Origin of the sequence: Paludibacterium purpuratum (genome assembly GCF_004363805.1) — a bacterium.
Taxonomy (GTDB): Bacteria; Pseudomonadota; Gammaproteobacteria; order Burkholderiales; family Chromobacteriaceae; genus Paludibacterium; species Paludibacterium purpuratum.
Map to the genome: position 1 here is coordinate 230,687 of NZ_SNZP01000001.1, position 110,890 is coordinate 341,576.

The 110,890-nt window shown below is 62.0% G+C and carries 108 protein-coding genes and 4 tRNA genes (2 of these 112 cut by a window edge); 60 read left to right on the forward strand and 52 right to left on the reverse strand.

What is annotated here, in order from left to right; genetic code table 11:
* Positions 1–305, reverse strand: the start of a protein-coding gene (apbC, locus tag DFP86_RS00975; protein WP_133678128.1) for an iron-sulfur cluster carrier protein ApbC. Its footprint begins 766 nt before the window's first position; only the first 305 of its 1,071 coding nucleotides appear in the window; the start codon lies at positions 303–305; the stop codon falls past the left edge of the window.
* A 315-nt stretch (positions 306–620) separates the two neighbouring features.
* On the opposite strand from apbC, the gene DFP86_RS00980 reads away from it, so the two are divergent.
* Both DFP86_RS00980 and metG read left to right on the forward strand, forming a co-directional pair.
* The gene (locus DFP86_RS00980; RefSeq protein ID WP_133678129.1) at positions 621–1,862 is read left to right on the forward strand and encodes an MFS transporter; all 1,242 of its coding nucleotides are present in this window, start codon (positions 621–623) and stop codon (positions 1,860–1,862) included.
* A 59-nt stretch (positions 1,863–1,921) separates the two neighbouring features.
* Entirely contained in the window at positions 1,922–3,976 is a 2,055-nt protein-coding gene (metG, locus tag DFP86_RS00985) for a methionine--tRNA ligase (protein WP_133678130.1), read from the forward strand.
* 74 nt (positions 3,977–4,050) lie between these two features.
* Here metG and DFP86_RS00990 read toward each other — a convergent pair whose 3' ends face one another.
* From DFP86_RS00990 to DFP86_RS01000, 3 genes are all read right to left on the reverse strand, one after another.
* Positions 4,051–4,617 (reverse strand): hypothetical protein, encoded by a 567-nt coding sequence (locus tag DFP86_RS00990; protein ID WP_133678131.1) that lies wholly within the window; start codon positions 4,615–4,617, stop codon positions 4,051–4,053.
* Positions 4,618–4,869: 252 nt separating this feature from the next.
* Positions 4,870–6,402: a calcium-binding protein gene (locus DFP86_RS00995; protein WP_133678132.1), complete on the reverse strand. Its 1,533-nt coding sequence runs from the start codon at positions 6,400–6,402 to the stop codon at positions 4,870–4,872.
* Positions 6,403–6,712: 310 nt separating this feature from the next.
* Positions 6,713–8,299: an ABC transporter substrate-binding protein gene (locus tag DFP86_RS01000; RefSeq protein ID WP_133678133.1), complete on the reverse strand. Its 1,587-nt coding sequence runs from the start codon at positions 8,297–8,299 to the stop codon at positions 6,713–6,715.
* A 163-nt stretch (positions 8,300–8,462) separates the two neighbouring features.
* Here DFP86_RS01000 and DFP86_RS01005 point away from each other — a divergent pair, with 163 nt between their 5' ends.
* Complete coding sequence (locus DFP86_RS01005; protein WP_133678134.1) at positions 8,463–8,840, forward strand: sulfite exporter TauE/SafE family protein; 378 nt, start codon at positions 8,463–8,465, stop codon at positions 8,838–8,840.
* On the opposite strand, the gene DFP86_RS01010 is transcribed toward DFP86_RS01005, so the two are convergent.
* From DFP86_RS01010 to DFP86_RS01020, 3 genes are all read right to left on the reverse strand, one after another.
* Positions 8,837–10,117 carry an HD-GYP domain-containing protein gene (locus DFP86_RS01010; protein WP_133678135.1) on the reverse strand — a complete coding sequence of 427 codons (1,281 nt, stop codon included), beginning with the start codon at positions 10,115–10,117 and terminating at the stop codon, positions 8,837–8,839. The two genes, DFP86_RS01005 and DFP86_RS01010, sit on opposite strands and share 4 nt — an antisense overlap.
* 157 nt (positions 10,118–10,274) lie before the next feature.
* A complete protein-coding gene (locus DFP86_RS01015; protein ID WP_133678136.1) occupies positions 10,275–10,748 on the reverse strand; it encodes a BLUF domain-containing protein in 474 nt (157 codons plus the stop codon).
* 141 nt (positions 10,749–10,889) lie between these two features.
* Complete coding sequence (locus tag DFP86_RS01020; RefSeq protein ID WP_166642100.1) at positions 10,890–11,369, reverse strand: BLUF domain-containing protein; 480 nt, start codon at positions 11,367–11,369, stop codon at positions 10,890–10,892.
* Positions 11,370–11,503: 134 nt separating this feature from the next.
* Here DFP86_RS01020 and DFP86_RS01025 point away from each other — a divergent pair, with 134 nt between their 5' ends.
* Positions 11,504–12,496 (forward strand): Rossmann-like and DUF2520 domain-containing protein, encoded by a 993-nt coding sequence (locus tag DFP86_RS01025; RefSeq protein WP_166642101.1) that lies wholly within the window; start codon positions 11,504–11,506, stop codon positions 12,494–12,496.
* A 262-nt stretch (positions 12,497–12,758) separates the two neighbouring features.
* Here the strand turns inward: DFP86_RS01025 and DFP86_RS01030 are convergent, their stop codons facing one another.
* Both DFP86_RS01030 and DFP86_RS01035 read right to left on the reverse strand, forming a co-directional pair.
* The gene (locus DFP86_RS01030; RefSeq protein ID WP_208108170.1) at positions 12,759–13,466 is read right to left on the reverse strand and encodes an SAM-dependent methyltransferase; all 708 of its coding nucleotides are present in this window, start codon (positions 13,464–13,466) and stop codon (positions 12,759–12,761) included.
* Positions 13,466–14,044 carry a Maf family protein gene (locus DFP86_RS01035; protein WP_133678140.1) on the reverse strand — a complete coding sequence of 193 codons (579 nt, stop codon included), beginning with the start codon at positions 14,042–14,044 and terminating at the stop codon, positions 13,466–13,468. Before DFP86_RS01035 ends, DFP86_RS01030 begins: the two co-directional genes overlap by 1 nt.
* Before the next feature lie 61 nt (positions 14,045–14,105).
* On the opposite strand from DFP86_RS01035, the gene DFP86_RS01040 reads away from it, so the two are divergent.
* The 8 genes from DFP86_RS01040 to fabF all read left to right on the forward strand — a co-directional run bounded on the left by DFP86_RS01040 (position 14,106) and on the right by fabF (position 20,419).
* Positions 14,106–14,609, forward strand: coding sequence for a YceD family protein (locus DFP86_RS01040; protein ID WP_133678141.1), 504 nt, complete (start codon positions 14,106–14,108; stop codon positions 14,607–14,609).
* Between the two features lie 30 nt (positions 14,610–14,639).
* The gene (gene rpmF / locus DFP86_RS01045; protein WP_133678142.1) at positions 14,640–14,819 is read left to right on the forward strand and encodes a 50S ribosomal protein L32; all 180 of its coding nucleotides are present in this window, start codon (positions 14,640–14,642) and stop codon (positions 14,817–14,819) included.
* A 79-nt stretch (positions 14,820–14,898) separates the two neighbouring features.
* Positions 14,899–15,939, forward strand: coding sequence for a phosphate acyltransferase PlsX (gene plsX / locus DFP86_RS01050; protein ID WP_133678143.1), 1,041 nt, complete (start codon positions 14,899–14,901; stop codon positions 15,937–15,939).
* Positions 15,940–15,946: 7 nt separating this feature from the next.
* The gene (locus DFP86_RS01055) at positions 15,947–16,906 is read left to right on the forward strand and encodes a beta-ketoacyl-ACP synthase III (protein ID WP_133678144.1); all 960 of its coding nucleotides are present in this window, start codon (positions 15,947–15,949) and stop codon (positions 16,904–16,906) included.
* A gap of 45 nt (positions 16,907–16,951) precedes the next feature.
* Positions 16,952–17,881 (forward strand): ACP S-malonyltransferase, encoded by a 930-nt coding sequence (gene fabD, locus DFP86_RS01060; protein ID WP_133678145.1) that lies wholly within the window; start codon positions 16,952–16,954, stop codon positions 17,879–17,881.
* Positions 17,882–17,896: 15 nt separating this feature from the next.
* Positions 17,897–18,634, forward strand: a complete 738-nt coding sequence (gene fabG / locus DFP86_RS01065) for a 3-oxoacyl-ACP reductase FabG (protein ID WP_133678146.1) — start codon at positions 17,897–17,899, stop codon at positions 18,632–18,634.
* 105 nt (positions 18,635–18,739) lie between these two features.
* Complete coding sequence (gene acpP, locus DFP86_RS01070; RefSeq protein WP_133678323.1) at positions 18,740–18,979, forward strand: acyl carrier protein; 240 nt, start codon at positions 18,740–18,742, stop codon at positions 18,977–18,979.
* 198 nt (positions 18,980–19,177) lie between these two features.
* On the forward strand, positions 19,178–20,419 hold the full coding sequence (gene fabF, locus DFP86_RS01075) for a beta-ketoacyl-ACP synthase II (RefSeq protein ID WP_133678147.1): 1,242 nt from the start codon (positions 19,178–19,180) through the stop codon (positions 20,417–20,419).
* Between the two features lie 165 nt (positions 20,420–20,584).
* On the opposite strand, the gene DFP86_RS01080 is transcribed toward fabF, so the two are convergent.
* Both DFP86_RS01080 and DFP86_RS01085 read right to left on the reverse strand, forming a co-directional pair.
* Positions 20,585–22,588 (reverse strand): methyl-accepting chemotaxis protein, encoded by a 2,004-nt coding sequence (locus DFP86_RS01080; RefSeq protein WP_133678148.1) that lies wholly within the window; start codon positions 22,586–22,588, stop codon positions 20,585–20,587.
* A 167-nt stretch (positions 22,589–22,755) separates the two neighbouring features.
* A complete protein-coding gene (locus DFP86_RS01085; RefSeq protein ID WP_243729278.1) occupies positions 22,756–23,481 on the reverse strand; it encodes a hypothetical protein in 726 nt (241 codons plus the stop codon).
* 110 nt (positions 23,482–23,591) lie between these two features.
* Here DFP86_RS01085 and DFP86_RS01090 point away from each other — a divergent pair, with 110 nt between their 5' ends.
* The 4 genes from DFP86_RS01090 (at position 23,592) to DFP86_RS01105 (ending at position 27,311) form a co-directional block, all read left to right on the forward strand.
* Positions 23,592–24,194, forward strand: a complete 603-nt coding sequence (locus DFP86_RS01090) for a CBS domain-containing protein (protein ID WP_133678149.1) — start codon at positions 23,592–23,594, stop codon at positions 24,192–24,194.
* A 74-nt stretch (positions 24,195–24,268) separates the two neighbouring features.
* Positions 24,269–25,570 carry an aminodeoxychorismate synthase component I gene (locus DFP86_RS01095; protein ID WP_133678150.1) on the forward strand — a complete coding sequence of 434 codons (1,302 nt, stop codon included), beginning with the start codon at positions 24,269–24,271 and terminating at the stop codon, positions 25,568–25,570.
* Positions 25,567–26,373, forward strand: coding sequence for an aminodeoxychorismate lyase (pabC, locus tag DFP86_RS01100; RefSeq protein ID WP_208108171.1), 807 nt, complete (start codon positions 25,567–25,569; stop codon positions 26,371–26,373). The genes DFP86_RS01095 and pabC overlap by 4 nt, the downstream gene beginning before the upstream one ends.
* Positions 26,374–26,429: 56 nt before the next feature.
* Complete coding sequence (locus tag DFP86_RS01105) at positions 26,430–27,311, forward strand: prephenate dehydrogenase (protein WP_133678151.1); 882 nt, start codon at positions 26,430–26,432, stop codon at positions 27,309–27,311.
* Between the two features lie 28 nt (positions 27,312–27,339).
* Here the strand turns inward: DFP86_RS01105 and DFP86_RS01110 are convergent, their stop codons facing one another.
* The 3 genes from DFP86_RS01110 to DFP86_RS01120 all read right to left on the reverse strand — a co-directional run bounded on the left by DFP86_RS01110 (position 27,340) and on the right by DFP86_RS01120 (position 29,904).
* Complete coding sequence (locus DFP86_RS01110; protein WP_133678152.1) at positions 27,340–27,762, reverse strand: pyrophosphohydrolase domain-containing protein; 423 nt, start codon at positions 27,760–27,762, stop codon at positions 27,340–27,342.
* Positions 27,759–29,054: a 3-phosphoshikimate 1-carboxyvinyltransferase gene (gene aroA, locus DFP86_RS01115; protein WP_133678153.1), complete on the reverse strand. Its 1,296-nt coding sequence runs from the start codon at positions 29,052–29,054 to the stop codon at positions 27,759–27,761. The genes DFP86_RS01110 and aroA overlap by 4 nt, the downstream gene beginning before the upstream one ends.
* Before the next feature lie 70 nt (positions 29,055–29,124).
* Positions 29,125–29,904 carry a hypothetical protein gene (locus DFP86_RS01120; protein ID WP_133678154.1) on the reverse strand — a complete coding sequence of 260 codons (780 nt, stop codon included), beginning with the start codon at positions 29,902–29,904 and terminating at the stop codon, positions 29,125–29,127.
* A 165-nt stretch (positions 29,905–30,069) separates the two neighbouring features.
* Here DFP86_RS01120 and cmk point away from each other — a divergent pair, with 165 nt between their 5' ends.
* From cmk to zapE, 12 genes are all read left to right on the forward strand, one after another.
* The gene (gene cmk / locus DFP86_RS01125; protein WP_133678155.1) at positions 30,070–30,735 is read left to right on the forward strand and encodes a (d)CMP kinase; all 666 of its coding nucleotides are present in this window, start codon (positions 30,070–30,072) and stop codon (positions 30,733–30,735) included.
* 108 nt (positions 30,736–30,843) lie between these two features.
* Positions 30,844–32,526 (forward strand): 30S ribosomal protein S1, encoded by a 1,683-nt coding sequence (rpsA, locus tag DFP86_RS01130; RefSeq protein ID WP_166642115.1) that lies wholly within the window; start codon positions 30,844–30,846, stop codon positions 32,524–32,526.
* An 8-nt stretch (positions 32,527–32,534) separates the two neighbouring features.
* Complete coding sequence (locus DFP86_RS01135; RefSeq protein ID WP_133678157.1) at positions 32,535–32,861, forward strand: integration host factor subunit beta; 327 nt, start codon at positions 32,535–32,537, stop codon at positions 32,859–32,861.
* A 166-nt stretch (positions 32,862–33,027) separates the two neighbouring features.
* On the forward strand, positions 33,028–33,309 hold the full coding sequence (locus tag DFP86_RS01140) for a hypothetical protein (RefSeq protein ID WP_133678158.1): 282 nt from the start codon (positions 33,028–33,030) through the stop codon (positions 33,307–33,309).
* Between the two features lie 133 nt (positions 33,310–33,442).
* Positions 33,443–33,733, forward strand: a complete 291-nt coding sequence (locus DFP86_RS01145; protein WP_133678159.1) for a LapA family protein — start codon at positions 33,443–33,445, stop codon at positions 33,731–33,733.
* A 45-nt stretch (positions 33,734–33,778) separates the two neighbouring features.
* A complete protein-coding gene (lapB, locus tag DFP86_RS01150; RefSeq protein ID WP_133678160.1) occupies positions 33,779–34,939 on the forward strand; it encodes a lipopolysaccharide assembly protein LapB in 1,161 nt (386 codons plus the stop codon).
* 15 nt (positions 34,940–34,954) lie between these two features.
* On the forward strand, positions 34,955–35,701 hold the full coding sequence (gene pyrF, locus DFP86_RS01155) for an orotidine-5'-phosphate decarboxylase (RefSeq protein ID WP_133678161.1): 747 nt from the start codon (positions 34,955–34,957) through the stop codon (positions 35,699–35,701).
* Complete coding sequence (locus DFP86_RS01160; RefSeq protein WP_133678162.1) at positions 35,698–37,017, forward strand: UDP-glucose dehydrogenase family protein; 1,320 nt, start codon at positions 35,698–35,700, stop codon at positions 37,015–37,017. The genes pyrF and DFP86_RS01160 overlap by 4 nt, the downstream gene beginning before the upstream one ends.
* Positions 37,018–37,026: 9 nt before the next feature.
* Positions 37,027–37,989: a D-glycero-beta-D-manno-heptose-7-phosphate kinase gene (gene rfaE1 / locus DFP86_RS01165; protein ID WP_133678163.1), complete on the forward strand. Its 963-nt coding sequence runs from the start codon at positions 37,027–37,029 to the stop codon at positions 37,987–37,989.
* Between the two features lie 20 nt (positions 37,990–38,009).
* Positions 38,010–39,008, forward strand: a complete 999-nt coding sequence (gene rfaD, locus DFP86_RS01170; RefSeq protein WP_133678164.1) for an ADP-glyceromanno-heptose 6-epimerase — start codon at positions 38,010–38,012, stop codon at positions 39,006–39,008.
* A gap of 10 nt (positions 39,009–39,018) precedes the next feature.
* Entirely contained in the window at positions 39,019–39,903 is an 885-nt protein-coding gene (cysM, locus tag DFP86_RS01175; RefSeq protein WP_133678165.1) for a cysteine synthase CysM, read from the forward strand.
* Between the two features lie 11 nt (positions 39,904–39,914).
* Positions 39,915–41,072 carry a cell division protein ZapE gene (gene zapE, locus DFP86_RS01180; RefSeq protein WP_133678166.1) on the forward strand — a complete coding sequence of 386 codons (1,158 nt, stop codon included), beginning with the start codon at positions 39,915–39,917 and terminating at the stop codon, positions 41,070–41,072.
* A gap of 16 nt (positions 41,073–41,088) precedes the next feature.
* Here zapE and DFP86_RS01185 read toward each other — a convergent pair whose 3' ends face one another.
* The 4 genes from DFP86_RS01185 to DFP86_RS01200 are packed head-to-tail and all read right to left on the reverse strand — an operon-like array spanning position 41,089 to position 45,070.
* On the reverse strand, positions 41,089–41,514 hold the full coding sequence (locus tag DFP86_RS01185) for an ExbD/TolR family protein (RefSeq protein ID WP_133678167.1): 426 nt from the start codon (positions 41,512–41,514) through the stop codon (positions 41,089–41,091).
* 2 nt (positions 41,515–41,516) lie between these two features.
* Positions 41,517–42,209: a MotA/TolQ/ExbB proton channel family protein gene (locus DFP86_RS01190; protein ID WP_133678168.1), complete on the reverse strand. Its 693-nt coding sequence runs from the start codon at positions 42,207–42,209 to the stop codon at positions 41,517–41,519.
* A gap of 18 nt (positions 42,210–42,227) precedes the next feature.
* A complete protein-coding gene (locus DFP86_RS01195) occupies positions 42,228–42,896 on the reverse strand; it encodes an energy transducer TonB (RefSeq protein ID WP_133678169.1) in 669 nt (222 codons plus the stop codon).
* 14 nt (positions 42,897–42,910) lie between these two features.
* The gene (locus tag DFP86_RS01200) at positions 42,911–45,070 is read right to left on the reverse strand and encodes a TonB-dependent siderophore receptor (protein ID WP_133678170.1); all 2,160 of its coding nucleotides are present in this window, start codon (positions 45,068–45,070) and stop codon (positions 42,911–42,913) included.
* Between the two features lie 252 nt (positions 45,071–45,322).
* On the opposite strand from DFP86_RS01200, the gene DFP86_RS01205 reads away from it, so the two are divergent.
* The 8 genes from DFP86_RS01205 to DFP86_RS01240 are packed head-to-tail and all read left to right on the forward strand — an operon-like array spanning position 45,323 to position 53,830.
* Positions 45,323–46,639, forward strand: coding sequence for a lysine N(6)-hydroxylase/L-ornithine N(5)-oxygenase family protein (locus tag DFP86_RS01205; RefSeq protein WP_208108172.1), 1,317 nt, complete (start codon positions 45,323–45,325; stop codon positions 46,637–46,639).
* Positions 46,640–46,649: 10 nt separating this feature from the next.
* Positions 46,650–47,240 carry a GNAT family N-acetyltransferase gene (locus DFP86_RS01210; RefSeq protein WP_133678172.1) on the forward strand — a complete coding sequence of 197 codons (591 nt, stop codon included), beginning with the start codon at positions 46,650–46,652 and terminating at the stop codon, positions 47,238–47,240.
* Positions 47,237–49,048 (forward strand): IucA/IucC family protein, encoded by a 1,812-nt coding sequence (locus DFP86_RS01215; RefSeq protein ID WP_133678173.1) that lies wholly within the window; start codon positions 47,237–47,239, stop codon positions 49,046–49,048. Before DFP86_RS01210 ends, DFP86_RS01215 begins: the two co-directional genes overlap by 4 nt.
* Entirely contained in the window at positions 49,045–49,782 is a 738-nt protein-coding gene (locus tag DFP86_RS01220) for a siderophore ferric iron reductase (protein WP_133678174.1), read from the forward strand. Before DFP86_RS01215 ends, DFP86_RS01220 begins: the two co-directional genes overlap by 4 nt.
* On the forward strand, positions 49,776–50,549 hold the full coding sequence (locus DFP86_RS01225) for an ABC transporter ATP-binding protein (RefSeq protein ID WP_133678175.1): 774 nt from the start codon (positions 49,776–49,778) through the stop codon (positions 50,547–50,549). Before DFP86_RS01220 ends, DFP86_RS01225 begins: the two co-directional genes overlap by 7 nt.
* Positions 50,546–52,531 carry a Fe(3+)-hydroxamate ABC transporter permease FhuB gene (gene fhuB / locus DFP86_RS01230; RefSeq protein ID WP_133678176.1) on the forward strand — a complete coding sequence of 662 codons (1,986 nt, stop codon included), beginning with the start codon at positions 50,546–50,548 and terminating at the stop codon, positions 52,529–52,531. Before DFP86_RS01225 ends, fhuB begins: the two co-directional genes overlap by 4 nt.
* Complete coding sequence (locus tag DFP86_RS01235) at positions 52,528–53,412, forward strand: iron-siderophore ABC transporter substrate-binding protein (protein ID WP_133678177.1); 885 nt, start codon at positions 52,528–52,530, stop codon at positions 53,410–53,412. Before fhuB ends, DFP86_RS01235 begins: the two co-directional genes overlap by 4 nt.
* 43 nt (positions 53,413–53,455) lie before the next feature.
* On the forward strand, positions 53,456–53,830 hold the full coding sequence (locus DFP86_RS01240) for a lysozyme inhibitor LprI family protein (protein WP_133678178.1): 375 nt from the start codon (positions 53,456–53,458) through the stop codon (positions 53,828–53,830).
* Here the strand turns inward: DFP86_RS01240 and DFP86_RS01245 are convergent, their stop codons facing one another.
* From DFP86_RS01245 to DFP86_RS01265, 5 genes are all read right to left on the reverse strand, one after another.
* A complete protein-coding gene (locus DFP86_RS01245; RefSeq protein ID WP_133678179.1) occupies positions 53,831–54,523 on the reverse strand; it encodes an N-acetylmuramoyl-L-alanine amidase family protein in 693 nt (230 codons plus the stop codon).
* Positions 54,520–56,007, reverse strand: a complete 1,488-nt coding sequence (locus tag DFP86_RS01250) for a carboxypeptidase M32 (protein ID WP_133678180.1) — start codon at positions 56,005–56,007, stop codon at positions 54,520–54,522. Before DFP86_RS01250 ends, DFP86_RS01245 begins: the two co-directional genes overlap by 4 nt.
* A gap of 15 nt (positions 56,008–56,022) precedes the next feature.
* The gene (locus DFP86_RS01255; RefSeq protein ID WP_133678181.1) at positions 56,023–56,481 is read right to left on the reverse strand and encodes a GNAT family N-acetyltransferase; all 459 of its coding nucleotides are present in this window, start codon (positions 56,479–56,481) and stop codon (positions 56,023–56,025) included.
* A 6-nt stretch (positions 56,482–56,487) separates the two neighbouring features.
* Positions 56,488–57,186, reverse strand: a complete 699-nt coding sequence (locus DFP86_RS01260; RefSeq protein ID WP_243729279.1) for an alanyl-tRNA editing protein — start codon at positions 57,184–57,186, stop codon at positions 56,488–56,490.
* Between the two features lie 112 nt (positions 57,187–57,298).
* Positions 57,299–59,113, reverse strand: a complete 1,815-nt coding sequence (locus tag DFP86_RS01265) for a DUF885 domain-containing protein (protein ID WP_133678182.1) — start codon at positions 59,111–59,113, stop codon at positions 57,299–57,301.
* 381 nt (positions 59,114–59,494) lie between these two features.
* Here DFP86_RS01265 and DFP86_RS01270 point away from each other — a divergent pair, with 381 nt between their 5' ends.
* The gene (locus tag DFP86_RS01270; RefSeq protein ID WP_133678183.1) at positions 59,495–59,752 is read left to right on the forward strand and encodes a hypothetical protein; all 258 of its coding nucleotides are present in this window, start codon (positions 59,495–59,497) and stop codon (positions 59,750–59,752) included.
* Between the two features lie 119 nt (positions 59,753–59,871).
* Here DFP86_RS01270 and efp read toward each other — a convergent pair whose 3' ends face one another.
* The gene (efp, locus tag DFP86_RS01275; protein ID WP_133678184.1) at positions 59,872–60,438 is read right to left on the reverse strand and encodes an elongation factor P; all 567 of its coding nucleotides are present in this window, start codon (positions 60,436–60,438) and stop codon (positions 59,872–59,874) included.
* A gap of 372 nt (positions 60,439–60,810) precedes the next feature.
* Between efp and DFP86_RS01280 the strand changes: the two genes are divergently transcribed.
* Positions 60,811–61,617 carry an outer membrane protein OmpK gene (locus DFP86_RS01280; RefSeq protein WP_133678185.1) on the forward strand — a complete coding sequence of 269 codons (807 nt, stop codon included), beginning with the start codon at positions 60,811–60,813 and terminating at the stop codon, positions 61,615–61,617.
* 141 nt (positions 61,618–61,758) lie between these two features.
* On the opposite strand, the gene earP is transcribed toward DFP86_RS01280, so the two are convergent.
* Together earP and DFP86_RS01290 are read right to left on the reverse strand one after the other, a co-directional pair.
* Entirely contained in the window at positions 61,759–62,928 is a 1,170-nt protein-coding gene (earP, locus tag DFP86_RS01285) for an elongation factor P maturation arginine rhamnosyltransferase EarP (RefSeq protein WP_133678186.1), read from the reverse strand.
* Positions 62,929–62,980: 52 nt separating this feature from the next.
* Positions 62,981–64,321 (reverse strand): glutamine synthetase family protein, encoded by a 1,341-nt coding sequence (locus DFP86_RS01290; RefSeq protein ID WP_133678187.1) that lies wholly within the window; start codon positions 64,319–64,321, stop codon positions 62,981–62,983.
* Between the two features lie 212 nt (positions 64,322–64,533).
* Here DFP86_RS01290 and DFP86_RS01295 point away from each other — a divergent pair, with 212 nt between their 5' ends.
* The 3 genes from DFP86_RS01295 (at position 64,534) to DFP86_RS01305 (ending at position 71,077) form a co-directional block, all read left to right on the forward strand.
* The gene (locus DFP86_RS01295; RefSeq protein ID WP_166642102.1) at positions 64,534–67,827 is read left to right on the forward strand and encodes a DUF748 domain-containing protein; all 3,294 of its coding nucleotides are present in this window, start codon (positions 64,534–64,536) and stop codon (positions 67,825–67,827) included.
* A 163-nt stretch (positions 67,828–67,990) separates the two neighbouring features.
* Positions 67,991–70,840, forward strand: coding sequence for an adenosylcobalamin-dependent ribonucleoside-diphosphate reductase (locus tag DFP86_RS01300; RefSeq protein ID WP_133678189.1), 2,850 nt, complete (start codon positions 67,991–67,993; stop codon positions 70,838–70,840).
* 57 nt (positions 70,841–70,897) lie between these two features.
* On the forward strand, positions 70,898–71,077 hold the full coding sequence (locus DFP86_RS01305; protein ID WP_133678190.1) for a hypothetical protein: 180 nt from the start codon (positions 70,898–70,900) through the stop codon (positions 71,075–71,077).
* Between the two features lie 61 nt (positions 71,078–71,138).
* On the opposite strand, the gene DFP86_RS01310 is transcribed toward DFP86_RS01305, so the two are convergent.
* The 4 genes from DFP86_RS01310 to DFP86_RS01325 form a co-directional block, all read right to left on the reverse strand.
* On the reverse strand, positions 71,139–71,345 hold the full coding sequence (locus tag DFP86_RS01310; RefSeq protein WP_133678191.1) for a FeoB-associated Cys-rich membrane protein: 207 nt from the start codon (positions 71,343–71,345) through the stop codon (positions 71,139–71,141).
* Positions 71,342–73,180 (reverse strand): ferrous iron transporter B, encoded by a 1,839-nt coding sequence (gene feoB, locus DFP86_RS01315; RefSeq protein WP_133678192.1) that lies wholly within the window; start codon positions 73,178–73,180, stop codon positions 71,342–71,344. The genes DFP86_RS01310 and feoB overlap by 4 nt, the downstream gene beginning before the upstream one ends.
* Positions 73,173–73,421, reverse strand: a complete 249-nt coding sequence (locus DFP86_RS01320) for a FeoA family protein (RefSeq protein ID WP_133678193.1) — start codon at positions 73,419–73,421, stop codon at positions 73,173–73,175. Before DFP86_RS01320 ends, feoB begins: the two co-directional genes overlap by 8 nt.
* A gap of 96 nt (positions 73,422–73,517) precedes the next feature.
* The gene (locus DFP86_RS01325) at positions 73,518–74,399 is read right to left on the reverse strand and encodes a helix-turn-helix transcriptional regulator (protein WP_208108173.1); all 882 of its coding nucleotides are present in this window, start codon (positions 74,397–74,399) and stop codon (positions 73,518–73,520) included.
* 147 nt (positions 74,400–74,546) lie between these two features.
* Between DFP86_RS01325 and DFP86_RS01330 the strand changes: the two genes are divergently transcribed.
* A complete protein-coding gene (locus DFP86_RS01330; RefSeq protein WP_424991618.1) occupies positions 74,547–75,947 on the forward strand; it encodes an MFS transporter in 1,401 nt (466 codons plus the stop codon).
* Positions 75,948–75,955: 8 nt separating this feature from the next.
* Here the strand turns inward: DFP86_RS01330 and DFP86_RS01335 are convergent, their stop codons facing one another.
* The 5 genes from DFP86_RS01335 to pdxR all read right to left on the reverse strand — a co-directional run bounded on the left by DFP86_RS01335 (position 75,956) and on the right by pdxR (position 80,951).
* A complete protein-coding gene (locus DFP86_RS01335) occupies positions 75,956–77,086 on the reverse strand; it encodes an alpha/beta hydrolase (protein ID WP_133678195.1) in 1,131 nt (376 codons plus the stop codon).
* A 164-nt stretch (positions 77,087–77,250) separates the two neighbouring features.
* Positions 77,251–78,084 carry a GNAT family N-acetyltransferase gene (locus tag DFP86_RS01340; RefSeq protein WP_166642103.1) on the reverse strand — a complete coding sequence of 278 codons (834 nt, stop codon included), beginning with the start codon at positions 78,082–78,084 and terminating at the stop codon, positions 77,251–77,253.
* 25 nt (positions 78,085–78,109) lie between these two features.
* Positions 78,110–79,012 (reverse strand): hypothetical protein, encoded by a 903-nt coding sequence (locus DFP86_RS19200; protein ID WP_166642104.1) that lies wholly within the window; start codon positions 79,010–79,012, stop codon positions 78,110–78,112.
* A gap of 102 nt (positions 79,013–79,114) precedes the next feature.
* On the reverse strand, positions 79,115–79,372 hold the full coding sequence (locus tag DFP86_RS01345) for a hypothetical protein (protein WP_133678197.1): 258 nt from the start codon (positions 79,370–79,372) through the stop codon (positions 79,115–79,117).
* Positions 79,373–79,445: 73 nt separating this feature from the next.
* Positions 79,446–80,951, reverse strand: a complete 1,506-nt coding sequence (gene pdxR / locus DFP86_RS01350; RefSeq protein ID WP_133678198.1) for a MocR-like pyridoxine biosynthesis transcription factor PdxR — start codon at positions 80,949–80,951, stop codon at positions 79,446–79,448.
* Positions 80,952–81,388: 437 nt separating this feature from the next.
* Here pdxR and DFP86_RS01355 point away from each other — a divergent pair, with 437 nt between their 5' ends.
* Entirely contained in the window at positions 81,389–81,595 is a 207-nt protein-coding gene (locus tag DFP86_RS01355; protein ID WP_133678199.1) for a hypothetical protein, read from the forward strand.
* Position 81,596: 1 nt separating this feature from the next.
* Here DFP86_RS01355 and DFP86_RS01360 read toward each other — a convergent pair whose 3' ends face one another.
* A complete protein-coding gene (locus DFP86_RS01360) occupies positions 81,597–82,445 on the reverse strand; it encodes a LysR family transcriptional regulator (protein WP_133678200.1) in 849 nt (282 codons plus the stop codon).
* 110 nt (positions 82,446–82,555) lie between these two features.
* Between DFP86_RS01360 and DFP86_RS01365 the strand changes: the two genes are divergently transcribed.
* Together DFP86_RS01365 and DFP86_RS01370 are read left to right on the forward strand one after the other, a co-directional pair.
* Positions 82,556–83,278, forward strand: coding sequence for an SDR family oxidoreductase (locus DFP86_RS01365; RefSeq protein ID WP_133678201.1), 723 nt, complete (start codon positions 82,556–82,558; stop codon positions 83,276–83,278).
* A 142-nt stretch (positions 83,279–83,420) separates the two neighbouring features.
* Positions 83,421–84,209, forward strand: coding sequence for an SDR family NAD(P)-dependent oxidoreductase (locus DFP86_RS01370; protein ID WP_133678202.1), 789 nt, complete (start codon positions 83,421–83,423; stop codon positions 84,207–84,209).
* Here DFP86_RS01370 and DFP86_RS01375 read toward each other — a convergent pair.
* Positions 84,206–85,099, reverse strand: coding sequence for a LysR family transcriptional regulator ArgP (locus tag DFP86_RS01375; RefSeq protein ID WP_133678203.1), 894 nt, complete (start codon positions 85,097–85,099; stop codon positions 84,206–84,208). The genes DFP86_RS01370 and DFP86_RS01375 overlap by 4 nt on opposite strands.
* Positions 85,100–85,223: 124 nt before the next feature.
* On the opposite strand from DFP86_RS01375, the gene arcD reads away from it, so the two are divergent.
* Positions 85,224–86,672 (forward strand): arginine-ornithine antiporter, encoded by a 1,449-nt coding sequence (gene arcD / locus DFP86_RS01380; RefSeq protein WP_133678204.1) that lies wholly within the window; start codon positions 85,224–85,226, stop codon positions 86,670–86,672.
* Positions 86,673–86,760: 88 nt separating this feature from the next.
* Here the strand turns inward: arcD and DFP86_RS01385 are convergent, their stop codons facing one another.
* On the reverse strand, positions 86,761–87,543 hold the full coding sequence (locus tag DFP86_RS01385) for an AraC family transcriptional regulator (RefSeq protein ID WP_133678205.1): 783 nt from the start codon (positions 87,541–87,543) through the stop codon (positions 86,761–86,763).
* Positions 87,544–87,636: 93 nt separating this feature from the next.
* Here DFP86_RS01385 and DFP86_RS01390 point away from each other — a divergent pair, with 93 nt between their 5' ends.
* Positions 87,637–88,575, forward strand: coding sequence for a DMT family transporter (locus DFP86_RS01390; protein WP_133678206.1), 939 nt, complete (start codon positions 87,637–87,639; stop codon positions 88,573–88,575).
* Here DFP86_RS01390 and DFP86_RS01395 read toward each other — a convergent pair.
* On the reverse strand, positions 88,572–89,393 hold the full coding sequence (locus DFP86_RS01395) for a hypothetical protein (protein ID WP_133678207.1): 822 nt from the start codon (positions 89,391–89,393) through the stop codon (positions 88,572–88,574). The two genes, DFP86_RS01390 and DFP86_RS01395, sit on opposite strands and share 4 nt — an antisense overlap.
* Before the next feature lie 594 nt (positions 89,394–89,987).
* On the opposite strand from DFP86_RS01395, the gene DFP86_RS01400 reads away from it, so the two are divergent.
* The 4 genes from DFP86_RS01400 to DFP86_RS01415 all read left to right on the forward strand — a co-directional run bounded on the left by DFP86_RS01400 (position 89,988) and on the right by DFP86_RS01415 (position 94,111).
* A complete protein-coding gene (locus DFP86_RS01400; protein ID WP_133678208.1) occupies positions 89,988–91,001 on the forward strand; it encodes a thiamine ABC transporter substrate-binding protein in 1,014 nt (337 codons plus the stop codon).
* A 1-nt stretch (position 91,002) separates the two neighbouring features.
* Positions 91,003–92,535 carry an ABC transporter permease gene (locus tag DFP86_RS01405; RefSeq protein WP_133678209.1) on the forward strand — a complete coding sequence of 511 codons (1,533 nt, stop codon included), beginning with the start codon at positions 91,003–91,005 and terminating at the stop codon, positions 92,533–92,535.
* Positions 92,513–93,466 (forward strand): ABC transporter ATP-binding protein, encoded by a 954-nt coding sequence (locus tag DFP86_RS01410; RefSeq protein ID WP_243729280.1) that lies wholly within the window; start codon positions 92,513–92,515, stop codon positions 93,464–93,466. Before DFP86_RS01405 ends, DFP86_RS01410 begins: the two co-directional genes overlap by 23 nt.
* A gap of 75 nt (positions 93,467–93,541) precedes the next feature.
* On the forward strand, positions 93,542–94,111 hold the full coding sequence (locus DFP86_RS01415) for a GNAT family N-acetyltransferase (protein ID WP_133678211.1): 570 nt from the start codon (positions 93,542–93,544) through the stop codon (positions 94,109–94,111).
* Here DFP86_RS01415 and DFP86_RS01420 read toward each other — a convergent pair.
* The 7 genes from DFP86_RS01420 to DFP86_RS01450 all read right to left on the reverse strand — a co-directional run bounded on the left by DFP86_RS01420 (position 94,074) and on the right by DFP86_RS01450 (position 96,465).
* A complete protein-coding gene (locus DFP86_RS01420; RefSeq protein ID WP_133678212.1) occupies positions 94,074–94,553 on the reverse strand; it encodes a YbaK/EbsC family protein in 480 nt (159 codons plus the stop codon). The two genes, DFP86_RS01415 and DFP86_RS01420, sit on opposite strands and share 38 nt — an antisense overlap.
* Before the next feature lie 9 nt (positions 94,554–94,562).
* Positions 94,563–95,051: a winged helix-turn-helix transcriptional regulator gene (locus DFP86_RS01425; protein WP_133678213.1), complete on the reverse strand. Its 489-nt coding sequence runs from the start codon at positions 95,049–95,051 to the stop codon at positions 94,563–94,565.
* Positions 95,052–95,186: 135 nt separating this feature from the next.
* On the reverse strand, positions 95,187–95,849 hold the full coding sequence (locus tag DFP86_RS01430; protein WP_243729281.1) for a GntR family transcriptional regulator: 663 nt from the start codon (positions 95,847–95,849) through the stop codon (positions 95,187–95,189).
* A gap of 216 nt (positions 95,850–96,065) precedes the next feature.
* Positions 96,066–96,141 (reverse strand) — tRNA-His (locus tag DFP86_RS01435).
* Positions 96,142–96,189: 48 nt separating this feature from the next.
* A tRNA-His gene (locus DFP86_RS01440) sits at positions 96,190–96,265 on the reverse strand.
* A 27-nt stretch (positions 96,266–96,292) separates the two neighbouring features.
* Positions 96,293–96,369: transfer RNA gene (locus DFP86_RS01445), tRNA-Arg, on the reverse strand.
* A gap of 19 nt (positions 96,370–96,388) precedes the next feature.
* A tRNA-Pro gene (locus tag DFP86_RS01450) sits at positions 96,389–96,465 on the reverse strand.
* 113 nt (positions 96,466–96,578) lie between these two features.
* On the opposite strand from DFP86_RS01450, the gene folD reads away from it, so the two are divergent.
* The 3 genes from folD to DFP86_RS01465 are packed head-to-tail and all read left to right on the forward strand — an operon-like array spanning position 96,579 to position 98,996.
* Positions 96,579–97,436, forward strand: coding sequence for a bifunctional methylenetetrahydrofolate dehydrogenase/methenyltetrahydrofolate cyclohydrolase FolD (gene folD, locus DFP86_RS01455; protein ID WP_133678215.1), 858 nt, complete (start codon positions 96,579–96,581; stop codon positions 97,434–97,436).
* Positions 97,437–97,473: 37 nt separating this feature from the next.
* Positions 97,474–98,337, forward strand: a complete 864-nt coding sequence (gene purU, locus DFP86_RS01460) for a formyltetrahydrofolate deformylase (protein ID WP_133678216.1) — start codon at positions 97,474–97,476, stop codon at positions 98,335–98,337.
* A gap of 8 nt (positions 98,338–98,345) precedes the next feature.
* On the forward strand, positions 98,346–98,996 hold the full coding sequence (locus tag DFP86_RS01465) for a hypothetical protein (RefSeq protein ID WP_133678217.1): 651 nt from the start codon (positions 98,346–98,348) through the stop codon (positions 98,994–98,996).
* On the opposite strand, the gene DFP86_RS01470 is transcribed toward DFP86_RS01465, so the two are convergent.
* Positions 98,986–100,209 carry an MFS transporter gene (locus DFP86_RS01470; RefSeq protein WP_133678218.1) on the reverse strand — a complete coding sequence of 408 codons (1,224 nt, stop codon included), beginning with the start codon at positions 100,207–100,209 and terminating at the stop codon, positions 98,986–98,988. The genes DFP86_RS01465 and DFP86_RS01470 overlap by 11 nt on opposite strands.
* An 826-nt stretch (positions 100,210–101,035) precedes the next feature.
* Here DFP86_RS01470 and speF point away from each other — a divergent pair.
* Both speF and DFP86_RS01480 read left to right on the forward strand, forming a co-directional pair.
* Complete coding sequence (gene speF, locus DFP86_RS01475) at positions 101,036–103,198, forward strand: ornithine decarboxylase SpeF (protein ID WP_133678219.1); 2,163 nt, start codon at positions 101,036–101,038, stop codon at positions 103,196–103,198.
* A gap of 145 nt (positions 103,199–103,343) precedes the next feature.
* A complete protein-coding gene (locus DFP86_RS01480) occupies positions 103,344–103,763 on the forward strand; it encodes a c-type cytochrome (protein WP_133678220.1) in 420 nt (139 codons plus the stop codon).
* A 19-nt stretch (positions 103,764–103,782) separates the two neighbouring features.
* Here the strand turns inward: DFP86_RS01480 and DFP86_RS01485 are convergent, their stop codons facing one another.
* Positions 103,783–104,346 carry a DedA family protein gene (locus tag DFP86_RS01485; RefSeq protein WP_133678221.1) on the reverse strand — a complete coding sequence of 188 codons (564 nt, stop codon included), beginning with the start codon at positions 104,344–104,346 and terminating at the stop codon, positions 103,783–103,785.
* Positions 104,347–104,478: 132 nt separating this feature from the next.
* On the opposite strand from DFP86_RS01485, the gene DFP86_RS01490 reads away from it, so the two are divergent.
* Complete coding sequence (locus DFP86_RS01490) at positions 104,479–105,264, forward strand: substrate-binding periplasmic protein (RefSeq protein WP_208108175.1); 786 nt, start codon at positions 104,479–104,481, stop codon at positions 105,262–105,264.
* An 8-nt stretch (positions 105,265–105,272) separates the two neighbouring features.
* On the opposite strand, the gene DFP86_RS01495 is transcribed toward DFP86_RS01490, so the two are convergent.
* The gene (locus DFP86_RS01495; RefSeq protein WP_133678222.1) at positions 105,273–105,875 is read right to left on the reverse strand and encodes a UPF0149 family protein; all 603 of its coding nucleotides are present in this window, start codon (positions 105,873–105,875) and stop codon (positions 105,273–105,275) included.
* A gap of 183 nt (positions 105,876–106,058) precedes the next feature.
* Here DFP86_RS01495 and DFP86_RS01500 point away from each other — a divergent pair, with 183 nt between their 5' ends.
* A complete protein-coding gene (locus tag DFP86_RS01500) occupies positions 106,059–106,712 on the forward strand; it encodes a pyridoxamine 5'-phosphate oxidase family protein (protein WP_133678223.1) in 654 nt (217 codons plus the stop codon).
* Positions 106,713–106,812: 100 nt separating this feature from the next.
* Here DFP86_RS01500 and DFP86_RS01505 read toward each other — a convergent pair whose 3' ends face one another.
* Positions 106,813–107,031 (reverse strand): HP1242/YdcH family protein, encoded by a 219-nt coding sequence (locus DFP86_RS01505; protein ID WP_133678224.1) that lies wholly within the window; start codon positions 107,029–107,031, stop codon positions 106,813–106,815.
* Positions 107,032–107,356: 325 nt separating this feature from the next.
* Between DFP86_RS01505 and DFP86_RS01510 the strand changes: the two genes are divergently transcribed.
* The gene (locus DFP86_RS01510; protein WP_133678225.1) at positions 107,357–107,977 is read left to right on the forward strand and encodes a TetR/AcrR family transcriptional regulator; all 621 of its coding nucleotides are present in this window, start codon (positions 107,357–107,359) and stop codon (positions 107,975–107,977) included.
* Between the two features lie 63 nt (positions 107,978–108,040).
* Positions 108,041–109,663: a mechanosensitive ion channel family protein gene (locus tag DFP86_RS01515; RefSeq protein ID WP_208108176.1), complete on the forward strand. Its 1,623-nt coding sequence runs from the start codon at positions 108,041–108,043 to the stop codon at positions 109,661–109,663.
* An 8-nt stretch (positions 109,664–109,671) separates the two neighbouring features.
* Here DFP86_RS01515 and DFP86_RS01520 read toward each other — a convergent pair whose 3' ends face one another.
* Positions 109,672–110,199 carry a GNAT family N-acetyltransferase gene (locus tag DFP86_RS01520; protein ID WP_133678226.1) on the reverse strand — a complete coding sequence of 176 codons (528 nt, stop codon included), beginning with the start codon at positions 110,197–110,199 and terminating at the stop codon, positions 109,672–109,674.
* 11 nt (positions 110,200–110,210) lie between these two features.
* Positions 110,211–110,890, reverse strand: the 3' portion of a protein-coding gene (locus tag DFP86_RS01525; RefSeq protein WP_133678227.1) for a glutathione S-transferase N-terminal domain-containing protein. The gene runs 25 nt beyond the window's last position; 680 of the gene's 705 nt are visible here — the last part of the coding sequence; its start codon lies off the right edge, out of view; the stop codon is at positions 110,211–110,213.

Here is a 110,890-nt window from a genome sequence, read left to right on the forward strand (position 1 = left end):
CCGCCCTTGCCCGAGGCGACGGCGATGATGTTCTTGACGCCGGGAATCAACGGTACGCCGCGTTGGGCGGCATGGCTGATGACCTGGCTCTCGACGCGAATGTCGAGCGAGCGCCCTGCGGCGACAGGGGCGAGCGCCGCGGCGAACTGGGCGCGAACCGTTTCGAGACGGCTCTTGGCCGGATAGGGCAGTGCGACCTCCAGGCCGATACGCGTCGCGTCGACTTGCAGATTTTTGCAGCGATACGGTTTTTGGGTGATCGGGTCGATCTGCGCGGCGAGAATGGCGTCGATTTGGGAGGTCATGAGTGTATTTCGGTGCCGAGATGGAGTCGTGGGACTGGAATGTCCGAGTATTCTACTCAAACTTTGTCTGCGAGTCAGGGCATTTTACCCGGAAATGACAAAGCGCGTCGGTAATGAGCGTGAGTATTCTCCTATACGCAAACGGGCCATGCACCGGTCGACGCGATCGCGCCGCAGGGCCGGGGTGCCGCCGACTAGTTTCATGTGATACAATCTAAGCCGTTGAATTTATGCACATGCCGATGTTCTTGGCGAGTGCGGGAGGCCGGGCCTGTCATGCCCGGCCTCTTTCGTTCTTTATCGAAAGGTTTTTCCATGCAGAAACATGCGGCTCTTTCCCCCGCCACCTTGTTGTTCCCGCTCGCGCTCGTGCTGTTCGAATTCTCGGTTTATATCGCCAACGACATGATTCAACCCGGCATGCTGGCCGTGGTGCGCGAATTTGGCGTCGACGCCTCCTGGGTGCCGACCTCGATGACCGGTTTCCTGCTGGGCGGCGCGCTGCTGCCGTGGCTGATGGGGCCGTTGTCCGACCATATCGGCCGCCGTCCGGTGATGCTGTGGGGCGTGGCATTCTTCATCTTGTCTTGCCTGGGGACCTTGTGGTCGCACGATATCGTTAGCTTCATGGTGCTGCGCGTGTTGCAGGGGATGGGGTTGTGCTTCATCTCGGCGGTCGGCTACGCGGCCATCCAGGAGGCATTCGAGGAGAAAGCCGCCGTCAAGGTGACCGCCTTGATGGCCAATGTGGCGCTGATCGCACCGCTGGTGGGCCCGGTGGCCGGCGCGGCGCTGGTTCAGGCATGGCCGTGGCGCGGCAGCTTCATGGTGATTGCCGCCGTGGCCACAGTGTCGTTTGTCGGCCTGATCGCCTCGATGCCGGAAACCGTGCGTCGCGGCGAGCATGCGTTGAGCCTGGGGAAGCTGGCGCGCGACTATCGCGAAGTGTTCGCCAATCGTCGCTTCGTCGCTTCGGCCTTGTGCATTCCGCTGATGGCGTTGCCGCTGCTGGGCTGGATCGCCCTGTCGCCGGTGATGCTGGTCGAGGATGCCGGGATGAGCATGCTGCAGTATGGCCTGTGGCAGGTGCCGGTGATCGGCGCGCTGATCGTCGGCAACTTGCTGCTGGTGAAATTCGCCGACCGCTGGCCGTTGGGTCATTCGGTCGCGGTCGGGCGCCTGCCTGCGTTGGCGGGGGTGCTGGTGATCGTTGCCGGCAGTCTGTTCCCTTCGCTGCAGTTCTACTTCCTGATCGCCGGCATGAGCCTGGTGACCCTGGGCGAGGGCTTGGCCTTCGCCGTGCTGTATCGCTTTGCGCTGACCGCCTGCGACGTGGCCAAGGGGGCGGTGGCCGCCAGCATGACCATGCTGTCGATGGCGGTGTACGCCTGCGGCATCGAAGGGCTTAAGCGCGCCTACTTGACGGGCGGCTATGTCGGCTACGCGCTGTTGGTGCTGTTGTTGACCACGATGTTCTTCCTGCTGTCGCGCCGCATGGTCGGCGTGGCCATGGCCGAGCGTGCGCCGGGTGGCCGTCTGGCCGAAGAAGGCGCGTGATCCGCGTGCCTAGCAACTGTTATACTTTGCCGATTGAGTGACGAAAAGGGACGAAAAGAATGACAGCAAAACGCAAAATTCTGGTGACCAGCGCGCTGCCTTACGCTAACGGCGCCATCCACCTCGGCCATATGGTCGAGCATATCCAGACCGATATCTGGGTACGGTTCCAGAAGATGCGCGGCCACACCTGTCATTATGTCTGCGCCGACGACACCCACGGTACGCCGATCATGCTGGCGGCCGAGAAGCAGGGGCTGACGCCCGAGGCATTGATCGAGCGGGTGCGCGGCGAGCACCTGGCCGATTTCGCCGGCTTCCACATCGGCTACGACAACTATTACAGTACCCACTCGCCCGAGAACAAGGCGTTCGCCACGCAGATCTATCTGGCGCTGCGCGATAACGGCAAGATCGTCAGCCGCACCATCGAACAGCTGTACGACCCGGAAAAGCAGATGTTTCTGCCGGATCGTTTCGTTAAGGGCGAATGCCCGAAGTGCGGGGCGCACGACCAGTACGGCGACAACTGCGAGGTCTGCGGCGCCACCTATGCCCCGACCGAGCTGAAGAACCCGTTTTCGGTGGTCTCCGGCGCCAAGCCGGTGCTCAAAACCTCCGAGCACTACTTCTTCCGCCTGGGCGAGTGCGCCGATTTTCTCAAGAAATGGACCGCCGGTTCGACCCGGCTGGCCGATGGCCGCGTCCAGTCGCATCTGCAGGCCGAATCGCTCAACAAGATGAACGAGTGGATCGAGGGCGGTCTGCAGGATTGGGACATTTCGCGCGACGCGCCGTATTTCGGTTTCGAGATTCCCGACGCGCCAGGCAAGTATTTCTATGTCTGGCTCGATGCGCCGATCGGCTATATGGCGTCGTTTAAGCACCTGTGCGATCGCATCGGCCTCGACTTCGACGAGTATTTCAAGCCGGACTCCAAGGCCGAGCTGGTGCATTTCATCGGCAAGGACATCCTGTATTTCCACGCGCTGTTCTGGCCGGCCATGCTGCAGTATGCCGGTCTGCGCACGCCGACCGGCGTGTTCGCCCATGGCTTCCTGACCGTCGACGGCCAGAAGATGTCCAAGTCGCGCGGCACGTTCATCACCGCCAAGAGCTATCTGGATTGCGGGTTGAACCCGGAGTGGATGCGTTATTACATCGCCGCCAAGCTCAATGCCCGCATCGAGGATATCGACCTGTCGCTGGAGGATTTCATCGCCCGCGTCAATTCGGATCTGGTCGGCAAGTACATCAATATCGCCTCGCGCGCGGCGGGTTTCGTCGCCAAGCGTTTTGGCGGCCGGCTGGCGCCGGCGCTCGGCGAGCATGCGCTACTCGATAGCCTGCAAGCAGCGGCCGAGCCGATCGCACAGGCGTTCGAGGCGCGCGAGTATGCCCGCGCACTACGCGACATCATGGCCTTGGCCGATCAGGTCAACGGTTATGTCGACGCCAATAAGCCGTGGGAGCTGGCCAAGCAGGAGGGCAGCGACGCGCGTCTACATGAAGTGTGCACGGTGCTGATCAACGCTTTCCGCCTGCTGAGCATCTATCTCAAGCCGGTGCTGCCGCGTTTGGCCGAGGGTGTCGAAGCGTTCCTGCAGATCGCGCCGCTGGCGTGGGAGGACGCAGGTCAGTTGCTGCTGGATCACCAGATCCAGCCCTACCAACACCTGATGACCCGCGTCGAGCAGGCCCAGGTGGATGCGCTGATCGTGGCCAACAAGCAGACCATCGAGGCGGCCAAGCCGGCGGCGGCCCAGTACGAGCCGCTGGCGCCCACCATTGGTATCGAAGATTTCGCCAAGCTCGACTTGCGCGTCGGCAAAGTGCTCGATTGCCAGTTCGTCGAGGGTTCGACCAAGCTGTTGCAATTCACGGTCGATCTGGGGTTCGAGCGCCGCAATATTTTCTCGGGCATCCGTAAGACTTACAGCGATCCGGCCAAGCTGATCGGCCGTAGCGTGGTGGTGGTCGCCAACCTGGCGCCGCGCAAGATGCGCTTCGGTGTGTCCGAAGGCATGATCGTCTGCGCCGGGTTGGACGAAGAGCACGATTTCCATCTGCTCGACGTCGATGCCGGCGCCGAGCCGGGCTGGCGTTTGAGCTGACGTTTTAGCGGTGAAATAGGGAAGGGGAGCCGGGTTTTTGCCTGGCTCCCCTTCCCATTTTGGGACTTGTTTGATTACATCGTTTCGGCGGATGTCAGCATCCGATTCAGTGCCTCGTACTGTGAAGCCCCCCACGTCACATTGTCGGCGAAGAAGGCGTCGTCGTTGCTGGCGGTTTCCTCGATCAGCGACCGTTTGCTGCGCGACCACTGGTTATCGGGAGTGTCGGCGGAGGTCGGAAGATGTTGCAGTATTTCTGTCCGTGACGACCATCGTGTGTCGGTGAAGCGAATGCTTTCGACGCCGGCGGTCTCGCCGTCGAGCATGCCCAAGATCGTGATCGTGCCGTCATCGCCACCCTGTTTCGCGCGGATGACCAGGATGACGTCGTTGTTTTGGCGCTTGACGGTGACTTCGTCGGACCGGATGCCGATAAGCACCAGTTTGTCGTAGTCACCTTCTCCGTTCAGGTCGATGATGGTGTCGTGTCCACCGCAGTGGCCATAGAGGTAGGTATCGTTGCCCGGGCCCCCTGCGAGTATGTCGTTGCCATCCGTTGCGGCGCATGCCGCCCGTTTCGTGCGTGACGCCTGGATGGAAGTCGAGGTATCGGTGCTGTCATGGGAATAGGGTGTCTTCATCGGGTTCTTCTCCGTGACGTGTTGAGTACTGTGCGATTGGGCGCTGAGTTGATTTGGCCCAGGTGCCTCTGGGCTCGTCGGAGTACTGATTTGAGCCGCGACGATGCTGCGAGTCAACGCGTTGTCGGCACTATGGCCGATCTCTGTCATGAGGATCGGTTGTCGTCTGTCGGAAGAGGGAGCGAGTGGGATGTAGGGATGGGAAGCCGGGTTTTCGCCCGGCCCCCCTTTCCGCTTTAGGGGCCTGTTCTGTTACATCGTTTCGGCGGATGTCAGCATCCGATTCAGTTCCTCGTACTCTGAAGCCCCCCACGTCACATCGTCGTCGGAGAAGGCGTCGTCGTTACTGGCGATAGTTTCGTTGGTCAATATGGTCTGTAGCATGGTCGTGCCGCCATGGGCGTCTTGGCTCTCCTGGGCGGTCGGGCTGTGGTTCGCGCTGTCATCGTCCATGCCTTCGCCGCCCGTCGACCGTTTCATGCGCGAACCGTGGGTGGTCGACAAGGTGTCGTCGCTCTCGCTGGGCGTGAAGAGATGCCCCAGTATTTCCCGCCGTGACGACCACTCCACATCGGTGTACTTGATGCTTTCGACACCGGCGTGCTGGCCGTCGAGCATCCCCTTGATCGTGATGGTGCCGCCATCGCCGCCTTGTTTTGTCTGGATGGTCAGGATGATATCGCTGCCTTGGCGCGAGACGGTGACCTCGTCGGATTGGATGTCGAGGAATTCCACCTTGTCGTGAAAGCCTTCGCCGTCCTTTTCGATAATGATGTCGCTGCCGTCGCCGCGTTTATAGCGATAGGTGTCGTTGCCGGTGCCGCCCGCCATCGTGTCGTTGCCCCTGCGGCCTTGCATGAGATCGTGGGGGCCGGCGCCAATGAGGCCGTCGCTGCCGGTGAGGTTGTCGGCACCGTCGGTCGCGGCCTGCGTAACCAGTTTCCCGAGTATTTCTCGCCGTGACGTCCATTCCGTGTCGGAGAATTGGATGCTTTCGACCCCGGCGCTCGGGCCGACGAGCATGTCCTTGAGGGCGAGGGTGTCGCCATTGCCGTTGATGGTCAGGATGACGTCGTTGCCCTGGCGCGAGATGGAGACCTCGTCGGAGCGGATGTCGGTGAACTTCAGTTTGTCGTGAAAGCCTTCGCCGTCCTTTTCGGTAATGATGTCGCTGCCGTCGCCGCGTTTATAGAGATAGGTGTCGTTGCCGTCGCCCCCCTTGAGTGTGTCGTTGCCTTGGTCGCCATGCAGGATATTGTCGGTGTCGTCGCCGCTGCTGAGATCGTTGTCACCGTTCTCGTTACCATCAGTCGCGGCGTCTGTCGATCGTTTCGTGCGTGATGTTTGGGGCGAGGTGTCGTCGCTTTCGGTCGGCGTACTGAGATGTCGCAGTATCTCGGCCCGTGACGTCCACTGCACGCCGTCGGAGAAGCTGATGAATTCGACACCGGCGGTCTCGCCATCAAGCATGCCCGTGATTGTGATGGTGCCGCCATCGTTGCCATGTCTGGGCTTGACGGTCAGGATGATGTCGTTGCCCTGGCGCGTGACGGTGACATCGTTAGACGTGACGTCGTGGAGGTGCAGATAGTCCTCAGCACCTTCCCCCTCCCTTTCGATAATGATTTGATCCCCGACGCCACGAGGGTAGTTATAGGCAAAGTAGTGAGCGCCGCTCTCGTCGAAGCCATTGCTGTCGGTCGCGGGGAGAGACGACCGTTTCATGCGTGATGCTTGGGTTGCGGACGAGGCGGCGGTGCTGCCATGGAAGTGGGTAGTCTTCATCGGGTTCTTCTCCTTGACGTGTTGATTACAAGCGCGGTTGAGAACGGGTCAGACTTGCCCGAGAGGTTCCTGCAACAAGAGTGTGCGGGAACCGTTGAAGGCTTTATCGCCGGATTTCTTGCCGTTTGGGAGGGGCGAATTGAACGGTGGCCCAGGGCTCGTCTGAGGCACCGATTTGAGCCGCGATGATTCGGCGAGTCAACGCGTTGTAGTCACTATGGCCGATCTCTGTCATGACGATCGGAGAACGCCTGACGGAGGAGGGGAGCGGTGGTGGAGGAATCCTCCTATTTCCCCGCTCCCTCCGCTGCTACTTGATGCTGACGTGCGAGAAGTCTTGGCGGCCGAACGGGTTGACGCGGTAGCCGCCGATGCGCTTGGCTGTCATGACGTACAACGTCGGGTGCGCCAACGGCAGCCATACCGTCTGGTCGTGGATGATTTTTTGTGCGGCCAGATAGTTGCGCGAGCGTTGACCGATGTCCGAGCTGGTCTTGCCGGCACTGATCAGTTTATCGAGCTTCGGGTCGCAATAACGGGCGAAGTTGGTGCCGGATTTAACCGCGGCGCAGCTGAATTGCGGTGTCAGGAAGTTGTCCGGGTCGCCGTTGTCGCCGGCCCAGCCCATGAATAGCATGTCGTGCTCGCCGGCCTTGCCGCGGCGGATCAATTCGCCCCACTCGATGACCTGTACCTTGGCGCGGATGCCGACACGCGTCAGGTCGGCCTGGAGCAATTCGGCGCCGGCCCGCGGGTTGGGGTTCAGCATGCTACCGCTCGGCCGTACCCAGATGGTGGTGTCGAAGCCTTGCGGGTAACCGGCCTGGGCCAGCAGTTTCTTTGCGCCGGCGATATCGTGGGGCCACGGTTTCAGATTCCGGGCATAGCCCCAGGTATTGGGCGGGTAGGGCAGCACGGCTTCGGTGGCGGTGCCGCCGAATACGGCGGAGAGATAGCTGGCGTGGTCGAACGCCAGATTGACGGCGCGCCGCACCAGGGGATTGTCGAAGGGTTTCTTTTGGCTGTTCATGGCCACGAAGGCGGTCATGAAGGCCGGCGAGGACTGTACTTTCAGCGCCGTGTCGCCGCGTGCGCTCAGTACGTCCTGCGGTGTGGGCGATAGGGCGATCTGGCATTCGCCGGCCTTGAGCTTCTGCAGGCGCACCGACGGCGAGGGGGTGACGGCGAAAATCAGCTGATCGACCTTGGCCCTGCCGGCGAAGTAGGACGGGTTGGCGCTATAGCGGATGGTGCTGTCCTTGATGTAGCTCTTGAATACGAAGGGACCGGTACCGATCGGCTTGCTGTTGAGCTCTTGCGGTTTGCCGGCGCTCATCAACTGGTTGGCGTACTCGGCGGAATAAATCGAGGCGAAGCCCATGCTCAGGGTCGACAGGAAGGTCGATTCCGGGCGAGACAGGATGAATTGCACGGTGTGGCTGTCGAGCGCGCGCACGGTTTGGATCAGCGATGGCAGTTGCAGCGAGGTGGCGTGCGGGAAGGTGCCGGTCGAGATCTTGTTCCAGGGGTTGGCCGGGTTGAGCATGCGTTCGAAGGTGAACACCACGTCGTCGGCGGTCAGTTTGCGGCTCGGTTTGAAGTAGTCGGTGCTATGGAAGCTGACATCCGCCCGCAAGGTGAAGGTATAGGCACGGCCATCGGGGCTGACGCGCCAGCTCGACGCCAGCGAGGGGACGACCTTGCCGCTGTCCGGGTCATAGTCGACCAGGCGGTTCATCAGCGCGTCGGCCGACGCGTTGGTGGTGACGAGGGCGTTGTATTGCACCACGTCGAAGCCGTCGGGATTGGCTTCGGTGCAGACGGTCAGGGTGTTGGCTGCCCATGCCGACGAAGCAGTGAAGGCGGCGAGCATCAGGCCTTGGCGAATGGGGTGCATTTCTTGTTCTCCGGAGCTAGCGTGGGATCGGCTGAGTATAAAGTTTTTACGCGCCGGGTGCTAAAACAACATTCTATATGCATAGATTTTGTTGGGAATATTAAGCAAATAACATTGAGTATATGGAATATACTTATTCCATATAGTGCTTTGGATTGCGGGTATGTTTTCAGCGTTGGAGTGGTGTTTGTTGGTGGCGATCGGCCTGACGGCCGGCGTATCGTCCGGGGTATTCGGCATCGGCGGCGGCATCCTGGTGGTGCCGGCGTTGGTGTTCTTGCTGCATTTCCCGATGCCGCGCGCGATTGGCACCAGCCTGGCGGTGCTCTTGCCGCCGGTAGGGGCGGCGGCGGTCTGGTCTTATTACCGGGCTTCGATGGTCGATGTACGCGCCGCCGCGGTGTTGGCGGCGATGCTGTTCGTCGGCGCCTGGTTCGGCGCGCAATGGGTGCAGCGCATGGATAGCCACTTGCTGAAAGTGTTGTTCGGCGTGTTCTTGATGGCGATCGGCGGTTATACCATCTATTCCGCGCGCGCTTAGCGCTGGGCGCCGGCGCGGAAGTATTTGCGCACCGCCGCGGCCAGTTGGTGCTTGAGCGCGTCGGTTTCGGCGGCGTGGTAGCGCGCGTAGAGTTTGGGCGCCAGCGTCTCGAAAACCGCCAGCATGGCCGGATCGAAATGGCTGCCGCGTCCCGCTTGCATCATCGTCAATGTTTGCGCCAAGGCAAACGCCTCTTTGTAGGGCCGGCGCGAGGTCAGTGCGTCGAAAACGTCCACGATGGCGAACAGGCGGGCGTTGAAGGGGATGGCATCGCCGCGCAGTCCTTGCGGATAGCCGCTACCGTCGTAGCGCTCGTGGTGGCCGCCCACCACGTCTTGCGCCAAATCCAACCATCTGACTTCTCCAATGATCTGTAGCCCGATGTCTACGTGCCGTTTCATCTGGGCGAACTCGGCGTCGTCGAGTGCGTCCGGCTTGAGCAGGATACGATCCGAAATGCCGATTTTGCCGACATCGTGCAAGAAGGCGCCGGCCATCAGGGCGATGATGTCGCGCGGCGCGCGCCGTAAGGCTTCCGCTAGTGCCACCGCATAGAGAGTGACCCGAAAGTTGTGGCTGTCGGTGTCTGCGTCGCGCTTGGCGATCGCGCTGCCGAGCACGCGCAAGAGCTCGACGTTGCTGTCGAGCAGGTTGTGGCTTAGACGCACGGCATCGCGGTTGAGCGAAAGTATGACCGGGTAGATGGCGAGTGTGCTGAGCGCCACCACCAGCAAGACGCCGATCAATGTGTTGCGTATGCGGTGGGCGATGGCGCGCGCGGTTTCGGGGGGCACCAGATACGTGGATTGGAAATAGCCGAGCGGACGTCCGGCGCCATCTCGCAGCGCGACCAGCGATTGGACGTAGATGTGTTCGCCGACCCGCACGGCGCTTTGATGTCCTGCCTCAAGCGGGGCAAAGACCGCCGGTTGATCCGCCGGGCCGCGCCAACTGGCGCCGAGCGGGTGCATGTCGGCGTCGAACAGCCGTATGCCGACGAACGGTGTGCGCGGCAGCGCCTGGTCGAGGCGCGCGTGCAGGGTGTCCGGTGTCTGGCGAAACAAGTCCACGACACTGCTCTGGCGGAACTGCTGCACGGCATCGGTCGATAAATTGAATACCAACTGGTCTACTTGCTCCGATTCGAGCCGCCAGGCCGCGAAACCGGCCACCAGCGATAGCAGCAGCCATGCCGGTATCAGCCGCTTGAGCAGCGCGCGGTGCACATTCGGTCGGTGCGGGTGGAGCAGATAGTCGAGATGACGATAAGAGATCACGGCTCACCTCATCTGTTGGGCCTATCGTCTATTTTAGACGTTTGTCATGGCTGCCAGCAGTAGCGCGTGGCGTCGCGGATTCGACATGTGCTTTTCTTGTGAGGGGACGAGTCGGGTTGTGAGGCGGGTTTCAAGGCGAAACAACGCGTGGGGAAGTTCAGAATCCGCGGGTGCGTTGCATGATGGTGGGTTTCTGGCTAGAGGGAAACCGGACACGCCATTTGCCGTCGATGAACTCGCGGATGACGCTCAAGGTCCGCTTGCCGTTGAGGTCGGCCGGGTCGATCTGTTCGATGTCCATGATCGAGACGTCGCCAGGAGCCGGATCGTTGGGCGTTTCATCGCCTCTAATCAAGCCAAGGCTCCAGCCGGTGAAAATCGGCGCGTCGATTTCTTGCCGGGCCAGCAGCAGCAGCTTATAGCGGGTCGAGTCCTGGAAGACTTGGCGATAGTAGCGATCGACGTCCTCTTCCGGGCCTTCGATGACCTGCAAGAATTCTTGTCCCATCAGCACCATGACGCCGGTAATGCCGTCGCGCTGATTTCGGCGGCGACAGTCTGCCAGGAAGGCTTCAAGCCGTGGTGCGTCCGGCTCGGCGGCGACCGAGCCACTGTAGATCAGGCGAATCACTGCATGGCTCTTCTTAAAAAAATGAGGGGGTCGATACTACTTTTTACATCTTTGGCATATGGAATGCAAAATGCATTTTGTGTGCGATTTTAAGCCATTGCTGGCAATCGTCGGTCGGCTATATGTGGGCGAGGAGCTGTCTTATAGGACAGGGCGCTGTCGATGCAGCACGATGGGCTGGTTCGGGTCGAGCTGACTGCGGTGCCATTTGCCGAGGATGAAGTCGCGCATCACCTTCAGGGTGTAGCGTTCGTCGGCATTCTTGCCTTCTGCGTTCTGGATTTCGATCAGGGTTGGCTGAGCGTTGGGGGCGGATTCGTCGCCGGGGAGCGGCGGTTGGATCAGGCCCAGGTGCCAGTGGCCGAACATCGGGGCATCGATGGTCTGGCGCGCTACCAGCACCAGGCCGTAGCGATGGCTTTGCTGGCTGAGTTGGTCGTACATCTGCTCGACGGCGGCATCCGGGCCTTCGATGACCTGCAGGAAGTCGCGCCCCATCAGCACCATGGCGCCGCACAGCCCGTGACGGCGATTACGGGCGCGGCTGTCGCCCAGGAATGCGTCGAGCTGGGGCTGAGAGGGGGCGGCCGGCAAGGCGCCGCTGAAGATAAGACGTATCACGTTAATGCCTGTTTTCAATAAGCAATCCAAGGACTCCTGTTACGGTTATACATAATCCTCTTTATGTTGAACAGATGAATCGCAAAGCAAAAAGTTATAATTGGCGCCACAGATCGATAGGAGTCGTAAGCAGAATGCAGACATTGGCGATTTTCGGCGCCGGTAGGCTAGGGCAAAGCTGGGGTCGGCTGGCACAACAGTCGGGCCGCTATCGGGTTGTCGCCGTGTGCTGTCGAAGCGAGGCGGCGGCGCGGCGGGCGGTCGATTTCATCGGCGCCGGCCAGCCGGCTACGCTCGATGCGCCCGTTGCGCTGGCCGATCTGAATCTGTTGGCGGTGCCGGATGACGCGTTGGCCGAGCTTGCCACCCGTCTTGCCGACCGGCCTACCGCCATCGCGGCGACGGCTTTTCACGCCAGCGGTGTGCTGGATAGTGCCGTGCTGGCGCCATTGACTTCGGCCGGCCTGGTTTGCGGCAGCTTGCATCCGGCCTTTTCCTTTGCCGAGCCTGCCCGCGCGGTGCAGACCTTCGCCGGCACGTTGTGCGCGCTGGAGGGCAATGCCGCGGCACAGACGACGTTGCAAGCATTCGCGGCCGCGATCGGCGGCCGGCCTTTCTCGTTGACGCCCGGTAGTAAAGCGGCTTACCACGCCAGCCTGTCTATCGCCTCGAATTTCCTGGTGACGTTGACCGGTTTGGCCCAGGCTGTGGCCGCCCAAGCGGGCATCGAGGGCGAGCTTGCGCGCTCGTTGCTGGGCAATTTGATGCATCAGTCGCTGGACAATGCCTTGACGCTGGGGGCGGCCCGGGCGCTGACGGGGCCGATTGCGCGCGGCGATGCGGCAACGGTGCGACAGCACTTGGCTGTGTTGGGAGGGACGCCTCAGGCGGCGTTGTATTTGGCGCTTGGGCGCGCGACGTTGGCTTTGGCGCAGCACAGTGCCGAGCATGCCGGCGTGCCCGCCGACGCGTGGGCGCGGCTCAGTGCTGAGTTGGCAGATCCTTCGGCTGTTGCGGCACCTGTGCCGTCAATCGCGGTAGCGCCGTCTGAAGCTTGTGCAACAGGTGGGACAGCAGCGATATCTCCGACATCAATTGCAGGGCCGTCGCCATCAGAATGGTCATGATGTGCAAGTCGAGCTCATGACCATTGCGCACGATCGCCAAGTGGAGCAGTGCGGAGATGGCGCCATTGAGCGGGATGCTGTAATACAGCCAGCGACGACAGAGTTTTCTGATGAGGGGATGGTCTGGCTGTCCGGGGGTGAGCATGGCGCGCATGGAGACGATAACGATGGTCGGTCTATTTTGCACAACGCGCACCGATCCGGCGTTAGGAATAAACCTAAAATAGGGTGGGCCCCGCTGTTGTTGCTGCGGGGCCGGTTGTTAACGGCTTGCGGCGTGGAGAACGAAGATCGCCGGCCGTTTGTGCAGCTCGGGCGCTTGGGCCGGCCAGTCGCGGACGCGACGGCTAAGAATGGTCTGCGTCGGCAGGGTCAGGTCGCACGCCACGGCCAACCGCGTGTCGGGGGCGAGTAGCGTCCGCATTTGGCTTAGCAGTGCATCGTTGCGATACGGCGTCTCGATGAAAACCTGGGTCTCGTCGTGTTCGCGCGAACGTTGTTCCAAGCGCTTGAGCGCCTGGGCGCGCTCGCTGGCGTCCACCGGCAGATAGCCGTGGAAGGCGAAGCGCTGGCCGTTGGCGCCGGAGGCCATCAGGGCCATCAGAATCGACGACGGCCCGATCAACGGCATGACGGCGAGCCCCTTTTCATGTGCCAGCGCCACTAACTGCGCGCCGGGATCGGCCACTGCCGGACAGCCGGCTTCGGAGATCAGCCCCACGTCGTGGCCGTCCATCAGTGGCGCGAGCAGCGCCGCGACATCGGTCGCCGGCGTGTGCTCGTTCAGCGTGAGGAGCGATAGCTCGCGGATCTGTGTGGTGACACCCAGTGCCTTCAAGTGCTTGCGGGCGGTTTTTTCCGCTTCCACCACGAAGTGGCGGATATGGACGATACGCAGACGTTCGGGCTCGGGGAGCCAGGGGGTGTCGGCGTCGCCCAACGGCGCGGGGATCAAAAACAAGGTGGCCATCACAGTACTCCCATGCCCTGGCGGGCCAGCATATCGACCAACGCGAATAGCGGCAAACCGATCAGTGCGTTCGGATCGCTGGATTCGATACGTTCGATCAACGCGCCGCCCAGGCCTTCGCTTTTGGCGGCGCCGGCGCATAGCAAGGCGTCGGGTTCGCGCGCCAGGTAGCGCAGGATTTGTTCCTCATCGAGCGGACGCAAAGTGACGCGGGTGATGTCGACCATTTCTTGCAGCTCGCCGTTGGCGCTGTTGTAGACGGCCAACGCGGTATGGAACAGTGTGGTGCGCCCGCTCATGAAGCGCAGCATCTCGACGGCGTGCGCGTGATCGCTAGGTTTGCCGAGTTGCCGGCCATCGAGCAGCGCCACTTGGTCGGAGCCGACGATCAGGGCATCCGGGTGGCTGGCAGCCAGCGACTGCGCCTTGATGCGCGCCAAGCGGCGGGCGGTGTCGAGGGCGGTTTCGCCCGGCAACGGCGTTTCGTCGCAATGCGGTGCGCAGGCGGTGAAAGGGATGCCCAATCGGGCGACGATCTCGCGCCGGAAGGGCGAGGTGGAGGCTAGAACGAGTTGCATGTTAGGTCAGAGCTGTAATTTTTTGACAAATCAGTGGCCTGGATTATATCATGCACGGTTTATGTCTAACCCGATTTTGATTGATCCGCTGAAGCATGCGTACGACGCGCGGCAAATCGCCGGCAAAGTGCCTTTGGCTCAGCTTGATGCGCGCGTGTTGTCGGAGCTTGCCGAGACCGCCGGGGAGGTGTCCTGGACACTGACCGGCTTCGTCGACGCCTCGCGCCGGCCCTCTCTGCGCATCGAGTTGTCGGTTGCCCTGTCGGTGCCCTGCGGGCGCTGCCTGCAGCCCCTTGCAGTGAAGCTGGTGGCCGATTCGGTCATTGCGCTATTCACCAGCGAGGACAAGCTGGAGGAAGCGGTCGAGGCCGACGACGAGCTCGATGCCATCATGGCCGAGCCCGAGTTGGATGTGATGGCGCTGATCGAAGACGAAATCATCATGGGCTTACCGTTGTCGCCGTTACACGACGACTGCGGGACGGAACATCTGGAACGTGCCAAGGCTGACAAGCCCAACCCGTTCGCGGTGTTGGCGGCGCTTAAGGGCCGCAAGTCCGAATGAATATGTAATTGAATTTTTCAGGAGTCGAACATGGCTGTTCAACAGAATAAGAAGTCCCCGTCCAAGCGCAATATGCATCGCGCACATGATTTTCTGACCGCTCCGGGTCTGGCCAAGGATCCCGCCACCGGTGAGGTTCATCTGCGCCATCACGTCAGCCCGAACGGCATGTATCGTGGTCGCAAGGTCCTGAAGGCCAAGGGCGAGTAATTTTCTCTACCCGTACCTGCCCTTCACAAGGCCTGAACCAGGCTCTAAGAACAGGTAGGACCAACTACCGTATCCGTTGATGACAATCACCGTAGCGGTCGATGCCATGGGCGGCGACGTTGGCCTCAAGGTCACCGTCCCGGCATCGCTCCGATTCCTCGAAGAACATCCCGAAGCACGTCTGATCCTTGTCGGCGACAGTCAAGCCATTGAGGCTGAACTGTCCGAACAAGCGTCGGCTGCGCGCGATCGTCTGGACATTCGTCACGCCTCTCAGGTGGTCGATATGGACGAGCCGCCGCAGTTGGCCTTGAAGAACAAGAAGGATTCGTCGATGCGGGTGGCGATCAACCTGGTCAAAGACGGCGAGGCCCAGGCGGCCGTGTCCGCCGGCAATACCGGGGCGTTGATGGCCACCGCGCGCTTCGTGCTCAAGACCATCCCGGGCATAGACCGCCCCGCCATCGCCAAGCTGTTGCCGACGGTGGAAGGCAGGGATACCTGTATGCTCGATCTGGGCGCCAATGTCGACTGCACGCCGGAACAACTGCTGCAGTTCGGTATCATGGGCTCCGAACTGGTGTCTTGTATTGCCGGGCGTGAAAACCCCCGAGTGGGTCTGTTGAATATCGGTTCCGAAGATATCAAGGGCAACGAGAGCGTCAAGCGCGCCTCGGTGCTGCTTAAAGAATCGGGGCTGAATTTTTATGGCAATGTCGAAGGCGACGACGTTTACCGCGGTAAGGTGGACGTGGTGGTTTGCGACGGTTTTACCGGCAATGTGGCGCTTAAGACCTCCGAAGGCGTGGCCCACATGGTCGTGATGTTCATGCGCCGGGAGTTTTCGCGCACTTGGTGGACGCGTCTGTGCGCGCTGATGGCGATGTCGGTACTCAAGCGGTTCCGCAATAGCCTGGATCCGCGTCGCTACAATGGTGCGAGCTTCCTCGGCCTCAAGGGCACCGTGGTCAAGAGCCACGGCGGCACCGATGCTCTGGGCTTCGGGTTTGCTCTGCATCAGGCATGGGAAGAGGCGCGTTCCAATGTCATAGGTCACATCACCGATCGGGTCGTGCTGCAGATGGCTAATCTGAAGTCGCCCGTGACAGAGGCGAACTGACAACAACATGGTCTATTCACGCATTCTGGGCACCGGCAGCTATCTGCCGGCCAACGTGGTTACGAATGCGATGCTGGCCGAGCGGGTGGAAACCAGTGACGAGTGGATCGTCTCTCGCACTGGCATCCATGCGCGCCACATCGCCGCCGACGACCAAAAGACCAGCGATCTGGCCCTGTATGCCGCACGGGAGGCGATCGCCGATGCCGGCCTCGCTCCCGAAGACATCGATCTGATCATTGTCGCCACCACGACCCCCGATATGGTCTTCCCCAGCACCGCCTGCCTGTTGCAGGAGAAGCTGGGCGTACACGGCTGTCCGGCTTTCGACGTGCAGGCGGTATGTGCCGGCTTCATGTACGCGCTGGTGACCGCCAACAACTACATCAAGGCCGGCATGGCCAAGAAGGCGCTGGTCGTGGGCGCGGAGATCATTTCGCGCATTCTCGACTGGGATGACCGACGCACCTGTGTGCTGTTCGGCGATGGCGCCGGTGCCGTCGTGCTCGGCGCCAGCGACGAGCCGGGCATCGAGCATGCCTGCATGGCGGCCGACGGTCGCTACAACAAGATTCTCAACACGCCGGCCCAGATCTCGGGCGGCAAGATCCAAGGGTTGCCGTTCCTGAATATGGATGGGCCCGCGGTGTTCAAATTCGCCGTCAAGGCTTTGTCCGAAATCGCTACCACGACGCTGGCCCAAGCCGGTGTGGCGCAAGAGCAGGTCGACTGGCTGGTGCCGCATCAGGCCAATCTGCGCATCATCGAATCCACCGCCAAGCACCTTGGCCTGCCGATGTCGCGCGTGGTGGTGACGCTGCCGACGCATGGCAATACCTCGGCAGCCTCGATTCCGCTGGCGCTCGACCATGCCGTGCGCGACGGTCGCATTCGCCGCGGCCAGCGTGTGCTGCTGGAAGGCATCGGCGGCGGTTTCGCCTGGGGTGCGGTGCTGCTGACGTTCTAAACGTCGGCGGCCGGCATCATTGCAACTTTTTTCCGGAGACAGACTATGGCGTTTGCCTTCCTTTTTCCCGGTCAGGGCTCGCAAAGCCTGAACATGATGGATGGTTTCGACGCACTGCCCGTGGTGCGCGATACTTTTGCCGAAGCCTCCGATGCGCTGGGCCAGGATCTGTGGGCCATGCTCAAGGCCGATTCGGCGGACGCCATCAACGCGACCGTCAATACCCAGCCGCTGATGCTGGCGGCCGGTGTGGCCACCTGGCGAGCCTGGCTGGCCTCGGGCGGCGCGCGTCCCGCGCTGCTGGCCGGCCATAGCCTGGGCGAGTATTCCGCGCTGGTCGCCGCCGAAGCGCTGCCGTTCGCCGATGCGGTGCGGCTGGTGCGCCTGCGCGCCGAAGCCATGCAGGCGGCCGTGCCGGAAGGCGTGGGCGCCATGGCGGCTATTCTGGGTTTGTCTGACGATGTCATCCGCGCCGCCTGCGCCGACGTCGCTGCGGGCGAAGTGGTCGAACCGGTCAATTTCAACTCGCCGGGACAAGTGGTGATCGCCGGTCATCGTGCCGCCGTCGAGCGCGCCATGGAGGCCTGCAAGGCCGCCGGCGCCAAGCGCGCGCTGCCGTTGCCGGTCTCGGTGCCATCGCATTGCGCGCTGATGAAGCCGGCGGCTGAACAGTTGGCCGCGGCTCTGGCGCATGTGGATATTCAAAAACCGGTCATCAAAGTGCTACATAATGCCGACGTCGCGGCTTACGACGATGCGGCGCAGATTCGCGACGCCCTGGTGCGCCAGCTCTACAGCCCGGTGCGCTGGACCGAGACCGTGGCTCGCATGGCGGCCGACGGCATCGTGCTGATGGCCGAGAGCGGCCCGGGCAAGGTGCTGGCGGGGCTCGCCAAGCGTATCGACGGCAATGTCAAATGCTATGCCTTGACCGACGCGGCCTCGCTCGACACCGCGCGTGTCGAACTGGTGTAAAAGGAGTGTGTGAACATGCTGTTGCAAGGTAAAGTTGCGCTGGTGACCGGCGCTTCGCGCGGTATCGGCGCCGCCATCGCCGATGCGCTGGCCGCCGAGGGCGCTATCGTCATCGGCACCGCCACCTCCGAATCGGGTGCAGAGGCCATTTCGGCCCGTCTGGCTGCCCAAGGGGGCGCCGGTCGGCAATTGGACGTTTCGACGCCGGGGGCCATCGATGCACTGGTGGCGGAAATTGCCAAGACCTTCGGCGATGTGTCGATTTTGGTCAATAACGCCGGGATTACGCGCGATACGTTGCTTTTGCGTATGAGCGAGGATGACTGGGATGCCATCATGAGCACCAACCTGAAGTCGGTGTTCATGGCTTCCAAGGCGGTGTTGCGCGGCATGATGAAGGCGCGTGTCGGCCGCATCGTCAATATCGCTTCTGTGGTAGGCGCAATGGGTAATGCAGGGCAAGCCAACTATGCCGCCGCTAAGGCGGGTATCATGGGCTTCACCAAGTCCATGGCGCGTGAGGTGGGCAGCCGCAACATCACCGTCAATTGCGTTGCGCCGGGTTTCATCGATACCGACATGACGCGCGCGTTGCCGGAAGCGCAACGCACCGCGCTGGTCGAGCAGATCGCGCTCGGCCGCCTGGGCGACGCGAAGGATATCGCCGATGCCGTGGTTTTCCTGGCGTCGGATCGGGCTGCTTATATTACCGGGCAGACCTTGCATGTGAACGGCGGTATGTTGATGCCTTAAGGCAACGACAACGTGAAGCAGAATTAGGTAGGCTACTCTAATTTTTTTTTGTAGAATAGTCGGGTTTTGTAATCCCGACATCGAATGGGAAAGGATTTTTATCAAATGGAAAACATCGAACAGCGTGTCAAGAAGATCGTTGCCGAACAACTGGGCGTAAACGAAGCCGAAGTGAAGACCGAGTCTTCGTTCGTCGACGACCTGGGCGCTGACTCCCTGGATACCGTTGAGCTGGTGATGGCACTGGAAGAAGAGTTCGAGTGCGAAATCCCGGACGAAGAAGCTGAAAAGATCACGACCGTTCAGCAAGCCATCAACTACGTGAGCGCTCACCTGAGCAAGTAAGCTGCCGTATTCCTCGGACCTCTGCCCGCAGCGCCAGGCGCTCTCGCAGAGGTCTTTTTGCTCGCGCTTCTGTTACAGATTTTTTAATGCCGCCGTTCGCGGTGGCGTTGCGCACCAACCTTCGGGAGAAGGGCGCGCGCGGGATGCTTTGGCATCCGCGCCCCCGCATGGCGTTCCCGTACAACGCGGAGAAGTCCCGTGTCCAAGAGAAGAGTTGTCATTACCGGTCTGGGCCATGTGTCCCCGATAGGAAACGACGTCGCCACCGGCTGGGCCAACTTGCTAGCCGGCAAGTCCGGTATCGGTCGGATCACCCGTTTCGATGCTAGCGATCTGGCTTGCCAGATTGCCGGCGAAGTCAAGGGTTTCGACATCAGCGATTATATTCCGCCGAAAGATGCGCGTCGTATGGACGTGTTCATCCACTACGGCATCGCCGCTGCGCTGCAGGCCATCGGCGACGCCGGGCTCGACGACGTCTCCACCCTCGACAAGACCCGCGTGGGGGTGAATATCGGTTCTGGCATCGGCGGTCTGCCGCTGATCGAAGAGACCGGTGCGGCGCTGCTGGCCGGCGGCCCACGTAAGATCGGCCCGTTCTTCATCCCGGGTTCGTTGATCAACCTGATCGCCGGGCACGTATCGATCCTCAAGGGTTACCTCGGGCCGAGCTACGGTATCGTCTCTGCCTGCACCACCGGCGCACATTGCATCGGCGATGCCGCGCGCATCATTCAGTACGGCGACGCCGACATCATGGTGGCCGGCGGTTCCGAAGGGGCGATCACCCGGCTGGGTATCGGCGGTTTCGCCGCCATGAAGGCGCTGTCGACCCGCAACGACGACCCTGCCGCCGCTTCCCGGCCGTGGGATACCGGTCGCGACGGGTTCGTGATGGGCGAAGGCGCTGGCGTGCTGGTTCTGGAAGAGTATGAACACGCCGTTAAGCGTGGCGCACGCATCTATGCCGAGTTGATCGGTTTCGGCATGAGCTCCGATGCGTACCACATCACCGCGCCGAGCGCCGAAGGCCCTGCGCGCGGGGTGGCCAACGCCTTGCGCGACGCCGGCGTCAATGCCGACCAGATCAGCTATGTCAACGCGCATGGCACGTCGACGCCGTTGGGGGATGCCAACGAAACCAACGCGCTCAAGATTGCCTTTGGCGATCACGCCAAAAAGCTGGCGATCAACTCGACCAAGTCGATGACCGGCCACTTGCTGGGCGGCGCCGGCGGTGTGGAGGCGATCTACACCATTCTGGCCGTGCACAACCAGATCGCGCCGCCGACCATCAATATGGTCGAGCAGGACTTCGAAAACGGTTGCGACCTGGACTATGTCCCCAACACCGCGCGCGAAATGAAGATCGATGTGGCGATCTCCAACTCGTTCGGTTTCGGCGGAACCAACGGCACGCTGGTTTTCAAGCGCGTCTGATCGATCGCGGGTTTGCCGCAAAAAAGCCGCTGCATCGTGCAGCGGCTTTTTTCTTGCCCGGTAGGAGCGGGTGTGGGGTGGATTCGCCGAAGGCAATCCGCCATGACACGGGTTGGTGCGGTGCTTCGCGACCGCACCCTACGGCTCCTACAGTCGATCCAACCGCTAGACTTTGAAATGCGCGACCTCCTGGCGCATGGCATCCGCCACGGTGGTCAGGCCACGCGCCGCCTCCGCCGCGGACGAGGCCGCGGCGTTATTTTGTTCGGACATCTGCGCCACTTGCTCGACCCGCCCGGCCAATTGCGCGCTGGCACTGCTTTGCTCTTGCAATGCATGATTGATCACCTGCAAGGCTTGCTCCACCAGTACCGCGCTGCCGGTAATGCTGTCCACGGCCGTCTGCGCGTGCTGGGCCGATTGCACGACATGCGTTACCTTGCCGTTGGTCTGCTGCATGCTGTCGACGGCTTGGTCTGTATGGGTTTGGATGCGCTGGATCATCTGGGCGATTTCCTTGGTGGCATTGCTGGTGCGTTCCGCCAGCTTGCGTACCTCGTCGGCCACGACCGCGAAGCCGCGCCCTTGTTCTCCCGCCCGAGCCGCTTCGATGGCCGCATTCAACGCCAGCAGATTGGTTTGATCGGCGACATCGCGTATCACCCCGACGATGTTGCTGATTTGCTGTGACTGCTCGCCCAATTGGCTGATCATTTCGGCGGTGCTGCCGATCTCGTGGGCGATGTCGGCAATGTCGTCGGCCGCTTTCTTGATGACCTCGACGCCATTCTTGGACAATTGTTCCGCTTCCAGCGAGGCATCCTTGGCATCGTTGGTATTGTGGCTGACCTGACCGATGCTGACCGTCAACTGCTCCACGGCGGCCGCCATGGAGGCCGAGGCTTCGCTTTGTTGCTCGGATGCCTGCGAGACTTTCGTGGCGCTTTCCGCCAAAGCGTGGGCGGCATCGGCAAGGTCGATGGCATGCTGGCGCGATGACGAGATCGTGGTATGCAGCGATTGCTGCATGCTGGCCAGACTGTCGAGCATCTGGCCGGTTTCGTTATGTCCGCCGCTTTCGATGGTGTAGGTCAGATCGCCCGATGCCACCGCTTGCGCGGCATTCAATGCCTGGCGGATTGGACGTAGGATGCTGGCGGCCACCAGCCAGCCGATCGCCGTCGCCAGGACGATCAACAGCAGCAGGCTACCGCCGAGCAAATTGCGCGTATCGCGCTGATCGGCGATGCGCGCGGCGATCAGATCGTCGACCTGCTGCAGCGTCGCATTGGCCAACTGGAAATCCACGTCGATGGATTGGGTAAAGAAGGCGATGTAATCGGCGACGGGATAGTCGATGGCCTCGGCGGTGACGACTTTGGTGCGTGCCAGTTCGGCTGCCTCCGCGGTGCGTTTTTGCCCCGCATCGATCAAATCCCCCAGTTTGCCTTGCACACTGGCGTTGGCGCTCATGGCTTTCTTGAAGGTACGCCCCATACGGCCGCTGCCTTCCAAGGCCATGGCGTGCAGACTGATCATCACCGCCTTGCCATCCGCCGTGACTTGCTTGGCCGCCAAAATGCCCGCGCCTTTGGCGCGCAGTTCGCCGAGATGCTCCGCCAAGGTTGGCGTGTCGATATAAGCCGCGCGCATGAGATAGTAGGCATCGGCATCGGGATCCAGCGATAAGCCGAATTGATCCGCGACTTGCTCGATCACTTGCAATAGGAAAATGCACAAAGCGGTGTGCTGTTGGTAGCTTTGCTCGGTGCTCAGGTGACGGCTGGCGACGCCATCGCGCAAGGCGGTCCAATCGCTGCGGATTTGTTGCAACTGTCCCTGGATTTCGCCTGGTTCGTCCTTTAGTTGGCCGGTCAGCTTGGCTAGAGTGTTGTCGACTTCCGTCTGCTTTGCCTGACGCTCACTCGCCAGCTGACTGGCCCCCAGGAACGCCGCTGATAGGCCTCGATGTTGCTGGATCTGTTGCAACAAGGCCAGCGCGGTGCGGCCGGGGGCGACCCCCTCGCGCTCTCGCAACGAGTCGCTGATCGTTTGGTTAGTGGTATGGAGATACAAATAGTTTGGGGGAATGATGAGCCCCACCGCGAGCAGCAACAAAATCAAAAACTTTTGCCACAGCATCAATCGATCCAGTAGGGCAATTTTCATGATGTGATCCTGCTCTGGTTGTGATGAAAATTTTTTTGGATATAGGTAGCGTGCTGAATTGATTGCGGGCTTTTTAATACTTTAGGAGGCGATGACGGCACAAACAAGGTTGTCGGATGGACGATGCGCCGGATCGCGACGGTGGCGCCATCGCGATCCGGGCTTCCTCAGTGCGGATCGAGCGGGAAGGCGAATATATCCTGGCGATAGGTTTCCTCGACCAGGCTGAACGGCTTGCCATCCTGGCGGTAGAGTAATGCCCGGTGTTGTAGGATGCGTTCGGGAATATCCAGCGCCTGAACGCCATCGCGCGACGCGGGCAACTGCGTTTCCCAGCCGATGGGGAGTGGCGACCACAGCAAGCGCGCGTAGAGCGTGCGGCGTGTGAAGTGCAGTGCCGCGACGGCGGTGCCGAACGGCGTATCGCTATGCTCTAGCGTGTTGTTCATTTCGGCGCTCAGGCGGGATGGCACATACCAGTTATCGGCTTCGGACAGTACCTTGTCGCCGCAGGCGAGCGCTACCCGGCGGTAGCCGAGCGCTTCGCCGGGGCCAACTTGTAGTTGCGTGCGCATCTCGTCACTGGCTGATTTGACGGTTGCATTGTCGCGGCGGGCGATAATGCGCGCCTCTGGCGCCATATGATGGGCCGCGCACCACCGTTGCAGGGTCTGTGTCGCACTGTCTCTGGAGAGTAGCGTGGCGTTGAGCGTTTGCAGCAGCGCCAGCGCCTTGACGCGGGTGGCGTTGCTGTCTTGCCAGCCCGGCCAAGGCCAGCCGGCGGCGTTGGCGGTCGATACGAAAGAGATAAGTAGGGCGGCGGCGAGTGGTGCGCGCGGGTAACGAATGATCGACAAGGATTCTTCCTGTTTGGCGGTTGAATATCCGGCCATCTTGCTCGCTCATGGTTTTTCATACAATCGGACTGCACTGATCGGGATTATCCGCTAAGTTGAAAACAGCACGAGCTGCCGCGCGGTGTTATTTCTGTGAGGTGTCCGCTATGTTCGCCGAATTTCGTCCCCTGCCGATCCATTCCCTGCCACGTACCACCGACCTGGTGGAACCCGATCAGCACCCTGGCGCGGTGGTGACGTTGGATAGCCCTGCGCTGTCGGTGATGACCGATTTGCGTCAGGTTCGGCCGGTCTGTATCCAGCAGGACGCGACCTTGCGCGAGGCGCATCAGTTGATGGTCTGTAGCGGCATCCGGCTGTTGTTCGTCGAGGATCACCAGCACGGGCTGGTCGGCTTGGTGACGGCGGTGGATCTGTTGGGCGAGCGGCCGATTGTGCGCATGCGCGAACAAGGGAAGCCGCATGCCGAGGTTTGGGTGCGCGATGTGATGACGCCGCGCATCCAGCTCGATGCGCTGAGCATGGAGGAGGTGGCGCAAGCCCGGGTTGGGGAGCTGGTGGCGACCATGCAGCAATTGGGACGGCAACACACGCTCGTGGTGCAGGTCAATCCCGGCAATGGTCATCACCAGTTGTGCGGCCTGTTTTCCACCACCCACATGGCGCGCAAGCTCGGCATGGCACTGTCGTTCATTCGCCTGCCGCAAAGCCTGTCGGAGTTGCATCACTCGCTGCTGCACGCCCAATAGCGGGAAGTCGGTGCGGTGATCGCCGCTCGTCCAGTAGAATGGCGCTTTTCTATCGCCCGTCGGAATTCTGTTCAATGCGTGCCGAAGTGCTCGATTTTCTGCCCGATCTGTTGGCCTTGCATGCCGCCAATCGTCAACGTTTCCCCTATCTGCTGATGTCCGATGCTTGGGCGGGTTGGGACATCCTGTTCGCCCTGCCGCGCGAGTTGAGGCTGTATGCCGATGGCGAGGCGGCGCGTTGCCTGGCCGATCTGCGTGCCTTGCCTTGCCGGGACGACGCGCCGCGACAGCCTGGGTTGCCGTTTTGCGGCGGATGGTTCGTATTTCTCGGCTATGAAATGCTACAGGCCTTCGAAGACAAGGTTCCACAGGGCGTGCCCGACGATTTCCCCTTGGCGGCGCTGGCGCGCATCCCGGCCGCGCTGTTGGTGGATCGCGGTGCCGGGCGGGCCTGGGCTGTGGCCGAGGACGAGGAAAGCTGGCGCGAGTTGCAGGCATTGCTCGCCGAACCCGGCACGCCTTTCGCGCCGACGACGCCCGAACTTGCCTCGCTGGGCGAAGACGCCCCCGAGCGTTATACCGATGCCGTGCTGCGGCTCAAGCAGTATATCTACGACGGCGACGTGTTCCAGGTGAATATCTCGCGCGGTTGGCGCGCCGAACTCGCGCCGGAATGCCAGGCGGCCGATTTGTTCGCCGCGCTGCGTCGCGCCAATCCGGCGCCGTTTTCCGCCTTGGCCGACTTTGGTTCGGCGCAGATTGTCAGCTCTTCGCCCGAACGCCTGGTCGAAGTCCGCGACGGCTGGGTGCAGACCCGGCCGATCGCCGGTACGCACCCGCGCTCGACCGATCCGCGCGAGGACGAAGCACTGAAGGCTCGGTTGATCGGCAGTATCAAGGAGCGCGCCGAACACGTGATGTTGATCGACCTGGAACGCAACGATCTGGGGCGCATCTGCCAGCCGGGCACGGTCGAGGTCAATGAGCTGATGGCGGTGGCCAGTTATGCCTACGTGCATCATATCGAGTCGAATGTGCGCGGTCGGCTGCGGCCCGGTACACATCCGGCCGAGGTGCTGCGCGCGCTGTTTCCCGGCGGCACCATCACCGGCTGTCCCAAGGTGCGCACCATGCAGATCATCCGCGAGTTGGAGGATGGCGCGCGCCGTGCCTATACCGGCAGCCTCGGCTACATCAATCTCGACGGCAGCATGGATTTCAACATCCTGATCCGCACTTTCATGCGCCAGGAGCAGACATTGCGCTTCCGCGCCGGCGGCGGGATCGTGGCCGACTCCGATCCCGAACGCGAACTGATGGAGACTCGCCATAAGGCGCGCGGCCTGTTGCGCGCCTTGGGCGTGTGCGACCAATGATGCTGATCAATGGTGTGCCTGCCGACCGAATTTCGGCCGACGACCGCGGTTTGGCGTTCGGCGACGGCGTATTTCGCACCTTGCAGTGCCGCGATGGCACGCCCTGCCTGTGGCCGTGGCAGTTCGCCTGCCTGACGCGCGATGCGGCACGCCTCGGCTTGCCGGTGCCGGACGAGTCGCTGTTGTTGGCCGAGCTTGCGGCAGCTTGTGCCGGCCTACCGAGCGCGGTGGCCAAGATCACGCTGACACGCGGCAGCGGCCCGCGAGGCTATGCCATTCCCGCCCAGGCGAGCGCGACGAGGATTGTGGCGGCGCATGGCTGGACCGGTTACCCCGAGCGTCATGCCCGCGATGGCGTGGCCTTGACTTGGTGTGCGTTGCGCCTGGGGCTGCAGCCACGGCTCGCCGGCATCAAGCATCTGAACCGGCTGGAAAGCGTGATGGCGAAGAGCGAGTTGCCGGAAGCGTTTGCCGAGGGCGTGTTGCTCGACAGCGACGGCACGGTGGTGGAGGGGACGCTGAGCAATGTGTTCGTGCTGCACGATGGCCGTTGGCAGACGCCGTTGCTCGACCGCTGCGGCGTGGCCGGCGCATTACGCGACTGGGTCATGTCGCAGGTGCCGGTGGAGCAGGTTCGGCTGTTGCCGCAGGATTTGTTGCGTGCCGATCTGTTGTTCGTCTGCAATAGCCTGGCCGGCATCTGGCCGGTCGCGAGCCTGGACGAGCGACGCTGGCGCGATTTCGCGCCAGTGCGTCCGCTGCAGGCGGCTCTGGCACAAGAATATGCCGCGAGGCCGGCATGAAATCGCTTATGATGTGTCGTTGACTATGCAATTGTGCTGAAGCGGAGGAGGGGATTTTGCGGCAAGGCATCCGGACCCTGGTGGTGGTCGGCGTCGGATTGATCGGTGGATCGTTCGCGCTGGCGCTCAAGCGCGCCGGCTTCGTCGAACGTGTGATCGGCGTCGATCGTTCGCAAGACAATCTGCGAAGAGCACAAGAACTTGGCGTGGTCGATGAGATAAGCCAAGACCTGGCCCAGGCGGTAGCCGATGCGGACATGGTTCTGCTGGCGACGCCGGTTGGACAGATGGCGGCTTGCCTGCAGGCGATGGCGCCGGTGTTGTCGCCCGATACGTTGGTGTCCGATGTCGGCAGCACCAAGGGCAATGTGGTGCGGATTCTGCGCGAAGCTTTGCCCGGCCATCTGGCCCGCTGCGTGCCGGCGCACCCGATCGCCGGTTCCGAACTCTCGGGCGCGGTGGCCGCACAGTACGGCCTATACGAAAATCGCGATGTGGTGCTCACGCCGCTACCGGAAACCGATCCGGCGGCGGTCGAGACGATCGGTGCGCTGTGGCGCGCCTGCGGCGCGCATATCGCGGTGCTGGATGCGGATGAGCACGACCGGGTTTTTGCGGCGGTCAGCCACTTGCCGCACTTGCTGGCTTTCAGCTACGTCAATCTGATTGCCGGTCAAGACAATGCCGCGCGCTGTCTGGATTTCGCCGCCACCGGCTTTCGCGATTTCACTCGCATCGCCGGCAGTTCTCCGGAAATGTGGCGCGACGTCACGCTGGCCAATCGCCAGGCGCTATTGGCCGAATTGCGGGATTACCAGACTGAACTGGATCGGCTGATTGCCGAGGTGGAGCGGGAGGACGCCGCGGCGCTCGCCGAACGCTTCTCCCGTGCCCGCCAGGTGCGCACGGTCTGGTATCAGAAGTTCTTGCGCAAATGAAAACGGGGCACTGGCGCCCCGTTGTCGTTTAGTCCGACTTTGCCTGCCGAATCACGCCCTCCTTGTCGGCCGGCTGCCAGCCGGGCGGCTTCAGCACCTTGCCGTCGGCGCGGCGCACCACCTGGCCGTCGACGCACTTCTTCAGGTTCGCTTCGTGAATGGCCCGGGTCATGGCCTCGACCGGCATGCCCTGCGACAGCAGCAGACCGACCAGCACGTTGAGCACGTCCACCCCCTCGGCTGTCAATTCGGCCATCAGCCGCGTGCTTTGCGCCGTGTCGGCCGGATCTTGCGCCTTGTAGTCGGCCAGTGCCTGCTGAAACTCCTGCCATTCCTCGCTCAGCATGGTTTCCCACATCGCCAGGTTTTCCGGCGCGAAGCGCGGTTCGGGCGGGATTGGCATGTCGAAGCGGCCGATGAACTCGCGCCGCAGGGCGAAGAGGTCGCTCATGCCGAGTCCTTTGCCAGCGCCGCCAGGCGTTCGAAATAATCCGGGAATGTCTTCGCCACGCACTTCGGATCGTTGATCGTCACCGGCACGCCCATCAGCGCGACCAGCGAAAAGCACATGGCCATGCGGTGGTCGTCATAGGTATCGATCACGGCGTTTGGCGCGAGCGCGGCCGGCGGCGTGATGGCGATGTAGTCCGGACCTTCTTCCACCACGGCGCCCACTTTGCGCAACTCGGTGGCCATCGCGGCCAAGCGGTCTGTTTCCTTGACGCGCCAACTGGCGATATTGCGCAGCCGGCTCGTGCCGTCGGCGGCCAGCGCCAGCATCGCCACCGTCATGGCCGCGTCCGGAATGTGGTTCAGATCGATGTCGACGGCGCGTAGCGCCGTGCCGGCGCGAGCCTCGATCCAGTTGTCGCCGTAACGGATGTCGGCGCCCATCTGGCTCAGCACGTCGGCAAAGCGCACATCGCCCTGGATACTGGCGGCGTCCACGCCTTCCACGCGCACAGGTCCGCCCGCCAGTACGCCGGCAGCCAGGAAATAGGAGGCGCTGGAGGCATCGCCCTCGACCACGATTTCGCCGGGCGAAAGGTAGTGCTGGCCCGCCGGCACGGTGAACGTCTCCCAGCCGTGCCGATGGACTTCGATGCCGAAACGGCGCATCAGGTTGAGCGTGATGCTGATATAGGGTTTGGAGATCAGTTCGCCCTCCACCCGTACCGTCGCTTCGCGCCCGGCGATCGGCAACGCCATCAACAACGCGGTCAGGAACTGGCTCGATACCGAGCCTTTGACCAGGATTTCCTTGCCGGTGTCGATCAGTGCCGGCGAGATCTCCAGTGGCGGGTAGCCCGGGTTGTCGAGATAGCGGATGTCGGCGCCCGCTTGGCTGAGCGCGTCGACCAAATCGCCGATCGGCCGTTCATGCATGCGCGGCACGCCGCTTAGCCGATATCGGCCGTGCATCAGAGCGAGTGCGGCGGTGAGCGGACGGAAGGCGGTGCCGGCGTTGCCGAGAAACAACTCGGCGGTCTTGACCGGAAAGTTGCCGCCGCAACCGCCGACCGAGAAGTCGCGTGTTTGGCCGATTTGGGTGATCGGGACACCCAACAACTGCAGCGCGCACAGCATGTGGCGGATGTCGTCCGAATCGAGCAGGTCGCGCACCAGCGTTTCGCCTTCGGCCAGCGCGGCCAGCAGCAGTGTCCGGTTGGAAATGCTTTTCGAGCCGGGGAGTTTCAACTGGCCGGCTAGACGTGGGATCGGTGCAAGAAGCAGCTGTTCCATTGAATGATCAACTTGGGATAAATATGAAAATTGACTGATCACTCTACCTGCCAAGCCGGCTCGGCGCAAATCAGATATAGGCTTGTTTGGTGCGCCTGGTTCGCCAGCGGCGTTGTAGGCGATCGCTCAGCAACCGGCTGGCGACGGTCAGCAGGTTGGATAGTGACAACGGTGCCAGTGTCACCAGCCCCTGGCCATCGGTATAACCGGGATTGTGCTGCAAGAAGAAACGTACCGCCGGCTTATCCGAGCCCTTCCAGAACGCTCGATCTGCCTCGCGTTCCAACGTGTGCAGGCCGACAGGGACCGCTTGCGGTCCCGCTTCCTGCTGTACCTTGTGGCCGAAATGCGCCAGGCAGCGCTGGAGGAAATGCCAGCTCTCGGGAGAGAGGGGGCGCGCTGGGCGGGGCCACAAGTGGCGAGCGTACTTGTCGCATAGCAGATAGCTGGACGGGTGGATCAGCATGGCGAAGAAATACACTTGGCGCAGGGGGTGGCGTAAGCGGTAATTCAACATGGCGTGCAATATGAACGGCGTCATGCTGTTGCCGCGACGGTATTCGGGCAGCAGGCCGGCTTGGACGCGCATGATACTGGTCGGTCGGCCCGCGTGCTCGATATGGAAGAAATGCACGGCGCAATAACCGACCGGCTGCCCAAGGCGGTTGAACCGCACCTGCAACTGGCTGTAATCGGCCCGGCATTGTAAAACCAGCTGTTTGAACTGCGTCGGATCGCCGCCGCCGAAAATACGCTGTTGAACCGGGAACAGCAGGTCGACGAGCAGGTGGGTTTCCGTGTCGGTCAGGGTATTTAGATCGAGGGTGATGTGCAGCAACGAATGGCGCATGGCAGCTTTCCAGTGGTGGGTATGGCTACGCATTGTGGCTTGTAATGTAATTTTGTCTATGACAAATGGCTATATTGACAAGCGTGCAATGCAGCAATGTCGAGGGTTGCCTGGCTGCCAGTTGGCAAGAATGTATAATGCCGAGTTTTATTGGAGCCGCTAGATATGAAAGTTCCCGTTATCGCCATCGATGGTCCATCCGCTTCCGGCAAGGGAACGGTGGCGGCCCGCGTGGCATCCCGTCTCGGCTTTCACTATCTCGATTCCGGTAGCCTGTACCGCTTGGTAGCGCTCCATGCCGATCTGCATGGCATCGACTGGGACGATGAAGCGACCTTGGCACAAGCCGCGTTGACATTGCCGGCTACCTTTTGCGATGGTCGAGTGTTGCTGTCCGGCAACGATGTCGACCAAGCCATTCGCGCCGAACACATTGGCATCGGCGCCTCGCGCGTCGGTGCCCTGCCGGCGGTTCGAGCCGCGCTGCTGCAGCGTCAGCGCGACTTTCGGGCGACGCCGGGCTTGGTGACCGACGGGCGCGATATGGGGTCGGTGGTGTTTCCCGATGCCGATCTGAAGATTTTCTTGACCGCCAGTGCGGACGAACGTGCGGATAGACGGTATAAGCAGTTGATCGGCAAGGGAGAATCTGCTAACCTCCCGCAGATTCGGCAGGACATTATCGATCGCGACCGGCGTGACGCCGCGCGGACGGTGGCGCCCCTCCGACAAGAGCCGGATGCCTTTTTGCTCGACACCACCGAGCTCACCATCGACCAAGCGGTCGAACAGGTGCTCGCCTGGTTCGCGGATAGAGCCTCCGGTGCCTGATTTTTTGTAGGTTGCCCCGATGCGCGTTGCGCCGGGGTTTGTGTCAAACCCTAACCCGCATGCCGTGAGGCATGCAAATGTGAGTATCCTTTAATGACCTCCCTCACCATGGAAAACTTTGCCCAGCTGTTCGAAGAAAGCCTTTCTCTTCACGACATGCGCGTAGGCGAAGTGATCACCGCCGAAGTAGTCGCCGTCGATGGCAACTTTGTTACCGTCAACGCCGGCCTGAAGTCCGAATCCCTGATCCCGGTCGAAGAGTTCAAGAACGACAAGGGTGAAGTCGAAGTCGCCGTCGGCGATTTCGTCACCGTCGCGATCGACGCACTGGAAAACGGCTTCGGCGAAACCAAGCTGTCGCGTGAAAAGGCCAAGCGCCTCGCGGCTTGGGTTGAACTGGAAGAAGCGCTGGAAGCCGGCACCATCCTGGGCGGTCTGATCAGCGGCAAGGTCAAGGGTGGCCTGACCGTCATGGTCAACGGCATCCGTGCCTTCCTGCCGGGCTCCCTGGTGGACGTTCGCCCGGTGAAAGACACCACCCCGTACGAAAACAAGCAAATCGAATTCAAGGTCATCAAGCTGGATCGCAAGCGCAACAACGTCGTTGTTTCGCGCCGCGCCGTGCTGGAAGCGACCCTGGGCGAAGAACGCAAGGCACTGCTGGAAACCCTGAAGGAAGGCGCTGTCGTCAAGGGTATCGTCAAGAACATCACCGACTACGGCGCGTTTGTCGACCTGGGCGGTATCGATGGTCTGCTGCACATTACCGACCTGGCATGGCGTCGTGTGAAGCACCCGTCCGAAGTGCTGGCAGTTGGCGATGAAGTCGAAGCCAAGGTGCTGAAGTTCGATCAAGAGAAGAACCGCGTATCGCTGGGTCTGAAGCAACTGGGCGAAGATCCGTGGGTCGGCCTCTCCCGCCGCTACCCGGCCAGCACCCGTCTGTTCGGCAAGGTGACCAACCTGACCGACTACGGTGCGTTCGTTGAAATCGAACAAGGTATCGAAGGCCTGGTACACGTGTCCGAAATGGACTGGACCAACAAGAACGTTCATCCGTCCAAGGTGGTTCAGGTCGGCGACGAAGTCGAAGTCATGATCCTCGAGATCGACGAAGACCGCCGCCGCATCAGCCTGGGCATGAAGCAGTGCATGGCCAACCCGTGGGACGAATTCGCTCAGAACTTCAAGAAGGGCGACAAGCTGAAGGGCGCGATCAAGTCGATCACCGACTTCGGCGTGTTCGTCGGCCTGCCGGGCGGTATCGACGGCCTGGTGCACCTGTCCGACCTGTCCTGGACCGAAACCGGCGAAGAAGCCGTTCGCCGCTTCAAGAAGGGCGACGACGTCGAGGCGGTTGTCCTGTCCATCGACGTGGAGAAGGAACGCATCTCGCTGGGTATCAAGCAACTGGAAGGCGATCCGTTCAACAACTACGTTGCCATGAACGACAAGGGCGCCCTGGTCAAGGGTACCGTCAAGTCGATCGATGCCAAGGGCGCTGTCGTTGCGCTGGAGGAAGACGTCGAAGGCTATCTGCGCGCTTCCGAAGTGTCGCGTGATCGCGTTGAAGACATTCGCACCCACCTGAAGGAAGGTGACGAAGTCGAAGCGATGATCATCGCCGTGGATCGCAAGAACCGCTCGATCAGCCTGTCGATCAAGGCCAAGGATGCTCAGGATGAAAACGTTGCCCTGAAGGGCCTGCAGTCCGAAAACGTGACTGCCGGTACCACCAATCTGGGCGCGCTCCTGAAGGCCAAGCTGTCTTCCGGCAATAGCGCAGAGTAAGCGGCAAAATGACCAAGTCTGAGCTGATTGCGAGACTGGCTGAACGCCTGGCTGAGCGCAATTCTCAGTTGGTCTACAAAGACGCTGAGCTGGCCGTCAAAACCATCCTGGATGCGATGGCCAGCAACTTGTCACAGGGCGAGCGCATTGAGATTCGCGGTTTCGGTAGCTTCGATCTGAACTACCGTCCGCCGCGAGTCGGGCGCAACCCCAAGTCGGGAAGTAGCGTCTCGGTTCCTGAGAAGTATGTTCCGCATTTCAAGGCGGGCAAGGAACTGCGTGAACGCGTCGACCTGTCGCTGGAATTGCAAACGCCGGTTCGGGAATCCACTTGAGGATTGCCCAGACCGATCCGCTCGCCGGATCGAAAGTAGACCCCGCCTCGTGCGGGGTTTTTCATTTGTGGAGTAGGCGAGCGCGGAACTTTCTATTTTCCTATCGGCCAATGGATGTTATTTGTTTAATGTCTATTAATCGTTTGCTTTTTAGCGGGTGGATAGAATGGTACGTAAGATAGCTCTGTTCGCATTTGTTCTGGTGTTGGCGGGGTGCGGTTCGACCAAAGGAACCGTGTTGCGTTACGAAAATAGTGTCGTGGCTTCTTTTCAGGCAAGCTCGGCGGACGAGGCCGAGGAAGAATCCATTGAGGCGGCCGAGGAGTATTGCGAAGACCGCGGCGGGGATTTGGTTGTGCTTAGCCGGGATAGAGGCTTTAAAGAGAAGGCTGACAAATATTTTTCGAAGCTGACTTTTCGCTGTCGGAATGTCGATACGCCATCATGAATCCGTGTCTATCCGAGAGGCCCACTGGATGAGGTTGTAGGCCAAACTTATACGTTCTTTGATGAGACAGGCTTGGGTCTCGCCACGCGATCGTTTAAACTTGCGAATTAGTCCCTTTCCGCAAAGGAAAAACATGCGTTATTTACTGAGAATCGTCGAACTGGCATTGCTGGTGTTGCTGATTGCCATCACCGTGCAAAACAGCCATATCGTCGAGTTCAAGTTATTCTTCGGCGAAAGCTGGAGTGCGCCTTTGATCGTTTTCCTGCTGGGCTTCTTCATTGCGGGCGCCGCTGTCGGTTTGCTGGCGACCTTTACTTATTATCTGCGGATGAGGCGCGAGCTGTCGCAACTGAAAAAAGAATTGCGTCAACGGCCGCAAAGCCAGGTCGAGTCCGACCCGAGCGACGCACTGGTGGAATAACCGCTCGTCCCGTCGCGCGACCTTGGTACCTGGAAAGGAAGTTGTTTGGAACTCGATCTTTGGTGGCTGCTTCTGCTACCTGTCTTTTTCTCCCTTGGATGGTTGGCTGCCCGTGTGGACATGCGCACCGTGCTGAAGCAGGCGCGGCAAGTTCCCACCGGGTTTTTCCGCGGCCTTGACGCGCTGGTCGAAGACCGCACCGACGCCGCGGCCCGAGCGCTGGCCGAAGTCGCACGCGAGCAGCAATCGGCGCTGGAGTTGCAACTGACACTAGGCAAGCTGTACCGCAAGCGCGGCGAGAACGACCGCGCCATCCGCCTGCATCAGCGCCTACTCGACGCCGTCGCCCTTCCGGCGGATCAGCGCGACACGGTGCGCTTCGAACTGGCACAGGATTTTCGCAAGGCAGGCCTTGTGGATCGGGCCGAGGAAATCCTGCTGAAATTGCTGTCAGGCAATATGAGCTTGGCGGCACGACGCCAATTGCTCGATATCTACCAGCAGGATCGCGACTGGGAGCAAGCCATCTCCACGGCGCACGAACTGCAAAACGACGTGCACTCGTTTCAACATGAAGTGGCGCAATTCCATTGCGAGCTGGCACAAGGCGAACTGTTCAGATCCAACTATGCCGCCGCCCGAGCTCATGTACTCGAAGCGCTGAAAGTCAACCGCAAGTGCGTGCGCGCCAGCCTATTGCTGGGCGACGTCGAATTTGCCGAAGGCCGGTTCGATGCCGCCATCGCCGCCTGGCAGAGCATTGAAAAACAGAACTACCAATACCTGTCGATGGCCGCCGAACGCCTGTTCGATGCCTACGAAAAGCTTGGACGGCCGCAGGAGGGCATCTCCTTGTTGCGCGGCTACCAGAAGACCTTCCCGCAGCTCGATATGACCGATCTGCTCTATCAAAAGCTTTGCACCTACGAAAGCGAGCAGCAGGCGCTGGATTCGGTGCGCGAAGCGGTGCAGGCCCGTCCCTCGTTGTCCGGCGTCTACCGGCTGATCGAAGCGCAGATGGATGCACTGTCGCCGGAAGGCCGCATGGATGCCGAAATGGCGCGCGCACTGATCGCCAAGCACGCGCAGCGCTTGTCGGTTCACCGCTGCAAATGCTGTAACTTCCGCTCGCGCGCCTTCTTCTGGCATTGCCCGGCCTGCGGCGAGTGGGAAAGCTTCACCCCCAACCGTTCCGAAACCCAATAATCAGACGGAGACGATATGAATCCATTGCTGTCGAGTGAACTTGCGCTGGAAACCCGTTCCCCGGTGATTGTCGCGTTGGACTTCCATGACGCGCACGGGGCGCTCGATTTCGCCGCCCGGCTCGACCCGGCCGAGTGCCGCGTCAAGGTGGGCAAGGAGCTGTTTACCGCTTCGGGGCGCGACTTGGTGGAAAGTCTCGCCATGCGGGGTTTTCAGGTCTTTCTCGATCTGAAGTTCCACGATATTCCCAATACCGTGGCGCAAGCCTGCGCCCGGGCGGCCGATGCCGGCGTGTGGATGGTCAACGTCCACGCCAGCGGCGGCCGGCGCATGATGACCGCGGCGCGCGAAGCGCTTGCCAATATGAGCCAGCGGCCGATGTTGATCGGCGTGACGGTGCTGACCAGCATGGAAGCCGCCGACTTGGTCGACATCGGCATCCATACGTCGCCTGAAGCGCACGTTTTGCACCTGGCGCGGCTGGCGCAAGACTGCGGTCTCGACGGCGTCGTCTGTTCGGCGCAGGAAGCGATGATGCTCAAGACCGAACTGGGGGGCGCCTTCAAGCTGGTAACCCCGGGCATTCGACTCTCCGACAGCGCGGCCGACGATCAGCGTCGCGTGATGACACCGACGGCGGCATTGGCCGCTGGCGCCGATTACCTGGTGATTGGCCGGCCGATCACCCGCGCCGACCACCCGATGGATGTGCTGCAAAAGATTAATTTAGACCTCGAACTCTTCCGAAAGAAACAATCATGAAAATTACAGTTATCGGTTCCGGCTATGTTGGTTTGGTAACGGGCACCTGCCTGGCCGAAGTCGGCAACCATGTTTGCTGCCTGGATCTGGACGCCAAGAAGATCGCCACCCTCAAGCAGGGCGGTATCCCGATCTTCGAACCGGGCCTGGACGACTTGGTGCGTCGCAACGTCGAAGCCGGCCGCTTGACCTTTACCACCGACGTCGCCGAATCGGTGGCTTTCGGCGAAGTCCAGTTCATCGCCGTCGGTACGCCGCCGGATGAAGACGGCTCCGCCGACCTGCAATACGTCATTTCGGCCGCGCGCAATATCGGCCGCCACATGACCGACTACAAGGTGGTGGTCGACAAATCCACCGTACCGGTCGGCACCGCCGACAAGGTCAAGGCGGCGCTGGCCGATGAGCTGGCCGCGCGCGGACAGACCATCCCGTTCAGCGTGGTGTCCAATCCCGAGTTCCTCAAGGAAGGTGCCGCGATCGAAGACTTCATGAAGCCGGATCGTATCGTGGTCGGCGCCGAGGACGAGCGTGCCATCGAGACCATGCGTCGCCTGTACTCGCCGTTCCAGCGTAACCACGAACGCCTCTTTTTCATGGACGTGCGCTCGGCCGAACTGACCAAGTACGCCGCCAACGCCATGCTGGCGACGCGTATCTCCTTCATGAACGAGCTGGCCAACCTGGCCGAAACCCTGGGCGCCGATATCGAACTGGTGCGTAAGGGCATCGGTTCCGACCCGCGTATCGGCTATCACTTCCTGTATCCGGGCACCGGCTACGGCGGCTCTTGCTTCCCCAAGGACGTCAAGGCCTTGATCAGCACCGGCAAGGAAAACGGCCATACCCTGCGCGTACTGGAAGCGGTGGAGGATGCCAACGAAATCCAGAAGCATCGCTTGGTCGAAAAGGTCACCCGCCGCTTCGGCGAAGACTTGTCCGGCTGCCGATTCGCCATTTGGGGCCTGGCCTTCAAGCCGAATACCGACGATATGCGCGAGGCCGCTTCGCGCGTCATCATGCATGAATTGACTTCCCGCGGCGCCGAAGTCGTCGCCTTCGACCCGGTGGCGATGGAAGAAGCCGCGCGCGTTGTCGGCGACAACCCGCGCGTTCGCTTTGCGCACGACATGATGGATGCGCTGCCGGGGGCCGACGCGCTGCTGATCGTGACCGAATGGAAGATGTTCCGCAGCCCGGATTTCGACCTGATGAAGCAGGCGCTCAAGACGCCGACCATCTTCGACGGCCGCAACATGTACGACCCGGTATGGGTTCGCCAGCAAGGCTTCGACTACCAGGCTATCGGCCGCTGAGAGGGCAGCATGAGTCTGTTGCAACAATTGTCGCTCGATCCCGCCGGCCTGAGCGCGCGCTTGGCCGGTGCGCGCGTGTTGGTGGTCGGCGACGTCATGCTAGATCGCTACTGGTTTGGCGACGTTTCGCGCATCTCGCCCGAGGCGCCGGTGCCGGTGGCGCGCATCGCTCGCATGGAAGAACGTGCCGGCGGTGCGGCCAACGTGGCGCGCAATATCGTCAGTCTCGGCGGTCAGGCCACCATCCTGTCGGTGGTCGGCGACGACGAAGCTGCGAGCGCACTGGAACGCCTGTTGATCGAAAAGGGTGTTAGAACGTCGTTCCAACGCGATGCCAGCATCTCCACCACCATCAAGCTGCGTGTCGTTGCACGCCAGCAGCAGCTGATTCGTCTCGACTTCGAGGACGCCCCCAGCCATGAGATTCTGGCGGCCAAGCTCGATGAGTATGAGAGGATGATCGACGACCACGATGTGGTCATTTTGTCGGATTACGGCAAAGGCGGGCTGACCCACGTCGCCAAGATGATCGAATGCGCACGCAAGCACGGCAAAGCCGTGCTGATCGACCCCAAAGGCGACGACTACAGCAAATACGCCGGCGCGACGCTGCTTACCCCCAACCGTAGCGAATTCCGTCAAGTGGCGGGCAGTTGGCAGGACGACGCCGGGCTTGCCAGCAAAGCGGAGGCTTTACGCCACGAGCTGAATCTCGACGCGCTGTTGGTGACGCTGAGCGAAGCCGGCATGACGTTGTTCACCCCGGGCGGCGCATTGCACCAACCCACGCTGGCGCGCGAAGTGTACGACGTGTCCGGCGCCGGCGACACCGTCATCGGAACCTTGGGGCTGATGCTGGCCGCCGGCCTGCCGTTGCCGCAAGCCATGTCGTTGGCCAATGCCGCCGCCGGTATCGTGGTCGGCAAGCTTGGCACCGCCGTGTGCCGCCAGGAAGAACTTTTCGCGCTATAAGCTTAAGCTAAGGAGCAGACATGACCATCGTTGTCACCGGCGCCGCCGGTTTTATCGGCTCGAATATCGTCAAGGCGCTCAACGAGCGCGGCGAACGAGACATCATCGCCGTCGACGATCTGACGCGCGGCGATCAATTCCGCAATCTGGTCGACTGCGACATCGCGCACTACCTCGACAAGCACGATTTCATGATGATGCTGGCCGAAGGCGAATTGGACGGCGAAATCCGCGCCGTGCTGCACCAGGGGGCCTGCTCGGACACCATGAACCACGATGGCAAGTACATGATGGAGAACAACTATCAGTACACGCTGTCGCTATTCAATCATTGCCAGAGCGAGGCGATCCCCTTTCTGTACGCCTCCAGTGCCGCCGTCTATGGCGCCGGCACCACCTTCGTCGAGCAACGCGAGCACGAATCGCCGCTGAACGTCTACGGCTACTCGAAATTCCTGTTCGACCAGGTTCTGCGCCGCCGCATGCAGGAAGGGTTGACCGCCCAAGCCGCGGGCTTCCGTTACTTCAACGTCTACGGCCCGCGCGAGCAGCACAAGGAACGCATGGCCTCGGTCGCCTTCCACAACTACAACCAGTACCGCAAAGACGGCAAGGTCAAACTGTTCGGCGGCTGGGACGGCTGGGGCGATGGCATGCAAAGCCGCGACTTCGTCTCGGTGGAAGATGTGGTCAAGGTCAACCTGCATTTCCTCGACCACCCCGAGTTGTCCGGCATCTTCAACCTGGGCAGCGGTCGTGCGCAGCCGTTCAACGACGTGGCCGTCGCCACCGTCAACGCCTGCCGTCGTCATGCCGGCGAACCGGCGCTGACGCTGGAAGAACTGGTGCGGCAGGGCATCCTGGAATACATTCCGTTCCCGGACGCGCTCAAAGGCAAATACCAGAGCTTCACCCAGGGCGACATCGGCAAGTTGCGCGCCGCCGGCTTCGATGCGCCGATGCTCAGCGTGGAAGAGGGCGTGTCGCGTTACATCGACTGGTTGATCGCCCATCCGTAGGGAGTCGCCGTTGTACAAATACCTGGAAGACTTCGTCGGCGAGAGCCCGTTGGTGCGTCTCAAGCGACTGCCCGCCGACCGCGGCAACGTTGTGCTGGTCAAGCTCGAAGGCAACAACCCGGCCGGCTCGGTCAAGGATCGGCCGGCATTGTCGATGATTCGCCGGGCCGAAGCGCGCGGCGACATCCGTCCCGGCGATACTTTGATCGAGCCCACCAGCGGCAACACCGGCATTGCGCTGGCCATGGCCGCCGCCATGATGGGCTACCGCATGATCCTGGTCATGCCGGAGAACTCCAGCGCCGAGCGCGTGCAGACCATGCGCGCCTACGGTGCCGAGGTCGTTCTGACGCCGGCGGCGCGATCGATGCCCGGCTCGATCGACCTTGCGCGGCAGATGCAGGCCGACGGGCAGGGCGTGATCCTCGATCAGTTCGGTAATCCCGACAATCCGCAGGCCCACTACGAGGGCACCGGGCCGGAGATCTGGCGCGACACCGGCGGTCGTATCACCCATTTCGTTTCCAGCATGGGCACCACCGGCACCATCATGGGCGTCAGCCGTTACTTGAAAGAGCAGAATCCGGCGATCCAGATCGTCGGCGTGCAGCCCCAACCCGGTAGTCAGATCCCCGGCATCCGTCGCTGGGAAGACGAATACTTGCCGAAGATTTGCGACTTTACGCGTATCGACCGATTGGTACTGGTGAACCAGGCGCAGGCCGAAGAGACGGCGCGCCGACTGGCGCGCGAAGAGGGCATCCTGGCCGGCCCGTCTTCCGGCGGCGCCTTGGCCGTTGCGCTGCAACTGGACGCCGAGTTGGAAAATGCCGTGATCGTCAGTATCGTCTGCGACCGCGGCGATCGTTATCTGTCGACCGGGCTCTTTGCCTGAAAGGATCGCCCGTGGCGCAGCATGCCTATTCGCCGGCCGAAAGCGGCCAAAGCCCCGCCGCCTGGTACCGGGCGGCGCTCGAGCGCGACGGCTTCATTCACGATCCGGCGCAAGCCGCCGCCATCGAACGGCTGACCGATCTGTGGGAGCGCCTGCTCGACTTCAAGACGCGGCGCGACCGTTTTCTCGGCCGCAGCCTGCGCAATCCGCCGGTGCCGAAAGGTCTCTATCTGTGGGGAGGTGTCGGGCGCGGCAAAAGTTTCTTGATGGATGCCTTCTATCAGTGCGTGCCGTATCGGCGCAAGCGCCGTGTGCATTTCCATCACTTCATGGCCGAAGTGCATCGCCAACTGCAAAGCCTGGCGCATGAAACCGATCCGCTGCTGATCGTCGCCGACCGTATCGCACTAGCGACCCGCCTATTGTGCTTCGACGAATTCCACGTCAGCGACATCGCCGACGCCATGATTCTGTACCGTTTGCTAACCGCCATGTTCGAGCGCGGCGTGGTGTTGGTCGCCACCTCCAATTATCCACCGTCCGGCCTCTACCCCAACGGCTTGCAGCGCGACCGTTTCCTGCCGGCCATCGCGTTGATGGAGAGCCGGCTGGAAGTCATCTCGGTCGACGGCGGCAACGATTACCGGTTGCGCGAGCTGGTGCGCGCCGACCTTTTCAAGGTGCCGGCCGATGCCGAAAGCGAAGCGCAAATGGCCGAAATGTTTCGCCGTTTGACACTGGAAGCTGCCGAGCGCCCGCATGAGCTCGAGCTGTTCGGCCGGCGCATCGAGCTAAAGCGCCATGCCCCCGGCGTCATCTGGTTCGATTTTGCCGCGCTCTGCGGCGGCCCGCGCGCCCAGACCGACTACTTGGAGATCGCGCGCGACTACCACACCGTGTTCCTGTCCGGCATCCCGGCGCTGAGCGCCGCCGAGGCTTCCGAGGCTCGCCGTTTCACCTGGTTGATCGATGTGCTGTACGACCACCGCGTCAAATTGGTGGCCTCGAGTGCCGTGCCGGCGGAGCAGATCTACCTCGACGGCGTGCACGCCGGCGAATTCTTCCGCACCGCCAGCCGGCTGACCGAAATGCAATCGCAAAGCTACCTGGAACTGCCGCATCTGGTGGATGAATTCCAGCTGGATCCCTCGCGCAGCGTGGCACTGTAAATCCTTGTAGGCGCTCCTACGGCTGCGCGTTTCCTACCGGTTCAGTGATGAAACTCAGTTGGCTCAAGCCGCTTTTCTGCGCCAGTGCCATCACCGCCAGTACATGCTGGTACTCGACGCGCCGGTCGCCGCGGATGCGCACCTCGGCTTGCGGGTTGGCGCGCGCGAGCGCCGCCAGGCGTTGCGCCAACGCCGCCCGATCCAATGCGGCCTGCCCCCAGAACACGGTGCCCGAGCGGTCGACCGACAAGGTGATCGCGTGGGCATTCTCCGCTGCCTGCGTGGCGCTAGCGCGCGGCAGATCCACCCGTATCGAGTGGGTCAGCACCGGCACCGTCAGCATGAAAATGATCAGCAGCACCAGCATCACGTCCACCAACGGTGTCATGTTGATTTCGCTGAGTATGTCGTCGGACGACTGCAAGCCGTTCTTGAAGGCCATGGTTACGCCTCCCGCACCGTGACCGACCCGGTCAGCGAATAGGCGTGCAGTTGGCGTGCGAAGCGTTGCAGACGGCCGACGACCCGGCGATTGACGCGCGTGAGCGCGTTGTAACCCAACACTGCCGGAATGGCCACGGCCAGCCCGAATGCCGTCATGATCAGTGCCTCGCCCACTGGGCCGGCTACCTTGTCCAAGGTGCTTTGGCCCGCCGCGGCGATGCTCGCCAGGGCGTGATAAATACCCCACACCGTACCGAATAAACCGACGAACGGCGCTGTCGAGCCGACCGAGGCTAGCACCGATAAGCCACTTTGCAATTGCTCCGCGCTCTCGTCGATGGTGCCGCTCAGGCTTTCCGATAGCCAATCGGATAGGCTGAGCTGTCCGTGCAAATCCTGCTGATTGTCGCGGTGATGTTGCACCGCCTGGCGGCACGCCAGCGCCAGCAGGCGGTATGGGTTGGCGATGCCTTCGCCCGCCGCGCCAAGTGTCGCCAGCCCCTGCTCGAAACTTGCCGCGTGCCAGAACCCGTCCATGGCCGCCGCCGCGCGTCGCAGCCGTAGCCAACGCCAGCCATGCAGTATGATCAGGTACCAGGATGCCACCGACATCGTCAGCAGTAGCAGCGCGACCAGACGGAGGGTCAGATCGCTTTGTGTCCAGAGCAAATCGAGATGAAAAGCCGAAGTCATGCATTGCCTCGCAAAAAATCAGTCATTGAGTGAAAACGCCACCGGTTGGGTATAGCGGTAATCGATAGGCTCGGCGCCGCGTCGCGCCGGCCGGTAGTGCCAGCGGCGCACCGCCGCCAAGGCCGCCGCATCGAGCCGCGGATAGCCGCTGGAGCGCGCCAAGGCGACTTCCGCCACCCGGCCGTCGGCCAGGATCAGCACCGACAACAACACCGTCCCTTCCTCGCCCAGGCGGCGCGACAGGGCCGGATAGTCGGGCAGCGGGTTGTCCAGGCCGCTGGCATTGGCCAGTGGCGGTACCACCGGCGCCGACTCGCCGGCGGCCGGCGAGGGCGTGCGCTGCGTCGCTTGCGTGCTGCTTGGGGTGGCCGACGTCGATTCCAGCGCCGGGCTTGCCGGATGCCTCGACACAGGCGACGGGCTCGGGTGCGGCGGCGTCATGGCCGGATGCCGATTCGGCAGCGGCGCCGGCATTTGTGCGACGGACTTCGGACGCTCGGCCGGCGACGATGGAATCAGCCGCCCGGTGACGATCGGCGGCGTCACCGCCTCCGGCCGCGGCGGCGGTGCGCGACCGGCGCCAAGCCAGGCCAGCCCCGCGACGTGCGCTGTGCCCACCGCCAACAGGATCGCGATGCGGCCATGTCGCTCGCGGGCTGTCGATACGGGTATTCGCTTGGTTGCCATATGGGGTGCCGCGCTTACCACTGATAGCCCAGCGTGGCTGTCAGGTTGCGTTTGGCGCCGAAGTAGCAGTAGGTCGCGTTGTTGTAGCAACTGGCCACATACGTGCGGTTGAGCAAATTGCCGGCCGCGAGTCGCGCCGAGGCGCCGCGCAGACTGCTGTTCAGCCGACCCAGGTCGTAGTGCAAGGACAGATCGACCAGCGTGCTCGACGGCAGCTGCAGCGTATTGCCGTCATCCAGCCAGACCGGGCCGAGGTAGCGCGCGCCGCCGCCCAGTGTCCAGCCGTTGTCGAAGGCATAGTCGGCCCATAGCGACGCCATGCGTGCCGGTGTGCCGAATGGCGCGTTCCCCTGTTGTGCGCCCTGTTCGATGCGCATGCGGTTGGCACTGAAGCTGGCCATCAACGATAGGCGCTTACCGACGCGGGTCTTGGCCTCCAGTTCGATACCGCGCGAACGCACGCTGCCAACCGGTTGGGAATAGTTGAGCACCGGGTTGAAGTAGGCCATGTTCTGTTGCAGCAAATCGTAGACGGCCGCCGACAGCTGCAGTGGGCTGTTGGCCGGTTGGTACTTAATACCCAGCTCCTTCTGGCGGCTTTGCTGGGCTGGCAGGATATTGCCGTTGGCGTCGACGTAGCCGGAACCGTTCGGGTCGAAGCCTTCGCTGTAATTGAAATAAGGGGACAGGCCGTTATCGGCCAGGTAGAGCAAACCGGCGCGGCGGGTGGTCTTGTCGTCGCGTCGGTTGGCGTTGCTGCCGGTCTGCGGGTTGGCGCTCGCGAGTTCGGCCCGGTCGTGGCGCAACCCCAGGTTCAGCCGCCACTGTTGCCAGGCCAGTTGGTCCTGTAGGTAAAGCCCGGTCTGCATATTGCGGCGACTGAATGGCACCGGTGCGCCAAAGGCGATGTTTTCATTGGCATAGGACGGTGCCGAGGCATCGATGGCGGAGACCGTGCCGGTGCGATCGTAGCCGTCGTTCCACAAACGATAGGCATCGACGCCGACGAGCAGCGTGTGCGCCAGCGCGCCGGTAGCGAAATGGCCTTGCAATTGGTTGTCGATGACGTAGCCCTCGCCGTGCTCTTCGTTCATCGATGCGGCGCGGTTGAGCAGATTCGAATTGTCGGCGGCCCAGCCGGTCTGGTAGACCTGTTGCGAGCGCACCTTGCTTCTTTGATAGCGCAGGTTCTGCCGGAATTGCCAATCGGTATTGAAATCGTGTTCGAACCGATAACCGTAGAACTGTTGTTCGCGCCGGCTGCCGTCGGTCGGCGAAGCATCGTCGAAGCTGGCCGGCAGGCGCCAGCCGTTATGATCCACCGCCGAACCCTGGTACGGCACCGAGCCGTTATAACCGATCTCCGGTTCCTTCTGTAGATAGGCCTGCAACAGCAGGCGGTTGCGACTATCGATACGCCACATGAGCGACGGCGCCACGGCGTAGCGCTCGCTTTGCGACAGACTTTGTTGCTGATTGGCGCTTTGCGCCTTGATCACCAGCCGGTAATCCAGATCCGGCCGCCCGGCCAGCGGGCCGGTCATGTCCAGTCCCAAGGCGCGCTGTTGGCGGTTGCCCTCACTCAGTTCCAGTTGGTGCAGCGGTTCGGATAGCGGGCGCTTGGCGGTCAACGCCACGAGACCGCCGGGCGACGATTGGCCGTATAGCACCGAAGCCGGGCCGCGCACCACGTCGATGCGTTCGATGAAGAACGGGTCGATCTGCGGTTTGTTGTTGCCGCTGGCGTCGCCCAGCAAGCGTAAACCGTCCAGCCATTCGTTGCTGGCGGGGCTGCCGCTGCCGAAGCCGCGCAGCACCACATAGTCGTAGCGGGTGTTGGCGCCGATCAGGTTGCCGTAGACCCCCGGCGTATAGCGCAGCGCCTCCGACAGCGTGCCCGGGTTCTGAGTCTCGATCTGCTGGCGCGTCACCACCGACACCGACTGATCGAGCTCGTTGAGCGGCGTATCGGTTTTGCTCGCCGCGGCGCTGGAGCGCGCCGTGTAGCCAGCGGTGGGCGCCTGTGCACCCGCCGAGGCTGCGTTGACGGTCACCGTCGGCAATGTTGCGTCCTCGGCCATCGCCGCCCGGTGCACGCCCACCGCGGCGAAGCAGAGCATGAGTGCCAGCGGTTTGTGTTTCTTGTTGTCCATCGCCCGTGTATTGCTCGACATACCAGCCTTTCTCGTTGAAGTCGCCCTGGCGCAAAAGCAGGGAACTAAGATCGCTGCAAATTGTATTGATAATCATTCTCATTTGCAATAATATGCAGCAAACAAATTTCCTGTGATTGGAGAATGACGAATGCTTGAAGTGAGTTTCCCCATGCCCTGTCCGCAGCCGTCGCGGTTTTCGCGGCGCGACGGCTGCGCGTCATGAAATATGTGCAATCGCCGGACTGCACCGACAGGAAAGGGTGTTTCGACATGCGACAAGCAGCAGTACACGACTTCATCGCCATCGGGCTTGGGCCATTCAACTTGAGCTTGGCTTGCCTGGCCGAACCGGTGGACGGACTGAACGGGGCGTTTCTCGAACAACGCGCGGGGTTTGACTGGCATCCGGGCATGCTGCTCGATGGTGCCGGCATGCAGACGCCGTTTCTGGCCGATCTGGTTTCCCTGGCCGATCCGACCAGCCGTTTCAGCTTTCTCAACTATCTCAAGCAGCAGGGACGGCTCTATCCGTTCTACATCCGGGAGAACTTCTTCCCGCTACGCGCCGAATTCAACGATTACTGCCAATGGGCCGCGCGCCAACTGCCTTCGATCCACTTCCAGCGTCGAGTCGAACGGATCGACTGGCAAGATGGCGTCTACCGGCTATCCGTGCGCCATGGCGGCGAGATGGAGACTTGGCTTGCGCACAAGCTGGTGCTCGGCACCGGCACTGTTCCGAGCCTGCCGGCTTGCTGCGACGGACTCGGCGAACGGGTGATCCATAGCGCCGACTACTTGGCCAACAAGCTGCGACTGCAGATGCAGCCATCGATCACGGTACTCGGCAGCGGTCAGAGCGCCGCCGAGATCTACTTCGATCTGCTGCAGGATATCGACCGTTTCGGCTACCGCCTCGACTGGATCACCCGCTCGCCGCGCTTCTATCCGCTGGAATACACCAAGCTGACGCTGGAGATGACCTCGCCGGAGTACATCGATTATTTCCACGCCTTGCCGACGGCGCGACGCGATCGGCTGATCGAGAGCCAGAAGGGTCTGTACAAGGGCATCAACCGCACGCTGATCGACCAGATCTTCGATCTGCTGTATCAGAAGCGGCTGCAAGGGGGCTGCGATACCCGGCTCATGACCAATACCGCGTTGACCGCCTGCCGCGACCACGGCGGGCGCGCAGGGCTGACGCTGGATCTGTTGCAGTGCGAGCAACAGCAGGCTTTTAGTCTGGACACCGCCCGGCTGGTTGCCGCCACCGGCTACGAGTATCGCCAGCCGGCTTGCCTGGCGGGTATCGAAGACCGTCTGCGGCGCGATGCCCAGGGGCGTCTCGACGTCACGCGCGACTACGCGGTGGATAGCGCCGGCCGGGAGATTTTCGTGCAGAACGTCGGGCTGTATAGCCACGGTCTCGCCACGCCGGATCTAGGCATGGCCTGCTACCGCAACGCCTGCCTGCTGCGCGCGCTGACCGGCCGCGAAATCTACCCGGTGGAAACCCGCATCGCCTTCCAGACTTTCGGCGTGCCCGACGCGCGTTTGCCACAAGATCATGCCTGCCTGGCTTGAGGAGAAAACCATGAAACGGGATGATTTTTCCTCCGCCGACCTGGTCTATGCGCATGATGTGCCAAGCGTCGGCCGCTTCACCCTGCGCCCCCTTTCTCCGGCGCAGGATCTGGCGCTGCTGCACCAATGGCTGTCGAGCGAGCACGCCGCCTTCTGGGGCATGCGCCACTACACGCCGGCGCAAGTGGCCGGGTACTTCGAGCAGGTGGCGGCAAGCGCCCATGTCCAGGCCTTGATCGGCCATTGCGACGACCAGCCGGCTTTCTTGCTGGAGACATACGATCCGCGCCGCGACCCGGTTTCGGCGTGCTACCCGGCGGCGGCGGGCGATTGCGGCATGCATTTCCTGACCGCGCCGCCCACGCGCCCGGTGCACGGTTTCACCCGCGCGGTGATGCGCACCATCCAGGCCTGGCTGTTCAGCGATCCCCGCGTCAGCCGTATCGTGGTCGAACCGGCCATCGCCAATCAAAAAATCCATCCGATCAATCTCGCCGCCGGCTTCGTCTACCAGCGCCAGATCGATCTACCCAATAAGCGCGCTTGGCTTGCCTTCTGCACTCGCGAAGACCTGGCTGCACGCGAGGAGTCGCTGTCATGAACGCCCCGAATCCCCTGCTGTCCGCGCCGCTGGCGCATCTATCGCCGGCCTGCTGGCAACGGGCCAACCGCCACCTGCTTGCCAAGGCGCTGGCCGAGTTCAGTCACGAATTGCTGCTCAAGCCGGAGGCCGTCGCGTATGAGGACGGTTGGACTAGGTATCGCCTGGCGACCGCGGAAAGCGAATACCGTTTCCGTGCGCGCCGGCTGGCGCTCGACCATTGGTCGATCGACGCTGCGAGCGTCGAATGCCGGCAGAACGACCAAGTGGTGGCGCTGGACGCCTTGGCTTTCATCGTCGAGTGCCGCGAGCTGCTCGGTTTGTCGCAAGAGGTGTTGCCGGTCTACCTGGACGAGATCAGCAGCACGCTCTACAGCGCGGCCTATAAACTGCAGCGCGAGCGGTTGGCGGCGCCGACGTTGGCGCTGGCCGATTACCAGACCATCGAAAGCGGCATGACCGAGGGGCATCCGGTGTTCGTGGCCAATAACGGCCGTATCGGTTTTAGCGACTTGGACTATGGCGAGTGGGCGCCCGAGTGCGGCAACAGCGCGTCGTTGATCTGGCTGGCCGCCGCGCGTCGATGCGCCGACTTCAGCCACATCGACGGCTTGGATCACGCGCAACTCATGCGCGAGGAACTGGGCGACGAGACCGTGGCCCGTTTCCAGGAAATGCTGAGCGCCCGCGGTCTCGACCCGGCGCAATACTGGTTCATGCCGGTGCACCCGTGGCAATGGCATCAGCGCCTGGTCATGGCCTTTGCCGCCGAGATCGCGACACAGCGCCTGGTGTATCTCGGGCCTAGCCGCGACCGCTATGCGCCGCAGCAATCGATCCGCACGTTTTTCAATGTCAGCCGGCCCGAACGGCGCTACGTCAAAACCGCGCTGTCGATTCTCAATATGGGCTTCATGCGCGGTTTGTCGCCGTATTACATGTCGGGCACCCCGGCGATCAACCAGTGGTTGTACGCGCTGGTGCGCGGCGATGCCGAACTCGGTGCGCGCGGCTTCGACATTCTGCGCGAGCAGGCGGCCATCGGTTACCGTCAGCCGTACTATGAGGCGGCGCTCTACGACAACGGGCCGCACAAGAAACAACTGGCGGCGCTGTGGCGCGAAAGCCCAATGGATCGGCTGGGGCCGGGCGAGCGCTTGATGACCATGGCGGCGCTATTGCACATCGACGCCGACGGACAGGCCTTGCTGCCGGCGCTGATCGACGCGTCCGGCCTATCCACCGATCAATGGCTGCGCCGCTATCTCGACGCCTACCTGCGGCCTTTGCTGCATTGTTTTTACCAGCACGACCTGGTGTTCATGCCGCACGGCGAGAACCTGATCCTGATTCTCGACCGGCACATCCCGGTGCGCGTCCTGATGAAGGACATTGCCGAGGAGATCGGGGTGCTCAATCGCGCCGAGCCGCTGCCAGGCGTGCTCGAACGCATCTGCGCACAGGTGCCGGAAGCACTGTGCACCCTATCGCTGTTAACCGATGTGTTCGACTGCTTCTTCCGTTTCCTGGCCGCCATCCTGCATGAACAGGGCAACTATCCAGAAACGCGTTTCTGGGCCGCGGTCGCCGACTGCGTCGGCCGCTATCAGGCCGATATGCCGCACCTGGCCGACAAGTTCGAGCGCTTCGACCTGTTCGCGCCGACTTTCATTCGCTCCTGCCTCAACCGTCTGCAATTGGCCAATAACCGCCAGATGGTCAACTTGGCCGATCCGGCGCAAGGCCTGCAGTTTCACGGTGTGCTGGAGAACCCCATCGCCGGCTTCCGGCCTGGAGGGGCGCGGTGAGTCTGCAGGGGCTATTGCAGCAAGTCGCGGCCTGCCAGCCTGGGCTGACCGGCCGGGTCGGCACGCCGGGCGCAAGCCAACTGGTGGCCGGCGGCTCGCCGGCGCCGCTGGCCGACCTGCTCGACTATTGGCGCCGGGCGCAGCCCGAGGCGGGCCCGCTGTATTGGGCCAGTCGCAGCTGGACCATGCTGATCTGGCAACCGCTGTATCTGCTGGTCTGGGCGGCTCATCGCTGTCGGGCGGTGCCGCGTCTGGCGAGCCTGGCGCAGTGCGTGCAAGGCGGCGTGGTATCGGGCTTCGTACTCGAAGCGCACCGCCCGCTCGCCTATGCCTTGCCGGAGGAAAGCCTGGCCGCAGCCGGCGCCGAGGCGAGTTTGATCTGCCGGCAACTGCTGGCCGACTTGAGCGCCCAAATCCGCCTGCACCCGAAAATGGCCGGCCGGCTGCAGGCCGACTGCCTGCTGTCGGCCTTGCTGGCCGTCGCGCGCAGTCAGCCGGACTTCGCGCCCGAACGGGTACGGCAATGGGCGGACGCTTGGCTCGCCGCCACCGGACTTGCCGAACAAAGCGGCCTATGCCAATTCGACCTACCCGATGGCGGCCAGGGACTGGGCCTGGCGCGACGGGTTTGCTGCCAGCATTTCCGCCGTGCCGACGGCGAATTGTGCGGCAGCTGCCCGAAGCTGTCGGCCGAACAACGAACGGCGCGTTTGCGCGAGGAGTGGTTGTGCTGAGTTTGCGGGATATCCGGGTACGTAGCGGTGCGCGGGAGATTCTGGCGGTGCCCGCGCTGGACATCGATACGCGGCAGATGACGGTGATCCTGGGGCATAACGGCTCCGGCAAGTCGACCTTGTTGCGGCTGATGGCGCGTCAGTCGGTAGCGAGCCAAGGCCGCATTACCTTGCATGGCAAGCCGATGGCCGCTTACGGTGCGCGCGAGCTGGCACGCCGGCTGGCGTTCCTGCCGCAGAACTTGCCGGCAGGGCAGGGCTTGACCGTGCGCGAACTGGTCGGCCTCGGCCGCTACCCGTGGCGCGGGCTGTTGGGCCGTTGGCAAGCGGCCGATCATGCGGCGGTGCGCAGCGCCATGAAGTCGGCCGACATCGCGTCGCTGGCCGACAACGACTGCGACCTGCTGTCCGGCGGCGAGCGCCAACGCGCCTGGATCGCCATGCTGTTGGCGCAGGACGCGCCGTTGCTGCTGCTCGACGAGCCGACCTCGGCGCTGGATTTGGGCCATCAGTATGCGTTGCTACGCTTGTTGCGCCGACTCAATGTCGATCGCCATCGCGGCGTGATCACCGTGTTGCACGACCTCAACCTGGCTTGCGCCTTTGCCGACCGTATTGTCGCGTTACAGGCTGGGCGGGTGGCGTTCGACGGCGCACCGACCGATTTCTTACGACCCGAGCGCCTGAGCCGGTTGTACGGGATCGATATCGATCTGCTGGCCCGGCCCGGCGGCTTGCCGCAGGCTGTGGTTCGGGAGACGGCATGAGCGCTTTGCGGTGGCGGCGCGGCCCGCTTTGGCTGGCGCTGCCGCTGATGGCCGCGCTGGTGTGGTTCGCGGCCGTCGGTCGACACTATCCGGCCCGTGGCGATCTCGGCTGGTTGTGGCGGGTGGTGCGCGATGGCCCCGGCACGGACCTCGATGCGGTGCTGCTGTATTACGGCACGCTGCCTCGCCTGGCCATGGCGCTGGTCGTCGGCGCCACGCTCGGTCTATCCGGCTGCCTGCTGCAACAACTGAGCGGCAATGTGTTGCTGTCGCCGATGACGCTCGGCTCCGCCTCCGGCGCATGGCTGGCCATGATCGCCGGCGCCGTGTGGTGGCCATGGCTTTCGGCGCATCATCCGGACTGGCTGGCCATGGGCGGCGCCGTCGTCGCCACCGGGCTGTTGCTGCTCTTGACCGGGCGGCACAGGCTGGGCTCGCTGCAATTGGTGCTGGCCGGCATGGCGCTCAACATCCTGCTCGCCGCGTTGGCCACGGCGTTGACTTTGCTGCACGACCAATACGCCCTCGGCTTGTTTGTCTGGGGTGCCGGCGACTTGGCGCAATACGACTGGCACTGGCTGCCCTGGCTTGCGGCGCGCCTGCTGCCGCCACTCATGCTGTTGCCGTTGTTGGCGCGGCCGTTGGCGCTGTTGCGCCTGGGGCTAGGGACCGCCTCGGGGCGCGGCCTCGCCCTATTGCCGGCATTGCTGGCGATTTTGCTGCTGTCGCTGTGGTTGTCGGCCGTGGCGGTCGCCGCCGTCGGCCTGATCGGTTTTATCAGCGTGTTGACGCCGGCGCTGGCGCGCCGAGCCGGCGCACGCACGATCGCGGCGCAATGGGGGGCCAGCGCGGCGCTCGGCGCCTTGCTGCTGTGCTTGACCGACGGCTTGGCCCAGTTGGCTGCGCACTGGTCGTCCGACAGCGTGCCCAGCGGCGCCGCTGCCGCTTTGATCGGCGCCCCGGCACTGGTGTGGTTGCTGGGCGAGGTGCGCGACCCGCCCGATCCCGCGCCAGCTGTCCCGGCCGTTCGGCTCGACAGCAGGTTGGCCGCCATGTTGTGGTTCGGCTTTGTGCTGTTGGCCGCGAGCACCTGTCTGCTGACACGCGACGCGCACGGCTGGTGCCTGGCCTGGCCCGAGGCGATCGTTTGGTGGCTGCGTTGGCCGCGGCTGTTGGCCGCCGGCGCAGCCGGCGCCGGGCTGGGCGTTGCCGGCGTTATTTTGCAGCGCCTGCTGAACAATCCGCTGGCCAGCCCCGATCTGCTGGGTATTTCGGCTGGCGCCACTTTGGCGCTGCTGCTTTCTGCCGGATTGGCCGGCGTCGGTCTGGCACAAGTCGGCTGGCTGCCGGCGCTGGTCGGCAGCGTATCGACCCTGGCGCTGGTACTGTGGCTCGGCCGGCGCTTTGCTTGGCGACCCTCGGCGCTGGTACTCGCCGGGCTCGCCTTGTCGGCGCTGCTCGATGGCATGGTGCAATTCGTCCTGGCGCGCGGCGGGCTGGATACCGTGGCCACGCTCGCCTGGCTCGCCGGCTCCACCAACCGTGTCGAAGCGCCGGCCGCCCTGGCTTTGGCGCTGGGGGTCGGCGGGTGCGCGCTCTTGGCCTGGCTCGGCCGGCGCAGTCTGACCCTGCTTGCGGCCGGCGATGCGCTCGCCGTCTCATGCGGCTTGTCGGTATCGCGTGCCCGTGCCGGTTGGCTGCTGCTGGCCGCCCTGTTGTGCGCGCTGGTGACCAGCCTGGTGGGACCGATCGGTTTCGTCGGTGTCCTGATGCCGCATTTGGCGATCCGTCTGGGCGCGCGCGCGGTCGGCGCGCAGCTGTTGGCCGCTGCCGCGGCCGGCGCGTTGTCGATGCTGATCGCCGATGCGCTCGGCCGTACCCTGCTGTACCCGATGCAACTGCCGGTTGGCCTGTGCGCCGGCTTGCTGTGCGGCACGCTACTAGTGCTGTCGTTGTCGGCGCGCCGGGGAGGACGGTCATGAAGCGTCTGCTGTGTCTGTTATGCCTTGTCCTGCCTTGGCTGGCCGCCCACGCTGCGCCCACGCGGGTGGTGGCGCTGAGTTGGGATGGCGCCGAACAGTTGCTGGCGCTCGGCATCACGCCGCTGGCGGTGGCCGAACGCGCCGACTATCGGCGCTGGGTCGCCCGACCGCCATTGCCGCCCGGCGTACTCGACGCCGGCAGCCGTGCCGAGCCCAATCTGGAGCGCTTGGCCGAGCTCAAACCCGACTTGATCCTGACCGATGCGGCGTTGGCCGGGCTACGCCCGCGCCTGGAACGTATTGCGCCGACGCGTGTTCTGCTGGCCTTTAGCAGCCAGCACGACAATGCCGCCACGGCGCGTGCGCTGTATTTGCAGTTGGCGCGCGAATTCGGCCGCGAAGCCGACGCGCACCGACGTCTGCAGGCCCTGGACCAGCGACTGGCGCAGCTGCGGCGCCAACTGCGCCAGCGCTACCCGCAAGGCGCGCCGGCGGTCTGCGTGATCCGTGTCGGCAGCCCGACCGTGGTCTGGCTCTATGGCAACAACTCGATGCCGCAGGCTGCGCTCGCCGCCCTCGGTCTACAGCCCGGCTGCCCGGTCGAGACCGGCGCTTGGGGTGTCGCCCAGCGCCGCGTGGTCGATCTGGCCCAACTGGGCGACACCCATGTATTGGCCATCGCGCCCCTCGACCCCGGCGGTCCCTTGTGGCAGAGCCCACTGTGGCGCGCCATGCCGTTCGTGCGTGCCGGTCGCTTCGCCACCATGCGCTCGACCTGGACTTACGGCGGTGTGTTTTCCTTGCAGTATTTGGCGGAAGCGATTGCCGACGGGCTTGCGCATTTCGACAATGCGCCGAAAGTACACTTGCATATCGACTGATTATGGTTTATTGGTCAAAGGGTTCTTTTTCGTGGGATAAACGATGAAATCACTGCTGATGGCGGCACTATTGGTTTGCAGCACCGCCGCGCTGGCCAACTCGGCTTGCGACAAGCCGAAAAACGACTTCGACGGTCTGTACTGTCTGAACAAGGTGTACCAGCAGGCCGATAAGGATCTGGGCACCACCTATGGCGAATTGCACAATCGGCTCGATGCCGACGGCAAAAAAATGCTCAAGACCGGTGAGTTGGCCTGGATGCGCGAGCGTAACGGTAACTGTAGCTATTCGGACCAGCGCGGCTTCTACGTCAACCTGGACTGTGCCACCCGAATGACCACCGATCGCCTGCAGTTCCTGCAAGCGCGCTTGCGCGAATGTCAAAGCGCCGGCTGCATGAACAGCAAGCTGCAGTAATCACTGGATTAGCGGCAGGCACTGGCGGAGACCGTCCGCCACTGCCCGCGCCAGTTTCTTTTCCACCTCCGGCCGCTTGAGCCGGGCTTCTTCCCGCGCATTGACGATCACGCCGTGCTCGACCAGCAGCGCCGGTTGCCGAGCCGTCTTCAACACCACCAGGTCGTCGAACCAGTAAACGCCCAAGGCGGCATCGGCCAACGGCCGGTTTTCGCCCGGAATCGGCTCGGCATGGTGCAGCGTCGGCCGTTCGCCTGCCGCCTGCAGCGCTTGGGCGACATGGCGCGCACAGGCCAGGCTTTGATCCGGGTAGGGGTTCTTACGCGACACGAACACCGAATAGCCGTGGAAACGGTCGGCCTCGGGCAGATACTGCGGCTGCACCGAGTCGTGATGCACCGAAACGAACAACTTCGCCTGGCTCGCCTGTGCCGTGCGGTCGGTCAGCCGGACCATGTCGCCCGCCGCGCCGATCAGCCGGGTGCCGATGCCATCGTGCGTCAGCGCCTGTTGCAGCCACTGCGCCTGGCGCAGGTTGAAACTGAACTCGGTCTCGCCGCTGGCGCTCTTTGCGCCGGGCGCCGCCAGCGAATGGCCGACATCGATGGCCACCTGCGCTGGCGCATCGGCGTAGGCCGGCGGTGCGCGCCAACACAGCGCAAAGAGCAGTAGGGCGAATGGGCGAGGGGTCATGCCAGATAACGCGCCTCCAGGTGTGCGCGATAATGCGCCGGATTCAGGGATTCGCCCGTGGCGCGCCGCAGCAGTTCGTCGGTGGACCAGCGGCTGCCCTGGCGCCAGATGTGATTGCCGAGCCAGTCGAACACCGGTTGCAGGTTGCCGGCGGCGATCTGGCGATCCAGATCCGGCGTGCTGCTACGCAGGCAGGCGAAGTATTGCGCGGCACACATCGCACCCAAGGTGTAGCTGGGGAAATAGCCGAACGAGTCGGTCCAGTGGATATCCTGCAGACAACCGTCCCGGTAGTTGCCGCGCGTATCCAGCCCCAGATAGGACTGCATCTTTTCATCCCACAACGCCGGCACGTCTTCCGCCTCGATGTCGCCGTTCATCAAGGCGCGTTCGATTTCGAAGCGGAGGATGATATGGGCCGGGTAGCACAGCTCGTCGGCATCGACGCGGATCAGTCCCGGCTGGACTCGGGTATACAGCAGCGCCAGGTTATCGGCGGACAGCGCCGGATCGGGGCCGAATTGCCGCTGGATCAGTGGGGCGATCAACTGCAGAAAGCCGCGGCTGCGGCCGAGCTGCATTTCAAACGACAGGCTCTGGCTTTCGTGGATGCCCATGGAGCGCGCGCGACCGACCGGTTGTTCCAGCCAGTCGCGCGGCAGGTTCTGTTCATAGCGCGCATGCCCGGTCTCGTGCACGATGCCCATCAGGCTCTGAACGAAATCGTCCTCGCGATAGCGGGTGGTGATGCGCACGTCTTCCGGTACGCCGCCGCAGAACGGGTGCAGACTGACGTCCAAGCGCCCGGCATCGAAGTCGAAGCCCAATAAGCGCATGACCTCCAGGCCGAGCGCACGCTGCTTTTCCACGGAGAACGGGCCTTGCGGTACCGGCACCGGTACTTTGGCCTGTTGGTCGCGCACTTGGGCGATCAAGTCCGGCAGCCAGCTTTTGACCTCGGTGAAGATCCGTTCCACCTGGGCGCTGGTGATTCCCGGTTCGTACTTGTCCATTTGCGCGTCGTAGACCGACAAGCCGTTTTGTTCGCCCAACAGCCGGCCTTCCTCGCGCGCGAGTCGCACCACCTCGCGGAAATTCTGCAGGAAACCCGGCCAGTCGTTGGCGGCGCGCTGACTGCGCCAGGCGTGCTCACAACGCGCCGACGCCAGTGTCTTGGCTTCGACGAGCGCCGAGGGCAGGCAATTGGCCATGCGCCACTCGCGCCGCATTTCGCCCAAGTTGGCGCGCGCCATCTCCGACAGGTCTTCCTGTTCGGCTTGCGACAACAGGGTCGGCAGCTTGCTATCGGTGATCAGCCCGTGCATCAGCACGCCCAGCTCGGCCTGTGCCGCCGCGCGCGCATCGTTGCCCTTGGGCGGCATCATGGCGGCCTGATCCCAGCCGGCGATCGCGCCCAGATGGCTGAAGCGATGCAGGCGGGCAAAAAGCTGCGCTAATTGCGAGTAGGCCGTTGCAGTCGTCATGGGGGTTCCTTTTATTCAGTTTGCCTTGCGATACACCACGAAGCCGGAGTTTTCCGCCACCGCGTCGTACAAACGCCGTGCCGTGGCATTGCTTTCGTGCGTCTGCCAGTACACGCGTTGGGCGCCCATGGCCTCGGCGCGGCGGTAGACCGCCTCGATCAGTGCGCGTCCGATGCCCTGTCCGCGTGCGGCCTCGTTGGTGAACAAATCTTGCAGATAGCAACTCGGGCCGAGCGCGATCGTGCTGCGATGGAAAATAATGTGCGCCAAGCCGAGCAAGCGGCCATCCAGTTCCGCCACCAGGGCCTGCATGGGTTCGGCCGGGTCGAAAAAGCGTTGCCAGGTGGCGTGCGTCACGGTCTCGGGCAGCGCCGTGGCGCCGCTGCGGCCATAGAAGGCGTTATAGCCGTCCCACAGGATTTTCCAGTCCGAATAGTCGTCCGGCGTGGCCGGGCGGATGTGCGGCGTTTGCATTCAGCTTCAAACCTTGTCGGTGTCTTGTTCGAGGGGGGCCAGGGTGATCTCGATGCGCTCTTTGCCTTTACCCTGGTTCTTGCGTTTTAGGCTCAAGCGGCCGACTTCGCCGGTGGTGCGCGGGTGGGTGCCGCCGCAGGCCATCTCGGCGAAGCCGGCGACTTTCCAGTAGCGCCGTTGGTTGGCCTCGTCGTGGTAGGCGGTGACGATCGGCAGGTCCTGCTGGACCAGTTCGGCCACGCGGCGTTCGATGACCGAAAACAGTTGGGCGATGTTGCTCTCCAGCGCGAAGTCGATGCGCGCCTTGTCGGGCGCGATGTGGGCGCCGATGCGCTGGATGCCGGGCACCGATTGATACACCAGTTGCAGCACCATTTCGCCGGCGAAGTGCAACCTCATCAGCCGGTAGCGGCGCGGCCAGTCGATGCCGACCGTGACCGCGTCGCCGACTTGCAGCCCATGCCCCTCGGCCAGGGTGTAGACGATATCGAACCCATCCTTTTCCGCCGCCAGCACCGGTTGACCGCCGATGGTGCCGTGATCGCTTTCCTGGCCGCCGGAAAAGGCGAAGAAAATAGTTTCGGCCAAGCGGATACGCGTGTCGTCGACGGCGACGACGTGGGTGTCGAGCGTGCTGCGGTAGGGGTCTTGCCAAAATAGTTTGCGGGTCATGCTGAGCGCGGCCAGTCGATCGGGAGTATTCATAGTATATGACATGCGGCTTGACTGCGGCGCACGCCGGTTGGCGCAATAAACGAAAAAACCGCCAGCCCCCGCAAAACGCAGGGACCGGCGGCCGGGAGCAGCCGGGGAAGAACTACTTCTGGCTGGCGGCGACCCAGTCTTGCACCTTGGTCTGCAACACAGCCAGCGGCAGCGAACCGGTACTCAGCACTTGGTCGTGGAAGGCGCGGACATCGAACTTGTCGCCCAACGCGGCCTTGCTGTCGGCGCGCAGTTTGGCGATGGTCAGTTGGCCGACCTTGTACGACAACGCCTGACCCGGAATCGCCAGGTAGCGGCGTACTTCGGAGTGGACGTCGCCGGCGCCCAGCGCCGAGTTATTGTGCATGTACTGCTCTGCCTGCTTGATGCTCCAACCCTTGGCATGCAGGCCGGTATCCACCACCAGGCGCATGGCGCGCAGCATTTCTTCGTTCAACTTGCCGAAGTACTGCAGCGGGTCTTTTTCCATGCCCAGTTCGCGGCCGATGCTTTCGCAATAAACCGCCCAGCCTTCTTCAAAAGCGTTGTAGCTGGCGAACTTGCGATATTCCGGCTCGTTCTGCTGTTCCTGCTTCAGCGAGATCTGGAAATGGTGGCCTGGCGCGGCTTCGTGGATCGCCAAGGTTTCCATGCTCCACTTCGGCAACTGCTGACCGGGCTTGGTGTTGACGTAGAAGATGCCCGGGCGGCTGCCGTCCGGCGTACCCGGGTTGTAGTAGGCGACACCGGCGGTATCTTCGGTTTCCTTCGACACCGGGCGGACTTCATACTGTGCCTTGGGCATCAGATTGAAGAACAGCGGCAGGCGCGGGTAGATCTTGTCGCGGAAAGCCTCGTAGTCGGCGATTTCCTGCTTGGGGTCGGTCCAGAAGAATTTCGGATCGCTCTGTAGATACTTCCAGAATGCCTTCAGGTCGCCCTTGAAGCCGTACTGCGTGCGCATCTGGTTCATTTCCAGCAGAATGCGCGCCACTTCCTTTTTCCCCATCTCGTGAATCTGCGCGACCGGCAGCGAGGTGGTGGTATTCGAGTCGGACTTGTACTGATACCAGGCCTGGCCGTTGGGCAGGCTGCCATAGCCGAGCGTCTTGCGCGCCTTGTAGTCGTGCTTGAGGAAATCGGCCATTTGCAGGTAGGCCGGATCGACGACATTGGCGATTTTATCGCGGTAGGCGGCAGTCAGCTGCGCGCGGTCGGCCGGCGAGAAATCCTTCGGCATGTTGGCGATCGGCTTCCAGAAGCCGCTATCTTCCACCTTGGCGGTGACATAGCCGCGCAACTGTTGCTGCAGGATGTCGGCCAGCGGCTTGGGCAGGGTCACCCCGTGGGCCTGACCTTCGCGCATACGGGCGATGGCCGCGTGGCTCCAGGCGGCGAAGCCGTCCATTTTCTTCAGGAAGTCCTGGTAGTCCTTGACCGTGGCGAAAGTCACCGAACCGTCGCCGCCACCCTGATCGGCAAAGGTCGAAGCCCGGCTGTCGAAATGATTGAGCGGCAGGTACCAGAACGGGAAGTCGAAACCGCGCAGCGCGATTTCGCGGTCGTAACGGAACATGTCGTAGGTGATGCGGTCATCGGCCGACAGGCTGGCGCGATCGATGGCTTTCACCTGGTCGAGATATTTCTGCTCCAAGGCCTTGGACTGCGCGATCCAGGCATCGGACAGATAATCGCCGAACTGGTCGTTATAGCTGTACACGCCCATATCCGGCGCGGCCAGCGGGTTGAGTACCAGGCTGGCACGGTAGTATTCGTCGGCCAGCGCACGCAATTGCTGACCGGCGGGGTTGACCGCCTGGGTCGCTTGGGCCGGCGCCGTCGCCGGCGCGTCGGCGGCCAAGACGATGGCAGAACCGGTGTAGAGGAAGGCAGAGAGAACCAGCAGCGTTGCAATTCGGAGCTTCATATTGCGCCTTTTTTGCTTGTAGGGATGGTAAATGTTAATAAATTATTAAATGTTAACATTTGACGGCTGTCAATATTCCGTGTGGGTAGGCGCTTGGCGTTAGCGTCAAGACGTCGTGACGGCCGTAGGAACGGCTGTAGGGTGCGTTCGCGAAGCAACGCACCAACCTCTCGCACGCGATGGCGGGTTGCCTTCGGCGACCCCACCCTACAGTCGTATCTGCCAAAAATTTTCAGCATTTTCTGACGGCTGCGCTTGGTTGTCAGTTTGCGTCTTGCTGGGTAAGGTGTTTGGCGCGGCATTTGCCGCAAGAGACGCGGGCCCGGGGTGCTGACACACCGCCGAACCCGCTGGCCAAACCAACTCGACTAAGGAGTTAGCATGGTTGTCATCGATAGTAAAACAGTCCCTGTCTTTTCTCAAAACCCGGATTCGCGCCAGCAGCAACTCTTTTCGCTGATTTCCATGTTGTGCACGCCGCGGCGCAGTCGTCCAAATTCCGACGAGTGCCGCTTGATCGTCGATAGCCGCCTGCCGTGGGCATTCGAGCCGATCGATGGCAACACCTCGTGGCTGTATCTGCCGCAGGCCGCGCAGGCGCGGAAGTTGGCGGGTTGCCTGGTTCTAACGGCCGACTAAGGCCTTCAGCCGGAGGCGGGGAGCGAGGCTCCCCGGCCGGGCGCTTTTGTACGGTACAAAACAAAACCGCCTGTCACATGGGCAACAGGCGGTTCGATGGTGAGGCTAGGCGCGAAAAATCAAACGCGCTTTCTGAACAAGCCGCCATCGCGGGTATCGATTTCGATTTTGTCGCCGATTTCGACGAAGGCCGGTACCGGCAGTTCGAAGGTGGTGCCCTTCAGACGGGCCGGCTTCAGTACCTTGCCCGAGGTGTCGCCGCGCACGGCCGGTTCGGTGTATTCGACTTCGCGCACGATCGAGGTCGGCAGTTCGACCGAGATCGCCTTGCCTTCGTAGAAGGTCACGTCGCAGAGGTCTTCCATGCCGTCGACCAGGAAGTTGAGCACGTCGCCCAGGTTGTCGGCTTCGACTTCGTACTGGTTGAACTCTTCATCCATGAAGATGTACATCGGATCGGCATAGTACGAGTAGGTGCAGCCCTTGCGATCGAGCACGACCACGTCGAACTTGTCGTCGGCGCGATAGACGGCTTCCGAAGCGGTGCCGGTCAGCAGGTTCTTCATCTTCATCTTGACGACGGCGGCGTTGCGGCCTGACTTGTTGTACTCGGCCTTCTGTACAACCATCGGGTCGTTGCCAAGCTTGAATACGTTACCTGCGCGGAGTTCCTGTGCGGTTTTCATTGCTAAACGGTCCTGTTGGGAAATCGATTTCCGACAAAACCCGTTATTGTATTGATTTCCAATGAAATGCGCCAGATTTCACATGTCGATATGTTGGTTTTCCGGGACGAGGCGGGATATCGAGCTATGGGCGGGCAGGGAGGGGCAGGACATGGTTTCCGCGGACGATAGGTCTACCTGCTAACGGATTTTGCATCAGGGTGGTGAAAAAGGGAAGATCCCTTTATATAAAGACAAATTGTTTGTGTATGAAGATGTCGTAAATGCGACAATTTCATTTCAACTACTTTGCAAATGATTGTTTCTCCCTTATCTTTCGCCGCCGCAGGCAGTCTTTCTGCGAGATACAAGCATAAACACACGGTGAAAACGATGAAAACGCTCAAAATCGCCTTGGCTTTGGCCATGGCTGGCGGCATGGCCGCCGCGCATGCCGACTACACCTTTGGGGATGTCAGCATCAACCAACTGAACTGGTCTCCGTCTACTCTGGATAAGACCCAGTCTCCAACGACGGCATTTGGTGCCAAGCGCAATTTCCAATACCTGGAAGCGGAAGGCGGTGCCGGCCGTTCCTGGGGTGATGTCTACGGTTTCTTCGACCTGGAAAACTGGAACCGTCATGACCCGCAAATGAAGTCCGGCGACCAGCGCTACACCTTCAAGGTGGTGGCTCGCTTCAACCTGACCGAAGTGGCCGGCCTGCCGATCAAGCTGTACACCCACGTGTACGATACTCGTGACAGCGATACCGATCCGCAGAACCACTTCTTCGATCAGAACCGCGTGCTGGGTCTGAGTACCGACCTGAACTTCGGTAAGGTGTGGGTACACCCGTTCCTCGGCCGTCACCAGGAAATGAAGTATGGCCAAGGTACGCACATGAACGGCTATATGGCCGGTTATGTGGCTGGCTACGACTTCGATCTGTTCGGCCAATCCTTCGCCGTGACCCAATGGCACGAAACCGAATTCGACCGTAACGAAAACCACTTCACCGGCGTAGCCGATCCGGCTGGCGTCGAGCAAAAGCGCACTGGCCAGAACGGTGCCGTGTCGCTGTGGTGGAACGCTACCAAGCACCTGACCACCGGCGTGCAATATCGCTATGCGGTCAACAAGCTGGGTACCTCCGGCAACGAATACGCTTGGATCTACACTGCCAAGTACAACTTCTGATCGGTTCGCCGACAGTCGAGCAAAAAAGCCATCCGCGTGCGGATGGCTTTTTTATGTAGTCAAATCATGTAGGGTGCGTTCGCGAAGCAACGCACCATCGCCGACCGACACCGTTTGTGCGTTGCCTACGGCTAACGCACGCTACACCGGGGTAGGGCGTTGCGCGCTAACGAAATCCATCAGCCGCGTGGCCAGGTTGCCGCCGGCGAGCATCGTGCGCGGCCACTCGGCGGCATGGATTTCCAGTTCCAGCCGTTTGTCGATGAACTGCCGCCAGGCCGGCACGATCGATTGTCCGTGATTCCAGGCGTGGTTGAGCGCCAGCATCGCCTGTTGTACTTCCGGCGCCACGCCCTGCAGATAACGGGTGCAGAAGGCATCCAGTTTGACCCAGTGCGCCGAGTCCTCCTGCGGGTAGATGTGCCAGACCATCGGTTTGCCGGCGAGTTGGGCGCGCACGAACGAGTCTTCGCCGCGCACGAAATTGACGTCGCAGCTCCACAGCAGGCGGTCGTAGCTGTCTTGGTCGCTAAACGGCAGGATATGCAGCGACAGCGCGCCGGATTGATAGCTGTCGCCGGCCGATAAGGGCTGGCCGGTGAGGCTGGCGCACACGTCGCCCAGGATGCGGCCTTCCGGGATCAGGCAGACCACCCGTTGCGGCCCCGCCGCCCAATGCCGCAGTAGTTCGCCGATGGCGGGATTTTCGTAGGCGAACAGGCTGACGTACAGCGCCTCGGGGTCGCGTGCCGGCAGACCGAGGCTCTGCAGGAACTCGCTCTTCAGCTCGGGCTGCTGTTGCCATCGGCGCGCTTCTACTTCGATATCGCGCTCTGCGATGATGCCGCCGGTGCGCGCGCTGAAGCCGGGGAAGAAGAAATGGCGGGTCAGGTCGTATTTCTGGTGCGGCGAGACCATGCCATGGCAACAGTCGACCCAGTCCTCGGCGGTCAGGTATTCCAGGTTGATCCACACCGGCGCACGCCGGCAGCGCGTCATCGCCATCAGGAAGTCTTCCGGCAGCGTGCAGCCGAAGGCGTCGAGCACCACGTCGCCCGGCAGCGCATCGGCCGGCAATTCCTCCCCCCAGTGCAGCACTTCGATGCCGCGATAGTCCTGGCGCGCCAAATTGGGGCTAATACCGGGGCAAAGGCGGGCGAAGCTGTGCAAATCGTCCACCCACAAGCGCACCCGTTGGGCGTGCTCGTGCGTCAACTGACGCGCCAGGCGCCAGGTGACGCCGATATCGCCGTAGTTGTCGATGACGTTGCAGAAGATATCCCAGGATAGGGGGAAGGTCACTGGCGGCATGCAAAGGTTTCCATCGTCGTAGGCCTATAGCATACCACCAGTCGATCTCACCTTAGACGTGCAACAGCAGGAAACGCCGCTCCCACGGGCTGATCACCTCGAAATACTCGCGGTACTCCAATTCCTTGATGGCGGCGTAGGCGCGGATGAAGCGTTCGCCGAACACTTCGATCAGCGGTTCGCAGGCGCCGAGCATATCGATGGCGTCGTCGAGATGGCGCGGCAGCTGGTGCGGTTGTTCGTAGGCGCTGCCCGCCAGCGGTTCGGTCGGCTTCAGACCTTCCTTCATGCCCAGATAGCCGCAAGCCAGGCTGGCGGCGATGGCCAGGTAGGGGTTGACGTCGACGCCGGGCAGGCGGTTTTCCACCCGGCGCGCCGCCGGGCTCGAATGCGGCACGCGCAGGCCGCAGGTGCGGTTGTCGTAGCCCCAGGACAGGTTGATCGGTGCCGAGGTGTAACGCGACAGCCGGCGATAGGAGTTCACGTAGGGCGCAAAGAACGGCATGGCCGGCGGCAAGTATTTCTGCAGGCCGCCGATGAAATGGAAGAAGCGCTCGGACGGGCTGCCGTCCGGATTGGAAAACACGTTCTGGCCGGTGCGGCTGTCGACCAGGCTCTGGTGGATGTGCATGGCGCTGCCGGGTTGGCCTTGCATCGGTTTGGCCATGAAGGTGGCGTACATATTGTTGCGGTAGGCCACCTCGCGCACGGTGCGCTTGAACAGGAACACCTGGTCGGCCAGGTCGAGCGCGTTGCCGTGATCCAGGTTGATCTCCATCTGCGCCGGGCCCATCTCGTGGATCAGCGTGTCGATCTGCAGATTCTGTTTTTCGCACCAGTCGTACAGCGTGTCGAAGATTTCGTCGTACTCGGAAATGGCGTCGATGCTGAAGCCCTGGCGGCCGGCCTCGGTGCGCCGGGTGCGGCCGACGGGCGGGGATAGCGGAATGTCCTCATCCGGCTGGATCTCGACCAGGTAGAACTCCATTTCCGGCGCCACCACCGGCGTGATGCCTTCGTTCTCGTATAGTTTCAGGATTTGCTTGAGCACGTTGCGCGGCGACAGTTCGGCCGGCGTGCCGTCGAAGCCGACGCAGTCGTGGATGATCTGGGCGGTCGGTTCGGCCGCCCAGGGGATCAGACGCAAGGTCGTGGCATCCGGCACCAATCGCAGATCGGGGTCGGCCTCGGAGATCATCGAGGTTTCCGGATAATCGCCGGTCACGCTCAGTTCGAACACCGCTTCGGGCAGACGCAGGCCTTCCCCGGGATCGTACTTGTGGCGCGGCACGACTTTGCCGCGCGCCAATCCGGTCATGTCCGGAATCAGGCATTCGATCTCGGTGATGCGATGCTGGTCGAGCCAGGCGGTAATACTATCGGCAGTGTTCATAAATCCTCATTGGGGGGTGAGCGCTGTTAAAAATATTTAACGCCTTTTCATCCTAGGAGGGCTTGGACGCCCGCAGCAATCTTTTTGTCATAATGAAACTGGCCTTGTTGTCGTTAACCAACAAATGCGATCAAAAATCAAGCCTGCTGGGTGAAAGCGAAGCGCGGTACTATTCTGTATTCAAGAACAAACCATCACGTTTGGTACACCGTATGTCCTCCGAACCGAAAACCGCGCCGCACCGTGTGGCGCTTCGTCGCTATTGGCGCCATGTCCTGGCCGTCGTCATCGTGCTTTGGGGCGCGTCATGGGGGTTTCTGGCCTTCGCAGCACCAGGGATCGTGCGCGATGTCGCCGTGCATTGGGCCGAGAACATCGGTCGCAAGTTGGAGATCGGTTCGGTGGCGATCCACCCTTGGACCATGAGCCTGGAACTCGGCGGGGTGCGATTACGCGACAAGGACGGCAGCACGCTGTTCGCCGCCGAGCGCATCCAGCTCGACGCCATGCCGCGCGCCTTGCTGATCGGTCACTGGCATGCCGAGCTCTTGGCGCTGACCCGGCCGGAAATCGATCTTACGCGTGCGGCGGACGGCAGTTGGAATTGGGCGCGCTTGATCAAGGATGCCAGCGGGCCGGGACCTTCCAGCGGCAGCGCACCGAAGGTCTTCCTCGACTGGCTGAGTCTCAGCCAGGGCCGCTTGCTGTTCAGCGACCGGCAGGGCAACCCGGATCAAACCTTAGATTTGCAGCGCATCAATCTCAATCTGCACGATCTGAGTACCCAGGCGGGAGAGGGCGGCTATACGCTGACGGCCAGTATGGGCGACAAAACCCGGTTCAAATGGCGCGGCCTGCTTGGGCTCGAACCGCTAGCCTCTTCCGGACGCATCAGCGTCAGCCGATTGCCGGTGGCCGATATCTGGGATTACCTGCGCCCCTACCTGCGGTTGGCGCCGCCTAGCGGCGAGCTGTCGCTCGACCTGAATTACGTCTTCGATCTCAAAGGCAAGCAGCCGCGCCTGACGCTCAGTACCTTGTACGGCCGCATCGATGCGCTGGAGCTTCGCTCGCCCGACGGGCAGAGCCACTTGGCGCTGGGACAATTGGCGCTGGAGGACGGGATACTCGATCTACAGAAGCATTCGTTATTTTTTAAACGCATTCACCTGAGCAACGGCCAGGTGGATGCTCTGCGCGATAGCACGGGCCAGCTCAACTGGCTGGCCGCCCTGCCTGCTCCGACACCGGCGCCGACGCCGACGGCGGCAAAATCCGCAACCCCCGGTTGGAAGGTTCAGATCAATGCCCTGCGCTTCGACAATTGGCAGTGGCGGCTGGCGGATCAAAGCCGGGCGCAAGCACTCGAATTGCAAAGCACGATACCGTTCATGTCGTTTGGCCTGCGGTTGGGCGGGCGCGGCGAACTGGATGTCGAGCGGGTCAGCGCCAATCTGGCGAATTTGACGCTGGCACCGCGCGGACAGCCGGCGGTCTTGTCCGTGGGCCATCTCGGCCTGGACGGGGCCTCGCTGTCCGGTCGCCAGATCCGTGGCGGACAGTTGACGTTGCAGCAGCCCCAACTGACCCTGACGCGCGATACATCCGGCACGCTGAATGTCGTGTCGCTGCTGGCGACGCCGGCCGGCAAGTCCGCCGGCAAACGCGCGGCGGCACCGAGTGTCGCCAACAAGGCGGCTTCGCCATGGCAGATCACATTGCCGACCTTGGCGATGGCCGATGGCCGGTTGATTTGGCGCGACCGCAAGCTGGCGCGTCCGGTCGAGGTGGTGTTGGCACCGATTTCCGGCAATCTGACACCGCATAGCGGCGACAGTCTTTTCGACGCGGCGCTCGAAGTGCACGCCGGTAGCGGCCAGTTGAATTTCACCGGCCAGCTCGACCCGGCCAGCGCCGGTTTGCAGGGGCAATTCACGGCGCAGGCGCTGCCGCTTGCGCCCCTGTCGCCGTATCTGCTGTCCAATACCACCTTGTCGATGCCGAACGGCAAGTTGTCGGCCAAGCTGGATCTACGCTATGCACCGGCCGGCTGGCAAGTGAACGGCAACGCCGGCATTCAGGATGTGTTGATCCGCGAGCCTGGCGAGCAGAACCCGCTACTGGGGTGGCGGGCACTTAACCTGTCCGGCCTTAAGCTGGCGGCCAGTCCGCTGGCCATCTCGGTGCGCGAGGTTGTGCTCGATCGGCCGGTGGCACGATTGGTGCTGGATCAGAATCGCGTCAGCAACCTGCGCCGGCTGTTCTCCGGTTCTCCAACACAGCCGGCCGCCGCGCCGGCCTCCAAGGCTGGCAGCCAGTCGCCGTTGACATTCGACGCGCGCATGATCCGGGTGCGCAACGGCGATGTGGATTTCGCCGACTTCGGCATGAAGCCGGCGTTCGCGACCCATGTCCATGGATTGAGCGGCACGGTCAGCGGCATATCTTCCAAGCCCGGTAAGCGCGGCGCCATTGCGTTGGCCGGCTTGGTGGATCAGGCGGGCGACGTGCGCGTGCGCGGCGCGTTGGCGCCGCTGGCGGTCACCGACAGTGCGGACATCCAATTGGTGTTCCGCAACATTCCGCTCACCAGCCTGAACACCTATTCGGAGAATATCGCCGGCTGGCAGATCGACGATGGCCGGTTGTCGGTCGAACTGGCCTACACGCTTAACCAGCGCAAGCTCAATGGCGACAACCGCATCGTGGTGGACTCCATCAAGCTCGGCCCGCAAGTAGAGCGGCCGGGGATCTCGCGGCTGCCGCTCTCGCTGGCGGTCATGGTGCTGGAAGACAGCAACAACCGTATCGACCTGCATCTGCCGGTGAGCGGCGACTTGGACGACCCGAAATTCAGTTACGGCGGCGTGGTATGGCAGGCCTTCGTCAATGTGATCCAGAAGGTGGCGACCGCGCCGTTCCGTGCCTTGGGTTCGTTGTTGGGGCTGGATGGTTTCGACGATGTGCGCTTCCTCGCCGGCGAAGCGGCGGTGGCGCCGCCGGAACGGCAGAAGCTTGGGCAGTTGGCGCAGATGATGAGCCAGCGCCCGCAATTGCGCCTGAACATCGCCGGTACTTGGGATCCGGCCGCCGACCGCCGTCAACTGGCGCGCGCGCGCGTCGACCGTGCCATCCTCAAGGCTGCCGGCGTCGCGCTGTTGGCCGATGAGCCGTTGCCGGGGATCGATGTGCAGGACGTCGAGACGCAGCAGGCGATCAAGACCATGTTTGCCGAGCGGGTCGGCCGTTTGAAGCTGTTGGCGCGCATGGTGACCGGCAAGAGCGACCCGTCCTTCTACGAAGCGCTGCGTCAGGAGGCCATCGCCGCGGAAAAAGTGGACGATGCCGACTTGCTGGCACTGGCCAATGCGCGTGCCAAGGGCGCTCAGCAATACCTGACGCAGACCTATCCGGAGGTCGCCACACGGGTGACGGTCAATGCGCCGAAGACCGCACAGGCCAGCGCCGATGGCGTGCCGCTGGCGATCGACCTGACGACGCGCTGAGGAAAATTTCATGTTTCATGTTGTTCTATGATGCGCTAGAATGCGCCATGTAGTGTATAAGCAGATAAGCAAACACAAGATATAGTGCAAGGGCCGGAGCGGGCGCTTTCTTCACGAAGGCGTTTTGTCCGGCCCTTGCGGATGTGATGAGAGGACACACGCCGTGAAACAGGAAAATGTAACTGCCATGACCGAACAGGATATTTCTCGCGAGGTGCTGCTGGAGAAATATGCCAAGAACGGCGAGAGCGATGTATCCGAGGTGCGTCGTCGCGTGGCGCGCGCACTGGCGGCGCCGGAGAAGGATACGGCCCGTTTCGAGGAAGAGTTCTACGTTGCGCTCGAAGGCGGCTTCATTCCTGGCGGCCGCATCAATTCCGCCGCCGGCACCGACCTGCGCGCCACCTTGATCAACTGCTTCGTGCAGCCGGTCGGCGACTCGGTCAGCGAGGCCATCGACGGTAAGGTCGGCATCTATTCGGCACTGCTGCAGGCGGCCGAGACCATGCGCCGCGGCGGCGGCGTCGGCTACAACTTCAGCCGCATCCGCCCCAAGGGCGCGCGCGTCAAGGGCACCAACAGCCGTGCCTCCGGCCCCGTTTCCTATATGCGCGTGTTCGACCGCAGCTGCGAAACCGTCGAATCGGCCGGCGCGCGGCGCGGTGCGCAAATGGGCGTGCTCGACTGCAGCCACCCCGATATCGAGGAATTCATCCACGCCAAGGATCAGGGCGACCTGAAGAACTTCAACATCTCGGTCGGCGTGTCCGACGCCTTCATGCAGGCGGTCGAACAAGACGGCATCTGGCAACTGGTGCACGGCGTCGAGCCTTCGAGCAAAGCCTTCCCGGACAGCTTCCGCCGCGAGGACGGCCTGTGGGTATACCGCGAAGTGCGGGCGCGCGACCTGTGGCAGCAGATCATGGTTTCCACCTACGACCATGCCGAGCCGGGTGTGCTGTTCATGTCCAAGATCAATCGCGACAACAACCTGAGCTACTGCGAGGTGATCGAGTCGACCAACCCGTGCGGCGAGCAACCGCTGCCGGACTATGGTTGCTGCGATCTGGGTTCGATCAACCTGACGCGTTTCGTGCGCGATCCGTTCGGCGAGGCGCCGTCGTTCGACGAGGCGACGTTCGACAGTGTGGTGCGAAGCTCGATTCGCATGCTCGACAACGTTCTCGATCTGACCGTCTGGCCGCTGCCCGAGCAAGAGCGCGAGGCGCAGAGCAAGCGCCGCGTCGGGCTGGGCTTTACCGGCCTGGGCGACACGCTGATCATGCTCAAGGTTCGCTACGACAGCGACGCCGGCCGTGCCTTCGCCGCACGCGTCTCCGAAGTGATGCGCAACGCCGCCTACGATGCCTCGGTGGATCTGGCGATCGAGAAGGGCGCCTTCCCGCTGTTCGACGCCAAGAAGTACCTGGCCGAGCCGCATTGCGTCAGCCGCCTGCCCAAAACCATCAAGGAGCGCATCGCCAAGCACGGCATCCGCAACTCGCATCTGTTGTCGATCGCGCCGACCGGCACCATCTCGCTGGCTTTCGCCGACAACGCTTCCAACGGTATCGAGCCGCCGTTCTCCTGGTTCTACACCCGTAAGAAGCGCATGGCCGACGGTACGACCCAGGAATACCTGGTGGAAGACCATGCCTATCGCGTCTATCGCATGTTGGGCGGCGATGTGAAGGCTCTGCCGGACTACTTCGTCTCGGCGCTCGACATGAGCGCGCTCGACCATATGCAGATGGTCGCCGCGGTGGCGCCCTATGTCGACACGGCGATTTCCAAGACCGTCAACGTGCCGGCCGATTATCCGTTCGAGGATTTCGAATCGCTGTACCTGCAGGCCTGGCGCGCCGGCCTGAAGGGCATCACCACGTATCGCCCGAACAGTGTGCTGGGCGCGGTGTTGTCGGTCGAGCCGGCCAAGGAAACGCCGCAGGATCTGTCGGCCAGCCAAGAGGGCGACCCGGATCGCCGCATCACGCTCAACACCGCCCCGAGCCCGGCCTTGGCGAGCCTGAAGTGGCCTAACCGGCCCAAGCTCAAGCATGGCAATCCGTCCTGGACTTACATGATCGAGCACGACAGCGGTGACTTCGCCGTGTTCATCGGCCATGTGGAAAACGGCCACATGCAACCGTTCGAGTGCTGGGTCAACGGCAACGAACAGCCGCGCGGCCTGGGGGCCGTGGCCAAGACGCTGTCGATGGACATGCGTTGCCGCGACGTCGAATGGCTGACCATGAAATTGGAGTCGCTGGCGCAAACCTTCGGCGACAAGCGTTACAGCGTCGAATTGGGCGACCGGCAAATCAACGCGACTTGCGCCGCCGCCGTGCTGGCGCAGATCGTGCGCTACCGCGTCGAGGAATTGGGTGCGACCACGCCGCAAGAGGGCGCCACCACGCCGGTGATCGACGCCATGTTTGCGCGCAAGGAACCCAAGTCCGGTACCGACGGCACCATGAGCTGGTCGGTCGACATCTCCAACCCGCAGACCGGCGACGACTTCGTGCTGTTCCTGAAGGAACTGGTGCTGCCCAATGGCCAGCGCCGTCCGTTCTCGATGTGGATGGCGGGCAGCTATCCGCGCGAGCTGGACGGCCTGTGCAAGATGCTGTCGATGGATATGCGCGTCATCGATCCGGCCTGGATCGGCATGAAGCTGCGCAAGCTGTTGACCTACGCCGAACCGCAGGGCGATTTCTTCGCGCGTACGCCCGACAGCGAGAAATCGCAAAGCTGGCCGTCGACGGTGGCCTATATGGCGCGCTTGGTGATCCATCGCTACGCGATGCTAGGCGTGTTGACCGAGGAAGGCTTCCCGGTGGAGAACATGGGGGTGATGGTGCCGGAGCAGGGCGATCTGTTCGAGGACGGCAGCGTCGAGCAGATGAAGCCGGTGGCCGGCAAGCCGTGTCCGGAGTGCGGTAACCATGCCTTGATCAAGCGCGACGGTTGCGAGTTCTGCACGGCCTGCGGTCACGTCGGCGCTTGCGGTTAAAACGGTGGCGCGTGCGTTGCTTTGCGAACGCACGCTACCCTAAAAAGAGAGAACAGCATGATGCGGGTTAAGGAAAATCCGGCCGATATCGGTCGCTGCGGCTGTGGGCGCCGCGAGTATTGCGACGGTAGTCATGGGCTGACCGAGGCGCAATGGCAGGCGCTGCAGGCCAAGGAGCGTGCCGAGGCGCAGCGGGCCGATCGCCCGGATGAGGACGATGCGCCGCGCTTCGACTGACGTGCTAACAAAAAAAAGCAGCCCACGGGCTGCTTTTTTCATTTGGGCGATGCGGTCGGCTTCAGCGTTCCGGCTTGCGCGGATGCACGGCGACCACGACCGCTTTGGCCGGTTCTTCCGAGTCATCGCCGCAGCCGCCGCAATGGCCGCAGCTGCCGGCGCAGTCGCCGTTCTTGACGCTGGCGCGCAGCTTGCGCGCGACATAAACCAAGCTGACGACGACCAGTGCGCCGATGATGGCGTATTGAATCCACAGTCCGTTATTCATAGTAGGGCTCCCGCGAGGCGATAAGTGGCGAACGCCAGCACGTAAGCCACGATGAACATGTAGCTGAACGACAGCACGACCTTGCGCCACGAGCCGGTTTCGCGGCGGATCACCGCCAGCGTCGACATGCATTGCGGCGCGAAGGCGAACCAGACCATCAACGACAAGGCGCTGGCCAGCGAGAAGTGGCCGGCCAATACGTGGCCCAGCGTGCCGACGTCGGCGTTATTGCCCACCGCATAGACGGTGGCCAGCGTGGCGACGGCGGTTTCGCGCGCGGCGAAGGCCGGGATCAGCGACAGGGTGATCTGCCAGTTGAAACCCAGCGGCTCGAACACATGTTGCAGCGTGCGCCCGAGCATGCCGGCGAAGCTGTAGTCGATGGCCGGCCCCACGGCGCCGGCCGGCGGCGACGGGAAGGTGGAGATGAACCACATCACGACGGTCAGCGCCAGGATCACGCCGGTCAGGCGGCGCAGGAAGATCGTGCCGCGTTCCCATAGGCCGATGGCAATGTCGCGCGCCTGCGGCAGGCGGTAGGCGGGCAGTTCCATCAACAACGCATGTTCGCTGCGGTCGCGTCCCAGGCGCTTGCACACCCAACCGACCACCATGGCGCCGACGATGCCGAGCATATAGAGCGCGAACAGTGTCAGACCCTGCAGATTGAACAGCCCCCAGACCTTGATGGTCGGGACGAAGGCGCCGATCAACAGGGCATAGACCGGCAGCCGTGCCGAGCAGGTCATCAGCGGGGCGACCAGGATGGTGGTCCAGCGGTCGCGCGGATCGGTGATGCTGCGGGTGCCGATGATGCCGGGAATGGCGCAGGCGAAGCTCGACAATAGCGGGATGAACGAGCGACCGGTCAGGCCGACCGACACCATTAGCCGATCGAGCAGGAAGGCAGCCCGCGGCAAGTAACCGGACTCCTCCAGCAGCAGAATAAACAGGAACAGCACCAGAATTTCCGGTAGGAAGCCCAGGACGGTGCCCAGACCGCTGAGCACGCCATCGCAGATCAGCCCGCGCAACGGGCCGGCCGGCAGCCAGACGCCGACGGTGGCGTTCAGGGTGTCGAAGCCATTGCCGATGGCGTCGGTCAGTGGCTTACCGAGCGAATACACCGCCTGGAATACCAGGAACATCACCGCGGCCAGGATGATCGGCCCGATGACCGGATGCAGTGTCCAGCGGTCGATCGCGTCGACCAGCTTGTCGGAGGCGTGCGGCATGGTGACTGCCGCCCGCAATAGTGCGCGCACCTCTTCGTGCATATCCTGCGACGGGGTGGACGGCGCCGGCGCGGCGGTATGCTGCGGCACCCCCTTGTCCACCAGTTCGACCAGCGCGTTGGCGCCGCCGCGGCGTACCGCCACGGTCTGCACGACCGGAATGCCGAGCCGGCGTTCCAACTCGGCAACGTCGATATGGATGCCGCGACGACGCGCGGCGTCCATCATGTTGAGCGCCAATACCATCGGCCGGCCGAGGCGCTGGACTTCGAGCACGAAGCGCAGATGCAGACGCAGATTGGTGGCATCGGCGACGCAAACGATCATGTCCGGCACGCTCTCGCCTGGATAGCGGCCCATCAACACATCGCGTGTGATGCGCTCATCGGGGCTGGTCGATTCGAAGCTATAGGCGCCGGGCAGATCGAGCAGGCGGATCTTGCGGCCGGACGGCGCGGTGAAGCGGCCTTCCTTGCGTTCCACGGTGACGCCGGCATAGTTGGCGACCTTCTGGCGCGCGCCGGTCAGTTGGTTGAATAGCGCCGTCTTGCCGCAGTTCGGGTTGCCGACCAAGGCGATGCGCAAGGTGGCTTCAGACATGGACGGACTCCCGGTCGACGGCAACGCGTCCGGCCTCGGCGCGGCGCAGCGCAAAGCGGGTCGAGCCGATCTGGATCAGAAGGGGGTCGCCGCCCCAGGGGGCGCGGGCCACCACGCGTACCGGCTCCCCCGGTACGAAGCCTAGGTCGCGCAGCCGTTGGGAAATGGTGTCGGAAGCGTGAAGATCGTCGACATGGGTCACCACGGCGGGGGCGTGGATCGGTAGATCGGAGAGCATCATGATGCGGCCTTAAATGGTAATCGTTCTCATTATGATTGCAGCGGTTTACCATTGACAAGCCATGAGCAACTTGAATCGCGGGAAACTTGACCTCAGTCAACCGGTCGTTGTGCCAATGGTCGCCAGCTCGCGTAAAACCCGTTCGCCGTGCTCGTCCACCGGCAAATAAACCAGCAGGCGGTCGCCGTCGCGCGCGGCCGACCACCAGTTGCTCTGCTGCAAGGTGAAACGGCCGAGTCGGGCGTGGCGGAAGGTTTTGAGCTGGTTCTCGACCGCGCGCACCTCCAGACGTTGCCAAGCGTCGCGGAAAGCTTGCGAAGCCGCCATGAAACGGGCCAGTTTCGCTTCCCACAGCGGGTCGAAGCGGTGCTCTGCCATGGCGCTACGGAACTGCGCGACCATGCGCGGCACCAGCTCTTCCCAATCCGCCAGGCTTGCCTGCCAGGCCGGGTCGGTCAGCGCCAGATAGATGCAGTTGCGATCTTCGGGCGGCACTTGCGCCAGGTCGACATTGACCATGCGGCAATAGGCTTGGTTGAAACCGATGATGTCGTAGCGCTGATTTTGGATCAGCGCCGGAATCGGGTCGAGCTGGTCGAGCAGGCGTTGGTTGAGCGGCGACAATCGGCAGCAACCGGCCGGTTCGGCCTGGGACTCGGGGTGCCTCAGTTCGGCCAGCGTAAACAGGTGGCGGGTTTCCGCCTCGCTACATTGCAGCGCTTCGGCCACCGAGGCAAGGACTCGAGGCGAGACCCGGATCGGTCGTCCCTGTTCCAGCTTGGTGTACCAGGTGATGCCGATGTCGGCCAGCGCCGCCACGTCCTCGCGCCGTAGCCCCGGGGTGCGTTTGCGACCGCTGCGTGCCAGCCCTAGCCGACCAGGATCCAGGCTTTCGCGCCGGGCGCGCAGAAAGGCGCCCAGTTCCAGTGCATTGCTGGTTCGTAGCGGTTCATCTTGCGAGGTTTCGACCCGATTCACGGCAGAGCGCTCCCTATTGCCTAGCATAATTTATACCAGTCTAACTAGAATCTGGTGCCAGTCTTAATTGCTTCTCATACTACGCTCGTAGCGCATCTTTTTGGGAGAAAAATGATGAATGGGAATGCAAGTACGGGCCATTTGGGGATGGCCGGGCTGCTGGTGCTGTTGGCCGGGCAGTTGTTGCCCCAGGTCGATTTCGCCATCGTTAACGTGGCATTGGCGGATCTCGCCCGCTCGCTGCATGCGACCGAGACCGATTTGGAGTTGATGGTGGCGGTCTATGGTGTGGCGTTTGCCGTCTGTCTGGCCATGGGTGGGCGGCTAGGCGACAACTTCGGCCGCCGCCGCTTGTTCAATTGGGGGGTCGGCCTGTTCGGCATCGCGTCGCTGTTGTGTGGCGTCGCGCCGTCCATCGGCTTCCTATTGGCGGCGCGCGCGTTACAGGGTGGCGCCGCGGCGCTGCTGGTGCCGCAGATTCTGGCGACGATCCATGTTTGCCTACGCGGCCTGGCACATGCCCGCGCCCTGGGGTTCTATGGGGCCGTCGGCGGCTTGGCTTTTGTGGTCGGCCAAGTGCTGGGTGGTTTGCTGGTTTCGGCCAATATCGCCGGGCTGGGGTGGCGTAGTGTGTTTTTGATCAACCTGCCGATCTGCCTGGCGATTTTGTTGCTGTCGGGCGCCGTGCTACCGGAAACCCGTCGCGAACGGCCGGCGCATATCGACCTGTCGGGTACGCTGGTACTGACGATGCTGATTTTGTGCTTGCTGTTGCCATTGGCGCTCGGGCCGTCTCAGCACTGGTCCTGGCCTTGTCTTGCCTTGTTGGCGGCATGCTTGCCGTTGTTGCTGTGGCTGGGGCGGGTCGAACTGGCGCAGGAGCGGCGTGGTTTTGTGGCGCTGATGCCGCCATCGTTGCTGCGCATCGGCAGCGTGCGCTTCGGCCTGCTGATGGCGGTGGTGTTCTATGCCTGCTGGAGCGGATTTATGTTCGTCATGGCATTGACGTTGCAGGCTGGCGCCGGGTTATCGCCGCTCGACTGCGGCAATGCCTTCATCTCGCTCGGGGTCGCCTATTTCGTCAGCTCCTTGTATAGCACTCGACTGGTCGCGCGTTTGGGCCGCATCCGCACGCTGTTGCTGGCCTGCGTGGTGCAGATGTCCGGACTAGTGTGCGTCGTGCTGAGCTTGCGATGGGTCTGGCCGCACCCCGGCGCGCTGTCGCTGACGCCCGCCCTGGTGTTGCTCGGCGTCGGGCAGGCGCAGATTGTCAGTTGCTTCTTCCGCATCGGCTTGTCGGATGTGCCGGCGGATCATGCCGGCGCGGGCAGCGCCATGCTGAGCACGGTGCAGCAGGCGGCCTTCGGTCTGGGCTCGGCGGTGCTGGGCGCGGTATTCGCCCAGACCTTGAGCACGAGCGGCGACTACCTGGCGGCGCTGCAGGCCGGCATCGGTACCGAGTTCGGCTTGATGATGCTGTTGCTGAGCAGCACCCTCGTTTATGGCCAGCGCTTGCGCCGGGCTCTGGCTATCGGCTGCGCGGCATGACGTGCCGCTCAGGTCAGCACGGTGCGGCGCGGCATCAGCACTTTGCTGACCAGGCCGGTTGGGTAGCTCAGGCCGCTTGGGGCATCCAGCTTCTGCCGCAGCCATAGCATGATGCCCGGCACCAGGCGGATGAACTGCTCGGCCGCGCAGTGTCCGGCACGGTCGATCAGCCAGACCTCGGCATTGTCCTGGCCGGCAAATCCCAGTGTGTCCTGTTGGTTGACATAAGGGTCCCGGCTGCCGTTGATCACCAAGAGCGGCGCCTTGGGCGGCGCAATCAAGAGCCCTTGGTGCGCCAGCGAGAACTCCTGTACCAACTGGTTGGCTTGCGCCTCGTCCGGCATGGCGGTCAATTGCATGGCATTGGCGATGGTGCCGGTGAGCGCGTTGTTGAGCGCCAACGGACTCGATCCAGGCTTGGTGTCGAAACCCACCGGGCCGCCGATGTCCACCGCGGCGTCGACCGATCCCAACATGGCTAGCTTCGCGGCCCAATGCCCACCGATGCTGATGCCCAGCATACCGGCCCGTGCCGCCGGGTCGCGCAGCTGATCGATCGCCTGCTGGTAGACCAAGTGGCTATTGGGTTCGAGCGGCAGCGTGGTTTCGCCGGTGCCCGGCATGTCGAGCACGCACACGCGCAAGCCGCCGAAACGCGCCAGGGTCAGCGCCAAGTGATGCAGTTCGAATTTGCCGATATACACCCCGCCGCTCAGACACAGCAGCGGTCGCGGCCGGCGCGACGCCTTGGCTGGCTCGAACAGGTGCGCCATGATCTGCGCCGGCCCGGCTGGCGTTTGGATATCGAGCGATTTACGGCTGAAGTGGCAGGGAAACTCCGGCGAGGCGCGCAGATAACAGCGGATCTGGTCGGCCAGCGCCTGCTGGCGTTCGGGCGTATTGATGACCGGGAAACGCGCCGCGCCGTAACAGGCGGAGGCTTCCAGCCAACGCTCGGCGCGTTCGGCTTGCTTGGCGTGCAGTGTCCACTCGTGCGTCCAGGCACCTGGGCCGGTACCCCAAAAATTGGTGACGTGGCTGCGCACCAAGCGCAGCGATTTGCCGGAAATGCCCTGGGCCTTCATCTGCCAGGCGCGCTCGTCGAATAGCGCCCGGTAGTCCAGTTCAAAGGTAAACATGCGGATTCATGCCTTTTGCGGATTGCCGGAATCGAAGGTGCTTCCTGCGAAACGGGCAATGACATTGCGCGGTTTGGATATAAACCGGCTCATTATGATAAAGATCGCTGCATCATGACAACTTGATAATGGTCACATGGCGATGCGCGCGAGGCATTTATGTGTCAGAGCGGGCATTCCATCCAGTACTGATACAGCGCCTTGCGTTCGCAGCCGGCCGCCAGCAGCGCCTCGCCGCCCAGGTCGGCGCGTTGCAGTTGCGGTACATCCCAGGCCTGGGCCGGCAGCGCCGCCGCTAGTTGTCGCAGCAAAGCCTGCGCATCGTGCTGATTGGGCGTGCCATCGATCAAGCTGTGGAGAGTGACGGTGCCGCCGTTGACCGAGAACACCAGTTGCGCCGATCCCCGTTGCCAAGCTTGCCAGTCGGTGGCGAGCGCCTGGATCACCGGCGCGCACACTTGCAGCGCGAGTTCGCCGATGCCGGCTTCCGCGTCTTTGAGCCAAGCCAGCGCACGTTCGCGTTCGACAGGCGCGGCCGGTACTGCGCTCGCCTCGCTGGCTCCAGGGGCGCGGGTGTAGCCGTGCAGGGTGTGGCGGATGACAAAGCCGTGTTTCTGGTACAGCCGCACGGCACGCGGGTTCTGGGCAAAGGTTTCCAGCGCCAGTGCCGAACGGCCGTCGGCGCGCGCTCGCGCCGCCATGTCGGCCAATAGCGCCGGCGCCGCGCCGCTGCCGCGCGCCGACGGTATGGCGCCCATCGAAGCCAGCCGCCAGCGTTTACCATGTGGCGCCACCAGCGCCAAAGCGACAATGCCATCCTGAGTCAGCGCGACACGGCTATGTTTCAGCTCTACCCCTTGGCGCAGCAGAAAGTATGCCCATTGTTCGAACGGCAGGCCGAACGGGCCGAGCAGGTAATCGGCGAAAGCGGCAGCAAAGGCCGCATGCAGGTCGGCCGGGGCGATCCGGTCGGCCGCCTGCAGAGTGAATGGGGACATGGTTTTTTCAGCTTGTTCGGGTTGCTTATGCCGTGACGTCGATGTTGCCGCCGACATCGGTCGGCGGGGCGTCCGATGTACTATCCTGCGCCGATTGATTGCTCGCGTCGACGGCCTCCAATGTCTTGTCGGTTTCCTTGAGATCGTCGTCCACATCTTTGATGTTTTTCTTCGCCTCGGCATTGTGTTGCGCTAGCGATTTGAGCAATTGGCGCATGGCTTTGATCTCGGACGCCAGCTCGTGCAATGTATTGGCCAGGCCGCCATCGCCAACTCTATCTTGGGCATCATTCATCGCACTGCTGCCGCTCGTGGCGCTGTCGCTGCCCGAGGTGCCGTCAGCGGTCGCACTGCCTTCGGCCGATGCCGTACCGCCGTCGGCCGTGGCCGAGACGTCGGCGCCGTCGGTTGCCGCCGTAGCCATATCCAGGCTGCCGGCCGAGCTCGTGTCGCCGGCGCTCGCTTGATCGCCGCCGCCATTCGTGACGTTTGCCGAGATATTGAAATCGACCGTGTTGGCGTTGTCGCCGTCGTTGAGCGCTTTCAGTTGGCCCGCCAGCGACTTCAACTCCCGGGCCAACTGCGCCAGCATTTGCGCCATGCCCTTGATGGTTTTCGGCGAGGCCATGGCCATCATCTGGCGCAGGGTTTTAACGCGTTGTTTCAGCATTTCGGCACGCTGTGCCAGTGCGTCGCGCCGGCTGGCGCGCAAGGCGCGCGCGGAGGGTGAGGATTGCGACGCTTGCTTGAGCTCGGCCATGTTGGTTTGCCACTGCTTGATCGACTGGCTCAGTGTGCTGCCGAGCGTGACTTGATCGGTCGGTGCCGCGGTGGCGTTGGACGCGGTACTCGTCTTTGCGGTTGCCGTTGCGGGGTGCTGGGCACTGAGCGTAACCGAAATCGGCTGAGATAAAATGCGTATTTGCATAACTTGTTAAAAATGGCAATGACAATCATATATCGGCCATTTCTCACCGTTCTTGAGCGCCGGATGGCGGGGCGGCAGCCGGGACGACCGGCCACCTCGACATCACTCGCCGTCGTCCTGCATGCGGTGACTGGCGCTGGCGTCCAAGTCCAGTTGGTAGATGGCCTTGAGCTGATCGATGGTCTGCAGTGTTTCCGGCGAGAACGGCACTTTGCCTTCGAACGCATGCAATACGATGCCTTCCAGTAAATCTCCAAGCGTCATGTCTTTTTGCTCGGCCAGCGCCTTGAGCACCTTCACCATGCGTTTTTCCAGGCGAACCCCGGTCTGGATGCGTTCGATTTTGATCGTTTGATTCATATGGTCTCCTTGTTATCAAGGTACCAAGGTAACATTTTGAACAAAAAAGCTCAAGCCGGTCGTAGCGCCGGCGTCAGGCGGGTTGCAAGGGGAGGGCGCTGTGCAGGCTGTCGATATGCGATTTGAGCAAGGCGCCGAGCCGGGCTGTGGCTTGCCGCAGCGTCTCGTCCGAAACCGAGGCGAAAGCCAGTTGCAGCGCCGGCGGGTAGCGGCCGAGCAGCGCCAAGGCCGATAGCGGCCGTACCGGCAGCCCCTGCGCTTTCAGTTCGTTGGCGATGTCTTGATCGTTCAAGCCGGCAGGCAGCCATAGCACGAAATGGAAACCGCAGTGCTCGCCGGACAGGCGCGGCCGTTCGATCCAGCGGCCGAGTTCCTGGATGACGATGTCGCGCCGGCGCTGATAGATACGGCGTGCCTGACGGATGTGGGCGTACAGATCGCCGGACTCGATCATCGAGGCCAGCGCTTGTTGCTCGATCAGCCCGGGGTGGGCGCCGGTAGCGTACAGGCGCTGAATCAAGGTCGGGCGCCAGCTTTTCGGCACGATCATGAAGCCGATGCGTAGCGAGGTATACAGCAACTTATTGAAACTGCCGCAGAACAGGACATGGTCGTCGCGGTCGCTGGATTTGAGCGCCGGTGGCGGCGATTTCAGATAGTTGTACTCGCTGTCGTAATCGTCTTCGATGATCAGCGTGCCATGGCGGCGCGCCCAGTCGAGCAGGGCGGCGCGGCGCGTGGCGCTCATGGTGTAGCCCAGCGGCGATTGGTGTGCCGGCGTGACGTAGATCGCGGCACAGGGGGGCTCGTCCAGCGTGGCTACGCAGAGCCCTTCTTGATCGACCGCCGTCGGGCGCAGGTTGAGCCCGCGCGATTCGAAAATCTCGCGTGCCTGGCGATAGGTCGGGTCTTCGATGGCCACCGTCGCCCCGGCCGGCAACAGACCGGCCACCAGGCTGATGGCCTGGCGGATGCCGGTGGTGATCACCACGTCGTCGGCATCGCACTCGATGCCGCGCACGCCTTTTACATATTGGGCGACCGCCTGGCGCAGCCTGGCCAGCCCGCCGAACTGCATCAAATGCATGTCTTCCACCTGAATTTCCCGCGTGGCGCGCGTCAAATGCTGACGCCACTTGGCCAAGTCCAGTAGTAGCGGATCGGCCGCGCGGGCGATGAAGGCTTGACGGGCCGGGCCCGGACTGCAGCTGAGCATGCCGAGCGTTTCTGGTTGCGGGATGGGCTTGCCGGCCTGCGGCGGTGCGGCGCGGCCGACCCGGCAGGGGGTATCGGGCAGCATGAAATGCTCGGGCAGTGCGGCGGCGACGAAGGTACCGGCGCCTTGGCGCCGCTCCAGATAACCCTCGATGGTCAGCCGTTCGTAAGCTTGCTCCACCGTGCCGCGCGACAGCGACCAGCGCGCGGCCAGCTCCCGGGTGGACGGCACTTGCACGCCCAGGCGCAATAGGCCGTCGGTCATGGCTTGGCGCAGGCTGCGATACACCAGATCCTGTCTGGTCAGGCCGGCGAAGGCCGGGTTGTCGAGGAGGGGGATATCCAGGGTTCTGACGGTGCGCATGTGGCTAAGTGGTCTAGTTAAAATTGGCGGAAGTGGAACTTCTTTGTATGCCAATATGCAACTAGGATGAATGGGCGTCAAGAAAAAATGATTGGATGAGAATATGAATATTTACTTGGCATTTGTCCGACTTCCTAACATATTGTTAAGTAAGTGGTACGCCGGCATGACGCAGCATGTGAGCCAGTCTTTTCGCCCCGATGTCGAGGCGATGACCCACTGTCTGCATGATCGGTCGGCGGCGACGGTTCGGGTGGATTGCCCATACTGTCGCGCCGCCAAACTGCCGCCAGTTTGAGGGCAGGGCGCCGAGTGGATCGGCCGCCATGTGCGCCAGGATAGGGTGCGGCATGGAAGGAAGGTCAAAACAAATAGAGGAGAGTGCCTTCCGGCTTGATCTGCTTTTCATAAGTGCAAAGAGAAAAGGAGAAAGCAGAATGTCAATCGGAGAAAAACTGCGCCGTTACCGCCAGGCGGTCGGCCAAAACTGGTACTGGGGCATGGGATTGCAGATCAACCAGGCCCTGCATGAAAAAGACGTAGTGGCGGCGATGCGGCGCGCCCAGGCCTTGCCGGTCGCTTGCTCGTGCCCGAGCGGCGTTCAGTGCAGCATGTGCATGCCGATCGACTTCGAGGAGGATTGAGTCAGGCGCCGAGAGTCTGTACGTGTTGGGCCAGTCGTTCGATCAGCGCGGCCAGAGCCGGATTGGCTCTGGCCGTTTCGTTGTAGCACAGGCCGATGCGGCGCAGCGGCGCGGCTTGCGGCAGTCCTCGCAGCACCAAATCGGCCCGTCCGGCCGCCAGCGACTGGGGCAAAAGCGCTAGGCCGATACCGCTGGCGACCAAGGCCAACGCCAGCGAGAAACTATCGGCTTGGGCGGCAAAGCAGGGCAGCGCGCCATCCGGCGCATACCAGTGCAGCAATTGCACATGCGTCGGATGCTGCGGGCAGGCGATCCACTCCACCTGATGCAGATCCTCCTGCGACAGAATGGCGCGCCCGGCGAGCGGGTGGTCGTTGCGCATCGCCAGCACATGCGGTTCCTCCCACAGCGGCAGGAACAATTCTTCTTCGCGGCGCAGGTGCTCCGGCGCGAGCCGCGCCTCGCCCTGGCAACCCGCCTTGAGCGTCAGTTGCAGCAGCGGATCGCCGCGTGTCGCCAGCCTCAGAACCGTCTCGATTTGCGCCGGACCCGGCTCGCCCTCGATGCCCAGCGTCAACTGGCTGCAGTCGTCATGGCCTTGGCGGAACATGTCGTTCAGCGCCGTCGCGTCGGCCACCAGCCGGCGCGCGCGGGGATACAACTGCCGCGCCGCCTCGCTGATACCGACGCCGCGCGGCTGGCGCAGAAACAATGCCGTGCCGAGCTGCGCCTCCAATTGCCGGATCGTCACCGACAAGGTGGGTTGACTCAGGTGCAGATGCGTTGCGGCGGCGCTGATGTTGCGCGTCTCGTAGACCGCGAGGAATGCCTTGAGTTGACGGATATCCATAGATTATTTCGATAGCTGATCTAGAAAATCGGTATTTTTCAAGCGTCTATCACTCGATCATACTGCGAAAACCGATTTGGTTATCGTTATTTTCTATTTTTGGAGGCGTTATGCAAAAACCTCTCGCCATCGTAACAGGCGCCAGCTCCGGCATCGGCGCCGCGACGGCCCAACGATTATCCGAGCGCGGCTACCCGCTACTACTGCTGGGGCGGCGGCTCGACCGTTTGCAGGCGCTTAACCTGCCCAAAACCATGATCCGCGCGCTGGACGTGACCGATCGTATCGCGTTGGCCAGTGCGGTCGCCGAAGCCGAGCAGCAATTCGGCCCGACCGATCTATTGGTCAACAATGCCGGCGTGATGCTGTTGGGCAGCATGGCCACGCAGGATCCGGGAGAGTGGGATCGGATGCTGGACGTGAATGTGAAAGGATTGCTCAACGGCATTCATGCTGTGCTGGCCGGCATGGTGGCACGTCGTCGCGGCACCATCGTCAATGTCAGTTCGATTGCCGGGCGTAAAACCTTTCCCAGCCATGCGGCCTATTGCGGTACCAAATTCGCCGTTCATGCCATCAGCGAGAATCTACGCGAAGAAGTATCGGGCCAGGATGTGCGCGTGATTACCATTGCGCCGGGGGCGGTGGAGACCGAATTGCTGGGACACACCACCGACGAGGCGATCAAGCGCGGTTACGACGAGTGGAAGCAGCAGATGGGCGGCGTGCTGGAGGCCGCGACGGTGGCCGAGACCATCCGCTTTGCCTATGAACAGCCGCAACACGTTTGTATCCGCGAGATTGTGCTGGCGGCCACGCGCCAACCGGCCTGAGGTGCCGTGCGAGGGGAGGGGGGCCGCCCGTGTCCCCCCTCGAATGATCGCAAAGGCCGGCCACGGGCCGCACCTTTCCCTTGTTCGCCTCTTTCGCTTGTGTTAAAAATGACCAATGGTCATTTTATTTGGGAGTCATGCGATGAACGAGCCGGGACAACGTTGGGCCTTGATCACGGGGGCATCCAGCGGCATGGGGGTCGATTATGCGCGCCAGTTGGCGGCGCAGGGGGTTGCGTTGGTGCTGGTGGCGCGCAGTTTCGAGCCGATGCGCACGCTGGCCGACGAATTGATTGCACGGCATCGGGTACCGGTGCAAGTCATCGCGCAGGACTTGGCCGAACCCGGGGCTGCGCAGGCGCTGAAGCGCCAGATCGATGAACAGGGCTGGCAGATCGATTTGTTGGTCAACAACGCCGGCTTCGGCGTGCATGGCGATTTCCATCGCCAGCCGCTGGAACGGCTGCAAAGCATGTTGCAGCTCAATATCGTCGCCCTGACCGAGCTGACCCGGCTGTTTGCCGCCGATATGGCGGCGCGCGGTCGCGGCGAGATTCTGCTGGTCGCGTCGATCGGCGCCTACCAGGCCTCGCCGACTTATGCAGCCTACTGCGCCAGCAAGGCCTACGTGTTGCTGCTGGGCGAAGCGCTGCACGAAGAGCTCAAGCCGCACGGGGTGACCGTGACGGTGCTGTCGCCCGGCGTAACCGCCACCAACTTCTTCGAGGTCTCCGGACAACGGGCAACCGGCTATCAGCGCTTGATGGTCATGCCGAGCGACGCGGTGGTGCGCCAGGCGCTGGCGGCATTACGCGCGCGTCGCGCCACGCTGGTGCCGGGGCTCTTCAATGCCTTGACGGTGTTCGCCAACCGCTTTGCCCCGCGCAGTTGGCAACGCAAGCTGGTCTACCGGCTGATGCGTAACGATTAATCCAGCAGCCGCTTCGCCTCGGCCATCAGCGAGTCGGTCAGGCGGCTGATCAGCGCGCTCTCCATGGCCCAGCGGTGCCAGAACAGCGGCAAGTGAAACTCCCGCTCCGGGCTCAAATCCACCAGTTCGCCGCTTTGCAGCCGATCGCCGATCAGCAGATTGGAGATCAGGCCGAAACCCGCCCCCGCTGTGATCACGTCGACGAATTCGTTGATCGACGGAATCAGGTGGAAAGGAAAGACCCGGTCGAAGCCCGGATGTTGTTGTGCCAGAAAATCGAAATGCAGGGGATCGTCGTGACTGACCAGCACCGCCGGCGCGCTGGCGAGCGCTGCGTCGGTCGGTCCTTCGGGAAAATGGCGCTCGGCGAATGCCGGGGTGGCGACGCAGTAAAAACGCATGGCGCCCAATTCCGTCACCTCGCCGCCGGGCAGGGCGGCGGCATGCTGGCTGATGCAGCCCAGTACCGTGCCATTGCGCATCATCTGCTGAGTGCGCGATTCATCGTCGACATAAACGTGCAGCAAGGTCCGCGACGTTTGCGGTATCCATTGCAGACAGGTGCGCACGAACCACGCCAACGTATCGTTGCTGACGGCGACCGCCACGACTTGGTAGCTGTCGGCGTCGGCATTCATCTTGGCTGCCAATTCATGTTCCAGTAAGGCCACTTGCCGTGCATGGCGCAGCAGATGCTCGCCTTGCGCCGTCGGCGCCATGGGCAACGAGCGGGTCAGCAGTCGCTGGCCCTGGCTTTGTTCCAGTTGCGATAGGCGCTGGGAGACCGCCGACTGGGTGATGTGCAAGCTGCGCGCAGCCTTGTCGAAGCTTTGTTCGCGGATGACCGCATCCAGGGCGGCCAGTTGTCGGTAATCGATACGCAGGGCCATTATTAGCACCTCTAATCCATATCCAGAATAATGAATTGTACAACAAGTATATTAGTCGTTTAGATTATTAGAGGACGCTGTTTTAGGTGTGCGTTAGGGATAACAAGAGACTGGGAGTCAAAAAATGACAGATACCGTCGCGCCGGATCGTGGCGCAAGAAAAATCGGTTTTGTGGCGTTGACCGCCTTGGTGATGGGGTCGATGTTGGGGGCGGGCATTCTGTCTTTGCCGCAGAACATGGCCGCCACTTCGGGGGCGGGCGCCGTGGTCATCGCCTGGGGCATTACCCTGTTCGGCATGTTGATGCTGGCGCTGGTATTTCAGAATCTTTCCAACCGTCAGCCGGACATCGAGGGCGGGGTATATGGCTATGCCCGAGCCGGGTTCGGCGATTTCATGGGTTTCAATTCGGCCTGGGGCTACTGGATGTCCGGTTGGGTGGGCAATGTGTCGCTGTTCGTGGTGATGTTTTCGGCGCTGGCCGGTTTCAAGCCGTTCGCCTTGTTCGCCGACGGCAATAACTGGCAGTCGATCCTGGCCTCGTCGGTACTGCTGTGGCTCTTGACCTGGACGGTGATGCGCGGTGTGCACGAAGCGGCCTTCGTCAACATCCTGACCACCATCGCGCGCATTTTGCCGCTGATCCTGTTCGTGATCGTGGTGATCCTGGCCTTCCAGGTGAAGACCTTCACCACCGATTTCTGGGGCAATGTGAAACTCGGCTCGGTGCTCGACCAAGTCAAGGGCTCGATGCTGGTGACCGTATGGGTATACATCGGCATCGAGGGTGCCACGGTGTACTCGACCCGGGCACAGAAAAAGTCCGATATCGGGCGTGCAACGATAGTGGGGTTTCTGCTGACTTCGGTACTGTTGGTGGCGGTGTCTGTCTTGTCGCTGGGCATTATGAGTCAGCCGGAATTGGCCGGTTTGAAGAATCCGTCGGCCGCGGGCGTGCTGCAACATGTCGTGGGCCCGTGGGGCGCGGGCTTGATCAATGCCTGCCTGGTGATTGCCGTGGGCGGCGAGCTGTTGGCCTGGACCATGTTGCCGGCGGAAATTCCTTATCTGGGTGCGCGCGACGGGGTATTCCCGAAGCTGTTCGGCAAGGTCAACCGCCATCAGTCGCCGGTCAACGCGCTGTGGCTGACCAATGGCCTGATCCAAGTGATGCTGTTGGTGACGCTGTATAGCTCGGCGGGTTATCTGGCACTCCTGTCGCTGGCGACCTCGATGGTCCTGATTCCCTATCTGCTGTGCGGCGGTTACGCCTGGTTGGTGGCCTTGCGCGGCACCGGTTATCCGGCGGGCGATGCGGCGCGCAAGCGCGACATGCTGATCGGTGTTTTGGCGACGGGCTATTGCGTCTGGCTGATCTATGCCGCCGGACTGAAATATCTGTTCCTGTCGATGATTCTGTATACCCCGGGCATTGCCTTTTACTGGTGGGCCAAGTGGGAGCGCGGCGAGAAGCCGTTCAAGGGGTTCGAACTGGCATTGGCACTGTTCATGGCCGTGCTGGGACTGGTTGCCTGCGTGATGGTGGCGCAAGGACGAATCAGTCTGAACTGATGGTGCCTCATTATATTTATTGTTAGTTTTGCTCCCTCGCCGCGGCCCGTGCCGCGGCTTTTTTTATGTAGCGGCTCCTGCCAGCGGTTTATTGGTGCTGGCGCCGGTATTGCTCGGGGGTGAGGCCGGAGCGGCGCTGGAACATGGCAATGAAAGCCGAGGCAGTGCTGTAGCCGAGATCGAGCGCGATGTGCAGCACGCTAAGATCCTTCTCCAGCATCGAGAGCGCGGTGAGAAACCGCAGTCGCTGACGCCATTCTCCGAAGCTCATCCCCAGTTCGCGCTGGCAGCGCCGCGCCAGTGTGCGTTCTGTGCTGTGCAGCTGCTCGGCCCATTGCGCCAGGGTGTCGTTGTTGCCCGGGCAGTGTTGCAGCGCGTCCAGCAAGCGAGAGAGTTGGGGGTCGTTGCTGCCGGGCAAATAGCTGTCGGAGCAGCGCGCCTGGCGCATCTGATCCAGCAGAACCTCGGTCAGGCGCCGATCTGCCGGGGTATGGGGCACGTTCAGCCGACGTGTGGCGAAGTCTTCCAGAATCGCTTTGAGGATCGGGCTCAATTGCAGTGCGCAGGGCTCGGCCGGCAAGCCCCGGCACAAGGCGGCATCGATATAGACCGAGTGATGCCGGCCGCCTTGTAGGGTATGGGCGTCGTGTTCTTTTTCCGGCGGTGTCCACAGCGCATATTGCGGCGGTACGCGGAAGGGGCGTCCCTCGATGGTCAGCGCCATGACCCCCGAGGCCGAATAGCTCAGTTGCCCCCATGGATGGCGATGGCTGAGGAAGCGGTCGTTGGTCTCGAACTCGTTGAGGCGCACGTAGATCGGATAGGGCAGCGTGACGAAATCCGGCGGGTATTGCACGGTATGGGCAATCATGGCGGTCTTTCGCTATATTTTGTCTGGTTCGCATTATATTCGTCGTATATGTCTATTGGAAAATAAGACAAATTATTATTTGAGATGAATGACATGCGAACCACTTGGCGACACTACGCGCTACCGCTGATGGCGGTGCTGATCTGGAGCGGCAATACCATTGTGTCGAAACTGGCGGCCGGCGCGATTGCGCCGTCGGCCATATCCTTCTACCGCTGGCTGATCGCCGCGTTGTGCATGACGCCGTTCGTCTGGCGCGAACTGGTCGCCGCGCGTGTCATGATCTGGCGCGATTGGCCGCGACTGGCTGTGCTGGGATTTCTTGGCATGGTGGCTTATCAATGCCTGGCTTATATCGCGGCGCGCAGTACGACGGCGACCAATATGGGACTGTTGTTGGGCCTGCTGCCGTTGATGACGGTCGGCTTGTCGGTGTTGTGGCTCGCCGAGCGCGTGACGCGCGGCGACGTGGCGGGTGGCTTGCTATCGCTGGCCGGGCTGGTTTATCTGCTGAGCCAGGGACATCCTGCCAGTCTGCTGGCGCACGGCGTCTCGGCCGGCGACGGCATCATGCTGTTGGCCTGCGCCGCTTATGCCGCCTATTGCGTGTTGCTCAAACGCTGGCCGATCGCGCTGAACCGTTGGGCATCGCTATGCCTGCAGATCTGGTTCGCCGTGGGTTTTCTGTCGATCTACTACTTGGTATCCGGCGCGCCCGCGGTGACGCGTGCAGGCTGGCCGTTGATGCTGTACGCCGCCATACCGGCTTCGCTGATGGCGCCGATGCTGTGGCTGGCCGGTGTACAGGCGCTGGGGCCGCAACGTACCACGGCGCTGATGAATCTGATGCCGGTGGTGACGGTGGCGCTAGCATGTTGGTCGCTGGGCGAGGCGCTACATGGCTATCATTTGCTAGGCGGCGGCCTGGTGCTGGCAGGGGTGGTGTTGGTGCAGCGCTGGACGCGGCCGCTACGCGCAACGGTTCGGCGGGAACCGCTCGCGGCGCCCGCCACGGAGTCCGGGTGCCCTTAGAGTACCGCCCATAGGCCGATGAGAATGACCACGCCCAGCGCCACCGCCAGGGCCTGAGTCGTGTGGCGCTCCTTGTCGAGCGCTTGATGGACGGCATTGTTCATCGATTCGATCTTGGCCAGGTGCTGGGCCATCTCGTGCCGTTCCTGGTCTTGCTTGATCAGGGTTTGTAGCATCGCTTCGCCGCCGAATTCGGTGATCATGCTGCTGTCGCATACGCCGATCAACCGGCCGACCTTATCTTTGTAGTACAGCCCGGAGCGTTGCTGGTCGTCGCTCCATTCGAATTCGAAACCTTGTTTGGCGTAGAAGGCTTGCTTGTGCAGTTTTTCGGTTTCGCTGGTGCCGGCTTGTATCATCAGCATGCCGGGGCTCGCGCTATAGTCGGGATAGGTGCCCTTGGCCCAGGCGACCACCGTGGCGAACAAAAAATCGTCAAGCCCCGTGCCCGGCAGGCTGTCCGAGAGGTTGATGCCGGCCTTGGGGCCGAAGGTGATCGAACGGCTCGGGTGGTCGACGCGTACCCAGGCACAATTGCGACTGCCGTGAAAGCGTGTTTCGTCTTCTGGAAAATTATTCCAGGTACCGTTGCTGTTGATGGCGTAGCCGCGGCATTGCACGCGGAAGAAATCGGATTGGTTGGTGACGGCACGGTTGCGCTGCAAAATGCCGTACATCAAGACACCGTTCTCGCGTTGCAGCTTGAGAATGGTCTCGCCTAAGGGCATGGCGATATTGGCCAGCGCACTATCGCTTTCCGGTGCTTTGAGCTCGGGTTCTTCCACGGCGTGCGCCGCGGCGTGTTCGGGTTTGTTCATGACCGGTCGGCTATTTAGGGTTGTCGCCATGTCTGGGGTAGGTTTTCGGACATAGGCCTCTATCCTGCATTAAAAATGAACTGTTACAAAGCATTTTGCAAACAAAATGCCTATGACGTTAGATTTAGGCCAAGCCCGTGTTGGAAATATCCAGATACGATGGTTTTTATTCGGAGGTATAATGCCTCTCTGTCACCGGGGGTGCCGCTTGCGATGCTGTGGCTGAGAGAGACCCTGATTACCTGATCTATTAGGGCCCTCTGAACCAGTTATTTGCCCCGGCGTTTGATCAAAAAGGGGCCGAATGCAAGGCGCGCGACGCAGGTCGCAGTTATTCTGCGAACCAAGGAGCGCAACGCTGCAGGCGGCCCCTTTTTGGTCAAACCCTTCGGGGCCGCGCCTGGCGGGCGGTCTGCTTTGTTGCGCGGCTTGCGGATGGAATGACCATCCGCTGCGCCTCGCGCCGCGCATCCCATCCCGCCAGACCGGCCGCCGGGGTAAATAACTGGTTCAGAGGGCCCTTAGTACCAGCGGAGGGAGCGTGATCTGCGGCATCGTGCGCGGGCATGCTCCCCATTTTGTGGAGAGTCCGATATGAAGTTCCGCCACCTTTGTCTTGCCGTGTCCCTGGCCGCCGCCGCGCTTGGCGCGCAGGCCGAGGGTTTGCGCGTGATGACGCACAATGCCTTCGAATTATCCAAGCCGCTACTGGCCGATTTTGAAAAGCAGACCGGGGTCAAGGTCGAGCTGATCAAGGCGGGCGATGCCGGCGAAATGCTCAACAAGTTGATTCTGACGCGCGCCAATCCGATCGCCGATGTGGTTTTCGGCCTGGACAACTCGCTGGCCGGCAAGGCCGAGGCCGCTGGCATACTTGAGCCGTTCGCTCCGAAGTCCGATGGCCGCAAGGCGCGTTATGCGCTGCCGGGCGGGCTGATCAGCATCGACTACGGTTATGTCACCCTGGTGTACGACAAGGCCTGGTTCGCCCAGCACAAGCTGGCGCTGCCGAAGTCGTTGAATGACCTGACTCTGCCGGCCTATCGCGATCTGCTGGTTGTGGAAAATCCGGCCACCTCGAGCCCGGGGCAGGGCTTTTTGTTCGCCACCATCCGCGCCATGGGCGAGGAGCGCGCCTTCTCCTTCTGGGGCAAGCTGCGCGGCAACGGCGTCAAAGTGGTCAAGGATTGGGGCATCGCCTATAACACCGATTTCTCGCATAACGGCGGCAGCCGTCCCATCGTGTTGAGCTATGCGACCGATCCGGCCGCCGAAGTGGCTTACAGCAAGGTTAAGGTCAACGAATCGCCGGTGGCGACTCTGCCGTTGTCCGGCGCGGTGTATCAGCAGGTCGAAGGGGCCGCGCTGATCAAGGGCGGCCATGAGCGCGCGGCGGCGGAGAAGTTCATCGCCTTCCTGCGTTCCGAGCCGGTGCAGAAGGATCTGCAGACGACGATGTGGATGTACCCGGTGATGCAGGGCACACCGCTGGCGCCGGTGTTCGCTTATGCCAAGGAGCCCGCCGCGCATCAGACGCCGGGTGCGGCTGAGATCCGCGCCAAGGGGCAGGGCTGGATCAAGCGCTGGACGCAGGTGGTGCTGAAGTAGGATGCGTTCGACACGATGGCTGGCGCTGTTGCCGCTGGCCTTACTGACCGCACTGGTGGCGGTGCCGCTGTCGCGGTTGAGTACCGATGGGGCCAGCGCGTTGTCGCTGGCCTTTTTGTCCGACCCGTACTACCGCTGGCGCCTGGCCTGGTCGCTCGCTCAGGCCTTGGCGACTTGCGGCTTGGCGTTGCTGTTCGGGCTGCCGATTGCCTGGACGTTGGCGCGGTTCGATTTTCCCGGCCGGCGCTGGCTTTTGCGCCTCTTGATGCTGCCGTTCGTCATGCCGACGCTGGTGGCCGCCATGGGCGTGCTGGCCTTGTTCGGTCCGCAGGGGCTGACCGGTATTCATGGCCAGGACACGCCCTGGCTGTTGCTGTACGGCAACCTGTTCTATAACTTGCCGCTGTTGGTTCGTTCGGCGCAGGAGGGATTCGCGCGCATTCCGGCCAATCGTCTGATGGCGGCGCGTTCGCTCGGCGCCACGCCTTGGCGCGTGTTCTGGCGCGTCGAGCTGCCTGGCGCCATGCCCTGGATCTGTTCGGCGCTGTGCCTGATTTTCCTTTATTGCTTTTCCGCCTTCGGCCTGGCCTTGATCCTGGGCGGCCAGCGCTATGCCACGGTCGAGGTGGAAATTTATACGCTGGTGGCTTACGAGCTGAACCTGTCCGATGCCAGTGCCCTGGCGCTTAGTGTGTTGGCGGTGGCCAGCTTGGTGGCATTCGGCTATGCCTGGTTGGAGCGGGGGCTGGCCAGACCGATGCGCGGACAAGTGGCTCAGCGGTGTGTGCCGAGCGGCTGGCGGCAGTGCGCGTTGCTCGCCTTGGCCGTCGGGCTACTGGTTTTGTTGGCGCTGGCGCCGTTGGCCGCGATTGCCTGGCGGGCGTTATGGGCGGGACCGGCCTGGCGCGCCTTGGCCGATCCCGAAGTATGGGCGGCGTTGGCCAATACCGCGCGCTTCACCGCCTTGGCGCTCGGCGGCGCCTGTCTGTTCGGGCTGGCGCACGCTTTCGCCGCGCGGCGCAGTGTGCTGCTGGGCACGCTGGCTTTCCTGCCCTATGCCGTTTCGCCCGTTTGCGTCGCATTCGGTTTGTTGTTGGTCTATCCGCGCCTGAGCGCCAGTCTGACGCTGCTGATCGGGGCCTATACGCTGTTGGCGTATCCGTTCGTCGCGCGCGGGATGTCGGCGACGCTGGATGCGGTACCGGCGCACCTGCCGCAGGCTGCTCGCACCTTGGGCGCCTCGACTTGGCGCGTGGTCTGGCGCGTGCTGTTGCCGATCGCCGCACCGGCACTGCGGCGCGGGATGGCCTTCGCCGCGGCGACCGCGCTGGGCGAATTCGCCGTGACGCTGTTTTTGTCGCGCCCGGAGTGGATGACGCTGACCACGCTGATTTATCAGCGGCTCGGTCGGCCGGGTGCGCTGAATCAGGACAGTGCGCTGGTTCTGTCCTGTCTATTGATGTTGTTGGCCATGGTGGCTTTTGTGCTGATCGAATGGCAGCGAGAAGGGGATGACGATGTTGCAGGTCGATAAGGTTTCGAAGCGCTACGACCATCAGTGGCTGGCGCGGGACCTATCGCTGACCGTCGGCGCCGGCGAGATCATGGCGTTGCTGGGGCCGTCCGGCTGCGGCAAGAGCACGCTGCTCAAGCTGATTGCCGGTCTGGAGCCAGTCGAGGCCGGCACGATCCGTTTCGCGGGACAGGATTTGGCGCGGGTTCCGCCCGAGGCGCGCCATTTCGCGCTGATGTTCCAGGATTTCGCGCTGTTTCCGCATTTGAATGTGCTCGACAATGTCTGCTTCGGCTTGGTGGAGCGCCGCACTCCGAAGGCGACGGCGCGCGGGCAAGCGCGTGCGGTGCTGGCGACGGTGGGGCTTGCCGGTTACGACGATCGCGCGGTGGGGGCCTTGTCGGGCGGCGAGGCGCAGCGTGTCGCACTGGCGCGCGCGCTGGTGACGGCGCCGCGGCTGTTGCTGTTGGACGAGCCGTTCTCGAGCCTGGATGCGCATCTACGGCTGTCGCTGCAAACCGAGTTCCGCCAACGCATCCGCGCTCTGGGCATCAGTGCGCTGTTGGTGACACATGATCGGCAGGAAGCGTTCACGATGGCCGACCGTGTCGCACTGCTCTATCAGGGGGGCATCCAGCAGTGCGACACGCCGTCTGCGCTGTTGGCCGCGCCGGCCGATCCCTGGGTGGCGAGCTTCATCGGTTTCGACAATGTCTGCGACGACTGGGCCTTGCCGGAAACGGCCCTGTGGTTGGATGCGGCGGGGCGGTCGGCACACATCGAGACGCTCACGCCGCTGGCCGAAGGGATACGCTTGCGGTTGTCGCAGGACGGGCAGTGCTACACCTTGCATCTGTCGGCGCGCGAGGCGGCGGCCTGGCGCACGCAGTTGGCGCCGGGCGCCGATGTGGGACTTGTCATCGATGAAGCGGCGCGTATCCGCTTTGCTTGATCCGGTCATGGCCGGTTCATAGAAATTAATCTTTTGTCATGAGGCGTGGCGGTGCGAAATGCTAGCCTGAGCTGCATGATACTGCCCCCGACTCTCGAGACTGACCGGTTGCGGCTCGATCCTCTGGATGAACACCATCTGGAGGCGATTTTCCGCATTTATTCCAACCCCGAAGTGGTGCGCCTGTTCGGTCAGGATTGCATGACCGATCTTGAGCAGGCGCGCTATTGGCTGCAAGTGCAGGAGCAGATGCGCCAACTCGACCTGGGTGCGACTTGGGTGTTGCGCTTGAAGGATTCGGGGGAGGCGGTGGGCTCGTTCAGTTTCGACGGCATCAATCGGCAATGGCACAACGTCGGCGTCAGTTACGCGCTACGGCCGGAATTCTGGCGCCGCGGGCTGATGAGCGAGGCGTTGGCGGCGTTGATTGCGCTGGCCTGGTCCGGCACATTCGCCGGGCCGATGCACCGCATACAGGCACTAGTGTTCAAAGACAACGCAGCGTCGATCGCCATGTTATGCAAAGCCGGATTCGTATGCGAAGGCGAGCGCTTGGGGTTGGTGTTCTGGCAGCAATGCTACTGGGATCTGGCAAGCTTCTGCCTGATCAATCCGTTGGAGGCGTCGGCGGCTGACAAACATTGACCCACTCGCCGGCCACGATGTCCCGCAGTCGTTCGGGGGCGATGCGCACCGCTGTGTGGGTACCGCCGGCGGCGGGCATGACGGTATCGAAATCGCGTAGCGAGACATCGAGATACACCGGTAACGGCAGGGCTAGACCAAAAGGACAGACGCCGCCGACCGGGTGGCCGGTCAGCGTCTCCACTTCGTGGGCGCCCAGCATTTTCCCTTTGCCCAATGCCGCCTTGAATTTCCGGTTGTCGATGCGGGCATCGCCGCGTGCCACCAGCAGCACCACACGCTCATCGCCCAGGCGGAAGGCCAAGGTCTTGGCGATGCGTCCCGGCTCGACGCCGTGCGCTTGTGCCGCCAGCGCCACGGTGGCGGTGCTGGAGGATAGTTCGATGATCTCCAGTTCGATCTGGCGGCGCTTGAACTCGTCGCGAACGGATTCCAGGCTCATGCTGGGCGTTTACTCCTGAATGGCCAGAGACAGTGTTTCCTTGATTTCTTCCATGACGACGTAGCTGCGCGATTCGTTGGCGGCGGGCAGTTTGAGCAGGATGTTGCCCAACAGTTCGCGGTACATGGACATATCCGGAATGCGCGCCTTGATCAAATAGTCGAACTCGCCCGAGACCAGGTGGCATTCGAGAATTTCCGGAATGTTCTGCACTTCGCGACGAAAGGCATCGAAAATGTCGCCGGACTTGGCCGACAATTTGATTTCCACAAACACCAGCAGGCTGGCGCTGAGCATGTGCGGATTGAGACGGGCAAAATAGCCCTCGATCACGCCCTCGCGTTCCAGGCGGCGCACGCGTTCAGTGCAGGGGGTGGTCGAAAGCCCGACTTTCTCTGCCAGATCGGTCAACGATATCCGCCCGTTGTTCTGCAATAGCTGCAGAATCTTCAAATCGATCTTGTCGAAAATCCGCTCGGCAGTGGTTTTTTTTCTCATGTGTGTCGTGCGCCCCAGTGGTGGATGAATATATCGATTCCCGGTTGATCTACGGGTAAATGCACTGCATCGCCGTCAATATACTACGTGAAATGACTTTTTTGCAGATTTGTCATGGGGCGCACTGCGCGAGCGTCATGATTTGCCTTGCCCTTGCAACATGCTCTCCAGGGCATTCTCTGCAGACAGGATGTGAAAACGGATGAATGCCGCCGCATCGTCGGCTTTGCCAGCGCGGCACAGCGCCAGGAGTTGGGTGTGTTCGGCGTGCGCCTGTTCCATGGTTTGGGTGAACAGGATTTGCATGCGGGTATAGCGATCGGTCTTGTTGTGCAACTGCTCGATCAGCGCCAGGGTGTTCGGGCGCTTGGCACTGCGGTAGAGCGCCATATGGAAGCGAGCGTTGAGTTCCCCCCAGTGGCGCACGTCATTGTTCTTCAGCGCTTGCTCGAATTCTGCCAGCGTCTGTTGCGCCAGTTGCAGGTCGTCCGGGCTCTGACAGGGGATCGAGGTGCGCAGCAGCTCGCTTTCCAATAGGGCGCGGATATCCAGCAGCTCGCGGATATCGTCGAACGACAGTTTGGAGACCAATGCGCCCTTATGGTCGATGATCTGGATCAGACCCTCGGCCTCCAATTGGCGCAGGGCCTCGCGCACGGGTACTCGGCTGACGCCGTATTCATTGGAAAGCGCTTCCTGGCGAAGTTGCTGTCCATCGGCGAACTCTCCCGACAAAATGCGTTGGCGCAATGATTCGGTAACGGCGCTGGTCAGGGTTTGGCGTTTGATCGGCTGCATGTTGTTCATTCGAATCGGGTCGCTGTCTGGGCATGTTTTGGTATGTTTTATGGCAACAGAATATACGGGGCGTATGCTGTCCGACAAGAGATGCACTGGACGAAGTGATAAAAAGATGAAAAAAACCGGCAAATAGCCGGTTTTCCCGCATGGATGCACGATTTTGCAGCGGAAAATGAAAAACCCCGCTGCATGAGCGGGGTTTTTCTGCAATCTTGGGGTGGATGATGGGGCTCGAACCCACGACAACCGGAATCACAATCCGGGACTCTACCAACTGAGCTACATCCACCACTGAATTCGATACACAGGCGGGTAGGCCTGTTTAAGGCAAAACTGCTGGGGTGGATGATGGGGCTCGAACCCACGACAACCGGAATCACAATCCGGGACTCTACCAACTGAGCTACATCCACCACTGAAAAAACACTACTGCCGTAATCTGGCGCGCCCGACAGGACTCGAACCTGTAACCCCCGGCTTAGAAGGCCGGTGCTCTATCCGGTTGAGCTACGGGCACGTTCCGTCAGACTCGTTTCTGGTCGGGGCGGTGGGATTCGAACTCACGACCACCTGGTCCCAAACCAGGTGCGCTACCGGGCTGCGCTACGCCCCGACTACAGAGTCGGCAACTATACGGATCGAGCCCCACGCTGTCAATACCCGTTGAGTACATGGACGTAAAAATGCGAGAATGAATATCTTTCTTGGCTGTTTATCGGGGGGCGTATGACCGCACAACGCATTGATGGTAAAGCAGTCGCAACGCAAGTGACCGAGGCGGTTCGCCTGGCGGTGGCCGAGCGGCTGTCCGCCGGGAAGCGTGCGCCGGCCATCGCTTTCATTCTGGTGGGGGACGACCCGGCGTCGGCGTCGTACGTACGCGGCAAGAAACGCGCTTGCGAACAGACTGGCGTGCGGGCGTTAAGTGTCGAGTTGCCCGCCGATATCGCCGAGGATGCGCTATTGGCCGTGATCGATCGGTTGAATGCCGATGCGGCGGTCGACGGTATTTTGCTGCAGTTGCCGCTGCCGGCGCATTTGCCGCCGCAGCCTCTGCTTGAGCGCATCGACCCGGCCAAAGATGTGGATGGCCTTCATCCCTATAATGTGGGGCGCCTGGCGTGCAGGATGCCGCTGTCGCGCCCTTGTACCCCGCGCGGGGTGATGACGCTCTTGGCGGCTTACGGCATCGATCCGACCGGCAGGAAGGCGGTGGTGGTCGGCGCATCGAATCTGGTCGGACGGCCACAGGCGTTGGAGCTGATGCTTGCGCGCGCCACGGTGACAGTGTGCCATCGTGCAACGCTCGATCTGGCGGATGAAGTGGCGCGGGCCGATATTCTGGTCGTGGCGGCCGGCGAGCCCAACCTGATCAAGGGCGCCTGGATCAAGCCCGGTGCGACGGTGATCGACGTCGGCATCAATCGCCTGGCGGACGGCAGCTTGTGCGGCGATGTCGAGTTCGAGGCGGCAAGCCAGCGCGCGGCATTCATCACGCCCGTGCCGGGCGGGGTCGGGCCGATGACCATCGCCAGTCTGATGCAAAACATCCTCGAGGCCGCCGAACGGCGCGATCCGGCCTGACCCGCATACCTATATTGAGACGAAGAGATAGAACCTAATGAGCCATGCCAAACACTCCGCCATTCTGCTGATCAGTTGCCCGGACAAGAAGGGGTTGGTTGCGGCGATCGCCAATTTCCTGATGACCTACAACGCGAGCATCATGCACGCCGACCAGCACCAGGACGACAGCGAGCAGCTGTTTTTGATGCGGGTCGAATGGTCGCTTGACGGCTTTACCCTGCCGATGGACGACTTTGCCGCGGCCTTCCAGCCGATCGCCGCCGAGCACCAGATGACCTGGAGTGTCTCCTTGTCTAGCCGTAAGCCGCGCATGGCCATCATGGTGTCGCACTACGAACACTGCCTGGCCGACTTGCTGCACCGCTGGCGTATCGGCGAACTCAGCTGCGATATTCCGCTGATCGTCGCCAATCATGAGGACTGCCGTGCGCTGGCCGAATTCAACGGCATTCCGTTCCACCTGATTCCGGTGTCCAAAGAGAACAAAGCCGAAGCCGAGGCCGCCGCTTGGCGGTTGTTCGACGAGGCCGGTGTCGATCTGATCGTCCTGGCGCGCTACATGCAGGTGCTGTCTCCGGCTTTCGTCGGGCGCTACCGCAGCCGCATCATCAACATCCATCACAGTTTTCTGCCGGCTTTCGACGGCGCCAAACCGTACCATCGCGCCTTTGCTCGCGGCGTCAAATTGATCGGTGCCACCAGCCACTACGTGACCGAGGTGCTCGACGATGGACCGATCATCGAGCAGGAAGTGACGCGGATATCGCACCGCGACGATGTCGACGACCTGATTCAAAAGGGACGTGATTTGGAAAAGGTGGTGCTGTCGCGCGCCGTGCGCTGGCATCTGGACTACCGCATTCTCTCCTACGGCAACAAAACGGTGATTTTCGATTGAGTGCGACCATGAATCATTTGTTGGGCGATGCCCTCGACCTATACCGTTTTCGTGTCAAATCTCTGCTGGACTACCGCTATCCGTGGTGGCAGTTGGCTTTGTTGATTACCCTGTTCGGCCTGGTCATTAGCGGAGGAACGCCGGAGTTGGGCGGCAATTTGCCGGGGCGCATCGGCTTTTGCATCGCTTACAACTGGTTGGAGACGCTACTGTTCGTGCCGTTTATCGGCTTGTGGCTACGCGTGCCGCCGCTGCGCTTTTGCCAGCCGTTGCTGGCGATTAGTTTGCTCGGTAGCGGGCTGCAACTGCTGCAGCCGCTGGTGAGCTGGCTGCCCGGCGATGTGGCCGACGGCCTGCTGCTGGTGTCGATGGTCTATTCGATGCTGGTGTTGTGCAACGCGCTCTCGCGCGTGTCCGGCAGAGGACGGCTGTGGGCGGCGATCGGCGTACTGTTGTTTTCGCTGTGCTCGGCGTTCCTGATGCAGAGCGCCTGGTTCCTCGCCAGTCGCCAAGGATGGGTCGATGCACCGCTCAGCGCATGGAACCCTTTTGTCGGCTCGCAAGGCGCAAACGGCGATGTGTCGACGTCGACGTCGAGTAGCGATGCGGGCGACGACAAGCATGGCGCGGCCGACGATCAGCTGACCGTTATGCCTTGACGCTCGAGCTGTCGCCGAAGGTGTCCCGGGCGAACAACGCAGGGAACCATCGGCGCCACAGCATCACCACCAGCAGCGTTCCCACGCCGCCCAAAACGACGGCCGGCACGGTACCGAACCAGGCCGCCGTCACGCCCGACTCGAATTCCCCCAACTGATTGGAAGTGCCGATGAAAATGAAATTCACGGCGCTGACCCGACCGCGCATGGCATCCGGGGTTTCCAACTGCACCAGCGATGAGCGGATCACCACACTGACCATGTCGCTCGCGCCCAGTACCACCAGCGATAGCAGCGACAGCAAGAACCCGTGCGACAAACCGAAAACGATCGTACTCAGGCCGAATAAGGTGACGGCCCAGGCCATCTTGCGGCCGATATGGCGGCGTAGGGGGTGGCGCGCCAAATAAAGCGACATGGCGAGCGCGCCGATGGCCGGGGCGGTTCGCAACAGCCCCAGCCCCCATGGACCGGTATGCAGAATGTCGCGCGCATAGACCGGCAATAGGGCGGTGGCGCCGCCCAACAGCACCGAGAACAGATCGAGCGAGATGGCGCCGAAAATGACAGGACGCGCGCGGATGAAGTGCACGCCGGCCAGGGCCGATTGCAGGGTGATCGGCGCCTTGCTTGCCGAGCGAGTGCTTCCGGGCAGTCGATGAAGCCAGAAGGCCGCCAACAGGTAGGCTGCCATGCAACTGAAGTACACCTTGTCCGCGCCAAGCGCGAAAATCAGGCCGCCCGCGGCCGGCCCGACAATCACCGCCGTCTGGCGTGCCGAGGCGCCCAAGGCCAGTCCGCGCGGCAGGTGCGCTTCATCGATCAGTGTCGGCAGCAGCGATTGCATGCTGGGGGATTCGAAGGCGCGGGCCGCGCCGGTGAGCATCGCACAGGCAAAGATCAGCGGCAGATTCTGCAGATGGGTCAGGCAGGCCAGTGCCAGCACGGCTGCGCCGGCAGCCTGTAGGCATTGTGCGCCTTGCGCGATGCGCCGCCGGTCGAAGCGGTCGGCCGCTTGGCCGACGATCAGGGTCAATAGCAACTGCGGCGTGAATTGCGCCAGGCCGATCAAGCCGAGATAGAACACGCTGTGCGACAGCTCGTAGACTTGCCAGCCGAACGCGACGGCCAGCATTTGATAGGACAGGGTCGAGCAGCTTTGGCTCGCCAGGAATCGTGGCAGTCGACGTAGTGGCGCGGGTTCGGTTGGCATCAGGATAGGGGTGGAAATGGCATAAATCGGGGGACGATTTTAACCGCGATCGGGTGAAATTGGCCAATCATATGCCTGCGACATGGCGAAGCCGCTTGGCCGCATGCCGTGACAAATCGCTGCTTGAGAGGGTTGCAAGGCACGCAATGCCATCGTTGGGCGTAGAGAGGCTTGCCGCTTTGGCAGAGTGAATAACTTATTCGCAGGGTCGCCGAATTAGATATCGTATTGGCAAATGGCTAATTTAAAAATTTACTATAAATTTCCTGATTTATCAGATTATTTGCCAATGGCATGTCATGTCGCAATTACGAAAGAATGCTTCCTTATCAGGATGTTCCGTCTATGGGGCGTTTGTCGAAAATCAAACAAAAACAAATTGTTCTATAGAATAATGAGCGCCGTCGTATAGGCTTTAATCAGTCTATTTCCTCCGAAGCGTGCTTGCGGATAGAAAAGACGGGCAGTAGCTTGCCGCGGGATTTTTCTCGCGGCGCCCAGTCATTGCCGCGTGGTTGCGAGTGGCGGGAATTTTCTACGTTCCCGTGTCGCACGGATATATTTCCGGTTCTCGCCAAAGAAATCAGTGAAGCGAACGCTGATATAAAATCTACCCCATAGATGCTTCGTCGTGAGTGTCGCGATCAATGTTTATTTCCGGTCGCCTCATGTTTTTTTCGAAGCGTACCACTATAGACGTTGCGAACCAGAAAACCGGCCGGCCTGTTAATGGTGTTTTGCTGCCACAGCGCCGAGTTAATTTAGAAAGAGCTGCAGATCGACTGCGAGGTCGACGCGCCGCTCTCCAACCCAAGGTAGGATAAACATGACTTATTTGAAAGTAGCGGTAGGTTCGGCGCCCTCGACTTGCTTCGACACCACGCGCGCGCTGGTTAACCTGTCGGAAACCGACTTTACCGACGTGGGTGCTGTTGTTCTGGGCATGGAAGACGTTGCCGCCGGCCGTATCGCCGAGTTGGCCGCCAAGGGTCTGGACATTCCGGTTTTCGTCGTGACCGGCTGCCACCAACAACTGCCGGCTGATTTGCTCAAGAGCATCAGCGGCGTGATCGAACTGGGCAAGCAGTCCGCCGTTCACTATGGTCGTCAGGTCGAAACCGCGCTGACCAAGTACGAAGCCAGCCTGTTCCCGCCGTTCTTCGGCATGCTCAAGCAATACGTCGAAATGGGCAATTCGGCCTTCGACTGCCCGGGACACCAAGGCGGTCAATTCTTCCGTAAGCACCCGGCCGGCCGCCAGTTCTTCGAATTCTTCGGCGAAACCCTGTTCCGCGCCGACCTGTGCAACGCCGACGTCAAGCTGGGCGACCTGCTGATTCACGAAGGCGCGCCGCACGATGCGCAAGCTTACGCTGCCAAGGTTTACAACGCCGACAAGACCTATTTCGTTCTGAACGGCACTTCCGCTTCCAACAAAGTGGTATGTAACGCGCTGCTGGCTCGTGGCGACCTGGTTCTGTTCGACCGCAACAACCACAAGTCCAACCACCACGGTGCCCTGATCCAAGCCGGCGCAACCCCGGTTTACCTGGAAACCGCGCGTAACCCGTTCGGCTTCATCGGCGGCATCGACGCACATTGCTTCAATGAAGAATACCTGCGCGCCCAGATCGCCGAAGTGGCTCCGGAACGCGCCAAGGAAGAACGTCCGTTCCGCCTGGCCATCATTCAGTTGGGCACCTACGACGGCACCATCTACAACGCTCGCCAAGTCGTCGACAAGATCGGCCACCTGTGCGATTACATCCTGTTCGACTCGGCTTGGGTTGGTTACGAACAATTCATCCCGATGATGAAGGACTGCTCGCCGCTGTTGCTGGATCTGACCGAGAAGGATCCTGGCATCATCGTGACCCAGTCGGTTCACAAGCAACAAGCCGGTTTCTCGCAAACCTCGCAGATTCACAAGAAGGACAAGCACATCAAGGGTCAGAAGCGCTACTGCAACCACAAGCGCTTCAACAACGCCTTCATGCTGCACGCTTCCACCAGCCCGTTCTATGCGCTGTTTGCCGCGCTGGACGTGAACGCCAAGATGCACGAAGGCGAACTGGGCCGCAAGCTGTGGGCCGATTGCGTGAAGATCGGTATCGAAACCCGCAAGTTGCTGCTCTCCGCTTGCAAGCACATCCGTCCGTTCGTTCCGGTCACGGTCGACGGCAAGAAGTGGCAAGATCACGACACCGAAACGATGGCCAACGATCTGCGCTTCTTCGAGTTCCAGCCGGGTGAAAAGTGGCACGCCTTCGAAGGCTACGAAAAGGGCCAATACTTCGTTGACCCGTGCAAGCTGCTGTTGACCACCCCGGGTATCGATGCCGCGACCGGCAAGTACACCGAATTCGGTGTGCCGGCCACCATCCTGGCCAACTTCCTGCGCGAAAACAACATCGTGCCGGAGAAGTGCGACCTGAACTCGATCCTGTTCTTGATGACCCCGGCAGAAGACATGGGCAAGATGCAGCACCTGGTTGCCCAGATCGCCCGCTTCGAACGCTTCCTGGACGAAGATGCGCCGCTGTCCGAAGTACTGCCGACCGTGTATGCCAACAACGAAGAACGTTATCGCGGCTACACCATCCGTCAGCTGTGCCAGGAAATGCACAACCTGTATGTCAGCCGCGACGTGAAGCAGCTGCAGAAGGAAATGTTCCGCAAGGCGATGCTGCCGAAGGCCGCGAAGAACCCGCAAGACGCCAACATCGAGTTTGTTCGTGGCAACGTCGAGCTGATCGCGCTGGACAAGTCCGAAGGCCGTACCGCAGCCGAAGGCGCATTGCCGTACCCGCCGGGCGTGCTGTGCATGGTTCCGGGCGAAGTATGGGGCGGTGCCGCACTGAAGTACTTCCTGGCTCTGGAAGAAGGCATCAACTTGCTGCCGGGCTTCTCGCCGGAACTGCAAGGCGTTTACATCCAACAGGATGAAGACGGCCGCAAGCGCGCTTACGGTTACATGCTGAACAAGTAATCGGTCTTTGACTGGACGTATGAAAGCCGACCGGGCTCGCCCGGTCGGCTTTTTTTATCCCTGATTTTGATATGGTTAATGCCGGGTTAAGAATGAATGGCTAGCCTAGGGGGCCTATATATCTCACTGCCATGGAGTCTAGCGAATGAAGAAGTCCACCCTGATCGCGGCGCTATTGCTCGCCGCCGCCGGCGCAAGCGCCTTCGCAAGCCCGGCTAGCGAACGTCGCACGGTGTTCAAGCATTACAAGCAGTCGTTGGGTAGCATGAACAAGATGCTCAATGCCGGTAATTTCGATAAGGCGCAGTTCGCGTCGGCCGCGACGGCGCTACAGGCCGAAGCCCACACCCCCTGGCAATACTTCCCTGCCGGCAGTGCCAGCCGCGATACCCGTAACGAAATCTGGAGCGATCCGCAGGGTTTCAATAAGGCGACCAAAGACTTCGAAGCCAAGGTCGGTAAGCTGAATCAGGTCGCGGCCGGCGGCGATGTCGCGCAGATTCGCGCCAGCTTCCGCGCGGTGCAGCAGTCCTGTAAGGCGTGCCACGACACCTACCGCAACTAATCGGCGGTCTGTCCGCGTTTCACGACTTTTTGCGCTGGCGCATGAAGGTGCGCCAGCCATGCCATCCCCACAGCAAGCCCACCAGTCCCAGCATGGCCAGCCACTGATAGCGGCCGAGATCGGCAAAAAGCAGGTGTGCCGTTGCGCCGAACAGATAGCCTGTGCCGGCAACCAGCGGCGCCCAGATGGCCGCCCCGATCATGTTGAACAGCATGAAGCGCGTCACCGGCACGCCGCTATTGCCGATGATGATCGGCCCGGCAATGCGTAGACCGTACATGAAACGGATCGATACAATGATGCCGCGCTGGTGGCGCAACAACAGCACGTTGACCCGGTCGACCTGGGCCGCGAGACGCGGGTAGCGGGCGATCAGGCGCGCACCAAGATATTTCCCCAATAGAAAGAACAGCAGATCGCCTAGGCTTCCGGCGAGGAAGGCGAGCGCCACGACCAGGGCAAAGGATAGGTAACCCTGTCGCGCTGCGAAGCCGGCCAACAGTAGGATGGTCTCGCCTTCGAGCAAACAGCCGACGAGCACGGCCCAATAGCCGTAGCTGACTAATAAATAGGACAAATCCATTATCTGCGTGAAAGAGATATGCGGGGGACTATGATAAGTTTAACAGACTAGCTCCGATGACAATGCAGGCTTCCCGACTGTGTCTTGCCTGATCGATTCCTATGCACCCAATCCGACGAGGTTTGAAGAATCATGCGCTGGATCCGCCTAATCGCTTTGCCCTTTATGTTGTTGGCCGGCCCGCTATGCCTGGCGCAGCAGAGCGAACTCAGCATTACCCTGTCCAACGACGAATATCCGCCTTACGTCGGCGAAAAACTGCCCGGTTACGGCCTGCTGTCACGCATCGTTACCGAGGCGTTCAAGTTACAGCAGGTCAATGTGCGCTATGTGTTCTACCCCAATAACCGTACTTTGCAGTCCGCGCGCACCGGCGCGGCGGACGGTAGTTTAGGTTGGGCCAAGACTCCCGAACGCGAACGGGATTTGCTGTACACCGACCCGGTGATGAATTTGAGCATGGTGTTCTTCCAGCGCAAGAAGCATCCGGTGCCATGGAAGCGTTTACAGGATCTGGCGGGCGCCCGTATTGGTATTACCAGCGGCAACACCTACTCGGAAGACTTCAGTCGTCTGCAGCAGGCGAAAGTGCTGACGGTCGAGGCAGCGCCGGACGATGTGTCTAATTTGCGCAAATTGCAGGCCGGCCATCTCGATCTGTTCCCAATCGATTCGGAAGTCGGCTCGATGCTGCTCGTTCAGTCACTGCCACTTGCACAGCGCACGCAGATCGAGGCGCAGGAAACGCCATTCTGGAGCGCGCCGATGCATGTGGTGATCTGGAAGGGGCATCCGCAAGCGGCGGAGCTGGTGCGACGCTTCAACCTGGGTTTGCGCCAATTGCGGCGTTCGGGGGAGTTCGACCGGGTAGTCGAGACCACCCGCGAACAGATCTACCAACACATGGGCCAGAATTGAAACGGGCCTTAGTCTTCGCTATCGGTTTCCAACTCGGAACGCAGACGCGCGAAGTACTGGTGTATCGCCGCCACGGTCGGCGTGATGGCGCCAAGCCAGGCGGCTCGCTCCTCCGGGCTGATCTCGCTAAGATAAGGTTGCATTTCCTCGTCGTCCGCGCCTTCGAAGGCCAGCGCCATGATCGGCGCCATGAGATCCGACTGTGAAGGGTCATCCAGTAGTAGCGCCCAATCGTCGTAAGCCAGCTGAATGCCTTCGACGAAGCCGCGTGCCCAATCGTTACCGTGAAACACCCCGTGCTCGTCGGCATCCAGCCACGGATGGAAGGGTTGCTCGGACTGAAGCGTGTGCGCGATGTCCAGCCAGTGGCGCATCAGCAGGTTGGCGAAGCGTTCCAGTCCCTGGGCGCCGGGGAAGGCATCCTCGTCGTCGAAAGCTTCTCCCAGAATGATCGGTAGACATTCGGTGGGCCTGATCTGTAGCGGTCCGCACAGCAAAGCCGTGAAGAAGCCGTCGAGCTGTTCGAGGTTCATGCAGTCCTGATCGCGGAACCGGGCCAGGGTCTCGGCCAGGCGTTGATAGTCCCGGTCAGTCAAGGCTTCGTATTTCATGATGAGGCTCACGAAGTGGATGTGACGGCATTATCTGCGCTTTGCCGCACGATGGGGAAAAAATCTGAACGCCCGTCAGAATCGTCGACACAGAGTGGCACCGTCAGCTTTTCTCAAGGTGGTTCTGTCCGGTCTGCCGCGTGACTGTCAACATGGGCGAACTTACTATATGAGACTTTGCTTATGTCAGATTTCGCTCAAACCGCGCGCACGCGCATGCGGCATTGCGCCCACAAGGCGAGCTATGACCGCGCCACGATCCACCAGGTGATCGACGATATTCCGGAATGCACCATTGCCTTGTGCGATCAGGAGACCGGTTTGCCGCGGCAGATGGTGTCGACCCACTGGCGCGTCGGCGATGCGCTGTACCTCCATGGCAGCAACGGCAGCGGTTTTTGCAAGCAGCTGGCAGCGGGTACGCCGGTATCGGTGTCTATCGCCGCGACTGACGGCCTGGTGTTGGCGCGTTCGGCTTTCGATACTTCGATCAACTTCCGCTCGGTGACGATTTACGGCAAGTTCGAGGCGGTGCGGAGCCGCGACGAGCAACTGGCATTGCTGGAAGCTTTCTACGAGAAGTTGGTGCCGGGGCGCTGGCACGAAGTACGGGCGCCGACGCCGCAGGAAATGGCCGCGACCTTCGTGCTGCGCCTGCCGCTGCAGGAAGTGGTGGCCAAGCTGTCGGTCGGCGAGCCGGACGATCAGGCCGAAGCGCCGGGAGAGTGGGGGGGCGTTCGCGTCTACCGGCATGGTTGGGGCGAGGTGGTGGCGGATAGCGCAAGCCGGGAGATGCCGCTGCCGCCGAGCATCGCCCGTCTACTCGAACGGGAGTGAGTGCGTAGGGTGCGTTCGCGAAGCAACGCACCCATTCACCGCCATTGCGCCATCCCGCCGAAGACAATGTTGCATTGCCTTCGGCGAATACAACCTACCTTCAGGCGCGGGACTTCTCCTGCAGGATGGCGTAGATCTGGTCTTTCAGCAGCAATTTCTGCTTCTTGAGGATTTCCAACTCCAGTGCGCCCAGATGCTCTTGTCCGGATTCGGCATTCTGAATGCGTTGATCCAAGACGTTGTGATCCTCGAACAATCGACCGAAGTGCCGATCGCTCTGTTTCAATTGGGAAATCAGTTCGCGGTGCTCTCTGAACATTCAGCCTCCTTGTATGCGATTGCCGTTGATTCCAGAGTACGCTTGTCGCGGGGGAAAGGCATCGGAAACGTCGGCTTTTTTCTTGTCGACCGCCAAGGCGTTGCGATTGCGCAAAAGTGGCGGTTGCGCTGGCTGATGAGGATGAAAGACGAAAAAATGCCCGGCATGAGGCCGGGCCAAGTTGAAACGCGGTGAAAACGGCCAAGCGATGATGGTCGGGATGCTCGATCCCCACCACATAACAAAACCGTACAGTCTAGTTATAAATTTGACGACGTTGTGTTGTCAAGTAAACTGTACCGATTAGTTCAATAAAGAGACGACGATGCGAGTCAAAAGCGAGGCCAAACGCAACGGCATTGTTCAGGCGGCGATGGCGCTGTTTCTGGAGAAGGGCTTCGAAGCGAGTTCGATGGCGGATATCGCTCGGCGCGCAGGCGGCTCCAAAGCCACCCTGTATAGTTATTTTCCCTCCAAAGAAGCATTGTTCAGCGAAGTGATGGATCAGCATTGCGCCGCGCGCTTTGCCTGTGCATTCGACAATCTGCGCTTCGACGGCGACTTGTCGGCCTCGCTTTGCGCCTTCGGCCTGTCGCTGATGGCCGCGCTGTTGTCGCCGGACTTGTTGGCGATCCGGCGTAGCATCATTGCCGAGTCTGGCCGCTCGCCGGTCGGCGCCTTGTTCTATGAACAGGGCCCGCGGCGCGGCCTGATGCTACTGTCGCAGTTCTTGCAGAGCCAGATGCAGGCGGGACGCTTGCGCAGCCACGATCCTTGGCTTGCGGCCATGCACCTGTTTTCCTTGCTGGAAGGCGACTATCCGTTGCGAGCCTTGCTCGGCATGATGCCCCACCTCGAAGTGACCGAACTGTCGGATCATGTTCAACAGGCGGTCGCCTTGTTCCTGTACGCCTATGCGCCCAACGCCGCACTCGGAGCGGCATGAACCATCTATGATGTAAGCATGGTGTTTTCTGAGCTGTTCGATTGATTCTGCGCCGGAGAAAACATGATGCGAACCTGGCCGAATTGCCGATTCCTGTTGCTGATCGTTTGCTGGGCGTGCTTGTCGGCCGGGGCCGCGGCGCTACCGGTCGATAGTTCCGCGCCGGCCGTCGCCGACTCGGCTGAGCTGGTGGTGAATTACCGTCCGATCATGTCGTTTCGCACCAATCTGTTTGGCGCGACCGCCAGCGTACGTGCCGAGCGAGCGCGCGCGCTGATCGAGCAATCCCTGGCGCAACAGGGGACGCTGCAAGTCGCGGTGCAGACCAGCTCGATTGGACAACTGATCTTATTGGGCAATCGTCTGGTGTTCGTGGTGACTGACGGCGACGCCGATCCCTTGGTTAACGAGAACGCCGCCATGGTTGCCGCACGTGCGGCCGAGCGCTTACGCCAAGTGGTGGCGGAGACGCGCGAGGCGAGCAACCTGCATGCGCTGTTACAGGCCACCGGCCTGTCCGCTGTGGCGACCTTGGTGTATCTGCTGTCGTTGTGGTTACTGGGGCGGCTGCGCCGCTGGTCGGCCGCGCGCTTGGTCGCGTTGGCCGAACGCAAGGTCAGCACATTGAAAGTCGGCAATACCGAACTGATCGATCGTCGTCAGTTATATCCATTCCTGGGCCGTTTATTGACGGTTTTCGGCTGGTTGATCATTGCGCTCTTGAGCGATCGCTGGCTGAGCTTCGTGCTATTGCAATTCCCGTATACCCGACCTTGGGGCGAGAGGCTCGATCAATACCTGCTGAGCCTGGGCGGCGGTCTGTTCGATGCCGTGCTCAGTACTTTGCCCGGGCTGGGCGTGGCGCTGATGATTTTTTTCCTGGCGCGACTGGCGACCGGACTGGTCGGCCACGTGTGTCAACGCCTGGCCGATGGCGGCGTCGGCTGGTTGGGCGCCGACACCCTGTCGACTACGCGCCGCCTGCTGGGATTCGCCGTTTGGCTATTCGCGCTGGCGATGGCCTATCCCTACCTGCCCGGCGCGCAGACCGAAGCCTTCAAAGGCTTATCGGTACTGCTGGGCTTGATGGTGACACTGGGGGCATCGAGCATTGTCGGCCAAGGCGCGGCCGGGTTGATCCTGACCTATACCCGCACTTTCCGGCCCGGAGAATACGTGCGCGTCGGCGACTTCGAAGGCACGGTGATGGAAATGGGGTTGTTCACCACCCGCATCCGCACCGGCATGGGCGAGGAGCTGACCCTGCCCAATGCGCTGATCACCGGCAGCGTCACGCGCAACTATTCACGGGCGGGGACGGGGCAGGGCTACATCGTCGATACCACGGTGACCATCGGCTACGACACGCCGTGGCGGCAGGTGGAGGCGATGTTGATCGAAGCGGCGCACATGACGCCGGGCATTGCCGATACCCCCGCGCCACGGGTCTTTCAGACCGCGCTGTCCGATTTCTATCCGGTATATCGATTGGCGGCGCGGGCCGTGCCTTCGACGCCGGCGTCTCGCGCCGAATTGCTGTCGACCTTGCACGCCAACATCCAGGACGTCTTCAATCGCCATGGTGTGCAGATCATGTCGCCGCACTACATGGCGGATGGCGCCGAGCCTAAGATTGTGCCGCCCGCCGACTGGTATGCTCCGCCGGCCGACAGTAAAAGATCGTAAGCGGGCGCTTATGCCGGGCTATCGCTCAGCACATGGTTGAGGTGCGGCGTTTCACCCAGCAGGAAGTGCGTTTTGCCGACCTCGCGCATGCCTTGCGCGGCGTAGAAGGCGCGTGCCCGGCGATTGTGCGTCCAGACGGTCAGCCAGAGTTGTCCTGCGTGGGCCCGGCTGGCGGCAAGCAAGGCGCGGCCAATGCCCCTGCCGACGAAAAGCGGGTGGACATAAAGCGTTTCCAGTTCGCTGTCGGCCAGCCGATCGGCCGGGCAGGGCTGGTCGAGCGCCAGTCGGGCGAATCCCAGCAAGCGCTCGCCGCGGACGGCGACCAAAATCCGTTGCCGTGGATCGGCGAGCCAGTCCTCGAATTGCTCTGGCGTCAGATTGTGCTGGACGTGGGCCGCCAACTCGTCGTCGATACCGTCGACGGCGTAGGTATGCAGAAACACCAGCATGCCCAAGGCGGCCAGTGCCCGAGCATCGTCATACACCGCCTGGCGGATGACGATGGCGCCGTCCGCCGTGGTGCTGTGCGTTGCCATTGTCGGGTCGCTCAAGTGCGCGCCGGGATCTCGAGTCCGCGTTGCACCGCCGGACGTTGCAAGAAGGCCTGCAATACCCGGTCGACCTGCTTGAAGTCCTGGTAGCCGACCAATTCTCCCGCGTCGTAGTAGCCGATCAGATTGCGTACCCACGGCAGGATGGCCATGTCGGCGATGGTGTAAGGCTCGCCAAGCATCCAGTCGCGTCCGGCCAGGTGGCGATCCAGCACCGTCAGCAGGCGGCGCGATTCGGCCACGTAGCGGTCGCGCGGCCGCTTGTCCTCGAAGTCCTTGCCGGCGAATTTATGGAAGAACCCCAACTGGCCGAACATCGGTCCGACGCCGCCCATCTGGAACATCACCCACTGCAGCGTTTCGTAGCGGCGCGCCGGCTCATCCGGCAGGAAGCGGCCGGTCTTTTCGGCCAGATAGATCAGGATGGCGCCGGACTCGAACAAAGCCAGCGGTTGGCCGCCTGGTCCGTTCGGGTCGAGGATGGCCGGAATCTTGTTGTTGGGGTTGAGCGACAGGAATTCCGGCGACATCTGGTCGTTGCTGTCGAAGCGCACGGTATGCGCCTCATAGGGCAGACCGGTTTCTTCCAGCATGATCGATACCTTGACGCCGTTGGGCGTGGGCAAGGAATACAATTGCAGCCGGTCGGGATGCTGGGCCGGCCATTTACTGGTGA

Excerpts from the sequence above, each read along its gene's own strand:
- aroA (WP_133678153.1), bottom strand. The coding sequence starts at position 29,054 with ATGGAACAGCTGCTTCTTGCACCGATCCCACGTCTAGCCGGCCAGTTG.
- DFP86_RS01190 (WP_133678168.1), bottom strand. The coding sequence starts at position 42,209 with ATGACTTCGGCTTTTCATCTCGATTTGCTCTGGACACAAAGCGATCTG.
- DFP86_RS01345 (WP_133678197.1), bottom strand. The coding sequence starts at position 79,372 with ATGAATCAAACGATCAAAATCGAACGCATCCAGACCGGGGTTCGCCTG.
- DFP86_RS01025 (WP_166642101.1), top strand. The coding sequence starts at position 11,504 with ATGCAGACATTGGCGATTTTCGGCGCCGGTAGGCTAGGGCAAAGCTGG.
- folD (WP_133678215.1), top strand. The coding sequence starts at position 96,579 with ATGACCGCACAACGCATTGATGGTAAAGCAGTCGCAACGCAAGTGACC.
- DFP86_RS01195 (WP_133678169.1), bottom strand. The coding sequence starts at position 42,896 with ATGGCAACCAAGCGAATACCCGTATCGACAGCCCGCGAGCGACATGGC.
- DFP86_RS01260 (WP_243729279.1), bottom strand. The coding sequence starts at position 57,186 with ATGAATACTCCCGATCGACTGGCCGCGCTCAGCATGACCCGCAAACTA.
- DFP86_RS01340 (WP_166642103.1), bottom strand. The coding sequence starts at position 78,084 with ATGTCCCCATTCACTCTGCAGGCGGCCGACCGGATCGCCCCGGCCGAC.
- speF (WP_133678219.1), top strand. The coding sequence starts at position 101,036 with ATGACTTATTTGAAAGTAGCGGTAGGTTCGGCGCCCTCGACTTGCTTC.
- DFP86_RS01430 (WP_243729281.1), bottom strand. The coding sequence starts at position 95,849 with ATGCAGCCGATCAAACGCCAAACCCTGACCAGCGCCGTTACCGAATCA.
- DFP86_RS01515 (WP_208108176.1), top strand. The coding sequence starts at position 108,041 with ATGATGCGAACCTGGCCGAATTGCCGATTCCTGTTGCTGATCGTTTGC.
- DFP86_RS01360 (WP_133678200.1), bottom strand. The coding sequence starts at position 82,445 with ATGGATATCCGTCAACTCAAGGCATTCCTCGCGGTCTACGAGACGCGC.
- DFP86_RS01395 (WP_133678207.1), bottom strand. The coding sequence starts at position 89,393 with ATGAACAAACCCGAACACGCCGCGGCGCACGCCGTGGAAGAACCCGAG.
- pdxR (WP_133678198.1), bottom strand. The coding sequence starts at position 80,951 with ATGCGCACCGTCAGAACCCTGGATATCCCCCTCCTCGACAACCCGGCC.
- DFP86_RS01110 (WP_133678152.1), bottom strand. The coding sequence starts at position 27,762 with ATGAGCGACCTCTTCGCCCTGCGGCGCGAGTTCATCGGCCGCTTCGAC.
- DFP86_RS01370 (WP_133678202.1), top strand. The coding sequence starts at position 83,421 with ATGAACGAGCCGGGACAACGTTGGGCCTTGATCACGGGGGCATCCAGC.
- DFP86_RS01355 (WP_133678199.1), top strand. The coding sequence starts at position 81,389 with ATGTCAATCGGAGAAAAACTGCGCCGTTACCGCCAGGCGGTCGGCCAA.
- DFP86_RS01400 (WP_133678208.1), top strand. The coding sequence starts at position 89,988 with ATGAAGTTCCGCCACCTTTGTCTTGCCGTGTCCCTGGCCGCCGCCGCG.
- DFP86_RS01000 (WP_133678133.1), bottom strand. The coding sequence starts at position 8,299 with ATGCACCCCATTCGCCAAGGCCTGATGCTCGCCGCCTTCACTGCTTCG.
- rpsA (WP_166642115.1), top strand. The coding sequence starts at position 30,844 with ATGGAAAACTTTGCCCAGCTGTTCGAAGAAAGCCTTTCTCTTCACGAC.
- DFP86_RS01425 (WP_133678213.1), bottom strand. The coding sequence starts at position 95,051 with ATGAGAAAAAAAACCACTGCCGAGCGGATTTTCGACAAGATCGATTTG.
- DFP86_RS00995 (WP_133678132.1), bottom strand. The coding sequence starts at position 6,402 with ATGAAGACTACCCACTTCCATGGCAGCACCGCCGCCTCGTCCGCAACC.
- DFP86_RS01185 (WP_133678167.1), bottom strand. The coding sequence starts at position 41,514 with ATGGCCTTCAAGAACGGCTTGCAGTCGTCCGACGACATACTCAGCGAA.
- DFP86_RS01290 (WP_133678187.1), bottom strand. The coding sequence starts at position 64,321 with ATGAACACTGCCGATAGTATTACCGCCTGGCTCGACCAGCATCGCATC.
- DFP86_RS01090 (WP_133678149.1), top strand. The coding sequence starts at position 23,592 with ATGTTCGCCGAATTTCGTCCCCTGCCGATCCATTCCCTGCCACGTACC.
- DFP86_RS01405 (WP_133678209.1), top strand. The coding sequence starts at position 91,003 with ATGCGTTCGACACGATGGCTGGCGCTGTTGCCGCTGGCCTTACTGACC.
- DFP86_RS01140 (WP_133678158.1), top strand. The coding sequence starts at position 33,028 with ATGGTACGTAAGATAGCTCTGTTCGCATTTGTTCTGGTGTTGGCGGGG.
- DFP86_RS01520 (WP_133678226.1), bottom strand. The coding sequence starts at position 110,199 with ATGGCAACGCACAGCACCACGGCGGACGGCGCCATCGTCATCCGCCAG.
- DFP86_RS01375 (WP_133678203.1), bottom strand. The coding sequence starts at position 85,099 with ATGGCCCTGCGTATCGATTACCGACAACTGGCCGCCCTGGATGCGGTC.
- DFP86_RS01235 (WP_133678177.1), top strand. The coding sequence starts at position 52,528 with ATGAAGCGTCTGCTGTGTCTGTTATGCCTTGTCCTGCCTTGGCTGGCC.
- efp (WP_133678184.1), bottom strand. The coding sequence starts at position 60,438 with ATGAAAACCGCACAGGAACTCCGCGCAGGTAACGTATTCAAGCTTGGC.
- DFP86_RS01385 (WP_133678205.1), bottom strand. The coding sequence starts at position 87,543 with ATGATTGCCCATACCGTGCAATACCCGCCGGATTTCGTCACGCTGCCC.
- DFP86_RS01095 (WP_133678150.1), top strand. The coding sequence starts at position 24,269 with ATGCGTGCCGAAGTGCTCGATTTTCTGCCCGATCTGTTGGCCTTGCAT.
- fhuB (WP_133678176.1), top strand. The coding sequence starts at position 50,546 with ATGAGCGCTTTGCGGTGGCGGCGCGGCCCGCTTTGGCTGGCGCTGCCG.
- pyrF (WP_133678161.1), top strand. The coding sequence starts at position 34,955 with ATGAATCCATTGCTGTCGAGTGAACTTGCGCTGGAAACCCGTTCCCCG.
- DFP86_RS01200 (WP_133678170.1), bottom strand. The coding sequence starts at position 45,070 with ATGTCGAGCAATACACGGGCGATGGACAACAAGAAACACAAACCGCTG.
- DFP86_RS01005 (WP_133678134.1), top strand. The coding sequence starts at position 8,463 with ATGTTTTCAGCGTTGGAGTGGTGTTTGTTGGTGGCGATCGGCCTGACG.
- DFP86_RS01215 (WP_133678173.1), top strand. The coding sequence starts at position 47,237 with ATGAACGCCCCGAATCCCCTGCTGTCCGCGCCGCTGGCGCATCTATCG.
- plsX (WP_133678143.1), top strand. The coding sequence starts at position 14,899 with ATGACAATCACCGTAGCGGTCGATGCCATGGGCGGCGACGTTGGCCTC.
- acpP (WP_133678323.1), top strand. The coding sequence starts at position 18,740 with ATGGAAAACATCGAACAGCGTGTCAAGAAGATCGTTGCCGAACAACTG.
- DFP86_RS19200 (WP_166642104.1), bottom strand. The coding sequence starts at position 79,012 with ATGCAAATACGCATTTTATCTCAGCCGATTTCGGTTACGCTCAGTGCC.
- DFP86_RS01465 (WP_133678217.1), top strand. The coding sequence starts at position 98,346 with ATGAATCATTTGTTGGGCGATGCCCTCGACCTATACCGTTTTCGTGTC.
- DFP86_RS01080 (WP_133678148.1), bottom strand. The coding sequence starts at position 22,588 with ATGAAAATTGCCCTACTGGATCGATTGATGCTGTGGCAAAAGTTTTTG.
- DFP86_RS01250 (WP_133678180.1), bottom strand. The coding sequence starts at position 56,007 with ATGACGACTGCAACGGCCTACTCGCAATTAGCGCAGCTTTTTGCCCGC.
- DFP86_RS01420 (WP_133678212.1), bottom strand. The coding sequence starts at position 94,553 with ATGAGCCTGGAATCCGTTCGCGACGAGTTCAAGCGCCGCCAGATCGAA.
- DFP86_RS01335 (WP_133678195.1), bottom strand. The coding sequence starts at position 77,086 with ATGTTTACCTTTGAACTGGACTACCGGGCGCTATTCGACGAGCGCGCC.
- DFP86_RS01305 (WP_133678190.1), top strand. The coding sequence starts at position 70,898 with ATGATGCGGGTTAAGGAAAATCCGGCCGATATCGGTCGCTGCGGCTGT.
- DFP86_RS01310 (WP_133678191.1), bottom strand. The coding sequence starts at position 71,345 with ATGAATAACGGACTGTGGATTCAATACGCCATCATCGGCGCACTGGTC.
- DFP86_RS01490 (WP_208108175.1), top strand. The coding sequence starts at position 104,479 with ATGCGCTGGATCCGCCTAATCGCTTTGCCCTTTATGTTGTTGGCCGGC.
- metG (WP_133678130.1), top strand. The coding sequence starts at position 1,922 with ATGACAGCAAAACGCAAAATTCTGGTGACCAGCGCGCTGCCTTACGCT.
- rfaD (WP_133678164.1), top strand. The coding sequence starts at position 38,010 with ATGACCATCGTTGTCACCGGCGCCGCCGGTTTTATCGGCTCGAATATC.
- fabG (WP_133678146.1), top strand. The coding sequence starts at position 17,897 with ATGCTGTTGCAAGGTAAAGTTGCGCTGGTGACCGGCGCTTCGCGCGGT.
- DFP86_RS01120 (WP_133678154.1), bottom strand. The coding sequence starts at position 29,904 with ATGCGCCATTCGTTGCTGCACATCACCCTCGATCTAAATACCCTGACC.
- DFP86_RS01295 (WP_166642102.1), top strand. The coding sequence starts at position 64,534 with ATGTCCTCCGAACCGAAAACCGCGCCGCACCGTGTGGCGCTTCGTCGC.
- DFP86_RS01055 (WP_133678144.1), top strand. The coding sequence starts at position 15,947 with ATGGTCTATTCACGCATTCTGGGCACCGGCAGCTATCTGCCGGCCAAC.
- DFP86_RS01390 (WP_133678206.1), top strand. The coding sequence starts at position 87,637 with ATGCGAACCACTTGGCGACACTACGCGCTACCGCTGATGGCGGTGCTG.
- DFP86_RS01480 (WP_133678220.1), top strand. The coding sequence starts at position 103,344 with ATGAAGAAGTCCACCCTGATCGCGGCGCTATTGCTCGCCGCCGCCGGC.
- DFP86_RS01205 (WP_208108172.1), top strand. The coding sequence starts at position 45,323 with ATGCGACAAGCAGCAGTACACGACTTCATCGCCATCGGGCTTGGGCCA.
- DFP86_RS01500 (WP_133678223.1), top strand. The coding sequence starts at position 106,059 with ATGTCAGATTTCGCTCAAACCGCGCGCACGCGCATGCGGCATTGCGCC.
- DFP86_RS01410 (WP_243729280.1), top strand. The coding sequence starts at position 92,513 with ATGACGATGTTGCAGGTCGATAAGGTTTCGAAGCGCTACGACCATCAG.
- DFP86_RS01040 (WP_133678141.1), top strand. The coding sequence starts at position 14,106 with ATGTCTAACCCGATTTTGATTGATCCGCTGAAGCATGCGTACGACGCG.
- DFP86_RS01280 (WP_133678185.1), top strand. The coding sequence starts at position 60,811 with ATGAAAACGCTCAAAATCGCCTTGGCTTTGGCCATGGCTGGCGGCATG.
- DFP86_RS01030 (WP_208108170.1), bottom strand. The coding sequence starts at position 13,466 with ATGGCCACCTTGTTTTTGATCCCCGCGCCGTTGGGCGACGCCGACACC.
- DFP86_RS00990 (WP_133678131.1), bottom strand. The coding sequence starts at position 4,617 with ATGAAGACACCCTATTCCCATGACAGCACCGATACCTCGACTTCCATC.
- rpmF (WP_133678142.1), top strand. The coding sequence starts at position 14,640 with ATGGCTGTTCAACAGAATAAGAAGTCCCCGTCCAAGCGCAATATGCAT.
- fabD (WP_133678145.1), top strand. The coding sequence starts at position 16,952 with ATGGCGTTTGCCTTCCTTTTTCCCGGTCAGGGCTCGCAAAGCCTGAAC.
- DFP86_RS01470 (WP_133678218.1), bottom strand. The coding sequence starts at position 100,209 with ATGCCAACCGAACCCGCGCCACTACGTCGACTGCCACGATTCCTGGCG.
- pabC (WP_208108171.1), top strand. The coding sequence starts at position 25,567 with ATGATGCTGATCAATGGTGTGCCTGCCGACCGAATTTCGGCCGACGAC.
- DFP86_RS01330 (WP_424991618.1), top strand. The coding sequence starts at position 74,547 with ATGGCCGGGCTGCTGGTGCTGTTGGCCGGGCAGTTGTTGCCCCAGGTC.
- feoB (WP_133678192.1), bottom strand. The coding sequence starts at position 73,180 with ATGTCTGAAGCCACCTTGCGCATCGCCTTGGTCGGCAACCCGAACTGC.
- DFP86_RS01485 (WP_133678221.1), bottom strand. The coding sequence starts at position 104,346 with ATGGATTTGTCCTATTTATTAGTCAGCTACGGCTATTGGGCCGTGCTC.
- earP (WP_133678186.1), bottom strand. The coding sequence starts at position 62,928 with ATGCCGCCAGTGACCTTCCCCCTATCCTGGGATATCTTCTGCAACGTC.
- DFP86_RS01365 (WP_133678201.1), top strand. The coding sequence starts at position 82,556 with ATGCAAAAACCTCTCGCCATCGTAACAGGCGCCAGCTCCGGCATCGGC.
- DFP86_RS01255 (WP_133678181.1), bottom strand. The coding sequence starts at position 56,481 with ATGCAAACGCCGCACATCCGCCCGGCCACGCCGGACGACTATTCGGAC.
- purU (WP_133678216.1), top strand. The coding sequence starts at position 97,474 with ATGAGCCATGCCAAACACTCCGCCATTCTGCTGATCAGTTGCCCGGAC.
- DFP86_RS01085 (WP_243729278.1), bottom strand. The coding sequence starts at position 23,481 with ATGGCCGGATATTCAACCGCCAAACAGGAAGAATCCTTGTCGATCATT.
- arcD (WP_133678204.1), top strand. The coding sequence starts at position 85,224 with ATGACAGATACCGTCGCGCCGGATCGTGGCGCAAGAAAAATCGGTTTT.
- cmk (WP_133678155.1), top strand. The coding sequence starts at position 30,070 with ATGAAAGTTCCCGTTATCGCCATCGATGGTCCATCCGCTTCCGGCAAG.
- DFP86_RS01415 (WP_133678211.1), top strand. The coding sequence starts at position 93,542 with ATGATACTGCCCCCGACTCTCGAGACTGACCGGTTGCGGCTCGATCCT.
- DFP86_RS01135 (WP_133678157.1), top strand. The coding sequence starts at position 32,535 with ATGACCAAGTCTGAGCTGATTGCGAGACTGGCTGAACGCCTGGCTGAG.
- DFP86_RS01270 (WP_133678183.1), top strand. The coding sequence starts at position 59,495 with ATGGTTGTCATCGATAGTAAAACAGTCCCTGTCTTTTCTCAAAACCCG.
- DFP86_RS01145 (WP_133678159.1), top strand. The coding sequence starts at position 33,443 with ATGCGTTATTTACTGAGAATCGTCGAACTGGCATTGCTGGTGTTGCTG.
- DFP86_RS01245 (WP_133678179.1), bottom strand. The coding sequence starts at position 54,523 with ATGACCCCTCGCCCATTCGCCCTACTGCTCTTTGCGCTGTGTTGGCGC.
- DFP86_RS01240 (WP_133678178.1), top strand. The coding sequence starts at position 53,456 with ATGAAATCACTGCTGATGGCGGCACTATTGGTTTGCAGCACCGCCGCG.
- DFP86_RS01505 (WP_133678224.1), bottom strand. The coding sequence starts at position 107,031 with ATGTTCAGAGAGCACCGCGAACTGATTTCCCAATTGAAACAGAGCGAT.
- DFP86_RS01265 (WP_133678182.1), bottom strand. The coding sequence starts at position 59,113 with ATGAAGCTCCGAATTGCAACGCTGCTGGTTCTCTCTGCCTTCCTCTAC.
- rfaE1 (WP_133678163.1), top strand. The coding sequence starts at position 37,027 with ATGAGTCTGTTGCAACAATTGTCGCTCGATCCCGCCGGCCTGAGCGCG.
- DFP86_RS00980 (WP_133678129.1), top strand. The coding sequence starts at position 621 with ATGCAGAAACATGCGGCTCTTTCCCCCGCCACCTTGTTGTTCCCGCTC.
- DFP86_RS01320 (WP_133678193.1), bottom strand. The coding sequence starts at position 73,421 with ATGATGCTCTCCGATCTACCGATCCACGCCCCCGCCGTGGTGACCCAT.
- DFP86_RS01210 (WP_133678172.1), top strand. The coding sequence starts at position 46,650 with ATGAAACGGGATGATTTTTCCTCCGCCGACCTGGTCTATGCGCATGAT.
- DFP86_RS01495 (WP_133678222.1), bottom strand. The coding sequence starts at position 105,875 with ATGAAATACGAAGCCTTGACTGACCGGGACTATCAACGCCTGGCCGAG.
- DFP86_RS01035 (WP_133678140.1), bottom strand. The coding sequence starts at position 14,044 with ATGCAACTCGTTCTAGCCTCCACCTCGCCCTTCCGGCGCGAGATCGTC.
- DFP86_RS01510 (WP_133678225.1), top strand. The coding sequence starts at position 107,357 with ATGCGAGTCAAAAGCGAGGCCAAACGCAACGGCATTGTTCAGGCGGCG.
- DFP86_RS01160 (WP_133678162.1), top strand. The coding sequence starts at position 35,698 with ATGAAAATTACAGTTATCGGTTCCGGCTATGTTGGTTTGGTAACGGGC.